The 115,343-nt window shown below is 64.1% G+C and carries 97 protein-coding genes, 1 tRNA gene and 1 riboswitch (2 of these 99 running past the window's edge); of the genes, 57 read left to right on the forward strand and 41 right to left on the reverse strand.

The genetic code is table 11. From position 1 onward, the window contains the following. Both KIO74_RS09705 and KIO74_RS09710 read right to left on the reverse strand, forming a co-directional pair. Nucleotides 1-516 carry the beginning of a glycosyltransferase gene (locus tag KIO74_RS09705; RefSeq protein WP_213331803.1) on the reverse strand. 1,734 nt of this gene lie to the left of the window's left edge, so 516 of the gene's 2,250 nt are visible here — the first part of the coding sequence; its start codon is at nt 514-516; its stop codon lies beyond the left edge, outside the window. A gap of 4 nt (nt 517-520) precedes the next feature. Further along, complete coding sequence (locus KIO74_RS09710) at nt 521-2,515, reverse strand: class I SAM-dependent methyltransferase (RefSeq protein ID WP_249730929.1); 1,995 nt, start codon at nt 2,513-2,515, stop codon at nt 521-523. Nucleotides 2,516-2,757: 242 nt separating this feature from the next. Here KIO74_RS09710 and KIO74_RS09715 point away from each other — a divergent pair, with 242 nt between their 5' ends. The 3 genes from KIO74_RS09715 to gcvH all read left to right on the forward strand — a co-directional run bounded on the left by KIO74_RS09715 (nt 2,758) and on the right by gcvH (nt 5,355). After that, nucleotides 2,758-3,354 carry a hypothetical protein gene (locus tag KIO74_RS09715; protein ID WP_213331805.1) on the forward strand — a complete coding sequence of 199 codons (597 nt, stop codon included), beginning with the start codon at nt 2,758-2,760 and terminating at the stop codon, nt 3,352-3,354. Between the two features lie 161 nt (nt 3,355-3,515). Continuing rightward, nucleotides 3,516-3,612: riboswitch (glycine riboswitch) on the forward strand. Nucleotides 3,613-3,813: 201 nt separating this feature from the next. Further along, nucleotides 3,814-4,953 (forward strand): glycine cleavage system aminomethyltransferase GcvT, encoded by a 1,140-nt coding sequence (gcvT, locus tag KIO74_RS09720; RefSeq protein ID WP_213331806.1) that lies wholly within the window; start codon nt 3,814-3,816, stop codon nt 4,951-4,953. Nucleotides 4,954-4,980: 27 nt separating this feature from the next. Further along, a complete protein-coding gene (gene gcvH, locus KIO74_RS09725; protein ID WP_213331807.1) occupies nt 4,981-5,355 on the forward strand; it encodes a glycine cleavage system protein GcvH in 375 nt (124 codons plus the stop codon). A gap of 231 nt (nt 5,356-5,586) precedes the next feature. Here the strand turns inward: gcvH and KIO74_RS09730 are convergent, their stop codons facing one another. From KIO74_RS09730 to KIO74_RS09765, 8 genes are all read right to left on the reverse strand, one after another. After that, complete coding sequence (locus tag KIO74_RS09730) at nt 5,587-6,066, reverse strand: F0F1 ATP synthase subunit B family protein (RefSeq protein WP_213331808.1); 480 nt, start codon at nt 6,064-6,066, stop codon at nt 5,587-5,589. A gap of 4 nt (nt 6,067-6,070) precedes the next feature. After that, nucleotides 6,071-6,604, reverse strand: coding sequence for a F0F1 ATP synthase subunit B family protein (locus KIO74_RS09735; protein WP_213331809.1), 534 nt, complete (start codon nt 6,602-6,604; stop codon nt 6,071-6,073). A gap of 80 nt (nt 6,605-6,684) precedes the next feature. Then, on the reverse strand, nt 6,685-6,912 hold the full coding sequence (locus tag KIO74_RS09740; protein ID WP_110376230.1) for a F0F1 ATP synthase subunit C: 228 nt from the start codon (nt 6,910-6,912) through the stop codon (nt 6,685-6,687). A gap of 43 nt (nt 6,913-6,955) precedes the next feature. Then, nucleotides 6,956-7,705, reverse strand: coding sequence for a F0F1 ATP synthase subunit A (locus KIO74_RS09745; RefSeq protein ID WP_213331810.1), 750 nt, complete (start codon nt 7,703-7,705; stop codon nt 6,956-6,958). Between the two features lie 73 nt (nt 7,706-7,778). Next, nucleotides 7,779-8,144 carry an AtpZ/AtpI family protein gene (locus tag KIO74_RS09750; RefSeq protein WP_213331811.1) on the reverse strand — a complete coding sequence of 122 codons (366 nt, stop codon included), beginning with the start codon at nt 8,142-8,144 and terminating at the stop codon, nt 7,779-7,781. 245 nt (nt 8,145-8,389) lie between these two features. Further along, entirely contained in the window at nt 8,390-11,851 is a 3,462-nt protein-coding gene (gene smc, locus KIO74_RS09755) for a chromosome segregation protein SMC (RefSeq protein ID WP_213331812.1), read from the reverse strand. 192 nt (nt 11,852-12,043) lie between these two features. Next, nucleotides 12,044-12,691, reverse strand: coding sequence for a DsbA family protein (locus KIO74_RS09760; RefSeq protein WP_213331813.1), 648 nt, complete (start codon nt 12,689-12,691; stop codon nt 12,044-12,046). Nucleotides 12,692-12,865: 174 nt separating this feature from the next. After that, the gene (locus KIO74_RS09765; protein ID WP_213331814.1) at nt 12,866-13,420 is read right to left on the reverse strand and encodes a DUF721 domain-containing protein; all 555 of its coding nucleotides are present in this window, start codon (nt 13,418-13,420) and stop codon (nt 12,866-12,868) included. A 146-nt stretch (nt 13,421-13,566) separates the two neighbouring features. On the opposite strand from KIO74_RS09765, the gene mutY reads away from it, so the two are divergent. The 3 genes from mutY to KIO74_RS09780 all read left to right on the forward strand — a co-directional run bounded on the left by mutY (nt 13,567) and on the right by KIO74_RS09780 (nt 16,925). Continuing rightward, complete coding sequence (mutY, locus tag KIO74_RS09770) at nt 13,567-14,736, forward strand: A/G-specific adenine glycosylase (protein WP_213331815.1); 1,170 nt, start codon at nt 13,567-13,569, stop codon at nt 14,734-14,736. Nucleotides 14,737-14,847: 111 nt separating this feature from the next. Then, nucleotides 14,848-15,564, forward strand: coding sequence for a FadR/GntR family transcriptional regulator (locus KIO74_RS09775; RefSeq protein ID WP_213331816.1), 717 nt, complete (start codon nt 14,848-14,850; stop codon nt 15,562-15,564). Between the two features lie 11 nt (nt 15,565-15,575). Continuing rightward, on the forward strand, nt 15,576-16,925 hold the full coding sequence (locus KIO74_RS09780; RefSeq protein WP_213331817.1) for a CynX/NimT family MFS transporter: 1,350 nt from the start codon (nt 15,576-15,578) through the stop codon (nt 16,923-16,925). 29 nt (nt 16,926-16,954) lie between these two features. Here the strand turns inward: KIO74_RS09780 and KIO74_RS09785 are convergent, their stop codons facing one another. Genes KIO74_RS09785 through KIO74_RS09795 form a run of 3 tightly spaced genes read right to left on the reverse strand, consistent with a single transcriptional unit; the run spans nt 16,955 to nt 20,226 of the window. Next, entirely contained in the window at nt 16,955-17,884 is a 930-nt protein-coding gene (locus tag KIO74_RS09785; protein ID WP_213331818.1) for an FkbM family methyltransferase, read from the reverse strand. A gap of 14 nt (nt 17,885-17,898) precedes the next feature. After that, nucleotides 17,899-18,933, reverse strand: coding sequence for a glycosyltransferase family 2 protein (locus tag KIO74_RS09790; RefSeq protein WP_213331819.1), 1,035 nt, complete (start codon nt 18,931-18,933; stop codon nt 17,899-17,901). A 12-nt stretch (nt 18,934-18,945) separates the two neighbouring features. Next, nucleotides 18,946-20,226, reverse strand: a complete 1,281-nt coding sequence (locus KIO74_RS09795) for a hypothetical protein (RefSeq protein ID WP_213331820.1) — start codon at nt 20,224-20,226, stop codon at nt 18,946-18,948. Between KIO74_RS09795 and KIO74_RS09800 the strand changes: the two genes are divergently transcribed. Then, complete coding sequence (locus KIO74_RS09800; RefSeq protein ID WP_213331821.1) at nt 20,215-20,919, forward strand: hypothetical protein; 705 nt, start codon at nt 20,215-20,217, stop codon at nt 20,917-20,919. The genes KIO74_RS09795 and KIO74_RS09800 overlap by 12 nt on opposite strands. A 635-nt stretch (nt 20,920-21,554) precedes the next feature. Here KIO74_RS09800 and KIO74_RS09805 read toward each other — a convergent pair. The 4 genes from KIO74_RS09805 to ispH all read right to left on the reverse strand — a co-directional run bounded on the left by KIO74_RS09805 (nt 21,555) and on the right by ispH (nt 25,272). Next, nucleotides 21,555-22,733 (reverse strand): site-specific DNA-methyltransferase, encoded by a 1,179-nt coding sequence (locus KIO74_RS09805; RefSeq protein ID WP_213331822.1) that lies wholly within the window; start codon nt 22,731-22,733, stop codon nt 21,555-21,557. A gap of 140 nt (nt 22,734-22,873) precedes the next feature. Then, the gene (gene rnhA, locus KIO74_RS09810; RefSeq protein ID WP_213331823.1) at nt 22,874-23,323 is read right to left on the reverse strand and encodes a ribonuclease HI; all 450 of its coding nucleotides are present in this window, start codon (nt 23,321-23,323) and stop codon (nt 22,874-22,876) included. Further along, nucleotides 23,320-24,285, reverse strand: a complete 966-nt coding sequence (locus KIO74_RS09815; RefSeq protein ID WP_213331824.1) for a homoserine kinase — start codon at nt 24,283-24,285, stop codon at nt 23,320-23,322. Before KIO74_RS09815 ends, rnhA begins: the two co-directional genes overlap by 4 nt. A 3-nt stretch (nt 24,286-24,288) precedes the next feature. After that, nucleotides 24,289-25,272 carry a 4-hydroxy-3-methylbut-2-enyl diphosphate reductase gene (gene ispH, locus KIO74_RS09820; RefSeq protein WP_213331825.1) on the reverse strand — a complete coding sequence of 328 codons (984 nt, stop codon included), beginning with the start codon at nt 25,270-25,272 and terminating at the stop codon, nt 24,289-24,291. A gap of 84 nt (nt 25,273-25,356) precedes the next feature. Here ispH and KIO74_RS09825 point away from each other — a divergent pair, with 84 nt between their 5' ends. Then, the gene (locus KIO74_RS09825) at nt 25,357-25,989 is read left to right on the forward strand and encodes an HAD family hydrolase (RefSeq protein WP_213331826.1); all 633 of its coding nucleotides are present in this window, start codon (nt 25,357-25,359) and stop codon (nt 25,987-25,989) included. A gap of 100 nt (nt 25,990-26,089) precedes the next feature. Continuing rightward, nucleotides 26,090-27,955 carry a monovalent cation:proton antiporter-2 (CPA2) family protein gene (locus KIO74_RS09830; protein ID WP_213331827.1) on the forward strand — a complete coding sequence of 622 codons (1,866 nt, stop codon included), beginning with the start codon at nt 26,090-26,092 and terminating at the stop codon, nt 27,953-27,955. A 146-nt stretch (nt 27,956-28,101) separates the two neighbouring features. On the opposite strand, the gene KIO74_RS09835 is transcribed toward KIO74_RS09830, so the two are convergent. Next, nucleotides 28,102-28,425, reverse strand: a complete 324-nt coding sequence (locus KIO74_RS09835; protein ID WP_213331828.1) for a DUF1127 domain-containing protein — start codon at nt 28,423-28,425, stop codon at nt 28,102-28,104. Nucleotides 28,426-28,640: 215 nt separating this feature from the next. Between KIO74_RS09835 and KIO74_RS09840 the strand changes: the two genes are divergently transcribed. Then, nucleotides 28,641-29,537, forward strand: coding sequence for a LysR substrate-binding domain-containing protein (locus tag KIO74_RS09840; protein WP_213331829.1), 897 nt, complete (start codon nt 28,641-28,643; stop codon nt 29,535-29,537). Between the two features lie 112 nt (nt 29,538-29,649). Here the strand turns inward: KIO74_RS09840 and KIO74_RS09845 are convergent, their stop codons facing one another. Then, nucleotides 29,650-29,805, reverse strand: coding sequence for a Flp family type IVb pilin (locus KIO74_RS09845; RefSeq protein WP_213321022.1), 156 nt, complete (start codon nt 29,803-29,805; stop codon nt 29,650-29,652). A 337-nt stretch (nt 29,806-30,142) separates the two neighbouring features. On the opposite strand from KIO74_RS09845, the gene KIO74_RS09850 reads away from it, so the two are divergent. Further along, a complete protein-coding gene (locus tag KIO74_RS09850) occupies nt 30,143-31,090 on the forward strand; it encodes a bifunctional helix-turn-helix transcriptional regulator/GNAT family N-acetyltransferase (protein ID WP_249730930.1) in 948 nt (315 codons plus the stop codon). Between the two features lie 51 nt (nt 31,091-31,141). On the opposite strand, the gene KIO74_RS09855 is transcribed toward KIO74_RS09850, so the two are convergent. Together KIO74_RS09855 and KIO74_RS09860 are read right to left on the reverse strand one after the other, a co-directional pair. After that, on the reverse strand, nt 31,142-32,512 hold the full coding sequence (locus KIO74_RS09855; protein ID WP_213331830.1) for a glutamate--cysteine ligase: 1,371 nt from the start codon (nt 32,510-32,512) through the stop codon (nt 31,142-31,144). 122 nt (nt 32,513-32,634) lie between these two features. Next, nucleotides 32,635-33,435: a 16S rRNA (uracil(1498)-N(3))-methyltransferase gene (locus KIO74_RS09860; protein WP_213331831.1), complete on the reverse strand. Its 801-nt coding sequence runs from the start codon at nt 33,433-33,435 to the stop codon at nt 32,635-32,637. A 411-nt stretch (nt 33,436-33,846) separates the two neighbouring features. On the opposite strand from KIO74_RS09860, the gene KIO74_RS09865 reads away from it, so the two are divergent. Both KIO74_RS09865 and ubiA read left to right on the forward strand, forming a co-directional pair. Further along, nucleotides 33,847-34,329 carry a hypothetical protein gene (locus KIO74_RS09865; RefSeq protein ID WP_213331832.1) on the forward strand — a complete coding sequence of 161 codons (483 nt, stop codon included), beginning with the start codon at nt 33,847-33,849 and terminating at the stop codon, nt 34,327-34,329. A gap of 144 nt (nt 34,330-34,473) precedes the next feature. Further along, the gene (gene ubiA / locus KIO74_RS09870) at nt 34,474-35,412 is read left to right on the forward strand and encodes a 4-hydroxybenzoate octaprenyltransferase (RefSeq protein ID WP_213331833.1); all 939 of its coding nucleotides are present in this window, start codon (nt 34,474-34,476) and stop codon (nt 35,410-35,412) included. 6 nt (nt 35,413-35,418) lie between these two features. Here the strand turns inward: ubiA and KIO74_RS09875 are convergent, their stop codons facing one another. Further along, nucleotides 35,419-35,970 (reverse strand): DUF6101 family protein, encoded by a 552-nt coding sequence (locus KIO74_RS09875; RefSeq protein WP_213331834.1) that lies wholly within the window; start codon nt 35,968-35,970, stop codon nt 35,419-35,421. A gap of 439 nt (nt 35,971-36,409) precedes the next feature. On the opposite strand from KIO74_RS09875, the gene KIO74_RS09880 reads away from it, so the two are divergent. The 5 genes from KIO74_RS09880 (at nt 36,410) to lpxK (ending at nt 40,921) form a co-directional block, all read left to right on the forward strand. Beyond that, entirely contained in the window at nt 36,410-37,234 is an 825-nt protein-coding gene (locus KIO74_RS09880; protein ID WP_213331835.1) for a 3'(2'),5'-bisphosphate nucleotidase CysQ, read from the forward strand. 28 nt (nt 37,235-37,262) lie between these two features. Further along, nucleotides 37,263-37,496, forward strand: a complete 234-nt coding sequence (locus tag KIO74_RS09885; RefSeq protein ID WP_213331836.1) for a DUF4170 domain-containing protein — start codon at nt 37,263-37,265, stop codon at nt 37,494-37,496. A 22-nt stretch (nt 37,497-37,518) separates the two neighbouring features. Then, a complete protein-coding gene (locus tag KIO74_RS09890; RefSeq protein WP_213331837.1) occupies nt 37,519-38,271 on the forward strand; it encodes a lysophospholipid acyltransferase family protein in 753 nt (250 codons plus the stop codon). Nucleotides 38,272-38,571: 300 nt separating this feature from the next. After that, nucleotides 38,572-39,861 carry a 3-deoxy-D-manno-octulosonic acid transferase gene (locus KIO74_RS09895; RefSeq protein WP_213334808.1) on the forward strand — a complete coding sequence of 430 codons (1,290 nt, stop codon included), beginning with the start codon at nt 38,572-38,574 and terminating at the stop codon, nt 39,859-39,861. 46 nt (nt 39,862-39,907) lie between these two features. Then, entirely contained in the window at nt 39,908-40,921 is a 1,014-nt protein-coding gene (gene lpxK, locus KIO74_RS09900; protein WP_213331838.1) for a tetraacyldisaccharide 4'-kinase, read from the forward strand. Between the two features lie 227 nt (nt 40,922-41,148). On the opposite strand, the gene KIO74_RS09905 is transcribed toward lpxK, so the two are convergent. The 3 genes from KIO74_RS09905 to KIO74_RS09915 all read right to left on the reverse strand — a co-directional run bounded on the left by KIO74_RS09905 (nt 41,149) and on the right by KIO74_RS09915 (nt 44,049). Beyond that, nucleotides 41,149-41,370 carry a DUF2093 domain-containing protein gene (locus KIO74_RS09905; RefSeq protein WP_213331839.1) on the reverse strand — a complete coding sequence of 74 codons (222 nt, stop codon included), beginning with the start codon at nt 41,368-41,370 and terminating at the stop codon, nt 41,149-41,151. 30 nt (nt 41,371-41,400) lie between these two features. Further along, on the reverse strand, nt 41,401-43,029 hold the full coding sequence (gene xseA, locus KIO74_RS09910; protein WP_213331840.1) for an exodeoxyribonuclease VII large subunit: 1,629 nt from the start codon (nt 43,027-43,029) through the stop codon (nt 41,401-41,403). Nucleotides 43,030-43,176: 147 nt separating this feature from the next. Beyond that, the gene (locus KIO74_RS09915) at nt 43,177-44,049 is read right to left on the reverse strand and encodes a DMT family transporter (protein ID WP_213331841.1); all 873 of its coding nucleotides are present in this window, start codon (nt 44,047-44,049) and stop codon (nt 43,177-43,179) included. 454 nt (nt 44,050-44,503) lie between these two features. On the opposite strand from KIO74_RS09915, the gene cls reads away from it, so the two are divergent. Continuing rightward, a complete protein-coding gene (gene cls, locus KIO74_RS09920; RefSeq protein ID WP_213331842.1) occupies nt 44,504-46,024 on the forward strand; it encodes a cardiolipin synthase in 1,521 nt (506 codons plus the stop codon). Between the two features lie 24 nt (nt 46,025-46,048). Continuing rightward, a complete protein-coding gene (locus KIO74_RS09925; protein ID WP_213331843.1) occupies nt 46,049-46,804 on the forward strand; it encodes a DUF3750 domain-containing protein in 756 nt (251 codons plus the stop codon). Between the two features lie 49 nt (nt 46,805-46,853). Here the strand turns inward: KIO74_RS09925 and parA are convergent, their stop codons facing one another. Further along, nucleotides 46,854-47,498: a ParA family partition ATPase gene (gene parA / locus KIO74_RS09930; protein ID WP_213331844.1), complete on the reverse strand. Its 645-nt coding sequence runs from the start codon at nt 47,496-47,498 to the stop codon at nt 46,854-46,856. Nucleotides 47,499-47,711: 213 nt separating this feature from the next. On the opposite strand from parA, the gene purD reads away from it, so the two are divergent. The 4 genes from purD to KIO74_RS09950 all read left to right on the forward strand — a co-directional run bounded on the left by purD (nt 47,712) and on the right by KIO74_RS09950 (nt 50,913). After that, nucleotides 47,712-48,989 carry a phosphoribosylamine--glycine ligase gene (gene purD, locus KIO74_RS09935; RefSeq protein ID WP_213334811.1) on the forward strand — a complete coding sequence of 426 codons (1,278 nt, stop codon included), beginning with the start codon at nt 47,712-47,714 and terminating at the stop codon, nt 48,987-48,989. A gap of 44 nt (nt 48,990-49,033) precedes the next feature. Next, nucleotides 49,034-49,720, forward strand: a complete 687-nt coding sequence (locus KIO74_RS09940; RefSeq protein WP_213331845.1) for a GntR family transcriptional regulator — start codon at nt 49,034-49,036, stop codon at nt 49,718-49,720. Between the two features lie 189 nt (nt 49,721-49,909). Beyond that, complete coding sequence (locus tag KIO74_RS09945) at nt 49,910-50,491, forward strand: biotin transporter BioY (protein WP_213331846.1); 582 nt, start codon at nt 49,910-49,912, stop codon at nt 50,489-50,491. Continuing rightward, nucleotides 50,488-50,913 carry a DUF1284 domain-containing protein gene (locus tag KIO74_RS09950; protein WP_213331847.1) on the forward strand — a complete coding sequence of 142 codons (426 nt, stop codon included), beginning with the start codon at nt 50,488-50,490 and terminating at the stop codon, nt 50,911-50,913. Before KIO74_RS09945 ends, KIO74_RS09950 begins: the two co-directional genes overlap by 4 nt. 6 nt (nt 50,914-50,919) lie before the next feature. On the opposite strand, the gene KIO74_RS09955 is transcribed toward KIO74_RS09950, so the two are convergent. Both KIO74_RS09955 and KIO74_RS09960 read right to left on the reverse strand, forming a co-directional pair. Further along, nucleotides 50,920-51,540, reverse strand: a complete 621-nt coding sequence (locus KIO74_RS09955) for a glutathione S-transferase family protein (RefSeq protein ID WP_213334813.1) — start codon at nt 51,538-51,540, stop codon at nt 50,920-50,922. Between the two features lie 315 nt (nt 51,541-51,855). Then, a complete protein-coding gene (locus tag KIO74_RS09960) occupies nt 51,856-53,442 on the reverse strand; it encodes a peptide chain release factor 3 (RefSeq protein WP_213331848.1) in 1,587 nt (528 codons plus the stop codon). 230 nt (nt 53,443-53,672) lie between these two features. On the opposite strand from KIO74_RS09960, the gene KIO74_RS09965 reads away from it, so the two are divergent. The 14 genes from KIO74_RS09965 (at nt 53,673) to KIO74_RS10030 (ending at nt 68,372) form a co-directional block, all read left to right on the forward strand. After that, a complete protein-coding gene (locus KIO74_RS09965) occupies nt 53,673-54,581 on the forward strand; it encodes an alpha/beta fold hydrolase (protein ID WP_213331849.1) in 909 nt (302 codons plus the stop codon). Beyond that, on the forward strand, nt 54,578-55,036 hold the full coding sequence (locus tag KIO74_RS09970; protein ID WP_213331850.1) for a GNAT family N-acetyltransferase: 459 nt from the start codon (nt 54,578-54,580) through the stop codon (nt 55,034-55,036). Before KIO74_RS09965 ends, KIO74_RS09970 begins: the two co-directional genes overlap by 4 nt. A gap of 118 nt (nt 55,037-55,154) precedes the next feature. Continuing rightward, nucleotides 55,155-55,391 carry a hypothetical protein gene (locus KIO74_RS09975; RefSeq protein ID WP_213331851.1) on the forward strand — a complete coding sequence of 79 codons (237 nt, stop codon included), beginning with the start codon at nt 55,155-55,157 and terminating at the stop codon, nt 55,389-55,391. Beyond that, on the forward strand, nt 55,388-55,759 hold the full coding sequence (locus KIO74_RS09980; protein WP_213331852.1) for a type II toxin-antitoxin system death-on-curing family toxin: 372 nt from the start codon (nt 55,388-55,390) through the stop codon (nt 55,757-55,759). The genes KIO74_RS09975 and KIO74_RS09980 overlap by 4 nt, the downstream gene beginning before the upstream one ends. A gap of 91 nt (nt 55,760-55,850) precedes the next feature. Continuing rightward, nucleotides 55,851-57,347 carry a histidine--tRNA ligase gene (gene hisS, locus KIO74_RS09985; protein WP_213331853.1) on the forward strand — a complete coding sequence of 499 codons (1,497 nt, stop codon included), beginning with the start codon at nt 55,851-55,853 and terminating at the stop codon, nt 57,345-57,347. A 107-nt stretch (nt 57,348-57,454) separates the two neighbouring features. After that, nucleotides 57,455-58,600 (forward strand): ATP phosphoribosyltransferase regulatory subunit, encoded by a 1,146-nt coding sequence (locus tag KIO74_RS09990; protein WP_213331854.1) that lies wholly within the window; start codon nt 57,455-57,457, stop codon nt 58,598-58,600. After that, entirely contained in the window at nt 58,597-59,571 is a 975-nt protein-coding gene (gene hisG / locus KIO74_RS09995; RefSeq protein ID WP_213331855.1) for an ATP phosphoribosyltransferase, read from the forward strand. Before KIO74_RS09990 ends, hisG begins: the two co-directional genes overlap by 4 nt. A 330-nt stretch (nt 59,572-59,901) precedes the next feature. Next, nucleotides 59,902-60,366 carry an META domain-containing protein gene (locus tag KIO74_RS10000; protein ID WP_213331856.1) on the forward strand — a complete coding sequence of 155 codons (465 nt, stop codon included), beginning with the start codon at nt 59,902-59,904 and terminating at the stop codon, nt 60,364-60,366. Nucleotides 60,367-60,817: 451 nt separating this feature from the next. Beyond that, entirely contained in the window at nt 60,818-61,105 is a 288-nt protein-coding gene (gene groES, locus KIO74_RS10005) for a co-chaperone GroES (RefSeq protein WP_213321050.1), read from the forward strand. Between the two features lie 84 nt (nt 61,106-61,189). Continuing rightward, complete coding sequence (gene groL, locus KIO74_RS10010) at nt 61,190-62,827, forward strand: chaperonin GroEL (RefSeq protein WP_213331857.1); 1,638 nt, start codon at nt 61,190-61,192, stop codon at nt 62,825-62,827. 338 nt (nt 62,828-63,165) lie between these two features. Then, nucleotides 63,166-63,702 carry a hypothetical protein gene (locus KIO74_RS10015; RefSeq protein WP_213331858.1) on the forward strand — a complete coding sequence of 179 codons (537 nt, stop codon included), beginning with the start codon at nt 63,166-63,168 and terminating at the stop codon, nt 63,700-63,702. A 168-nt stretch (nt 63,703-63,870) separates the two neighbouring features. Further along, nucleotides 63,871-65,757 (forward strand): ABC transporter ATP-binding protein/permease, encoded by a 1,887-nt coding sequence (locus KIO74_RS10020; RefSeq protein ID WP_249730932.1) that lies wholly within the window; start codon nt 63,871-63,873, stop codon nt 65,755-65,757. A 170-nt stretch (nt 65,758-65,927) separates the two neighbouring features. Further along, nucleotides 65,928-67,349, forward strand: a complete 1,422-nt coding sequence (locus KIO74_RS10025) for a lipopolysaccharide biosynthesis protein (RefSeq protein WP_213331859.1) — start codon at nt 65,928-65,930, stop codon at nt 67,347-67,349. A 156-nt stretch (nt 67,350-67,505) separates the two neighbouring features. Then, the gene (locus KIO74_RS10030) at nt 67,506-68,372 is read left to right on the forward strand and encodes a L,D-transpeptidase (protein WP_213331860.1); all 867 of its coding nucleotides are present in this window, start codon (nt 67,506-67,508) and stop codon (nt 68,370-68,372) included. 247 nt (nt 68,373-68,619) lie between these two features. On the opposite strand, the gene KIO74_RS10035 is transcribed toward KIO74_RS10030, so the two are convergent. Both KIO74_RS10035 and aptA read right to left on the reverse strand, forming a co-directional pair. Continuing rightward, nucleotides 68,620-69,372 carry a DUF2076 domain-containing protein gene (locus KIO74_RS10035; protein ID WP_213331861.1) on the reverse strand — a complete coding sequence of 251 codons (753 nt, stop codon included), beginning with the start codon at nt 69,370-69,372 and terminating at the stop codon, nt 68,620-68,622. Nucleotides 69,373-69,513: 141 nt separating this feature from the next. Beyond that, complete coding sequence (gene aptA, locus KIO74_RS10040; protein WP_213331862.1) at nt 69,514-70,869, reverse strand: omega-aminotransferase AptA; 1,356 nt, start codon at nt 70,867-70,869, stop codon at nt 69,514-69,516. Nucleotides 70,870-71,158: 289 nt separating this feature from the next. Between aptA and KIO74_RS10045 the strand changes: the two genes are divergently transcribed. Beyond that, on the forward strand, nt 71,159-72,046 hold the full coding sequence (locus KIO74_RS10045; RefSeq protein ID WP_213331863.1) for a TIGR01459 family HAD-type hydrolase: 888 nt from the start codon (nt 71,159-71,161) through the stop codon (nt 72,044-72,046). A 184-nt stretch (nt 72,047-72,230) separates the two neighbouring features. Here KIO74_RS10045 and KIO74_RS10050 read toward each other — a convergent pair whose 3' ends face one another. Beyond that, nucleotides 72,231-72,617, reverse strand: coding sequence for a response regulator (locus KIO74_RS10050; protein WP_213321058.1), 387 nt, complete (start codon nt 72,615-72,617; stop codon nt 72,231-72,233). Nucleotides 72,618-72,963: 346 nt separating this feature from the next. On the opposite strand from KIO74_RS10050, the gene KIO74_RS10055 reads away from it, so the two are divergent. From KIO74_RS10055 to mutL, 9 genes are all read left to right on the forward strand, one after another. Next, nucleotides 72,964-73,998, forward strand: a complete 1,035-nt coding sequence (locus tag KIO74_RS10055) for a bifunctional riboflavin kinase/FAD synthetase (protein WP_213331864.1) — start codon at nt 72,964-72,966, stop codon at nt 73,996-73,998. A gap of 278 nt (nt 73,999-74,276) precedes the next feature. Then, nucleotides 74,277-75,395, forward strand: a complete 1,119-nt coding sequence (locus tag KIO74_RS10060; protein ID WP_249730933.1) for a methyl-accepting chemotaxis protein — start codon at nt 74,277-74,279, stop codon at nt 75,393-75,395. A gap of 321 nt (nt 75,396-75,716) precedes the next feature. Further along, a complete protein-coding gene (gene ileS / locus KIO74_RS10065) occupies nt 75,717-78,710 on the forward strand; it encodes an isoleucine--tRNA ligase (protein ID WP_213331866.1) in 2,994 nt (997 codons plus the stop codon). A 2-nt stretch (nt 78,711-78,712) separates the two neighbouring features. Then, the gene (gene lspA, locus KIO74_RS10070; RefSeq protein ID WP_213334819.1) at nt 78,713-79,231 is read left to right on the forward strand and encodes a signal peptidase II; all 519 of its coding nucleotides are present in this window, start codon (nt 78,713-78,715) and stop codon (nt 79,229-79,231) included. A gap of 211 nt (nt 79,232-79,442) precedes the next feature. Next, nucleotides 79,443-80,123: a hypothetical protein gene (locus KIO74_RS10075; RefSeq protein ID WP_213331867.1), complete on the forward strand. Its 681-nt coding sequence runs from the start codon at nt 79,443-79,445 to the stop codon at nt 80,121-80,123. A gap of 209 nt (nt 80,124-80,332) precedes the next feature. Further along, a complete protein-coding gene (locus KIO74_RS10080; protein WP_213331868.1) occupies nt 80,333-81,658 on the forward strand; it encodes a M16 family metallopeptidase in 1,326 nt (441 codons plus the stop codon). Between the two features lie 24 nt (nt 81,659-81,682). Then, the gene (locus tag KIO74_RS10085; RefSeq protein WP_249730934.1) at nt 81,683-82,954 is read left to right on the forward strand and encodes a M16 family metallopeptidase; all 1,272 of its coding nucleotides are present in this window, start codon (nt 81,683-81,685) and stop codon (nt 82,952-82,954) included. 147 nt (nt 82,955-83,101) lie between these two features. Then, nucleotides 83,102-84,424 (forward strand): phosphoglucose isomerase-related protein, encoded by a 1,323-nt coding sequence (locus KIO74_RS10090; RefSeq protein ID WP_213331870.1) that lies wholly within the window; start codon nt 83,102-83,104, stop codon nt 84,422-84,424. A gap of 341 nt (nt 84,425-84,765) precedes the next feature. Further along, nucleotides 84,766-86,631 (forward strand): DNA mismatch repair endonuclease MutL, encoded by a 1,866-nt coding sequence (gene mutL, locus KIO74_RS10095; protein ID WP_213334822.1) that lies wholly within the window; start codon nt 84,766-84,768, stop codon nt 86,629-86,631. A 264-nt stretch (nt 86,632-86,895) separates the two neighbouring features. Here the strand turns inward: mutL and rsmD are convergent, their stop codons facing one another. Both rsmD and KIO74_RS10105 read right to left on the reverse strand, forming a co-directional pair. Then, nucleotides 86,896-87,450: a 16S rRNA (guanine(966)-N(2))-methyltransferase RsmD gene (gene rsmD, locus KIO74_RS10100; protein WP_213331871.1), complete on the reverse strand. Its 555-nt coding sequence runs from the start codon at nt 87,448-87,450 to the stop codon at nt 86,896-86,898. Nucleotides 87,451-87,465: 15 nt separating this feature from the next. Next, nucleotides 87,466-89,535, reverse strand: a complete 2,070-nt coding sequence (locus KIO74_RS10105) for a pseudouridine synthase (RefSeq protein ID WP_213331872.1) — start codon at nt 89,533-89,535, stop codon at nt 87,466-87,468. Nucleotides 89,536-89,745: 210 nt separating this feature from the next. Between KIO74_RS10105 and KIO74_RS10110 the strand changes: the two genes are divergently transcribed. Then, a complete protein-coding gene (locus tag KIO74_RS10110) occupies nt 89,746-90,198 on the forward strand; it encodes a nucleoside deaminase (protein ID WP_213331873.1) in 453 nt (150 codons plus the stop codon). 287 nt (nt 90,199-90,485) lie between these two features. Here the strand turns inward: KIO74_RS10110 and aceB are convergent, their stop codons facing one another. Beyond that, nucleotides 90,486-92,084 (reverse strand): malate synthase A, encoded by a 1,599-nt coding sequence (gene aceB / locus KIO74_RS10115; protein WP_213331874.1) that lies wholly within the window; start codon nt 92,082-92,084, stop codon nt 90,486-90,488. A 449-nt stretch (nt 92,085-92,533) separates the two neighbouring features. On the opposite strand from aceB, the gene KIO74_RS32205 reads away from it, so the two are divergent. Further along, entirely contained in the window at nt 92,534-94,234 is a 1,701-nt protein-coding gene (locus tag KIO74_RS32205) for a methyl-accepting chemotaxis protein (protein ID WP_213331875.1), read from the forward strand. Between the two features lie 571 nt (nt 94,235-94,805). On the opposite strand, the gene KIO74_RS10125 is transcribed toward KIO74_RS32205, so the two are convergent. Continuing rightward, a complete protein-coding gene (locus tag KIO74_RS10125; RefSeq protein WP_213331876.1) occupies nt 94,806-95,153 on the reverse strand; it encodes a hypothetical protein in 348 nt (115 codons plus the stop codon). Here KIO74_RS10125 and KIO74_RS10130 point away from each other — a divergent pair. Next, a complete protein-coding gene (locus KIO74_RS10130; RefSeq protein WP_213331877.1) occupies nt 95,152-95,310 on the forward strand; it encodes a hypothetical protein in 159 nt (52 codons plus the stop codon). The genes KIO74_RS10125 and KIO74_RS10130 overlap by 2 nt on opposite strands. Nucleotides 95,311-95,430: 120 nt before the next feature. On the opposite strand, the gene glcF is transcribed toward KIO74_RS10130, so the two are convergent. Genes glcF through KIO74_RS10145 form a run of 3 tightly spaced genes read right to left on the reverse strand, consistent with a single transcriptional unit; the run spans nt 95,431 to nt 99,462 of the window. After that, nucleotides 95,431-96,765, reverse strand: coding sequence for a glycolate oxidase subunit GlcF (glcF, locus tag KIO74_RS10135; RefSeq protein ID WP_213331878.1), 1,335 nt, complete (start codon nt 96,763-96,765; stop codon nt 95,431-95,433). Between the two features lie 40 nt (nt 96,766-96,805). Further along, nucleotides 96,806-97,987: a glycolate oxidase subunit GlcE gene (gene glcE / locus KIO74_RS10140; RefSeq protein WP_213331879.1), complete on the reverse strand. Its 1,182-nt coding sequence runs from the start codon at nt 97,985-97,987 to the stop codon at nt 96,806-96,808. Then, a complete protein-coding gene (locus KIO74_RS10145) occupies nt 97,987-99,462 on the reverse strand; it encodes an FAD-linked oxidase C-terminal domain-containing protein (protein ID WP_213331880.1) in 1,476 nt (491 codons plus the stop codon). Before KIO74_RS10145 ends, glcE begins: the two co-directional genes overlap by 1 nt. 155 nt (nt 99,463-99,617) lie before the next feature. Here KIO74_RS10145 and KIO74_RS10150 point away from each other — a divergent pair, with 155 nt between their 5' ends. After that, nucleotides 99,618-100,523: a LysR family transcriptional regulator gene (locus KIO74_RS10150; protein WP_213331881.1), complete on the forward strand. Its 906-nt coding sequence runs from the start codon at nt 99,618-99,620 to the stop codon at nt 100,521-100,523. A gap of 448 nt (nt 100,524-100,971) precedes the next feature. On the opposite strand, the gene KIO74_RS10155 is transcribed toward KIO74_RS10150, so the two are convergent. Next, nucleotides 100,972-104,655, reverse strand: coding sequence for a YadA family autotransporter adhesin (locus tag KIO74_RS10155; RefSeq protein WP_213331882.1), 3,684 nt, complete (start codon nt 104,653-104,655; stop codon nt 100,972-100,974). 534 nt (nt 104,656-105,189) lie between these two features. Continuing rightward, complete coding sequence (locus KIO74_RS32450; protein ID WP_213331883.1) at nt 105,190-108,720, reverse strand: ATP-binding protein; 3,531 nt, start codon at nt 108,718-108,720, stop codon at nt 105,190-105,192. A gap of 402 nt (nt 108,721-109,122) precedes the next feature. On the opposite strand from KIO74_RS32450, the gene KIO74_RS10165 reads away from it, so the two are divergent. From KIO74_RS10165 to KIO74_RS10175, 3 genes are all read left to right on the forward strand, one after another. Next, nucleotides 109,123-109,542 carry a phasin family protein gene (locus KIO74_RS10165; protein WP_213331884.1) on the forward strand — a complete coding sequence of 140 codons (420 nt, stop codon included), beginning with the start codon at nt 109,123-109,125 and terminating at the stop codon, nt 109,540-109,542. Between the two features lie 380 nt (nt 109,543-109,922). After that, nucleotides 109,923-110,984 (forward strand): phasin family protein, encoded by a 1,062-nt coding sequence (locus tag KIO74_RS10170; RefSeq protein ID WP_213331885.1) that lies wholly within the window; start codon nt 109,923-109,925, stop codon nt 110,982-110,984. Between the two features lie 303 nt (nt 110,985-111,287). Next, a tRNA-His gene (locus tag KIO74_RS10175) sits at nt 111,288-111,364 on the forward strand. Between the two features lie 244 nt (nt 111,365-111,608). Here the strand turns inward: KIO74_RS10175 and KIO74_RS10180 are convergent. Next, nucleotides 111,609-112,034 carry a hypothetical protein gene (locus KIO74_RS10180; protein ID WP_213331886.1) on the reverse strand — a complete coding sequence of 142 codons (426 nt, stop codon included), beginning with the start codon at nt 112,032-112,034 and terminating at the stop codon, nt 111,609-111,611. A gap of 430 nt (nt 112,035-112,464) precedes the next feature. On the opposite strand from KIO74_RS10180, the gene KIO74_RS10185 reads away from it, so the two are divergent. Both KIO74_RS10185 and KIO74_RS10190 read left to right on the forward strand, forming a co-directional pair. Next, a complete protein-coding gene (locus KIO74_RS10185) occupies nt 112,465-113,730 on the forward strand; it encodes a Glu/Leu/Phe/Val family dehydrogenase (protein WP_213331887.1) in 1,266 nt (421 codons plus the stop codon). Nucleotides 113,731-113,928: 198 nt separating this feature from the next. Then, nucleotides 113,929-115,343, forward strand: partial view of a DUF4214 domain-containing protein gene (locus KIO74_RS10190; RefSeq protein ID WP_213331888.1) — the 5' portion only. Its footprint extends 682 nt past the window's final position; only the first 1,415 of its 2,097 coding nucleotides appear in the window; its start codon is at nt 113,929-113,931; its stop codon lies beyond the right edge, outside the window.

The following is a 115,343-nucleotide window of genomic DNA, read 5'->3' on the forward strand; positions in this document are numbered from 1 at the left end:
GATATCCGCGAGATTGAGATCGCTGCGGGAGATCGCCCGCGCTTCAGCCTGTAGCAGGCCCCTGTGGGCGTTATGCAGGCGAACCGCGATGACGGCATCGTCCAGGAAGCGCCGCAACCGTTGCTCCTGGATGGTGGCGAAGCCAAGTCCACCCCAGTCCGGGAACTCGACATAGTCGAACGCGTGACGCGTGGCAGCCTCGGCCAGCGCCTGTTGCACAGCGACCGACCGCCAGTGATGCGGGCTATGTCCGTAGACCGTCTGAGGCGCCACATGCGCGCCGAGCGTCCGGGCCTGGCTGCCCGGCTCGTGCCGCGCCGTATCCACGCGCACCAGCCCAACGCCGGGAAAGAGCTCGGCAAAGCCATCCGTCGCACCATCGGCATCAACCAGGATGACGAGGGAGCGGTTGCGATCCTCGTCGCTCATGCTGAGAAGCATGTTGTGCAAAACCCGGCCTATCCCCCCCGGGGTGAACGGCGCAAGCTCGAAAGTCACGAATGCCAAGATACCCATCGCCTCAGAGCTCCAGGAATTCACGGTAACGGTCGATGGCGATGGCGTCGCTTTGTGCCTGGTAGTCACGCGTGAGTTGTTCACGCTCCGCCGGGGGAACGTCGAGCACGCGCTCTATGGCGGCTTTGACCTGTGTCGCCCCCGAGACGTCATCGACCTGGGTGAGACCGACATAGGGATGGTTTTCCAGCGCATCGAGGAAGAGCGGCCCGCGGATGCAGGGCCGGCCAACGCTCTGGGCCTCGAGATTGACGACCGGGTGACAATCGATCAGCGAGGCATTCAGACACATCTGCGACGCCGCCATGCGACGGAATGTGTCTTCCCGGCCGCAGAAGGTCAGATGCCGCAGCTTCGCGTCGAGAGGCGGTGGCAAAGCGAGATCCTCCGCATAAACCCAGATCTCATCGACCGCCGGCGATAAGGCCGCGCCGAGAATGTTCGTGGAAACGTTCTTGATCCAGCCGGCCCAGCCGGGAGCAAAGACCGTCGCGGGACGCGGATCACCGCGCAGATGGTCTGGAGCATCATGGCGCGGGGACAGATTGAAAAGCATTGGCCTGAACAGTCCGCGGACGGGAAAGTCGAACCCCGGCCGCATGAAATGCGCCTTGCGCAGGCAACCCTTTCGCAGGAGGTCGATAATGCCAAAAGCGTAATGACGCTCGCGGCTATTGATCCACTGGGTTGTCCCGCCGTGGTGCACGAGGAACATCCGATCAGCGAGCCCGTGACTCGCGAGGCTTTCCACGATGGCGGTCGTGTTGTCCGAGAATCCGTGGAAAACGATGCGCTGTAGCCCGGCCGCGAGGATAGCGTGCACGGTCTCCCGGAGAGCGCGCCCTTTCGCCGGGTCTGCCGACACAGCGAGCTTCCGACCCGGCAGCGCACCGGCAGCAGCCCGTATGCCGAACCACTCCTTGTGAAAGACGTGGAGAACGTGGTGGAAGCCAGGAATGTCATGGGCATAGCGGGTGTCAGACCGGGCGTTCCAGAGACTGAAAGGTGACGCACTATCCGTGACCAGCGCGCCCTGCTGGTTCGGCTGCGCATCCGCTTCGCGGGGCCTCTTCCGTCCGAGGGTAGCGCCCAGCGTCGCATCCAGCCGCTGGCGCGTGGCGCGCGCCTCCCTCATCTCGCCGATGAGGCGCTCGAGATGGGCATTGCGCTCGGAGAGATCATGAACGCGGGCCTGGGCCGCGCTATCGAAGCTTCCTGACGGATCGGGCAGCCCGTTCAGCAGGCTTCTGAGCTGATCCAAGGTGTTGGGAAGCGCCAGTACGTGAAGTTGGTCGAGATCAACTGGTCTTTCGCGCGGCTCGGAGGCTTTGCGATAGGTGAGACGCCCCTGCCTGCCCTCATCAGGTGGAGCAAGTATATAGACTCCATGCTGGTCGGTGACACCTTCGGTGACCGAGACATCCCACAATGCAGCGGCATAGTCCGCGAAGGCATGAACCCAGCAGCCCGCATGCCAGTTGTTCTGAAAGAGCGTGGCGGCCACGAGACGGTTCTCGATGAGGACGAGACGTCCCTCCCGTTCCAGCCGCGCCGCCATCTGGCTGATCAGCTCGCGTGCCTGGTCCTCGCTGTTGTGGATCAGGACCGAGATTGTAAAAATGATGTCAAAGCATTCGCCGGGAAAAGCAGCCTCGACTGTGTCCGCCACGCGAACGCGGTCTCGAATCACATCCGCCAGCGCCGGTGGCGGCGTGGCGAGCAGATCTGCGACCATGGCCGATGAAAAATCATAGCCGTGGTAGGCAATGCCCTCCAGGGTGCTTATGGGGCCCGCGAGTCGGCCAAACCCGCAACCGAAGTCGAGCACGCGAAGCGGCCTGTCGAGATTTCGCCGGCATCGCTCCTGCTCAAGATATGACAGGAGCCAATCTTCCTGTCGCCTATAAGCGCTATTGCCAGTCTCTATCCTGTAGGCCTGCTGCCGCTGATAATCGCGCCCAGCCTTTTCTTTCCAATATTTTCTATTGGCGATGTTCATGTCATCTATCACAATTATTTTTATGAAAAAAAGGAAAATAATTCTTTGATCAAATATTTATACACTATGAACGACATGCTCGCGACATGGCAAGATGTTTTTCAATATTCGTTCCTCACCCTGGAGAGAGCCGGGTGCCGCGCGGCAGGCCACGGGGTGGTTTGACCACAGCGCTCGCGTATGGCTCTTTGTTCGCATCCAACCTATGCAGGAACGCTGATGAACTGGCAGGGAGATCGTGAATGGTTGTGATGGCTCGAGACCGGCATCCTCTCAGGCCGGCCCTTCGGAGCGGTGCAATCGCTTTGGCAGTCGGCCTTGCCCTGGCGGGCTGCTCCTCCTCTTCCGGGACATCGGGTGGCGGCACTTCGGTCGGCAATTTTCTCCTCTATGGTGGTGCGACAGTCCCACCGGAGGCGGCCGTGCCAGAGTATGAAGTCGTCTGCCCCAAAGTCGACATCACCGAGGGCGGATCGGCTATCCGGGTCGGCGGCGAGAACGCGCGCTATCAGATCTCCATCACCGATGTCGCCCGTGAATGCACCATGACCGGCGATGGCGGCTATCAGCTGAAAGTCGGCGTCGAAGCGCTCGCGCTCCTCGGCTCTGGCGGCAATGTCGGCCGCGTCACCGCCCCAGTGCATTTCACGGTCAAGCGCGGCAATACCGTCCTTGCCAATCGCACGCGCACGACAGGCGTTGCTTTCGCCCCCGGCGAATCACAAGCCGCCTTTACGGTCGTCGAGGATGGTATCGCTGTTCCGCCCGGCGAAGGCGAGGTTACCATCATGGTTGGCCTTGGCAGTGCCCCGGCACAGGCTCGCGTGGGTCGCCGCTGAAGCAGCGCCAGAACCAGGGCGGGCTTTTTCGCCACCGGATCGCGGAGCTGCAAAGAATCAGTGTTCCTCCGCGCTTCGGGGAAGCACGATACGAAAGCGGAAACGCTCTCGGCAATCGCCGATTGACAGATCGGGCCGAGGCCTTATGACGGTCTCTGTCGTTCATCCCTGCGGAAGAGCCCGGACCTCAACTATGGTTCGGCGCCGAAGGCGCAACCACCCCGGAAACGCTCAGGCACAAGGGACCGCGCGGGATTTGACACTCTGGAAAGCGGGCCGCCCTCGTGGGCTGCCCCACCGACGGGGGTAATCGCTTGATGGCGCATGGCGCCGTCCAGGCGGGAAATCTCTCAGGTCCACAGACAGAGGGGGTGCGCATGGATCCGGTTTCCGTTGGGACCGGATGCCCTTTTGGGCAATTATAACCATGAGCGTCCCTTTGTTGTGGAAGGATCTGGAATGGCGGGCCAGTCGAACGACGATATCCCCTTGCGTACTCCGCTCTATGAGCGGCACGTTGCCCTTGGCGCCCGCATGGCGCCCTTTGCCGGCTATGAAATGCCGATCCAATACGGCAAGGGCATCCTGCACGAGCACCTTCATACCCGGGCGGCGGCTGGGTTGTTCGATGTCTCGCATATGGGCCAGGCGCTTCTCGTGGGGCCGGACCACGCGACGACCGCGGCGGCGCTTGAGGCCCTCGTTCCCGCGGACATCGCGGCGCTGGGGCTTGGTCGCCAGCGCTATACGCAGCTCCTCAACGAGCAGGGCGGTATTCTTGACGATCTCATGGTCTCGCGCGGGCCGGACCCGGCCGACGATGGCAAGCTTGTGCTCGTCGTCAACGCGGGCTGCAAGGAGTCCGATTACGTCCACCTCGATATGAACCTGTCGGACAGCGTGAAGCTCCAGCGCAACGACGACCGCGCGCTGCTGGCTCTCCAGGGGCCTCAGGCGGCCGCCGTCCTCACACGCTATGATGAAGCCGCCTCGGCGATGGGCTTCATGACCGTCGCATCCCTGACCATCGGCGGCATACCAGCGTTTGTTTCGCGCTCCGGCTATACCGGCGAGGATGGGTACGAGATCTCGGTCGCCAACAATGACGCGGTGGCGCTCTGGGATCTGCTCATGAGCCAACCCGAGGTTGAGCCCGTGGGTCTCGGCGCGCGGGATTCGTTGCGGCTGGAGGCCGGCCTCTGCCTCTACGGGCACGACATCAACCAGGAGACCTCGCCTGTCGAGGCCGGGCTGACCTGGTCTATCCAGAAGCGCCGCCGCAGCGATGGCGGCTTCCCCGGCTATCGGCGCATCGCGGGCGAGCTGGCGGAAGGGCCGCTGCGCCAACGCGTCGGCATCCTGCCCCAGGGCCGTGCGCCGGCGCGGGAGGGCACCCAGATCCTGGACGCCAGGGGCGAACTCATCGGCGAGGTCACCTCGGGCGGCTTCGGACCGACAGCGGAAGGCCCCATCGCCATGGGCTATGTTGTCCGCGACTTCGCCGCTGTGGGAACGGATATCCAGTTGTCCGTGCGCGGCAAGCTTCTTCCTGCCAGCATCGTTCCTCTTCCCTTTGTCGCTCATCGCTACAAACGCTGATCAACAGAAGACTTTCCGGAGACAGATATGACGACGCGTTATTCCAAGGACCATGAATATGTCCGCCTCGAGGGCGACACGGCGACGGTCGGCATCACCGACTACGCCCAGGAGCAGCTCGGCGATGTGGTTTTCATTGAACTGCCCGAAGTCGGCAAGGTCTTCGCCAAGGGTGACGATGCCGCGGTGGTGGAGAGCGTGAAGGCGGCGAGCGAAGTCTATGCGCCGCTCGCGGGTGAGGTGGTCTCCATCAATTCGGAGCTCGAAGAAGCCCCCGGGACCATCAACGAGGATCCTGCCGGCAAGGGATGGTTCTTCAAGATGAAGCTCGCCGATCCGACCGAGTTCGAAACTCTGATGAGCGAGAGCGATTACGAGGACTTCCTGAAGTCGATCAGCTGATCGCCCGGCAATTCATTGCCAGTGAGGTCATCTGTGATGACAGACAAACCCCGGCTTACGCCGGGGTTTTTTGTCAGGGCTGCATCCAAGCGCGGCAATTGCCAACCTGGCCATCTGCATCGTGACGCGCATCGCCCGACCTGCAAATGATGTCGGCCCATGAAAAAAGCCCAGCTCCGTTGGGCGGAGCCGGGCTTTCTGTTCAAGCCGGAGCGAGGCGCTCAGGCGCTATCAGTTGAGCTTCGAACGGAGGTCCGCAAGGCTCGATGCGAAGATCGACGCGCCCTTCTCACCCCGGACCGCATCCTTCAAGACCGTCTCGGATGCCTTCAGGGCAGCATCGATGGCAGCCGCCCGCACTTCGGCGGTGGCCTGGGCCTCAGCCTGGGCGATCTTCGCCTCAGCGGATGCCGTGCGGCGCGCCACGAAATCGCTCATGCGCTGGCTGGCCTCGGCGGCGACGCGCTCAGCTTCTACCTTGGCATTCGCAACGATATCGGCAGCTTCCTTTTCCGCCGCAGCCCGCTTCGCCTGGTATTCCTTAAGAAGAGCCTCGGCTTCCGCACGGAAGCGTGTAGCCTCGGCCAGCTCATCGGAAATGCGCTTGGCGCGCGCGTCCAGCCCGGCGACGATCGCACGACCGCCGCCCAGATAGATCGCCAGAACGAGAAAGAGAATGAACGCGACGGCAGCCCAGAAAGTAGCGTCCATGACCTTATCCCTTCATCGCTGTCTTGACGGCCGCGGAGACCTGCTCCTGAGGAGGCTTGTCCCCTAGCACGCGCTGAAGGATCGCGTCGGCCGCGTCCGTGGCGATGCCCTCGACATGGGTCAGCGCCGCCGACTTGGTCTCGGAAATCACCTTCTCGGCCGCAGCAAGCTTCTCGGCCAGGGCGGCGTCGAGCTCGCGGCGCCTGGCATCCGTCTCGGCCTGCAGACGCTGGTGCGTCTCGGCTGCGATCGCCTGCGAACGGGACTTCGCATCGGACAGTGCCGCCTCATAGGCGAGGCCAGCCGCTTCGGCTTCCTTCTTGGCGGCGATCGCCTCGTGAAGGTCGCCCTGAATCTTGTCGTGCCGCTGCGCAATAGTTCCGCCGATGCGCGGCAGAGCCACTTTCGCGAGGAACCAGTAAAGCAGAGCGAATGTCACCGCCAACCAGAACAGCTGGGACGCAAACGTCTCGGCTTGGAACGGCGGGAATGCGCCGCCGCCATGGGCTTCGGCTCCAGTCGTGACCGGTTCGGCCATTCGTCAACTCCGCATCGCGCGATGACCCCCGGAAACAAGTTCCGAAGGTCTGGTCGCCATCACTCGAATATCGCTTCGCCTCAGACGGCGAAGAGCAGCAGCAGCGCGACGAGAAGCGAGAAGATGCCAAGAGCTTCCGTCAGCGCGAAGCCGAGGAGCAGGGTCGGGCGCTGGCCATCGGCCGCAGACGGGTTGCGCAGCGCGCCGGCGAAGAACTGACCGAAGAGATTGCCGAGGCCAATGGCGGCGCCGGCCATACCGAGACACGCGAGACCCGCGCCGATGTACTTTGCTGCAACAGGATCCATCTTTAGTGCTCCTTGGGAGATGGCGGAAAAACCGGCCGGCGTATCAGTGGCCGGGATGCAGGGCGTCGTGCAGATAAATGCTTGTCAGCACGGCGAAGACATAGGCCTGCAGGACCGCGACGAGCACCTCAAGCGCAGTCAATGCGACAGTGAAGATGAGCGGCAGAGGCGACAGAATGGCGAGGAAGCCCTGGGCCAGCAGGATCGTGACGAAGCCCGCGAAGATCTTGAGGGCGATGTGTCCCGCCAGCATGTTGGCGAAAAGACGAACGGCAAGGCTGATCGGGCGGGACAGGAAGGAGACGACCTCGACCGCGACGAGCAGCGGCAGGAGCCAGCCGGGCACGCCCGACGGCACGAAGAGCTTGAGGAAGCCCATGCCATGCTTGGCGAAGCCATAGACGATCACCACACCGATGACGAGGAGCGACAGCGCGCCCGTGACGACGATCTGGCTGGTCACGGTGAAGGAGTACGGCAGCAAGCCCAGCACGTTCGCCATCAGAATGAAACTGAAGAGTGAGAACACGAAAGGCAGGAAGACCATGCCGTCCTTGCCGGCGGACTGTCGAACCGTATTGGCTACGAACTCGTAGGTCAGCTCGCCAAGATTCTGGAGCCGGCCCGGCACCATCGAGCGCTGGCTCGACGTGAGCAGCAGGAAGACGATGACGATCGCCACCGACGCAACCATGAAGGCCGCAGAATTGGTGAAGTGAATCGGCGACTCACTGATGTGGAAAAGCGGACCCGAAAGGGGCTTAATCTGGAACTGTTCGGTGGGACTGGCCATTGGCCGCTCGGCTCCCGCTTCCATGTCCGCGCCGGATAACCGACGCGCTCCGCCTAACCAAAGACCAGGATCGCTACTTCTTCGATCCCGACCCCACGAACCCGGCCGCGCGCATAACGTTCATCACGCCCGCCGCGAAACCGAGCAATAGAAGGATCATTAGTCCCCACGGCTTGGTGCCGAAGAACTGATCCACGCCCCACCCAAGGGCCGCCCCGACGATGACGCCGGACGCGAACTCCCCGGCAAGCCGCATGGCGCTTCCGATCGACGAGGCGTCAGCCTTGCCACCGGCACCACCCTCCCCCGAAGAGGATTGGCTTGCCTTCTCCGCCACAGCGAGCCTGTCACCAAGATCATGGAGCCGCTTGGCGAGCTCCTGATCCCTGGATCCTGCCGGGCCGTTCGTCCCGGATGGCGGCGGCTTATCACCTGCCATGGCAGATCCCTAGGAATGACGGCGCACAATGGCGCAGCTAGATGAGATCCATGTAGACAAACGTCAAGCCGGCACTCTTGTTAAGGGTGTCGGCGCGAAGTTCAAGGCTCCATGAACGCGGCGCACAATAGTGAGCGACCGGGAGAGTGTCAAGAATGCGGCGAAAAACGATAAGCCGTTGATACCATTGCGACAATTTCAACTTTTGCGAGACCCGGGAGAAATACTTTCCTCCCTCACCAACATTAGCTCGCCTCAAGGATGCGTTCAGCGACCTCAAGATCCACCGAGACCAGTTGGGAAACGCCGCGCTCGGCCATCGTCACGCCGAACAGCCGGTCCATCTGCGCCATGGTGATGGGATTGTGCGTGATGACGATGAAGCGTGTTTCCGTCTGCCGGGCCATGTCCCGCAAGAGCTGGCAATAGCGCTCGACATTGGCGTCATCGAGCGGCGCGTCCACCTCGTCCAGAACGCAGACAGGCGACGGGTTTGTGAGGAACACGGCGAAGATGAGGGCGGTCGCGGTCAGGGCCTGCTCGCCACCGGACAGGAGCGTCATCACCTGGGGCTTCTTGCCGGGCGGGCGCACGAGAATCTCCAGGCCCGCCTCCAGCGGATCGTCCGAATCAATCAGCGTCAGTTCGGCCGTGCCGCCCCCGAAAAGACTTGTGAACAAGCGCTGAAAATGGCCGTTCACAATGTCGAAGGCAGCCAGCAGGCGCTCCCGCCCCTCACGATTGAGGTTGCCTATCGCCTGGCGCAGGCGCCGAATCGCCTCCGTCAGGTCGCTGCGCTCGCCGCTGAGGCCGTCGCGCTTCTCCTCGGCCTCCGCCAATTCCAATTCGGCGCGCAGATTGACGGCGCCCAGCCGCTCACGATCCGCCTTGAGATCGACAAGCCTCGTTTCCACGGACTGCGCCTCCGGCAACCGCGAATCGAGGCCGACACCCGCCTGCTCATGCAAGGTGGCCGGTGAGGCCTCCAGCGTCTCGGCGACATCACGTGTCACCTCCGTGAGCTTGGCGCGAGCCGCCTCCAGGCGTGCCTCCGTTCCGGCGCGCGCCTCGCGGGCGGTCCCCAGTTCATCGAGTGCCGCCTTGGCGAGCCGGTCGGCCTCCACCAGCGCCGTCTCGGCCTCGGCAAGACGATCGGCCTCGGCCTGGCGCTTCTCCTCGGCCTCGGCGATCTCCGAAAGGAGCGCGCGGCGCCGCAACAGGAACGTGTCGGGCATGTCCGCGAGCTGTTCCAGCTCGGTCTCCGTGGCAGCGCGACGTTCGGCGAGTTCCTCGCTTGCCTCCGCGGCGCGCGTCGCACGCGCTGTCCAGGCGTCGATCTCGGCCGCGATCGCGGCGTGGCGTTGGCGGCGCAACTCGGCTTCGCGCTGCTGGCTCTGTGCCCTGGCCCTGATGTCAGCGGTCGCGCCACGCTGGGCGGCGACGATCGCCGCCGCGCTGTCGAGCCGGCCCTTGATCTCGGGCAGGGTATCGAGCGCGTCCAGTCCCGCCTCGATTTCCTCGATGCGGGCCTGCCCCTCCTCCTCCGCGGCACGAAGGCGGGTCCTTGCCTCGACAAGGCCGAGGCGGCGCGCCTCCGCCGCCGCCGCATGACGCTCAGCCGTCGTGAATGCCTCGCGTGCCCTGTCCATCTCGCGACGGGCGGCACGCTCCGCCTCGATCGCGGCCGCTTCCCGGCGGGCTGCCTCGGCGACACCCTCGCGCGCACCGCGCAATCCCTCGACCGCCTCATCCGCGGCGAGGCGCGCCTCGGCAGCCTCCACCTCGAGCTCGGCCAGGCGGTTGCGTTCGGCAAGGCGGCGTGCTGCAGGGGATGGCGCTTCGGCCGCAACGGTGAAGCCATCCCAGCGCCAGAGGTCGCCTTCGCGCGAGACAAGCCGTTGCCCGGGCTTCAGTGAAGGGCGCAGCCGTGCTCCGTCACGGCGCTCCACGACGCCGATCTGGCTCAGGCGACGGGCAAGCGCCGATGGTCCATCGACCCTGTCCGCCAGGGGCACCGCCCCGCCCGGAAGCGCCGGGTCTTCTCCCGCCATGGCGGAGACATCGGCCCAGTGCGAAGGCGCGGCGGAGGCGAGTGGAGCATCGAGATCCTCGCCGAGCGCGGCGGCAAGCGCGGCTTCGTAGCCTTTACTGACCGTGATGGCCTCTATGACACCCTGCCAGGGACCATCCGCCGGCGCCGCAACGAGCTTCGCGAGCGTCCGCGCCTCGGTGTCCAGACGCTGGGCGCGGCGCTCCATCTCAGCGGCGGGGCCGGCGACCTCGGCTTCGCGAGCGCGCGCCGTCTCAATAGTGACGCGTGCCTCCGCGACCCCTTCCTCGGCGAGAGAGGAACGCTCCTCGGCGAAAGCCAAGCCCTCGCGCAACGCCTCCAGGGCGTCCGCTCCACCCGCGCTGTCGTCCAACTCGGCCAGTTGGTCCTCGATCGCCCGTTGCTCATGCACGGCGCGCTCGACACGCGCCCGCTCGTCCCGCAATGACCGCTCGAAGGCCATGTGTTTGGCGCCGGTGTCCGCAAGCTCGGCCTGCAGGACGGCCAGCTCGCGCTCGGCGCCCGCCAGGCGTGCCTCCGCCGTCGCCAGTTCCGCCTTGAGAGCCTTGGCGGCGTCGCCTGTGTCGCCCGAGACAGCGCTGAGTTCGTCCTGTTCACCCCGCAGTTTCAGAAGCGTCATCGCGGCGTCGCTGCCGGAGGCCTGCTCGCGCGCCAGATCACGGTCGATCTCGACCAGCCGGCGCTCCAGCTCGGTCTGTCGCTCGCGCGAGCGCCGCTCCTCGCCGTCGAGATCGTTACGCGCAAGTGTCAAGCGCTGCAGGGCAGCGGCGGCCTCGACTTCCGCCTGTCGCAGCCCGGGAAGCGCGTGAGCGGCGATGGCCTGCGCCTTCGCGGCCTCAGCCTGTGCCTGGGTGCGTTCCGCGACGAGCCGCACCTCGGCGGCCAGCGCCTGCTCGGACTGCGCGACGGCGGAGCGCGCCTCGGTGAAGGCGATGAGCAGGATGAGCGCCTCAAGCTTGCGGATATCGGCGGAGAGCAGACGGTATCGTTGGGCCTGCCGCCCCTGCCGGCGCAACGCGTCGACCTGCGTCTCGATCTCGCGCATCACGTCATCGAGCCGCAACAGATTGTCTTCGGCCGCCTTCAGGCGCAGTTCTGCCTCGTGGCGGCGGGTATGCAGCCCCGCGACGCCGGCCGCATCCTCCAGAATACGGCGACGTGCCTGGGGTTTCGCCGCGATGATCTCGCCGATCTGCCCCTGGCGCACCATGGCATGGGAGCGCGCGCCGGTCGCAGCGTCAGCAAACAGTAGCTGCACATCGCGTGCGCGCACCTCGCGACCGTTGATGCGGTAGGAAGAGCCCGACTCACGCTCGATGCGGCGCGCGATTTCCAGATTGTCGGTGTCGTTGAAGGCGGCGGGTGCTGTCCGCGCGCTGTTATCGACGACGACCATCACCTCCGCGCTGTTGCGCGCCGGCCGGCCATTGGTGCCGGCAAAGATGACGTCATCCATGCCTGAGGCGCGCAACGACTTGTACGAGCTTTCGCCCATCACCCAGCGCAGCGCCTCGACGAGGTTCGACTTGCCGCAGCCGTTTGGGCCAACAACGCCCGTGAGCCCCGGCTCGATCAGGAATTCGGATGGCTCGACAAAGGACTTGAAGCCCGCGATCTTGAGGCGGGTGAGCTTCATGGCGCGACCATAACGAGTGTCTGCCGAACACCATGGGTTCGAGCGGACAACGATCGTGTTCCGGCTACAGCGTGAAAGGAGCCCGTCTTGCGGATTGGCGAACTCCACGACGGGTCATCACGTCCCGTCGAACAATCGGCGCGCCGCTCCAAACAGGTTGGAGCGCGCGCCGTGACATACGCCGCGTGATCCTTACCCACCGACGAGGGGGTTAAGAATCTGCTCCAGACGATCAACCGAAATCGCTCCGTTCTCGGCCTTCCCATTGATGAAGAAGGTGGGCGTGGCATTGACGCCAAGCTTGTTGGCGCCGTTATCCCTGACCCAGTTCACCGCATCATAGGTCTTCTGATCCTTCAAGCAGGCCTCGAAACTTTCCTGTGTGAAACCGGCTTGCTTGGCCAGCTGCAGCAAGGCGTCGAGCGGCTTGTCGGTGAAAGCCCAGTTGCGCTGCTGGTCGAACAGCAGGTCCGTCACGGCATAGTATTTGTCGTTGCCGGCGCAGCGGGCCAGCATGAAGCCCGCTGTCGCCAGCGGATCCAGCGGGAATTCCCGCAGGATGAAGCGCACCTTGCCGGTGTCGATATATTTCGACTTCAGCGTCGGATAGGTCGCCTCATGGAAATTCGCGCAATGCGAGCAGGTCAAGGAGGCATACTCAATGATGGTGACCTTGGCATCGGGCGAGCCAAGCACGACATCGCCGAGCGGCCCCTGCGCATTGAGATCTGTCGGCGACTGCGCCATGGCCGACTGCAGGGAAAGCCCCGGGAGACCCATGACACCTGCGGCGATGGTACCGACGAGGCAAGCAGCGAAAGTGCGACGGCTGAGCGTCATCGCGGTAGTCTCCTTGAATAGGGCGCCGCCCGCGGCGGCACGTTCGAGCTACAGGCAAGCCTGATCGAAAAGCATGCCTGTTCGGCGCACACCATAGATGCGGCAACGCATCTGGCAAGCGACCGTTCAGTCACGGTTACGTGCAATAGCGGCCTAAAGGCGGCGAAAGGTTGACTATCGCGACAGCACGGCTTGGCCGAGTCGCCGCAGGGCCTGCTGCAACCCTTCGTCCGCAACGTCGGCGACGTGGTCTTCGACGGCCCGCGCGGCTGCCGGAGATAGATCCCGCGGCGGCTCGGTAGCAACGGCCCTGCGCTGCAGCGGCCCCTGACGCAGGGAAAGACGCGCGACGCAGCGCCAGCCGAAGTGGCTGTTGACACGCTCGATGACGACGGGCGCCATATGCTGCAGCTCCAGCGCGAAGGCCCCCGTGACCCGCACGACGAGCGTCGCGGGCTCTGCCTCCTCGGCATAGCGCCGACGGGCTCCGCCCGGCCAATCAAGTCGGATAGGCTCAGCGTGGCCCGCCAGCCGGTCTCCGACGATTTCCGGCCAGGCCATGATGATATCCGCAGCCGCGAAGCCCTGTTTGGCGAGCACCGGCGCGATGCAGCCATCCACAAGATCCGCCAGCGGCTTGGCCAGAAGCCGCTGATGCGGACGCGCGAAGGCGCCTGCGACGCCACCGCTCGGCACGAATCGCTGGTTAGGCCGATAAGATCGCGTCATAGCTCAACCCAAAGGCTCATCCCGATGCCTCAACCCGCGACCCCAAAAGAAGACGGTCCCAAAGGGGCCGTTTGTTCGCTGTCGCAAATCCGTGACAGACGGACTTGCTCTAGCCTGGCCGCGAGCAGGCCGCTACAGATCACATCATGGTAGACACCGAAGCCGCCGCCGTGAAGTCCATCCGCAAATCGTCCCCGCGCGGGCGCTCATCGCGCGCCCGCCAGGGACAGGCCGATCTTCTCGCACCGGCGGCCGGCACGGGTTCCGTGGAGGCAGCGGCCCTACTCACGTGGTATGACCGCCACCGCCGCGACCTGCCCTGGCGGGCAAAGCCCGGCGAAACGGCCGATCCCTACCGCGTCTGGCTGTCGGAGATCATGCTGCAGCAGACCACCGTGACGGCGGTGAAGCCCTATTTCGAGCGGTTCCTGCAGCGCTTCCCGACTGTCGGCGACCTCGCGCGCGCGCCGCAGGAAGCCGTGATGCAGGCCTGGGCGGGACTTGGCTACTATTCCCGCGCCCGCAACCTGCATGCCTGCGCGCAGATGGTCGTGGCTCGCCATGGCGCGCGCTTCCCGGCCAATGTCGACCAGTTGCGCGCCCTGCCCGGCATCGGCGCCTATACGGCGGCGGCCGTGGGCGCCATCGCCTTCGATATCCCGGCCGCGGCGGTCGATGGCAACGTCGAGCGCGTGCTGGCGCGCCTCTATGCGGTGGAAGAGCCGCTGCCCAAGGCCAAACCCCTGTTCCAGGTGCTCGCACAGGCCCTTGTTCCTCACAGACGCGCAGGAGATTTCGCGCAGGCCTTCATGGACCTCGGCGCGACGATCTGCACGCCGAAGCGGCCGGCCTGCGTGTTGTGCCCCTGGTCGGCTCCGTGTGTGGCGCGCGCCGCCGGCACGGCGGAGACCTTTCCGCGCAAGGCCGCCAAGAAGGAGGGCACATTGCGCCTCGGCACGAGCTTCGTGGCGGTGCGCGGTGACGGCGCGGTGCTGCTGCGCACCCGTCCGCCGGAAGGCCTGCTCGGCGGCATGGCCGAACTGCCCGGCAGCCCATGGTCTCCTGAAGGCCCGGGCGGCGACATTCTCGCGCATGCGCCGTTGCAGGCGCGCTGGGCCCCGCTGAACGGCGTGGTGCGCCACGTCTTCACGCATTTCCCACTGGAACTGACGGTTCTGCGCGCCGACGTTCCGCAACGCACCCCCGCCCCCCGGGGCACGCGCTGGGTGGCGGCCGCGAAACTCGATACCGAAGCCCTGCCCAGCCTGATGCGCAAGGTACTCGCCAAGGCGCGAATAGAGGTCCGCCCTTCCTGAACGCGGCTTTATCTCACTATTCCGGCTATCGCCTTATCGCCGCGGTAAAATCTGGCGTCGATTATGAAGGGCCTTGGCGCCCGCCGGAGCGGGCCGGATGGACGAAAACCGATGCTGACCGCCGCGAACCGCCGCTCCCTCGTCGATGACGCCATCGACAGCATCCGTGCCCCGATAGAGGCCGGCACCTGGTCGATCGGTTCGCGCATCCCGACGGAGACTGAGCTCGCAAGCCTCCTGAAAGTCAGCCGCAACACGGTGCGCGAGGCCGTGCGAGCCCTCGCCCACAGCGGTATTCTCGAGGTTCGCCAGGGGGACGGCACCTATGTGCGAAGCCGGACGGATACTGCCACCCTGCTGCGAACGCTCGGAGAAACGAGCTTCGATGACCAGCTCGAGCTGTGGCGGATCATCAGCGAGGCCTTGGCGCGACTGGCGGCCGAACGGCGCGATTTCGAGGATGTCAGCCGCATCGCATCCGCCATCGATGAAATCTTCGCCTCCCCGTCAAAAAGCCCTGCCGCGGCGCCGAATTGGCATCGTTTTTACGATTCCATCGCCGATGCGGCCCACAATAAGGCCCTTTGGCTGCTTTATCGGGCCATTTTTTCATCCGTCAGTCTACTTTCTCGGCAGGGCGGAAATCTGTTAGAAGCGGGCTGCGATGCTGGTGCGGCGCGTCCCGCGCAGGATGATTATAGAGCGCTGCTCGACGCCATCGTCAGCCAGTCTCCGCAGGATGCCGCGCGGGCCGCGCGACATCTCGTCGATCATTCCTTTGCGGCCGTGGCCGGGCCTCCGGCGGAGGAACTTACTCCGCCGCCCTGAAAGTTGATGCAATGACGAAAGAGGTGGCGGGATCAACCGCGCCCGGTTTGCCCCAAGGACATGTCTTTCCGCAAGAACACGCCGCGCCGACGCTCGCGGACGAGCTTCTTCCAGAAGCAGAGCTGGTCGAGCCTCCCCAGGCTCCGGTGGCCGCCGCCGGCCTGCCCCGATGGTGGCTTGCAGTCGTCCTGGTGCTGGTTTCCCTCAACCTCAGACCGGCGCTCTCCAGCATCGGTTCGGTACTTGAGGAACTGATGCGCGACACCGGCGCGTCCACAACTTTCGTCAGCGTTCTCACTACCCTGCCCGTGCTCTGCCTCGGCGCATTCGGCCTCACCGCGCCACCGCTGGCGCGTCGCTTCGGCACCGAGAGGGTGGTGTTGGTCATCCTGCTCGTGATGGCCGCCGGACTTGCGCTACGGCTCTTTCCCTCATTCCTGCCGCTTCTCGGCAGTGCGATCATCGCCGGCGCATCGATCGGCATCATCGGCGTGCTGATGCCGGGTCTCGTGAAACGGGACTTCCCCAGACACGCCAGCTTGATGACCGGTGTCTACACGATGGCGCTGTGCGCCGGCGGCGCGCTTGGAGCCGGGGCGACCGTCCCACTCGCCAGAGCCTTCGACAGCTGGCCGGCGGCGCTCGCCTTCTGGGCCGTGCCCGCGGTGCTCGCGGCCATCCTGTGGTGGCCCTCTATACCCAAGCGGCTCGGCAATCAGGCAAAGCCGGTGCAATATGCCGTGACCGGCCTGTGGCGTGATCGCCTGGCGTGGCAGGTCACGCTCTTCACCGGCCTGCAATCGCTGCTCGCCTATATCGTCCTGGGCTGGCTCATCCAGATCCTGCGCGACCGCGGCCTTGATCCCCTGACGGCCGGGCTCACGGTCTCCGGATCGGTGCTCGCGCAGGTGCCGGCGGCGCTCATCGCCCCACTCCTGGCGGCACGACGGCGCGACCAGCGGGGCATGATCATCATCATCATGTCGATGGGTCTCGTCGGCATGCTCGGCTGCCTTTTCGCACCGCTCTCCAGCGTGGCTATCTGGGCCGCACTGCTGGGCATCGGTCAGGGTGGCAATTTCGCGCTCGCGCTCCTCACCATCGTGCTGCGATCACCGGATTCCCACGTTGCGGCACGCCTCTCGAGCATGGCGCAGAGCGTCGGTTACACGCTTGCCGCGACGGGACCCTTCGCGACGGGACTGCTGCACAGCTGGACCGGGTCCTGGGACAGCATCGCCCTGCTCTACCTCGGCGTGACGATCGCGGGCATGCTCTTTGGATTAGGAGCAGGCCGCGCGCGGCATGTGAATGTTAAGGTGACGCCCCTGCCGCAAAAGCCCGACGCGGCCCCTTTGTAAGGCGTCGCGGCCGGCGGTGGGGGAAAGGCCTACCGCGTATCCCGCCCGAGCAACATCTGGGCCTCACGCAGTTGATCCCGCGCGATCGAGAGTTCCGATCGCGCGGCGCGCGCGTCCCTCTCCGCCTTCGCTACCCGCTCTTGCAGGGCATCGCGCTCGGCGTCGAGGGCCTGTCGCTCCCGCTCCTGCATGACATGGAACTCCTGCGAAAGGTCCGGAAAGGTCTGGGCATCGACGAAGATAAGGTTCACGTCGGTCTTCGCCACGAGCACGTAGTTTTGTGACGCCAGATGGTCGATGATCGCCTGGGCATTGCCAGGGAGATGATGCTCGGACGGTTCCGCTTGGACGATATAGGGACGGAAGCGACCGAAATCGGTATCCTTCAGGACCCGCAGGTCCATGCCCTCAATGTCGATCGACACATAAATCGGTGGTTCGTTCGGAAAATGCCGTGCCAGGAGATCGTTGATCCGTACGGCAGGGACATCGATCTCGACCGCCAGGCCTCCTCCGACTCCCGGCCACTGCGTAACGAATGCCTGATCCAGCGAGCTGAGTTCGCTGGCCCGGGCAACCGCCAAACGCACGGTATCTTTATCCGCATCTGTGACCGCCGCATGCACGATCTCATCCTTTGGCCGGCCTGCGCGCAGGTCGTCCAGCAGGGCCGGATTGGCTTCCACGATGACACCGGTCATGCCCAGCTTGCGGCTGAGCAGAAAAGTCGCGCTGGTGGCGATCGGGTGATTGCCCCCAATCTCGCAATAACGCTGCATCGCTGGATCGAGCCCTATCCGCGCGCAGCGCGCCTCTATCAGCGCCGCGACGATCAGATCTTCCGCGCATTGGGCGAAATGCTCTGCAAGATAAGTCGGTAAATCGGGAGACCTCAACCCTACTGCAGCGGTCAGCTCATATGCAAAAACGTTGATACGCCTGCCGTACTCGATCGCCATCGCGCTTTCAGCCCTTAGACCCGACCCCGCATCTTGGCAATTAAACGACGGAAGGGATAGAGCTTTCGCCATGCCCAGCGAGGCCCGCGGAGCATCTGGTTAATCGTATGCAGCGTGGGTTCGTACTGACGGAGCTGATTGCTCAGCTGCTCGCCAAGCTGCTGGTTGAGCCAACGGATTTCATCCTGCTGCTGGTTCATGCGCTTCAGGAGAATATGCATCAATCCGATATGACCCGGACTGTCGCGAAGCAGGGGCCTGATCAGGCTATTCGTATAATATACACCGTAGATATCATGCTTTGTCTGGCCCTTCCCGACAGAATTTCCATACACATTATCTTCTGCAGAGAATGACCTTTGATGATAGTAGCACAAATTTTCGTTGATCGTGCCAATATCCCCCGCCATCATGATACGCAGATTATAGTCCCAGTCCCCCAAGACAGGCAAATGACGGTTGAATTCGCCGATACTATCCACGACGGAACGGCGGATGAGCAGGCAGATCGGGGGAATGGAATTGGTGTAGAGCATTCCCCCGAAATCTATCATTTCCCGCCAATATCCCCATTCCATGCGCGCTTCCTCTACGACCGTATCGCCTTCGATGCGCTCCATGACGACCTGGCATCGCGCCGCGACCGCTGCACAATGAGCATTGCCGGTATTATTGAGGAAGCCCACCGTTCGCATGAGAAAATGGGGATGCCAAGCGTCATCGTCGTCATGTACCGCGACGAAATCCCCCCGCGATGCGTGAAGTGCGGCGTTGGAAGCCGCCTCCATTCCCTTTGATGCCTCGTGATGGATGACCGTCAGACGATCACCGAAAGCGCCCGCATATTGCGCACAGATTTCATTAACAGGACCCGGCGCGCCGCCGTCGTTGACGAGGTAGAGATGCCAGTCCTGGTGGGTCTGGCTGAGCACACTGGCCAGGGCCCGAACCAGAAGAACGGGACGGTCCTTCGTACGCATAAGTATTGCGACGCGACCTCCAGGCCGCACCTCAATATTATCCATACTTGTTGGAAACAACTTGCTCATATGCAGGCCATTCTACCAAAACTGCCGGAGGACGCGTTCGCCAAGATGGGCGAGGTTACTGCGGGCGAATTCATTGACGGTGTGCCGGTCGGCCTCACCGCTGGTTGCACGCCAATGTCGTAACATTCCCAGGCGCCAACCCGTTCTTTGGAAGATCGCCATGCGCTCCTCGGGTGATCCGGGCAGACCGCTCGGAAAAACGGGACTGAATGCGGCGTGGTCGAAGGTTGAGCAATGTCCAAGCGTCGCGAGCATGTCGAGTTCGGCGCGGCTTGGCGACAGGATGACCGCCGCCAGTGCCGCCTTGGCGTTATCCACCGTGAGATCTTCGACGGTCAGGCCGCGATAGCTTCCGTTGTTGAAAAGCTCGGCAATACCTTCGACCACGCCATCCTGAAAATGGCGTGTCATTGACTGATACTGATGTTTTTCACCCGGGCTGTCGGCTAATGCTGGCTTCCAGCGATCACCTTCGCGTTGATAGCCCCTCACCGTTCCGTGGGGCCCCGAATGAAGTTCCTCAAGCAACTCTACGGCCCCATGGACCGCGGATTGTTCATTGAAGCTCTGGAACTCATTGGCGAATGCCGCTTCCATATAGCCAGCCGCAAAACGATTGGCCAACGCGGTCGGCCAGAGCCCATAATAAAACCCGGCAATTTCGAAGTCTTTCCGAACCGATCGCCCGATCTTGCGAAGCGACCGCTGCATCGTACCGTTCCAACCCATATCGATCATGGCTACCTTGCCATCCACGAACAGGCCTTCTTGTTCAAGATAGCCGAGGATAGCCTCGTAGGCCGGCCCGAGAATGCCGTGAATATCGCCCGCATGGCGCTGAAGAATCGAGCGGAAGGTCGCGACGTGCCCGGTTTTCCAGAGCAATGGCGTGTCCGGGGGGCCAATCTCCTGGCTCACCTCGGCGACAAGGCCGGGAATGGTGTCTAATCCTGCTCGTTTCAGCACGGTATCAAGGGTCACGATGCCGTCGCTGCTCGAAAGAAAGTCCGTAAGCTCCTCCGAAAGCCGCTTCGGCGTGCTGTCCAGATAGCCGCAGGCAAGGTTGAGCGGGCGCCGGGCAATATAGAGATAACTGTCCTTCGCCGGGTTGACATAGTCGAGGCCGGCGGCGTGCCAGGCCCGCTGGATGAGCCAGCCGTCCCGCGCGCAGAAATAGACACGATCGATCTTGTGCCGGCGCAACCGCTCGTCGAGCCAACGCACATAGGTCCCGACGATGAGGACGCCGAGCACCTCACCCAGTTGCCGCGCGGTTGCCGCATGGTCAAGCACCTTGCCCCCGTCTCTACGCGCCCCGAGCTCACTAAGCCGCTGGGCTCGCGAGAACGGCAGCAAGGCTGGCGTGAGCGGCGCGCCGACACGACGCTCCGACATGGCGCGGTTATAGAGCAGCGTCGTGACGCCGTAGTCGCGCGGCTTGGTGTAGTCAGCCCACCGATCGTCGCCGATATGCAGGATGCGCCGCTGCGGCGCGCCCACCACGGGCCATACCGCGCCGGTCGATTTCGTAACTTTGGCATGACCCGACACCAGAAGCTCGGACCAGCCCGCAAAGCCGTTCGCGACCAGCCTCTCTGCGACGAAGGCGACCGGGAGATACATGTCGGATACGAACATGAACGGGATTTCGCGGCGGCGCAGCTCCGCGATCAGCTCGAGCGTATCCGGAACTGCAACGAGAACCTCCGCCTCGACGGCCAATTCCAGCAGGCGACCGTCCGCCACGACCTGTGGATTGCCTTTCCAAAGGAGCGCGAAACGCTCGTAGATCTCATCGAAAGTAATATCTTCCGCGCCGTAGCTGCCATGATGAACCCGCGCCGCGCGCTCGGCATCTTCACGCGCGATCGCGAACCCAGCGGCCTCGACATTGAACTGATCAACAAGACGCCGTTCAACTTCCGCAAATACATCAACTGGGCTATCAACCAGCCGGGTCAGAACCGTATCGAATATATCAAATGAAACGATATCGACAGCCTGCGCCATATCAAGCGCAGACTTAATGAACCGAGTGTCACTCTGCCACGTTTGCAGAACGTCCCGCTGAAAAACCATTCCCCCACCTATACCAACTCTGCAAAAAACCTTGTGCGCAAGAAGGTGTCGCAGATCCCCGGACTACCGACAAAAAGACATTCTCCTGGCGCGGCAGCCAGCTTGCATAGGATAGTAACGAAATGGTGGCAAGTCGCCAGAACCGGTAACGGCGCTGCGTTGCCTTCCGCATCTCTGGCAGAGAGGCGCTTAATCGCTCCATGATTGCGAGCGCGGCCTTGGCCGGACCATGGTAAGCACGCGGCCTTAAGGTATATCGTCACCATCATTATATATGAGCTACACGATCGCCGAAGGCGGCAACAACGCTCGGACTTCGTCGCTTGTCGTGGCTATGCGGCCAAGGGCTATCCGCCGGATTGCCATATACTAAAGATATTGTGCATCTTGGGCGCGTGACGGCACCATCATATCCGCGATAGCCGGATCATCACCCTTTCAAATGACCGAGCCCGGGCTTGGCATCCGGCAAGGTCGCCCTCGCCGACAAAAAAAGCCGACCCTTTTGGGATCGGCTTGCGATGTGTCACAGGGGTGATTGCTCAAGCAGCCCTGGCGATCTCCGCCCGGATGGTCGTGCGCAGATCATCGAGCGGAACGCGGCGGCCGTTGCGGTCGAGGTGCCAGAACGTCCAGCCGTTGCACGATGGGAAGCCCTGGACGAGCGCACCGATCTTGTGAATCGATCCCACGGCCGGGCCCGCGCAAAGCGTGCCGTCGGCGCGTATGACCGCGTGATGGCGGCCCGCGTGATCCGTCACCGTCTCGCCCGGTGTGACGAGGCCGGCCTCGACAAGCGCCAGAAAAGGTACCCGCGGCTCTGTGCGTTTCGCCGGCGCCGCCGATATAACCGGACCGGAGAGCCGCTCGATGCCGGCGATCCGCTCACGCGCCGCGGCGGCGTAACCGGGATCACGCTCCAGCCCGATGAAATGACGGCCTAGACGCTTCGCGACCGCGCCCGTGGTGCCCGTTCCGAAGAAGGGATCGAGCACGACGTCGCCCGGATTGCTCGCGGCAAGAAGGACGCGTGCCAGCAAGGCTTCCGGCTTCTGCGTGGCATGGAGTTTCTGGCCGTTGGCGTCCTTCAGGCGCTCCTCGCCGGTGCACAACGGAAAATGCCAGTCCGAGCGCATCTGCACATCGTCGTTGCCCGCCTTCAGTGTCTCGTAATGGAAGGTGTAATTCTTGCTGTCCGCGCTGTGGGCCGCCCAGATGAGCGTCTCATGGGCGTTCGTGAAGCGCCGGCCACGGAAATTCGGCATCGGATTGGCTTTGCGCCAGACGATATCGTTGAGGATCCAATAGCCAAGGTCCTGCAGCGATGAGCCGACCCGGAAAATATTGTGATAGGAACCGATGACGAACAACGTGCCGTTCTTCTTGAGAACACGGCGGCAGGCCGCGAGCCAGGCACGGGTGAAGGCGTCATATTCGGTAAAGCTGTTAAATTTGTCCCAATCATCATCGACGGCATCGACGAGACTATTGTCCGGCCGGGTCAGCGCACCCTCAAGCTGCAGATTATAGGGAGGATCGGCGAAGACGAGGTCCACGCTGTTGGCCGGGAGGGAGTTCAGGGAGGCGACGCAATCGCCGACCAGGACCTGATCGACAGGAAGCGGATGAAATTCCGCCGATTCCACTGGCACCCTCGCCCCGGTACGCGAGACCTTACTCCGGGGCGAGGCTCCAGCGGCATGGTTAAAAGCAATACCCATGACGCGATAATCCGGTTACGCAACTGACAATCCGGATCATGCTGGGTTTAGGTAAAAATCAGGTTGAGCAGAAGTAATTCACAATGTGCCGTTTTGGGGCTGCAAATTTTGCAGGGTACCGGGCCGGCTTTGCGAAGCGTTCAACGCCCCGCCTTGAACGGCGCCATGCCGGCGCGGGCCAGCGCGTCGACGCGCTCGTTCTCGACATGGCCGGCGTGGCCCTTCACCCAATGCCAGGACACGGTGTGACGCGCCTGCGCCTCATCAAGTCGCCGCCACAGGTCCTCGTTCTTCACGGGCTTCTTGTCCGCCGTGCGCCAGCCGCGCGCCTTCCAGTTAGCGAGCCACTGGGTGATGCCTGACCGGACGTACTGGGAATCCGTGTAGAGATCGACGGTGCAGGCGCGCTTCAGAGATTCCAGAGCGGCGATCGCGGCCATCAACTCCATACGGTTGTTGGTGGTCATCGCCTCGCCGCCGGAAAGCTCCTTCTCGTGTCCCTTGTACGCGAGCACCGCACCCCAGCCGCCCGGACCCGGGTTCCCGGAGCAGGCGCCGTCGGTATGAATCACGACACGGTCGGCCGTCACCGGCGCAACCCGTAGTCGCGCGCGTCCGTCACGCGGCGATGGAAGGCGAGCTTGCGGTCATATTCCAGCGGGTCCTTGGGCTTCACCAGGGCCCCCGGCGGCACGTTCAGCCAGTCGACGAGCCTGGTCAGCATGAAGCGCAAGGCCGAACCACGGCATAGGATCGGCAGGGCCGCGACTTCCTCAGGCGTGAGCACGCGCTGGGACTCATATCCGTCGATGAGCGCCTGCCCCTTGGTCAGGTTGAAGGAACCGTCCGCCTCGAAACACCAGGCATTGAGGCAGATCGCGAGGTCATAGGCGAGCGCGTCGTTGCAGGCGAAATAAAAGTCGATCAGCCCGGAGAGCTTCGCTCCGATGAAGAAGACGTTGTCAGGGAAGAGATCCGCATGGATGACGCCCTGCGGCAAGCCTGTCGGCCAGTCACGCTCGAGTTCCGCGAGGGCTGTTGCGGTGCGTTCGGTCAAGCCGGCCGCCACACGATCCGCGCCCTCGCCCGCCTGCTCGAACAAAGGACGCCAGCCGGACAGGGACAGGTTGTTCGGCCGCCGGGTGGAGAAATCCGCGCCGGCCTTGTGAAAAGCAGCGAGCGCGCTGCCAACGGCACGGCAATGGGTGGCCGCCGGCCGCTTGACCCAGACGCCGTCCAGAAAGGTGACAATCGCCGCCGGCCGGCCGGCGAGCCTGCCCAGGGTTTCGCCGGATCGCATGCGCACGGGCTCCGGGCAGATGATGCCACGCCTGGCGAGATGGTCCATCAAGCCGATGAAGAACGGCAGGTCTTCCTGACGGACGCGCTTCTCGTAGAGCGTCAGAATATAAAAGCCGCGCTCGGTATGGAGCAGGAAGTTCGAGTTCTCGACCCCCTCGGCGATACCCTTCACAGCGCGTATCTGGCCAATGTCGTAGCCTGCGACGAAGGCTTCGAGCTCCTCGTCGCTCACTTCCGTATAAACCGCCATGGCCTACTCCGCCGCCTGGTCCCGCAAGGCCCGGGGCAGCGGGAAGAACACGCTTTCGTCCGCCATCGAGACCGTTTCCACCGTTACATCGAAACGTTCGGCGAAAGCATCGATAATTTCTTCAACGAGGATCTCGGGGGCGGAGGCGCCCGCGGTGACGCCCAGACTGCGAATGTTCGCGAACACGCTCCAGTCGATCTCGGTATTGCGCAGAACGAGCCGGGCGACGGGGCAACCGGCGCGCTCGGCGACTTCACGCAGACGCTGGGAGTTGGACGAATTCGGCGATCCCACCACGATCATCGCATCCACCTGGGGCGCCACACGTTTGACCGCCTCCTGGCGATTGGTCGTGGCGTAGCAGATGTCTTCCTTGTGTGGCGCGGCGATGCTGGGGAAACGCGCCCTCAGCGCATCGACCACCGCCTGGGTGTCATCCACCGACAAGGTCGTCTGGGTGACATAGGCGAGATTGTCGGGATCCGCGACGGCAATGGTCCCGACATCCTCGATCGTCTCGACGAGGGAGATTGTACCCGGCGGCAATTGCCCCATCGTCCCGACGACCTCGGGGTGGCCGGCATGCCCGATGAGCAGCACGTGCCGCCCCTTCTTGTGATGAACCTCAGCCTCACGATGGACTTTCGTCACGAGCGGACAGGTCGCGTCGATCCCGAAAAGACGACGCTTAACGGCTTCATCGGGCACGGATTTCGGCACGCCATGGGCGGAGAAGATGACGGGCGCCTCTGTATCAGGCACCTCGTCGAGCTCGTCCACGAAGATGGCGCCTTTGCGCTTCAAGCTTTCCACGACATATTTGTTGTGGACGATCTCGTGACGCACATAGACTGGCGGACCGTAGAGCGCGAGGGCCTTTTCAACGGCGTCGATGGCGCGAACGACCCCCGCACAGAACCCACGCGGCGCGCAGATCAGCACCGTCAGTGGCGGCTTTGCAACAGGAGCATCTAAGACAGCGGTCATCATCGGTTCCGGCTGAACATAGCTGGATGTGGCGGTAGCAGGCATGGCATGTCAAGCCGAGCGCGATTCAATAGGTCGAATATCATGTCTCAGGTGAAGCTCGCGATCTTCGATATGGACGATGTCCTCTGCATCTATGATCGCGCAGCCCGCATCGATGCGCTCGCCGCCCTCAGCGGCCGCCCCGCAGACTATATCCTCTCCGCGATTTGGGAATCCGGTTTTGAGGCGCGGTCAGACGCAGGGGATTTCGACTCGGCCCGCTATCTGGCCGGCTTCGGGGCGCGTCTCGGCTACCCGCTGACCCGCGCGGATTGGGTCAACGCGCGAAGGCTCGCCATGCGCCCCTGCCCCGAGGTGCTGGCCATGGTGGAGGCGGTGAAGACGCGCGTGCCGGTGGCGCTGCTCACCAACAACGGCTTTCTCGTCGCGGAGGAAATCGGCACTCTCTTTCCCGCCCTCCCCGCGCTGTTCGGCGAGCGCCTGTTCGTATCCGCCATGTTCGGCTTGAAGAAACCCGATCCCGAAATCTTTCGCGCTCTGGCGGCGCGTGTCGGCGTCGCGCCGCGCGAGGCATTCTTCGTCGACGACAAACCTCGCAATGTGCGCGGCGCGGAGCTGGCGGGACTGACAGGACATGTCTTCGGATCCCCGCAGGGGCTTGCCACCGCCCTGGCACGCCATGGTTTGATCGACAGCGCCCTCCCCCCGCCTTAGTTCATGGCGACACAAGATCACCGACGCCTCGATCGAGGCGTCGTACGCATCCCGGCAGTGGCTCGGTCCATCTCTTTCCTTCGAGCTCGCAGAGCAACCCATGAACGACAGCGCCTCCCATGCCAGCTACCTGCTGCCGGTCCTCGTCTTTTGCGGCGCGGCCGTCGTGGCCGTGCCGATCTTCCGGCGCATCGGCCTTGGCGCTGTGCTTGGATATCTCTGTGCCGGCGTCTTTATCGGTCCGGATGGCCTGGCGCTGATCGGTGAGCCAGAGACGGTTGCCGGCGTCGCCGAGATCGGGGTCGTGCTCCTGCTCTTCATCGTGGGGCTGGAACTCAACCTGTCGCGGCTCTTCGCCATGCGCCGCGACATCTTCGGGCTAGGGCTGACGCAGCTCCTGATGACGGGCGGCGTCGCGATGCTGGCGCTGACCGCTGCTGGCATTCCCATGCGCGGCAGTGTCGTCACCGGCCTCGCACTCGCCCTGTCGGCGACCGCCATCGCCCTGCAGACTTTGGAGGAGCGCGGCGAGCTTCATGCCGCCTATGGCGAGCGCAGCTTCGCGATCCTCCTGTTCCAGGACCTGTCGATCGTCCCAATCCTCGCGCTCGTGCCCCTGCTCGCCACGACGACGGCACTCAGCGCCGGCGGTGGCAGCATCGTTGCCACGCTCTTCGAGATCGCCCGCGCGCTGATCGCGGTGGCCGCGGTCGTGCTCATCGGCCGCTATCTGCTCAACCCGTTCTTCCGGCTGCTCGCCTCCAGTGGCGCGCGTGAAGTCATGACCGCCGCTGCCTTGCTCGTCGTTCTCGGCGCCGCCTTCATCATGGAGAAAGTCGGGCTGTCGATGGCCATGGGCGCCTTCCTCGCTGGCGTGCTCCTGGCGGAATCGAACTTCCGCCACCAGCTGGAGGCCGATATCGAGCCTTTTCGCGGCGTGCTGCTGGGCCTCTTCTTCATGAGCGTCGGCATGTCGATCGACATCGATGTGGTGATCGCGCATGTCGGGCTGCTGGCGCTTGCGGTGCCCGCTCTCGTCCTCGCTAAAACGCTGATCGGCGCCGTCGCGGGCCGCATCTTCGGCAGCACCTGGCGCGACAGCCTCAGGATGGGGGCGCTGCTGGGGCCGGCGGGCGAATTCTCATTCGTCATATTTCCCCTTGCGGGATCACGCGGACTGCTGGACGGGGACCAGGTCCAGATCGTGACGGCGATGGCCGCGTTGACGATGCTGATCGGTCCGATCTTCGCCAAGATCGTGGACAGGGCACTGGAGCGCACGCGCCCCGCGGAGGAGGCCGGAGCGACAGATCTCGACGCGCTTGCGGACGCGACCGGCAAGGTCATCGTCATCGGCTTCGGCCGGTTCGGGCAGGTCGTGAACCAGATCCTCCTCGCGCAGCGGATCGACGTGACCGTCATCGATCATGATGTGGACCGCATCCGCGAGGCATCACGCTTCGGCTTCAGGGTCTATTATGGCGATGGAACGCGGCTCGACGTGCTGCGCGCGTCAGGGGCCGCGCAGGCGACCGTGATTTGTGTCTGCGTGGACAGCCCTGAGACCGCGACGACGATCGTGGAACTTCTGCGCGCGGAATTTCCCGGCGCGGCCGTCTATGCCCGAGCGATCGATCGCGCCCATGCCATCACGCTGATGCAGCAGGAGGTGGACTATCAGCTGCGCGAGACATTCGAATCCGCGCTGACCCTGGGGCGGGCCGCGTTGGAGGAACTCGGCTATCGTCGGGAGGACGCGATCGCGGTGCAGGATGATGTGCGGCGGCGCGACGTCGCACGGCTGATGCTACAGAAGAGCGAAGGCTTCCTGGGAGGGGCAGACCTGCTTCACCACGGCCTGGCAGCGGTCGTCACACCGGAGCCACTGACGGAACCTCCGACGTCCTCTCAAGGCCTCAGCGCCGAAACGCGGGACATTCTCGCCGAGGGGGAGGCCGCACGATAGCTCCGATGATGGGAGGTATTCGATCGGAGACGGTCGAAACTCCGGCCTGCGCGCTGAAAAGAAAAGGGCCACTGACTGAAATCAATGGCCCTTGTGGTCACCTGAAGTCATGGGACTATGTCGTCCCGGGCATTGTCGCGATGCGTTCATGCGCGGCGCATGGCTTTGCGAACGCGCTTCTCCGCACGCTCGGCGAGAATAATAGAGGGGTCGCTATGGAGCGGCTGGGACAAGGCGCCGGCCACATCGCTGCGCGATAAACCGATATCGTGCAGAGCGCGCTCGTCGAATTCCGTCAGCTGCCACACCTCGCGCCGGTGACGCAGAGCCCGCGCGATGCGCGCGATCTGGAAGGCGACCATCCATCCAAGCCTCTGGACCCTGGCGCCCCAGACCGAAGCGGAGACGACCCGACCACTCTTCCGGCCATGCACCAAGCTACTGTTTTCACTGCATAAAGCTTCTTCCATCGAACCGATCCTTTTGCCTTTAGAGGCGAGCAGACACGGGCGCGCGCCATCACGCTCCGAAACGAAGCGCAAGATGGCCGCAGCCGTTCGATCCCTCTTTCTGGATGCAAGGGCACTATAGCCCAAGCGGACGAATCACTACAGAGAATGTTTTTCATTGAAATCATCACGAAATATGATTGGATATCGCATCATTGAAATCGCGCGGGGATGCCATGTCCCATCTTCTGGACTCCGATCAACTCAAGACATTCGTGGCGATCGCCGATACGGGCTCGTTCACGCGGGCGGCGGAGCTCGTCCACAAGACTCAGTCGGCAGTTTCGATGCAGATGAAGCGGCTCGAGGAGCGGCTAGGCCTCGCCGTTTTCGAGCGTGACGGACGACACTCCCGGTTGACCGAGGATGGCGAGCGTCTTCTTGATTACGCGCGCCGCATCATCCAGCTCAACCGCGAGTGTCTGGCCAGCTTCGGCGAGGCCGACCTTGCCGGCCGCGTGCGCCTTGGCCTGCCGGATGACTATGCCGACCGCTATCTGCCGGAGATCCTGGCTCGTTTCTCCCGTTCGAATCCGAAGGTGGAGGTCACTGTCGTCTGCGAGCCCACCCCTATCCTGCTGGAGCGCATCCAGGCCGGGGATCTCGACCTCGCGATCATCACGCATATCGAAAGCCGGCCACATCTGGCCGAGGTGGTGCGCGTGGAGCAGCTCCTGTGGGTCACGTCCACCCGGCATTGCACCCATGAGGAAACGCCGATACCCCTCGCATTGGGACGCTCGACATGCAACTGGCGCCAGAGCGCGACAGAAGCGCTCGACAGCGCGGGCAAAAACTATCGTATCCTGTATTCGAGCTGGAACTCGACCGCTGTCGGCGCGGCCGTCATGGCGGGACTCGCGGTAGCCGTATTGCCGGAAAGCGCCGTTCGTCCAGGCATGCGCGTGCTCGGCCCGTCGGATGGCTTCCCCGCGCTTCCCTCCTGCAAGATCGGCCTCGTGCGCAACAACCGCGCCTCGTCGGCGCTCAGCGCGGCCCTTGCCGAGCACATCATCCAAAGCCTCGACAACCTCCGCCGCGACCGCCAGTTCATCGAACTGGCGGCCGAGTAGCCAAGGCTTCGGCCGCGAGGCGACGCGATCGTCTTTAAGCGCGCCACAATGCATTGTCTTGGGATTTGGAGGCGTTTTCTCGGCCGGATCGTCCAGCCGGCCTGGAAGCGGCTCAGCGCAGCGAGCTGGAAGCGGTCTCGATCAGCCTTAGAATGCTAGGACCGATAATCGAGAGATTGGCAATGATGCCGACCACGACGAAGGCAGCGATGACCCCGTATTCGATCGTCGTGGCCGCCTTCTCGTTCCGCAGATACGCTTTGAACATGCCTGTCTCCCGTCGTGGAGAGAGCATTGGCGGCAAGCCCTGTCGAAGACGTTAAATCCAAACCAGCGGCCCGGCTTATCGCGGCTCAGGGTGTATGAGCGGTAAAGACAGGACGAGCTCTGCCGGTCTGAATTGAAACCGAGGCGGCAAACGTCTCGGCAAACGTCTTGGCAAACGACTTGGCAAACGTCTTGGCAAACGACTTGGCAAACGACTTGGCGAAGGACTCGGCTAAGGCGCTGGCAAGCGGCGCGCCCTGTCCGAGGCGCCGCTTGACATAAAATCAGTTCTTGTCCATTTAGTTGTATCATACAACCAAACGGACAAAGGCCCAGGCATGTCTCCTCTTTCGGCGCTGCATTCCATCGATGCCATACGCGCCGCATCGCGTCAGCTCGTGCGCGAATTTGGCTTCATGGGAGGCGCCTTCGCCGGCACTGATCTCTCTCCCTCGGCGGTTCATGCGCTGATCGAACTCGATGGAGGTGGGATCACGGCCCGGGATCTCGCGGAGCGCCTTCATCTCGAAAAATCAAGTATCAGCAGAATGCTGCGCAAGCTGGTCGCCTCCGGCCACGTCAGGGAGGAAGCAGGCGATGACGATGGCCGCGTCAAGATGCTGTCTTTGACGGCTTCCGGAAAAGAGCGCGTTGACGCCATTCATGCTTTCGCGCGCGGTCAGGTCGTTGATGCGCTTGGCCGCCTGAGACCGGGGCAGGAGCACACTGTCCTCGAAGGGCTAAGCCTCTACGCCAACGCGCTCGCCGCTCAGGCCAACGGTGAAGCCGGAATTCCAGCCTCAGACATCGGCAGGGGATACCGCCCGGGCCTTATCGCCCGCCTCACGCAGATGCACGCCCTCTACTATGCGCGGGTCGCAGGCTTCGGCCAGAGGTTCGAATCCGTCGTCGCGAGCGGCGCCGCTGAATTCTGCGGCCGTCTGGAGAGCCCCCGGAACGCGATCTGGACCGCCGTGCTCGATGGGACCATCATCGGCACGGTTGCCATTGACGGTGAAGATCTGGGCGGTGATATCGCGCATCTCAGGTGGTTCATTGTCGATGACACGGTGCGCAACAGTGGCGTCGGGCGAAGGCTGCTTGGGGCAGCGCTCGCCTTCGTCGACGAGCAAGGCTTCGCCGAGACGCATCTGTGGACGTTCAGCGGCCTCGAGGCCGCGCGGCACCTCTACGAGAAACACGGCTTTGTTTGTGCCGAGGAATGGACCGGCGCCCAGTGGGGCCAGGAAGTTCTCGAACAGCGTTTCGTGCGGGTCCGCCTGTGACAGACCGCCATGACAGACCCTGGTCTGCGCGAGGTCCGTTTCGCGGTGAGGTCAGTAAACGTAGGTCTTAAAAACCGGCTCGACGGTCTCACGCCAGGTGTCGGCATAGCGCGCGAGCATGCGCTGGGCGGCATTTTCGCCCGTGGCGACAACCTCATCCACTATATCGAGGAAATGAGCCTCATCGCGGCCCTGGACGTCGCGGCGACCGCGCCGGACAAGGCCCGCGCGTGACAGCTGAAGCACCTCGCGCGCCACCTCGCGCAGCGGACGCCCCGCAACGGTTGCGGCCAGCCCCTGAGCAGGCACATCACGACGCAGGGTCTCGCGATCCGCGTTGCTCCAGTTCTTCACGAGCTGCCACGCGGCGTCACGCGCGACCTCATCATAGAGCAGGCCCACCCAGAAGGCGGGCAGCGCACAGAGGAAAGGTGTCGAGCCGGTGTCGGCCCCGCGCATTTCCAGATAGCGCTTCAGGCGTACCTCGGGAAACAGCGTGGAGAGGTGATTGGCCCAGTCCGACAGCGTCGCGCGCTCGCCCGGCAGGGCAGCCAGGCGCCCCGCCATCAAGTCCTTGAACGACGCGCCGGTCACATCGTGGTAGGTGTCGCCGCGCTTGACGAAATACATTGGAACGTCGAGCGCCCAGTCCACATAGCGCTCATAGCCCATGCCTTCCTCGAAAGCGAAGGGCAGCATGCCGGTGCGATCGGCGTCGGTATCGAGCCAGATGCGCGAGCGCATGGACTGGAAGCCGTTGGGACGGCCCTCAGTGAAGGGCGAATTGGCGAACAATGCGGTTGCCAGCGGCTGCAACGCGAGGCCGATGCGCAGCTTCTGAACCATATCCGCCTCTGAAGCGAAATCGAGGTTCACCTGAACGGTCGCCGTCCGGAACATCATGTCGAGGCCGTGCTGACCGACTTTCGGCATATAGCGGCGCATGATCTCATAGCGCCCCTTCGGCATCACCGGCGTCTCGTCCAGGCTCCACAGCGGACTCATGCCGAGCGTGAGAAAGCCGATGCCAAGGGGTTCCGCCACCTCGCGCACCTGGGCGAGATGGGCCTGGGTTTCGCAGGACATCTGGTGCAGCGTCGTCAGGGGAGCGCCCGACAGCTCGAACTGCCCGCCGGGTTCGAGCGAGATGGCCCCGCCGCCTGTCACGTCCTCGAGGCCAATGGGATGGTCGCCTTCCATGATCGGCCGCCAGCCGAGCAGACCCTGCATCCCGTCGAGCAAGGCCCTGATGCCGCGCGGGCCATCATAGGGCACCGGCCGGTTGTCCTTGACATAAAACGGGACCTTCTCGTGCTCCGTACCGATGCGCCATTGCTCGGCAGGCTTGGCGCCCTCCGCGATATAGGCAATCAGCTCATCGCGAGAGGCAATCGGCGACGCGTTCGAGGAATCCCGGGCCATACAAAGACTTCCCTGCGGCCCGGCATCGGGCATGATGACAATTGCTGGAGTAGATAGAGTGCTGAACGCAGCTCGGCAATGGACTATGGGATCGCGAAATCCGAGCGAGGTTGGGCGTGGCGCTATCCAGCCCGTGGCGCAAGGTCCCGCCAGTCGCCGACAACGCCCTGGACAAGAGCCAGCGCTGCGACGGCCGCCGTGTCGGCGCGCAGAATGCGCGGTCCGAGCGCCAGCCGCAGCACACCAGGGTGGGCGGACAAGAAGCGGCGCTCGTTCTCGTCGAAGCCGCCTTCAGGCCCGATGAGGACCGCGACCTCGCCTGCCGCGTCCAGCCTGGCAAGGGCCGCGATCGGGTCGGGCTCTGGCGCTTCCTCGTCGCAGAAAATGAGCCGGCAGGTTGGCGGTAGTTTTGCCACTGCCTCGGCAAGACGCATCTGCGCCCTGACCTCCGGCACGGAGAGGATGCCGCACTGCTCCGCCGCCTCGATGACATTGGCCACGAGACGGTCATGATTGATGCGCGTGACCTGCGTATGCTGCGTCACGACCGGCGTCAGGCTCGCGACGCCCATCTCCACCGCTTTCTGCACCATATAGTCCAGCCGGGCCTGCTTGAGCGGCGCGAAAAGGTAGTGAATCCGGCCCAGCGTCGTCTGTTCCCGGGTTTGCGTGCGGATTTGAAGCGCCAGTCCCCTTCGCCCCGATGTCTCGACATCGGCGCGCCACTCGCCGTCGCGGCCATTGAAGACGAGGACGGGTTGTCCGGCCTTCAGGCGCAGCACATTGCCGAGGTAGTTCGCCTGCGCCTTGTCGAGTTCCACGACCACATCGGCCCCGAGGCCGGCGTCCAGGAAGAGGCGTGCCGCCCGGGCCGAGCGGTGCGAGGATGGAAGAGCGGTTCCGTTCACGTCATTGACCGTCATGCAATTGGAGCTTTTGGTGTGGGTGATTCGGCTGTGCCAAGGCCCGCCAGCATCATCCCGAGGCAGTGATCACGACATTGTAAGGCGGGTAAAGCCGCCGGCAGCGTTTTTTTGATGCGGGCCCGCGCGGGGCAGATCCGCTCGAAAACGGCCACAATCCTGCAGCATCTGTGGCGGTGGACGGAAAGAGCAGGTAAAGGCAATTCAGTGGTTTGCCTTTGCGGCTTGGTTTGTCCATAGACCAATGCAAGCCGTTTCTTTCGCGTTCGTGCGGATGCCGCGGTGCATCATTCGGGGTGGGGATTACGCATCTTCAGGTCAATCTCTTTTTGGAGAGCGCGGCCCAGGGGTGGCAATCTTCCCTATTGCGAATTAAACTTATCGTTAATGGTGGCAATCGAGGGTTGGTTGATGAAACGGTTGGATGGTTTGCGGGTTCGTCACCTGGCTCTTTTCGCTGGGCTGATGCTCGCGCCGTTCATGGGCCCTGCGGTTTCTCCTGCCGCGGCGCAGGCATCCGGTTGCGAGCAGATCAAGACATACCTCGATCAGCGCAAGGCGCTCGTCGAGCGTCTGAACAAGCTTGGAAAGAAGCCTGACGCGAAATCGGCCTGCTCCCTGTTGACGAATCTCGCCAGCAATGGCTCGACCACATTGAAATGGGTCGATTCCAACAAGGACTGGTGCCAGATCCCGGACGACTTCGTGAATGGCTTCAAGGCCGACAACTCACGGGTCACCAAGTTCCGTGGGCAGGCTTGCAACGCGGCAGCCCAACAGGCCACCATGCAGAAGCGGGCCCAGCAGCAGCAACAGTCGAACTCGCCTTTCAACGTTCCGCCGGGCGGCGACGTCCTGACAGGCCCCATGCGTATCCCCCAAGGCGCGCTCTGATCCTGCGGACGTTCGGCAGCAACGGAGCCGGGGAATGCCCCGGCGATCGCCTCACCGGCCAATCTTTCTCGGACGCCCTCCGCCGCGCTTTCCGCCCCGATATGGGCACGGAGGCGGTTCAGCCCGCGCAGATATGATCGCTCAATGATCGACAGTATCGACCGTCCCCTGCCCGACGCTCCCCCCGGCAACTGGGTCGATCGATACGCCCCGCAGGCTTGGCGTCCCTATCTGCGCCTGGCGCGCATGGACCGGCCAATCGGCTTGTGGTTGCTCCTGCTGCCCTGCTGGTGGTCAGCGGCGTTGGCCGCCGGCGCGCTCGGACGGCCGGGTCCCGACCCCTGGCATCTCGTGCTGTTCCTGATCGGCGCGACGGCCATGCGTGGCGCTGGAAGCACCTACAATGACATCGTCGATCGCGACCTCGACGCGATGGTGGCTCGCACGCGCCATCGCCCCCTGCCGTCAGGACAAGTGACGCCACGGCAGGCGCTGGTGCTTCTCGTCGCGCTCTGTCTGATCGGACTGGCCGTCCTACTGCAATTCAATGGCTTCGCCATCATGGTCGGGCTCGCATCGCTGATCATCGTTGCGATCTATCCGTTCATGAAGCGGGTGACATCGATGCCGCAGCTCGTGCTCGGCCTCGCCTTCGCCTGGGGCGGCCTGATGGGTTGGGCTGCTCTCGCCGGACGGCTCGATCCACCGGCCCTCCTGATCTACGGAGCGGCGATCGCCTGGACTGTGGGCTATGACACGATCTATGCCCTCCAGGATATCGAGGACGATCCGATCGCCGGGATCAAATCCTCGGCACGGCTGTTCGGCGCCCACGCCCGACTGGGGATTGGCCTCTGCTACGGGGTGGCCGTGCTGCTTGCTCTCGCGGCCGTAGTTCTGGCGCAGGCTGGCGTCGTCGCCTATTGCGGTCTCGCGGCTTTCGCCGGCCATCTCGCGTGGCAGCTCTCCCGCATCCGCCTGGGAGATGAGGCAGGCGCGCTCAGACTCTTCAAATCAAACCGCGACGCGGGCCTCCTCCTGTTCGCCGGCCTGACGCTCGACGCCATCCTGCGAAATTTCTGAGCGCGATCAGCGCCAGACGACCGGTCGCTCCGGCAGAGATGCCGTTTTGCGGCGCACGAGGAAGCGGGGCCGGCGGCCGGAGAGCAAGGCATGGCGCCGACCGGCTCTGAAGGCGCCAAGCCGCACGGCGCCGACATGATCGTAGAGCCGTTCATAGGCGTCGCTTCTTGCACCGAGCGGCAGGAGCAATGGCAGGCCGGCGGCCTTCGCATAGGCCTGCCATTGGGCCACGATATCGATCGCATCATAGAAGCCGACGACATCCTGCCGGCTTCCGTCCACGACGATCAGGGCGAAACGCTCCTCCAGCCCACCGCCAAGCATGCCACTGCCAAGCATGCCACCGCCCAACATGCCACCGCCCAGCGGCTTGAAGACAAGTCCCCAATGCCGGGACACGTCGGCGCGTGCGCCGCGTCCCTCGTACGCCGCCGTGCGCTGAAAGGACGCCATCGCAGGCTTAGGCTGTTTGGTCTGCTTGGGCCCGCCGCCCTGCTTGGGCTTCTCGGAGGGCTTGGGCTTCTCGGACGGCTCGGGCTTTCTGACCTCTTTGGACATAGCCGCCCCGGTTTCAGGCTGCATTGCGCAGTTGTCGCCGGGTCGGCTTTCCCGATGGGGTGGGACGCCTGGCATTATCTGACACCTTCTGCTTGACGAGCTCTGGCTTTCTTAAACGAAGCTCTCGCATCGACACGGCCATCATGCAGACATCGGCGCCATATCCGGTTAAAGTGTTCGGTTAAGATCGTGTAACTGCGCGAAACGCCAAATGATGCTCAACGAAACCTTTCCATCTGAGCCAATGGCTCGCCGCAATACATACCGCGATGACCGTGATCTCGGCGATGATTATGAGCGGCACGCCCGCGCCGCAAAATCGCTGATGGGAGCCTGTGCCCGGCTGTTTCACACTGTTGCGCCCGGAACTGTTGCCCGGATACTGACGCGGGCGTAGAAGGCCCTTAACACAAGCGTTCTCATCCACCGTTCGGGGCCGATGCCGCTTTCCCTCACTGAGCCGACCCAATTGCGAGCTTTCCTGCGCATGACCGCCGAGGAGGCCGGCCGCGCGGCGATGGCCCATTTCCGCGAGGGCCTGGCAACGACGGCCCGCACCTGGGCGAAGATGGGCGGGTCGCCGGTCACGGAAGCGGACATCGCCGTCGACAGGCTTCTTCGCCGGCGGCTGACGGCCGCCTTGCCCGAGGCTGGTTGGCTTTCCGAAGAGACGACCGATGACCTGGCGCGGCTTAGCCAGCGGATCATGTGGGTGGTCGACCCGATCGACGGCACGCGCGCCTTCGCGGCGGGTGACCCGCGCTGGGCCGTCGCCATCGCCCTGATGGTGGAAAACCGGCCGATCGCCGGGATCGTGCACGCGCCGGCGCTCGGTTCGAGCTATGAGGCGATCCGCGGCCACGGGGCCACCCACAACGGGCGCCCCATGCATGCGCCGCGACGCAGCGCCGATGAGGGCCTGCGCATCGCCGGCCCGAAACCCGAGCTCGAGCGCGTCGCCCGGCATGTGTCCGGCACGCTGCCGCAGCCGAAAATTCCGTCCCTGGCGCTGCGCCTGACCTTCGTGGCCGATGGCAGCCTCGATCTGGGCATCGCCTCATCCGATGCGCATGACTGGGATATCGCCGCGTCCGACATTGTTCTGTCCGAAGCCGGCGCCATACTGACGGAGGCGGACGGCCGCCAACCCGTCTATAACAAACCCCGGCCAACCCATGGCATACTTGTCGCAGCAACGCCTCAGCTGCACGGGCAAGCTCTGGCGGCCATTGCAGCGCCTCGGCGGCCGGGCCCCACAACCTGAGCCAGAGCGCTTTACGCGGAGCTAGACCATGAGCGAGAACGGCAGCAAACAACTTCTCCACCTCGTCTTCGGCGGCGAGTTGGAGCATCTGGACGGATATGACTTCCGCGATCTGTCGAAACTCGACATCGTCGGTATCTATCCCGACTACAGGAGCGCCCATGTCGCGTGGAAGGCCAAGGCGCAATCGACCGTCGATAATGCCCATATGCGCTATTTCATCGTGCACCTGCACCGGCTTCTGACGCCGGACGCTGTCTGATCGCGGGACCCCAGCGGACATAATGGCCAAGCCCCTCAAGCGGTTGCTGCGATCGCGCCCGGTACAGTCCCTGCTCGGGCACCTGCTTGCGGGCTATCTCCGGCTTGTCCAGCGCACCAACACTTTCATCTGGGACCTCGATGGCAGCGCCGATGCCGCCTACGCCCGTATCGGCCCCCTGCCGGTCATCGTGGCCATGTGGCATGGGCAGCATTTCATGATCCCCTTTGCCAAGAGGCCGCAGGACCGGGCGGCCGCCCTCGTCTCAAGGCATGGCGACGGAGAATTCAACGCCATCGCGCTGGCCCGCCTCGGCATCCGCGCCATTCGCGGTTCCGGCGCACGCGGCACGAAGGTCCGCGAAAAGGGAGGCGCCGCGGCCTTGCGGAGCCTGCTCAAGACCCTGGCCGATGGCGAGATGGTGGTGCTGACCGCCGACATCCCCAAGGTCTCCCGTGTCTGCGGAGACGGGATCGTGATGCTCAGCCGGCTCTCCGGCCGGCCTGTCGTGCCGGTGGCCGTCGTCACGAGCCGGCGCATCGATTTTCGCAGCTGGGACCGTGCGTCGATCGGCCTGCCCTTCGGCCGGGGCGCCATCGCCGTCGGCGAGCCCATCACCGTCCCGCGCGACGCCGACCCTGAAACACTGGAGGCCTGCCGTCTCAGGATTGAGAAGGAACTCGATGCGGTGCATGCGCGCGCCTATGGCCGCATCGGTGCTGTGGATCCAGGCGCGCGTTCCATGGCGGCTGACACAAAAAGCCATGCCGCCTGATATTTTCACCGCTATTCAGTACGTTACATTCACGTGTTGTCGATCGGCCCATTCTGCACTTGCAATGCCTGCCTAGAGGCTGTTGACGGTCAGAGATGACTTGAACCGCACAGGGGCTACTACTGTTGAACACGGTCGGCGGCCTCACCAGCATCTCCGCGAGAAGGCGCGGCCTTCCCAAAGCCGCTCGGCCCTATTTATTTAGCCATATTTTGACGATTGTGTCGTGGATGAAGGTGACGTGAGACACTGGATAGGCACCCCCTTGAGCCGTTTGGCAGGAGCCCCCCTCGCATGAGCATGCGTGACAGCTTTTTGCTTCGGCTTTACGGGACGATCATGGCGGCACTCGAGCCCGTCGCGGCGCTCGTTCTGCGGTGGCGCCAGAAACGTGGCAAGGAAGACCCGACGCGCCTTGCCGAACGACGGGGCTTTCCCGGCCGGTCAAGACCCGACGGGCGCATCGCCTGGGTTCACGGCGCCAGCGTCGGCGAGATCGTCTCTCTTCTGCCTGTCATGGAGCGCCTCACGCGCCGGGGGTTCACCGTACTCGTCACATCGGGCACCGTCACCTCCGCCAAGATGATCACCCGGCGTCTGCCGCCGCGCGCGCTGCATCAGTTCATGCCGCTCGACGTGCCGCGCTATGTCAGGCGCTTCCTCAACCACTGGGAGCCCGATCTCGTCCTCATCGCGGAATCGGAACTGTGGCCGAACATGATCAGCGAGGTGCATGAGCGCGGCATCCCTCTCATTCTGGTCAATGCCCGGCTCTCAGAACGCGCGCTGCGCCGCTGGCGGCGTTTTCCGAAGAGCGCTCGCTATCTCCTGCAAAGTTTCGACCTGTGCCTGGCGCAGTCGAAGGCCGACGCCGAGCGCCTGGCGACGCTCGGCGCGCCCCGCGTCAACATCGCCGGCAATCTCAAGTTCGACGTGCCGGCGCCGCCCGCCGACGCATCCTCTCTGGCGACCCTCACGGGCCTCATCGGCGACCGGCCGGTCTGGGTCGCGGCCAGCACCCACGGCGGCGAGGAGGAGATGGTCGCCGCCGCGCACCGGATGCTGCTCGCCCACCAGCCGGACCTCCTGACGATCATCGCCCCCCGCCATCCCGATCGGGGCGAGGCCGTCGCCGAGATTGTCCGGCGGGCCGGGCTCACCGTGGCGCAACGTTCCCACGGGCTGCTGCCCGACCGGCATACCGACATCTATGTCGCCGATACGATCGGCGAGCTCGGACTGTTCTATCGCCTCGCGACGGTCGCGTTCATCGGGCGCTCGCTCGTGCCCCTCGGCGGACAGAACCCCATTGAGCCCGCCAAGCTGGGTACGGCCATCCTCCACGGTCCCTACGTGCATAATTTCGCGGATGTCTACGCGGCCATAGACCGTCGCGACGGCGCCTTGCCGATCTCCGACGAGGAAAGCCTCGCACGCGCGCTTTCGCTCTTGTTCTCGGATGCCGCGCGCACCCGCTCGATGGCACGGGCGGCGGCGGCGACGGTTGAGGAGCTCGGTGGCGCCGTGGAGCGCACCATGAACGCGATCGAGCCCTATATCCTGCAAATGCACCTGGAAGCCCGGGCATGATCGTCGAGGCCTCACGGCACCACCCCCGCCGGATGACGGCCAACTGATGCGCACGCCGTCGTTCTGGTGGCGTTCGCGGCCCACGCTCCTCGCCCGCCTTCTGCAGCCCATCGGCCTGATCTATGGCGCGATTACAGCGCGTCGCATGGGACGTTCCGGCGCGAAGCCACCCTGTCCCGTCATCTGCATCGGCAATCTGACGGCCGGCGGCGCCGGCAAGACACCCGTTGCCATCGCCGTCGCGGATCTGCTCAGCGCGCGCCAGGAAACGCCCTATGTGCTGAGCCGCGGTTACGGCGGGCACCTTCCCGGCCCGGTTATCGTCACACCCGGCCCCCATGACGCGGAGGCCGTCGGCGACGAGCCTCTGATCATCGCCCGGCACGTGCCCGTAGTGGTTTCGCGTGACCGGCCGGCTGGCGCCGCGCTCGCCAAAGCCGAGGGCGCGTCGGTCATCGTGATGGACGACGGGCTGCAAAACCCCTCGTTGGCCAAGACGGTGACTTTCGCCGTTGTCGATGGCACGGCCGGCTTCGGCAACCAGCTCTGTGTTCCGGCCGGCCCCCTGCGCGCCGCCCTGCCCGTTCAACTACCCCATGTCGACGCCTTCATCATGGTCGGTCGTGGCCCGGCCCGCGCGGCCGTCACGGACATTGCCCGCCATCGCCCCATCTTCACCGGGGAGCTTGTGCCCGACGCAGAGGCCGCTTCCGGTTTATGCGGAAAGCGCGTCGCGGCCTTCGCCGGGATCGGCAGGCCGGAGAAATTTTTCGCGACGCTGCGGTCCATCGGCGCGGAGGTCGTCGACGAAGCGCCGTTCGGTGACCACCAGCCCTATACCCCGGCGGACTTGAAGGCCCTGGCGGCCCGCGCCCTGGCTCTGGACGCCCTGCTCGTGACAACGGAGAAAGATGTCGCGCGCCTCGGCGACGATATCGGCCATCTGCCCGGCCTCGCAGTGTTGCCCGTGCGCTTCGTGCCCGATGACGAAACGGGCCTGGCCGCCTTCATATCGGGCTGGCTGCGCAAAACGAAGAAGGGCCGGCAGCGCGCCCGCTAGAGCATTTTCAAGCGAAGTGGAAACCGGTTCGCGTGAAGAAAATGCTCAAAAACAAAGACCTAGAGCATTGTCCGACGACCTTGAAGCGTCTGCCCAACCGGCGTCATCCCCGGCCTGGTGCCGGGGATCCCGATCGGAAAAGCGCGAGCCACAGGGATCGGGATGGCCGGGACAAAGCCCGGCCATGACGGACGATGTTCAGCGTTTTCATCAGATCAGAGAACCCGCTAAACCGCACGCAGCACCTTGTGGCGCTGCAGTACGGCCTCCGGCGAGGCATAGGCCTCCTGCCGGTCGACACTCCAGTAGCGAAGCCTGTCGAGGGGAATGCGCTCGCCAGTGACCGAGCAGACCACATAGCTGCCCGGCTTCAGCACGCGAAAATCCGCGTCGAGATACTGGAGGCTCGCTTCGCCATTCCCGTTGAAGCGATAGTCATGCCGGTTCATGGTTACGCCCTTGCTACATAGGTCGCGCGATCAGGTGTCGAACAGGCTGCTCTGCGTGTCCGGGCCAGCCTTTGCCGCCGCCTCACCCGTCTTCCGGGCCGCGCTGCGGCCACCGCGGGCCCCTCCACGCGCTCCCGTTCCGGATGCCTCCGCGCCGTCAACCGCAACTGCGCCGAAATCACCATCGGACAGCATGATCGTCAAAGGCATGCCCACCGTGACCGCGCTCGCGCTGCGGACGGGATGACGCGCCTCGTCCAGCACAAGCGCATAGCCCCTGGCAAGCACGCCCTTATGGCCCAGACTGTCGATCAGTTTCCAGACGCTTTCAAGCGCCTTGCGGCGGCGCGCCACGATTTCAGGTGCCATTTCGCCAAGGCGGGCACCCGCGAGAGCGAGCCGATCTCGGCCCCGATCAAGCCTGTGCCGGAGGCCCCGGCGCGACAGCTTGCCGGCCACGCGCATGAAGGCCTGGGCATGGCGATGGCTGTTGGCCGCGAAACAGCGGTCGAGCTGCTGCCCCGCCCGCGCCAGCCGCGCGCGCGCCTGTTCGAGTTGCAGATGGGGCGACAGGCGCAGGAGACGCTGGGCGAGCGCGCCGAGCGCAACTTCATGCCGGCGCGCGTTGACACGCAAGCCATGGACAAGCTTGCCGGCGGCTAGATCGAGCCGCTGGCGCGGCGCGGCGACGAGATCTTCCGGCCGGCGCAAGGCCCGCGTCAGGCTCCGCAATTCGGTCCGCCGACGCTCCCCGAGCCGCGCCATCGCCTCGCCATGCCGGCGGCCGAGATCGGCGAGACGCAGCGCGAGCTCGCGGCGCACGGGCACGACCTTCTCCGCAGCACCGGTTGGCGTCGGGCAGCGCAGATCGGCCGCGTAGTCGATGAGCGTCCAGTCCGTCTCATGGCCCACAGCCGAGACGAGGGGAATGTCGCTGTCAGCGGCGGCACGCACGACCGCCTCGTCATTGAACGACCACAGGTCCTCCAGCGAGCCGCCGCCACGCGCGACGATGATGACGTCGGGCCGGGGAATGGCGCCGCCGGCGGGAAGCGCGTTGAAGCCGCTGATCGCGGCAGCCACCTCCGCCGCGCTGGTTTCGCCCTGCACACGCACGGGCCAGACGAGCACATGGCTCGGGAAACGATCCTCCAGCCGATGGAGAATATCGCGGATGACGGCGCCCGTCGGCGAGGTGACGACGCCGATAACGGTGGGCAGGAAGGGCAGGAGCTGCTTGCGCGCCTCGTCGAACAGCCCCTCCGCCGCGAGCTTGCGGCGGCGTTCCTCCAGGATGGCCATGAGCGCGCCGACGCCGGCGGGCTCGATGGTCTCGATGATGATCTGATATTTCGAGGAGCCGGGGAAGGTCGTGATGCGGCCGGTGACGACCACCTCCAGCCCTTCCTGCGGCTTGATCTTGAGCCTGTTGAAGACGCCCTTCCAGATCACCGCTTCGAGCTTGGCGCCCTCGTCCTTCAGCGCGAAGTAGCAATGGCCCGAGGAATGCGGTCCGCGATAGCCGGAGACCTCGCCCTTGAGCCGGACATGGCCGAAGGCATCCTCAAGCGTCCGCTTCAAGGCGCCGGACAGGCCCGAGACCGTCCATTCCTGGGTGTTCGTCGCGAAACCTTCACCCGCGAAGCTGTAACCCGTCATGCTGTCGCTCATGGCGGCACGATACCGGCTGGCGACACGCGATCAAGCGGAAAGGCGGATCGTCTTGGCCGAGCTCCGTTCAGGCCGCGAGCGCTTATGCGATGAGCGCACCGTTAGGCTATACAAGCCTATGCGACATCTCCCCTATCAGGCGACACTTGGGGCCACCCCGCGCTTGCGTTCGCGATGGAACATGTAAAGCACGGACGCGATAACAATGGCGGCGCCGAGCAGCATGTGGACCGTCGGCAGATCCCCGAACAGCAGCGCGCCGACGATCAGCGCCCAGACGAGCTTGGTGTATTGCATCGGCGCGACGCTCGAGGCCGGCGCCAGTCGCAGTGATTCGAGAAACAGGAACTGCGCCGCGACATTCAGAAGGCCGCCCACGACCACGAGGCCGATATCAAAAGCCGAAGGCGGGGAAAACCAGAGGAAGGTGCCGGGAATGCCGGCCATCAGCTGGCCGGCGAGCACTGCCCCCACCATCATGTTGCGGCTTTCGGTGGCGCCGATCGACCGCATGATCAGCACCACGCCCGTGGACACAAAGATGCTGATGAAGGCCGCAATATGGCCCATGTTGACCGCCGCGTATCCCGGCCGGACCATGATGAGAATGCCGATCAGGCCCGCAATCACGGCCGCCCAGCGCCGAATACCGACCTCCTCCCGCAAGATAAGAACAGATGCCATGGTCACCAAAAGAGGCGATGCGAAAGTTATCGCGTAGACATCGGCAAGAGGAAGCAAGGAAAAGGCATAAAGGCCCGCCGTCGATCCGATCCCGGCGAGAAGGCCGCGCAACGCCAGAAGCTTGGGATTACGGATGTGCCGATCATGAACAAGCCCGCTTCGCTTGGCGATATAACCACCACGCATGAAGACGAGAAGCACAACGACGGACGCCACGCAGGCCTGCATCGTAATGATCTGAAAGACCGGATGACGGGTCGAAAGAAGCTTTACGACCGTATCGCAGCCTGCGAAGACGAGATTGGCGAGCACGGCATAGAGCATTCCGCGCGCATGCGTTGACAGTATCACGGCGATAGCTGGAGACGGCTCTCGCCGCTCACCTCTGGACGTTCCCTGGACGCCCTATCATGCACGCTCCGCGCCTTTTGGGTTATTACAATTCGGCATGGCAGCCCAGCGCCAGGGGACCGCGTTAACGATCTGTTCATCAAGATTTTTCCGTGGGGCGAAACACGTCTGACAGCTCCGCGTCGCCGGCGTCACTCAGCCGGCGAGGCGCACATCCACCGTCTTCCCGCGTTAAACAATGCGTCGCCCCGAGGGGCTGACGACCGATCGCGCGATAGGGTCAAATGCTTATTCCCGAGATGAATGAACCGTCCCGTTACGCCCTTGATTTTTGCAACTGCCTTGCTTGCGCTGATGGCCTATGAATAGACAGGCAACGGGGATGTTTGCGCGTCGTGCCAGTACACTATGACAGGGTGCCTGTAATTTGACTTTTCTTGATCCGGCCAATCTCATTTGGCTGACGCATGGCGCGGTTATCGCGGGGATTTCCATCCACGTGATCATGAAACGTCCGGCCACGGGCGTCGCGCTTGCATGGCTGCTTCTGATCGCGCTCCTGCCTTTCGTTGGTCCGCTGCTTTATTTCCTCATCGGCAATCGCCGCATCAGCGGTCGCCGCTCACGCGGGTTTCAGCATCTGCGTCAGGTCTATGAGAGTGACGCGGACCAGACCGACGGCGACATCGCGCCCGAGATCGACTGGTCAGACCTTCCGCCGAGCGCCAATGGCATCCACCATCTCGGCCTGCTCACCGCCGGCAGCAGCCTGACGAAGGACAACGCTTTCGAACTCCTGTCCGGCACCGATGAAATTCTCGACCGGATCACCCGGGACATCGACGGCGCCAAAACCAGCATCCTGATGGAGTTCTATATCTGGAACGCCGGCGGGAAGGCGGACGAAGTCCTCGCGGCACTCGTCCGGGCGGCAGGGCGTGGGGTGAGCTGCCGCGTCCTCATCGATGCGCTGGGCGCGCGGCCCTGGTGGAAAACGGGTCAACCCCAGCGGCTGCGTGAGGCCGGCGTTGAACTGCGCGAGGCATTGCCCGTCGGGCTCCTGCGCAGCGCCGTCGGCCGCACGGATCTCAGGCTCCACCGCAAGGTGGTGGTGATCGACCAGGCCATCGCCTGGACAGGCAGCATGAATCTCGTCGATCCGGCCTTCTTCAAGCAGGATGCCGGCGTCGGTGAATGGGTCGATGCCATGGTGCGCCTCGAAGGCGGCGTGGTGACCTCGCTGGCTGCTGTGATGGTCGGGGACTGGTCGCTGGAGACCGGCGACAAGCCCCTCATTCTCACGCCCCGACGGCAGATGGTTCTGACACCCGCGACGACGGCGGACGCGCTCGCCGGCGATGGGGGCAATGAGGAGATCAAGCCGGACGCCGAGGGGCCGGGTGCCGCGATGCAGGTTGTCGCATCCGGTCCCGGCGAAACGGGTGACGGGCTTCTGTTGATGTTGCTCGCGCTCGTGAGCGCCGCCACATCCGAACTCGTCCTGACCACGCCGTATTTCGTGCCCGACGAGTCATTGCTACGAGCATTGCGCGCAGCATCCGGCCGTGGCGTGAAAGTTTCGCTCATCCTTCCCGAGCGGGTCGATTCGCTGCTCAGCCGCTACGCCAGTCGATCCTACTATGATGAACTGCTCGAAATGGGCGTGAATGTCTACCTTTACAAAGGCGGACTTCTTCACACCAAGTCGATTACAGCCGACGGCGCGCTATCCATGTTCGGAACAGTCAATCTGGACATGCGCAGCTTATGGCTCAACTACGAAGTCGCGCTGTTCGTCTATGATCAAGATTTCGCGAGGACATTGCGCCGCCTGCAGGAAACCTACATTTCGGATTCGCAGCTGCTCGAACGGAGCAGCTGGTCCGCGAGGCCCTTCCTGGAGCGGTTTGTCGAGAATGTCCTGCGTCTGTCCGGCCCTCTCCTGTAACGGTCCGTCACGGAGGCATGCGTCTTGATCAAGCGCGTCTGCCTCCTGATCCTCATTCTGTTCCTCATTCCGCTCGCCACCCATGCGGCGTGGTGGCACGAGAGGGGCTGGCCGCGCTCCTGGTCGGACGCGGACTGGACCTCAGCGCGCATCTTGCCGGAATCGACCGCCGAGCCCGAGGCAGTGGTCCATGTGCTCGCCGCCCGCGTCGGGCGCTGGCGGGGCATCGTGGCGCATCACAGCTGGATCGTGCTGAAGCACGCGGGTGCCACGCGTTACCAACGCTACGATGTCGTGGGCTGGGGCAATCCGGTCAGGACCAACCACCGCGAAGCCGACGCCCGCTGGTTCGGCAACGAGCCCAGCATTCTGTTCTCGATGCGCGGACCGGACGCGCAGGCGCTCATTCCGCGCATCGAGGCGGCGATCGCCGCCTATCCCCATGCCGCCTTCGGCAGCTATGCGGCATGGCCCGGTCCGAACTCCAATACCTTCGTGTCGTATCTGGCGACGCGCGTGCCGCAGCTGGCCGGCGCGCTGCTGCCAACCGCGCTCGGCAAGGACTTTCGCGCTGACGGCTGGTTCAACGGCAGCCTGTTCGCGGGGCTTGCGCCGAGCCGCAGCGGGCTGCAGCTGTCCCTACTGGGCGCCCTTGGCGTCACCGTCGCCTGGATCGAGGGCATCGAGATCAATTTTCTCGGGCTCGTCGCCGGTCTCGACATCCGCCGCCCGGCCCTGAAACTGCCCGGCTGGGGGCGCATCGGCCTGTCGCCAGCCTGACCCCCTATTGGCCGGATCCTTCCCGGCCTGTTTCGTTTGGCCTGACACCTCAGGCCGAGGTCAGCCGCTGTTGGATTTCATCGGTCAAGGCGGTGATTTCCTGCGCGCCCTTGCCGGCGGGCTCGGTTTCCTGGACGCTGAGCCCCCGCCCGATGCTCGCCGCGAAGGCTACCCGGTTGCCGAGGCTGGCGGCGGCCGTGTCCCTGCCGAGCGCCTGGATGGCTTCCATGATCTCACCTGTCAGGCCGGCACGTTGCACGACTCGGTTGAGCACGATGAGCGAGGGCGTGCCCTCACGCGCGATGTTCTGCAAGGTCGGGTCGGTCGCCCACAGATCGATCTGCGTGGGCTGCACGGGCACGACCACGAGGTCGGCCGCCTCGATCGCCGACCGGGACTCCACGTCGGACTTCGGCGGCGTGTCGACGATGACGATGTCATGATTACGCGCCAAGCTGCGGGCCTCCCGCCTCGCGCCCCAGCCGCTGGCGGTGCCGAAACTGATGTCGATGGCATCAGGCCCGAAATGGGTCTCGCGACGCTCGAACCACTGGCCGAGGCTTCCCTGCGGGTCCACGTCAAGGATGGCGACCGCCTTGCCGAGGCGGGCAAAGGCAACGGCGAGATGCGCTGCAAGCGTCGTCTTGCCGGAACCGCCCTTCTGCTGGGCGAGCGTAATGATTCGGCCATCCATCGCCAAAAACCCTCCGCCCGCGAAAGTTGCATCGCGCTCGTGGTTCGGCAACGGAAATATGAGCCCGGGGCGGTATCGGCGCGATGACGGCCGCGTGAGCCTTGTCGCTGCCTCCCTGACGGGTTAGACCGCGAGGACCGGCATGTGAGGACGGCGAAGGCCGCCCGCGCATCGCACCAGCTCTGGCATACGATCATCGAAGAGATCCTTGAGATGAACATACTCCTCATCGGCTCCGGCGGGCGCGAGCACGCTCTCGCATGGAAGATCTCCGCGAGCCCGCTGTGCGACCGGCTGTTCACCGCGCCCGGCAACCCCGGCACGGCCCAGTGCGGCGAGAATGTCGCCCTCGACACGACGGATCATGCGGCGGTCATCGCCTTCTGCGACGCCCAGGCCATCGATCTCGTGGTGGTCGGACCGGAGGCGCCCCTCGTGGCCGGCTTGGTGGATGACCTGACGGCGGCCGGCATCCGGGCCTTCGGGCCGACGAAAGCGGCGGCCCAGCTTGAAGGCTCGAAAGCCTTCACCAAGGAGCTCTGCGTCGAGGCCGACATCCCGACCGCGGCCTTTGCGCGGTTTACGGACGAAGCCGCCGCCAGGGCCTATGTCGCCGAGAAGGGCGCTCCCATCGTCATCAAGGCCGATGGCCTCGCCGCCGGCAAGGGCGTCGTGGTGGCCATGAGCCTGGTGGAGGCCAATGAAGCGCTCGCCATGATGTTCGCTGGCGGGCTCGGCGACGCCGGCGCGGAAGTCGTGATCGAGGAATGCCTCGTCGGCGAGGAGGCGAGCTTCTTCGCGCTGTCCGACGGCACCCATGTGGTGGCGCTGGCCTCGGCACAGGATCACAAGCGCGCCTTCGACGGCGATGAAGGCCCCAACACCGGCGGCATGGGCGCCTACTCCCCGGCCCCTGTCCTCACGCCCGCGCTGGAAGCCGAAGTGATGGAGCGCATCATCCGTCCGACCGTCGCGGCGATGAAGGCGCGCGGCACCCCCTACAAAGGCGTGCTCTATGCGGGGCTGATGCTCACCGCCGACGGGCCCAAGCTCATCGAATACAACGCGCGCTTCGGGGATCCCGAGTGCCAGGTGCTGATGCCGCGCATGAAGACTGATCTCGTGGCCGCACTGCTCGCCACGGTGGACGAGGAACTCGGCAGTTTCGACGTACGCTGGTGGGACGACGCCGCGCTCACGGTGGTCATGGCGGCGAACGGCTATCCCGGCGCCTACCAGCGTGGCAGCGAGATCGGGGGAATCGAGGCCGCCGATGCCATCGAGAACGTGATTGTCTTCCATGCCGGCACGGCGCAGGACGGGCCGCGCTACCTCGCCAATGGCGGGCGGGTGCTGAACATCACCGGCCTCGGCCCCTCGATCACCGAGGCCCAGCGCCTCGCCTACAAGGCGGTGGCGGCGATTGACTGGCCGGAAGGCTTCTGTCGCGGCGACATCGGATGGCGCGTGGTGGGGCGGGACAAGGCGTGAGGCAAACCGTTTCCTGACGCATCGTCCTTGCGGGGAGCAAGACAATGGCGCGCGGCGTGGTGACACGAGCAGAGACACCGGACGATACCATCGCCACGCGGATCAGCCGGATCCTCGCGGACCGGATCGTCTCCGGCGCCATCGAACCGGGCTCACGGCTGAGACAGGATCATATCGCCGCGGAATTCGGCACCAGCCATGTGCCCGTGCGCGAGGCTTTCCGTCGGCTCGAAGCCCAGGGCCTCGCCATCAGCGAGCCGCGTCGGGGCGTCCGTGTCGCGTCCTTCTCCCTGGAGGAGGTTAAGGAGGTCGCGGAGATGCGCGCGGCGCTCGAAGGCCTCGCCCTGCGCCATGCCGCGCCGCATCTGACAGCGGCCATTCTCGAGGCGGCCGAGGCCGCCACGAAGGCCGGCGATCTCTCCCGCGACGTGCGTTCCTGGGAGGAGGCCAACCGTCGCTTCCACCGGCTGATCCTGACCCCCTGCGGCATGCCGCGCCTGCTTGCGGCCATCGACGATCTGCATGCGGCGAGCGCGCGTTTCCTTTTCGCGAGCTGGCAGACCCAGTGGGAAGCCCGGACGGACCACGATCACCGCGCCATCCTCGCCGCCCTGCGCCAGGGCGACACCGACACTGCCTGCGGATTGCTGGCGCGCCATGTGCGCTGGATCGGCCAGCGCCCGATCGACGGCCCTGCCGGCCAAAGACGCAAGGCCTTTGTTGTCGGCTGACGGCTAGGGCCCTCTGGGCACTTAGGCAGCAAAATCTTGGCTATCCAAATTATCTATAATTTCGAAGATCGCGACCTCGACCGGCGCCTTTGCGCCTATAGCACGCGCCGCTCGCTTGCGTCCGGCCGCCATTTGTGGATTCATTCGTAGATCGAATCTCAATTTTATCTATAATCTGGAGAGCTGCGCATGACTGATCTTTCCACGTCGGACGCCCCGTCGCCGCTGTTGCTGCAAGGCCGCTCGTTTCCGATCCGGCTCGGGGCCGTCGTCCTGGGCACCGTGTTTCTCGCCATCTCCTCGCAGATCGCGGTTCCGATGGTGCCCGTGCCAGTGACGATGCAGACCTTTGCCGTCACCATCATCGGCGCGATTTTCGGCTGGCGCATGGGCGCCATCACCGTGCTCGCCTGGCTCGCCGAGGCCTTGGTCGGCCTGCCTGTCCTGTCGGGGGGCTCGAGCGGCATCGCACCGTTCGTGGGGCCGACGGCCGGCTATCTCCTGGCCTTTCCTTTCATGGCCGCGGGCGTCGGCTTCTGCGCCGAGCGCGGATGGCTCGGGCGCCACTGGCTCCTGGCCTTCACGGCGATGCTCGGCGCCAATCTCTTCGCCCTGGTGCTGGGCACCGCATGGCTCGCCGGAATGCTCGGCCTGAGCAAGGCCATCGCCGTCGGCGCGGTGCCTTTTCTCGTCGGCGCGGTGCTGAAGTCGGCCTTGGCGGCGGCGCTCGTCACGGCGGGAGGCCATATCGCCAGGGCGCGTCGCGGGTGACGGTCCGGCTCCGCCCGCACCACCTCCTGTGCATGCTGACCTATGCCGGCCGCGGTTATTCCGCGGCCTTCACCGCCAATCTCGACGCGGTCACTGAGCGCCTCAGATCAGAGGATATCCTGATCGTGGCCGGTCCCGACGACATCTGCGCGCCGCTCCTGACCGGGCCTGAGGTTGAAGATGCGCATTGCTTGGCCGCACGTGTCGAGGCCCGCGACAGCGCAGCGGCGCGCGCCGTCGCATCCCTGCTGCATCGCCCGGTTTCCTCAGGCGAGCGCCTCATGATCGGCCAGACTGAGCGGGAGCGCTTGCGGGCGGCCTTCAAGGCCGGAACATCGCGCGCGGCCTGTACTGGCTGCAACTGGGCGACCTTCTGCAGCGAAATTGCCGCCTCGGATTTCGCCGGCACCCGGTTGGTGTGAGTAGCGTCAGGTGAGCGGGATCGCCACGATCTCCCGGAAGGCCGGCCGCTCGTTCAGCCGGGCGAACCACGCCGCGAGATGCGGCAGCTCAGGGCGTTCGATCGGCACGCCGAGCCACCCATAGGCATGTGGCCCGAGCGCGATGTCGGCGACGCCGAAGGTCGCTCCAGAAAGATAGGGCTGTTTGGCGAGGGCCGCATCGACGATCGCGAACAACTTGGCACAACCGGCGAGCCCGCGTTCGAGTTCGGCATTGTCCCGCTCCGCGGGCGAGCGCCGCACGAGATTCCAGAGTACGCAACGGAAAGGCTCGATCAGTCCGCCAAGCGTCCAATCCATCCACTTTTCCATGGACGCGCGCCCGGCTGGATCGGCTGGGTAAAGCGAGCCGTCGCCATACCGCGCCGCGAGATAGCGCACGATCGTGTGCGATTCCCACAGGATGAGGTCGCCGTCCTTCAAGGTGGGGACGAGGCCGTTCGGGTTCATCGCGCGATAGTCTGGATCACCGACGACGCCAAAGGCACCGCCCGCATCGATTCGCTGAAAGGCGAGGTCGAGCTCTCTTGCGCACCACAGGGCCTTCTTCACATTCGTGGAATTGGCCCGTCCCCAGATCGTCAGCATTGTCCGCCACTCCTTCGTGCTTGGCGCGGCAGTGAAGAGTGCCCGCGGGGCAAGGTCAAGGCGTGAACGCATGCCCTCACCCTGTTCCTCTCCAGCCAAGTCCAGGGTGTCATCCTCGGCGGCGCGCAGCGCAAAAAGCGGTGTCGTCATTCCCGGCGCGGGCGTAAGCCCGCGGGAAGGAAAACCATGAACACCAGCGGATCTCGAGGAACGGCAGTGTTCATGGATCCTCTTCCCGGCGCTGCGCGCCGCCGAGGATGACACGCTGAGTTTCCCCGTTAGACCGTCATGGGCGCATCGACCGCCCCAATCAACTCACGCCGCCTTGGCGCTCTTCTGGTAGTCCTTCACGTCGGTGAAGGTGATGTCCGGCCAGCGGTCCTGCTCGTATTTCAGTGAGAAGGCGTTGGAGGCAAGGAACACCGGATCGCCGTCGAGGTCATTGGCGATCGAGGATCCATGGGCGTTGAGAAAACGCTCGTGCTCCACCTTGTCCTTCGCCTCGATCCAGCGACAGATGGAGAAGCGCGTCGGCTCATAGTCGATCGGCAGGCCGTATTCGGCCTGGAGCCGGTCCTTCAGCACGTCGAGCTGCAGCGCGCCGACGACGCCGACGATGGCGCCGGAGCCGTCATGCGGCAGGAAGAGCTGCACGACGCCCTCCTCCGCCATCTGCTGCAGCGCCTCGCGCAGTTTCTTGGCCTTCATCGCATCGTTGAGCTTGATGCGGCGCAGGATCTCCGGCGCAAAGCTCGGCACGCCACGGAACACAATGTCCTCACCCTCGGTCAGCGTGTCGCCGATGCGGAGCGTGCCGTGGTTCGGCAGCCCGACCACGTCGCCGGCGAAGGCCTCGTCCACGATGCCGCGCTCCCGCGCGAAGAAGAACTGCGGCGCGGACACCGTGATCGGCTTGCCCGTGCGCACGAGCTTGGCCTTCATGCCGCGCGCCAGCTTGCCCGAGCATACGCGGATGAAGGCGATGCGATCGCGGTGGTTCGGGTCCATGTTCGCCTGGATCTTAAAGACGAAACCCGTCATGCGCGGCTCGCTGGCCTCGACCATCCGCTGGTCGGCCTCCTGGTCACGCGGGGCGGGCGCCATTTCGGCGATAGCGTCGATGAGATCGCGCACGCCGAAATTGCGCAGCGCGCTGCCGAAGAACACCGGGGTCAGGTGTCCCTCACGAAAGGCCTGAAGGTCGAAAGGCTTGCAGGCCTCGAACGCGAGCCCCGCCTCCTCGCGCCAGGCCCCGATTTCATGAGCCGGCAAGAGCGTGTCGATGAACGGATCATCGGGCCCGGACACCGGTGTCGGGGCCTCGTCGGTGTCGATGCGCCGCATAACGTTGTTGCGGATATCGAGCGTGCCCGCAAAGCTGCGGCCGGATCCCACCGGCCAGGTGACGGGCGCGGTGTCGAGCGCCAGCGTCTTCTCGATCTCGTCGAGCAGCTCGAAGGGGTCGCGGGTCTCACGATCCATCTTGTTGATGAAGGTGATGATCGGGATATCGCGCAGGCGGCAGACCTCGAACAGCTTCTTGGTGCGCGCCTCGATGCCCTTGGCCGCGTCGATCACCATAATGGCGGAGTCGACGGCGCTCAGCGTCCGGTAGGTATCCTCCGAGAAGTCCTCGTGGCCCGGGGTGTCGAGCAGGTTGAAGACCCGGTCCGCATATTCGAAGGTCATCACCGAAGTCACGACCGAGATGCCGCGCTGGCGCTCGATGGCCATCCAGTCGGACCGTGTCTGGGCGCCGCTGCGCTTGGCGCGCACCTCGCCCGCCATCTGAATGGCGCCGCCGAACATCAGGAGCTTTTCGGTGAGCGTCGTCTTGCCCGCGTCCGGATGCGAGATGATGGCAAAGGTGCGCCGGCGCGCCACCGGGGACGTCTCAGTCATGACTTTATCTATGATCTTGGCAACAAGGGCCGCCGCGCGGCATTGCCGAGAGGCGTAGGGCCTCAGCGTCCAGAGATCAAGCAAAGATCGGAATCAGCCCGGCGAGGCAGCCCGGAGGCGCGGCGGCCCCGCGAAATGCGGCCCGTGCACTTTTGCCCGATGTTCCGGCCTTGCGGGAACCGAGACGGAGCTGCATGAATTGCCACGAGAGTGAGCCCGAGGACCGACCCATGCCAGATCTCGCTGATCTCTTTCCCGGTTTCCAATCCCACTGGATCGATGTGGACATGGGCCGCATCTTCGCCCGCTCGGGTGGCTCCGGCCCTCCGCTCGTGCTGCTGCATGGCTTTCCCCAGACCCATGTCTGCTGGCACCGCGTGGCGCCGCGGCTCGCCGAGCATTTCACCGTCGTCGCTATGGACCTGCGCGGTTATGGCTGGTCGACGGCGCCTGAAAGCGACCCGGCCCATGAGGTCTATTCCAAGCGCGCGATGGGCCAAGATGTCGTCGCGGTCATGAGCGAGCTGGGCCATGCGCGTTTCGCCCTGATGGGGCACGATCGCGGCGCGCGCGTCGGCTATCGGCTGGCGCTCGACGATCCCGGCCGTCTGACAGCGCTCGCCCTGCTCGATATCGTCCCGACGATGGTGCAATGGCAGCGCATGGCGCGGGACGAAAGCGTCGCTCCGCACTGGCGTTTTCTGGCGGAGCCCGCGCCCCATCCGGAGACCGAGATCCTGAAGAACCCGCAGCGCTACTTCGACGGGCTCCTGGCGGCCTGGTCGGGCACGGGCGACCTCAGCGCCTTCGATCCGCGCGCGCTCGCCCATTATCGCGCCGCCAGCAACGAGCCGAACCGCATCCATGCCTTCTGTGAGGACTATCGCGCCGGCGCAGGGCCCGATCGCGAACAGGACGAGACCGATCTTGACGCCGGGAAGACGTTCGCCTGCCCGAGCCTTCTCGTATGTGGCGAGAGTTACCTCTCCGGCGGGGCGGGACCGGCACTGGCCGCGTGGCACAAGACCTTCGCGCCCGGCATGACCGGAACAGGCGTCCCGGCGGGCCATTTCGTGGCCGAGGAGGCGCCAGCGGCGGTGCTCGATGCCGTTCTTCCCTTTCTTTCAGGTGGCCAATGACCACTATCCGCGATGCGACAGTCGACGATCTTCGGACGATCATCCAGATGCTTGCGGACGACCAGCTCGGCAAGGCGCGCGAGATCCTGCCGGACGCCGCCATTCCCGCCGGCTATGTCGCGGCCTTCACGGCCATCACTCGGGATCCCAACAACCGGCTCATCGTCATGGAGGACGAAGGTCAGGTCGTCGGCTGCTGCCAGCTGACCTTCATTCCCGGCCTGAGCTACCGGGGGTCGACGCGTGGCCAGATAGAGGGCGTGCGGATTGCCGAGAGCCACCGCAACAAGGGTCTCGGCCGCGAGCTCATCACCCACGCCATCAGCGCCTGCCGCGCCAAGGGCTGCCGCTTCGTGCAGCTGACCAGCAATACTGTGCGCACCGATGCCCGCCGGTTCTACGAGCGCCTCGGCTTCGTCGCGAGCCATGTCGGCATGAAGCTCGACCTGGGCTGATTGCTCTGTGTCGTTACGCATCAGGCGCGCGGGATCGAGGCGGGAATCCATGAACGTTGCCGGCCACTTATGGGGATGCGGCGTGTTGTGCTATCATGGCTCCTGACAGGAGAGGACCATGAGCACCACCCGCCGCGCGACCATCACGATCGAGGTCGATGCCGACCTGCTCGATGAGCTGCGCGCATCAGTCGGCGGCGACCGCGAAGTCGGGGATCTCCTGGAGAAAGCCGTCGAAGAGCTGGCGTCATCATTCGCGCGCGCACCAAAGATGGCCTCGCGTGAAAGCGTGCTTGAGGCGTATGAACAGAGCGTGCAGCAGTACGGCACGCTCTACGAACGCCTCGCGAAATGACACGCTACATATCGCTGGAGCTTGCGATCGAGCTACACGACCGGCAATTGGAACAGTTCGGGGGCGCACGAGGAATTCGCGACAATGGAGCGCTCGAAGCGGCGTTAGCGCGGCCGTTGCACGGCTACTATTCCGATCTTGTGGAGGAAGCGGCAGCTCTTTGGGAAAGCATAGCCCAGAACCATCCCTTCATCGATGGGAACAAGCGAGCTGCTTTCGCCATAACGCACGTCTTTCTTCTGCTCAACGGGCTGAAGCTCACCGCGAGCTCTGACGACACCTACGCCTTCATCATCGGCCTCTACGAAGCCAAGGCTTTCAGGTATGACGCTCTCCTCGCATGGCTGCGCGCGAATACCGCGTCCTGACGCTGCGGGGATGACAGCAGGGCCTGCCTGCGGTAGGACGCAGGGAAACGTGGGCGATCCGCGTTTCCGATTGTCATCACGGCGCCATTCCATGTCAGACCAAGCTAAAGCCCAGAAGCTCCTCGCCCGCCTGCCGCGCGGTTTCGGCGACCGTGGCCCCACGGACGTGGCGGCGACCGAGCATATGCTCGCCAAGATCCGCGAGACCTATGAGCTCTACGGCTTCGAGGCGGTGGAAACGCCCTTCATCGAGTTCACCGACGCGCTGGGCAAGTTCCTGCCCGACCAGGACCGGCCGAATGAGGGCGTGTTCTCCTTCCAGGACGACGATGAGCAGTGGCTCTCGCTGCGCTATGACCTGACAGCTCCGCTCGCCCGCTATGTGGCCGAGAATTTCGACGTGCTGCCGAAACCCTACCGGAGCTATCGCGGCGGCTGGGTGTTCCGCAACGAGAAGCCCGGCCCCGGCCGCTTCCGCCAGTTCATGCAGTTCGACGCCGACACGGTGGGCGCGGCCTCGGTCGCGGCCGATGCCGAGATCTGCATGATGGCGGCCGACACGCTCGAGCATGTCGGTATCCAGCGCGGCGACTATGTCATCAAGGTCAACAACCGCAAGGTGCTCGACGGCGTGCTGGAAGCGATCGGCCTCGGCGGCGAGGCGCATGTCGGCCAGCGACTGACCGTGCTGCGCGCCATCGACAAGCTCGACAAGGTCGGCGCCGACGGCGTGCGCGATCTCCTCGGCAAGGGACGCATGGACCCCTCCGGCGATTTCACCAAGGGCGCGGGCATCGAGGCGGACGCTATCGAGCGTGTCCTCGCCTTCACAGCCGCGCGGGGCGCTGACGCCGTCGCCACCTGCGACAATCTCGATGCGGTCGTCGCCGGCTCAGCGCGTGGCGCCGAGGGCGTCGCCGAGCTGCGTGAGATCGCCGCCCTGATTGCCGCCGCCGGCTATGACGACGGGCGCATCCTCATCGATCCCTCCGTCGTGCGTGGCCTCGAATATTACACCGGCCCCGTCTACGAGGCCGAGCTCACCTTTACCGTCCAGAACGATGAAGGCCAGACGGTGCGTTTTGGCTCGGTCGCTGGCGGCGGGCGTTATGACGGCCTCGTCTCGCGCTTCCGGGGCGAGCCGGTTCCGGCGACCGGCTTCTCCATCGGCGTGTCGCGGTTGCTTGCGGCGCTCAAGGCTGTCGGCAGCCCGCTCGTGTCGGCGGCCGCCAGTCGCGGCCCCGTGGTTGTCCTGGTGATGGACCGTACCGAGATCGGCCACTATCAGAAGCTGGTGGCCACCTTGCGCCAGGCCGGCATCCGGGCCGAGCTCTATCTCGGCTCATCCGGCATGAAGGCGCAGATGAAATATGCCGACCGGCGCGGCAGCCAATGCGTGGTCATCCAGGGTTCGGACGAGCGCGCCAAGGGCGAGGTGACGATCAAGGACCTCATCCTCGGCGCCGAACTCGCCGGCGCCGGCAAGGACCGCGAGGATTATCTCGCCCGCCAGGCCGAAGCGCAGTTCGCCGTGCCGGAGGCCGAAATCGTCGCCGCCGTGACGAAGGTGCTCGCCCGCCACGGCTGACGCGAAGCGTTCTTTTCGCGTCCCGCGCCAGCCGCCATTCACCCTTCCGCGAGAATTGGGTCGCGCGTGGCAGGCGCGCTTGCTAAAGACGCCTGCAATGAAGGTGAATGGGTTTCGTCATGCTTGAACTCGATCAAGCGAATGCGCTTGGCGCGCTGTTCGCACGGGCCGGCTACAGCCGGGTCGAGCCGGCTGTCCTGCAGCCGGTTGATGTCTTCCTCGACCTCTCGGGCGAAGACATCCGCCGGCATATGTTCGTCACCCAGGACGCCGCGGGCCGGGAGCTGTGCCTCCGCCCGGACTACACCATCCCTGTCAGCCGCGACTATCTCGCCTCGTCCGAGGCAGGCAGCCGCGCCTCCTTCAGCTATCTCGGCCCGGTCTTCCGGCTACGCGCCGGCACATCGGGCGAGTTTCCGCAAGCCGGCGTCGAGGCCTTCGGCCGGGCGGACGCGGAAGCGGCGGACGCGGAAATCATGGCGCTGGCGCTTGAGGCGCTGGCCTCTCTCGGCATCACCCATCCGGTCATCCGCATGGGCGACGTCGGGCTCCTGACCGCGCTTCTCGATAAGCTCGATCTCGCGCCACCGGTGCGCCGCCGCGTCCTGCGCGCCGTCGTCCAGGGCCGGCTCGAAGCTGTTATCAACGGCGAGGATGGAAACGGCCGCAACGGCCAGGACCACGCGGGCCTGCTCGCGGCCATCGAGGGCCAGGATCCGCAGGCGGCCCGCGCCTTCGTCGAGGATGTGATGGCGATCGCCGGCGTCACCAGCGTCGGCGGCCGCTCGGCCGGGGAGATCGCCGAGCGCTTCCTGGCGCGCGCCTCCAGCCGCCATGCGCGGATCGACGACGAGATCCGCGACCTCCTGACGCGCTATCTCGCCATATCCGGTGATCCCGACGCGGCGATCGGCCAGATACGCGGGCTCATGCACGATGCCGGGCTCGACCTCGACGCCGCGCTCGATCAGTGCGAAGCGCGCACGGGCTTCATGGCCGCGCGCGGGCTCGATGTGGGCAGCTTCGTCTTCGCGGCCGACTTCGCCCGCAACCTCGATTATTATACCGGCCTCATTTTCGAGGCCCACGATCCCGGCAGGCCGGAGACGAAGCCTATCGTCGGCGGCGGCCGCTATGACGGCTTGCTCAGCCATCTCGGCGCCAAAGAACCGATACCGGCGGTCGGCTTCGCCATCTGGCTCGATCGGCTCAGCGCCCCACTTCGACCCATCACCGCGGGAGATCGGACATGACGGCGCCGCTCGTTCTGGCCGTACCGTCCAAGGGGCGGTTGCAGGAAAATACAGCGCGGTTCTTCGCCCAGGCGGGCCTCGAATTCGTGCAGCCGCGCGGCGCGCGCAACTACCGCGCCCTGATTTCCGGCGTGCCTAATGCGGAGGTGCTCTTCCTGTCCGCCGCAGAGATCGTGACGCAGCTCGCGGCCGGCACGGCCCATCTCGGCGTCACCGGCGAAGATCTGATCCGCGAGGAAATCTCCGACGCCGATACTGTGGTGGAATTGCTCACCCCTCTTGGGTTCGGCCAGGCCAATGTGGTCGTCGCCGTGCCGCAAGCGTGGATCGATGTGCGCAGCATGGCCGACCTCGATGATGTGGCGGCGGACCTGCGCCACCGCCACGGCCGACGCCTGCGCGTGGCGACCAAGTATATCAACCTCACCCGGCGCTTCTTCGCCGAGCACGGCATCGCCGACTATCGCATCGTCGAGAGCTTCGGCGCGACTGAAGGCGCGCCGGCGTCCGGCACGGCCGAACTCATCGTCGATATCACCACGACGGGCACGACGCTGGCCGCCAACGCCCTGAAGATCGTCGACGACGGCGTCATCTTGCGTTCAGAGGCCAATCTCGTCGCATCGGTGACGGCGGAATGGAGCCCGGAGGCGCAGGCGGCCGCCCGCACCATCCTCTCACGCATCGCGGCCGAGGAAGAAGCCCGGACATCGCGACAGTTGCGGGCCGTGCTGCCGGATTTCGACGCGGCGCTGCGCGCGGAGATCGAAGGTCGCCTCGGCTGCCGGCTCCCTTTCGGCGGACCGGATGAACGCGGACTCGTGACGATCCATGCGCCCGTCAAGAACGTGTTCGCGGTCGTCGACCTTCTTTCCGCCAACGGCGCCGACCCTGTGACGGTACAGCGCGTGGATTCCGTTTTCCGCGCCGCCAACACCCTCTCCGACCGGCTGTTCGCGCGGCTCAACTGACGGCTCCACTCACGAACTTGTTTCAGACTGTCCTTGCCAAATGCCACGCCTTCGCCACGGAGGTGTGGCATCTCGCGGCATGAATGGGCCAGCCATCGATTTTGCCTCTGGCGGATGGCGCCCGATATGGTTAACAACGCGCGGGGGAAACGTGAAATGCGGCGACTGTCACTCTATTCTCGGGGCGAGGTGAACCGTTGATGACGGACACGTGATCGGAACGACGAACCTGATCATTTCCAATGGGATAGAGTTTCAGATCACCGGAAACTGGCTTTCCCTGTGCGGTATCATGCTCTAAGGTCCGGCTGAGATCGGTTGGAAGAATCCATGAAATTTCGCTACGCTCTGATTGCCATTTGTCTTCTTTCTGTTGTGCCCGCCCACGCCCAGCAGGGCGGCGGCGCCAATAGTGGGAAGCCTCAGCAAACGCAGCAACAGCAGCCTCGACGCGAGAAGCAGTTTCCCCTCGGGGCATCCTGGGTGGCCGTCACCCTGAATGACAAGCCTCTTCCGCGTGGCGCCGAGCGTCCTTCCTTCACCGTTGACCAGACCCTGCGCATGCGCGGTTTCGGCGGCTGCAATACCTTTTCGGCCACCGCCTATCCCCTGCGTGGCCAGACCTTCGCCGTTGGTCCGTTCGCCCTCACCAAGCGTTCATGCAGCAAGGAGATCGAGGCCGCGGAACGGGCGTTCTTCATCGCCCTGCGGACGGCCCAGCAGTGGGACATCGTCGGCGGGCAGCTTGTCTTGCGCGGCCAGGCCGGCGTGGTGAAGGCTGAGAGATCGCTCTGAGGCTGACCAAGGTTCGAGTATAGCCCGCGCCGCTCATTCTGGGATGAGCGCAAGCTCGTGGCTTGGATCCGAAACCAATACGGTGCGCGCCTGGCTATGCGGTCGCACGCGGCACATTCTTGGTGCAGCGGCAAGGTTCTGGATTCCTAACAGAGGCTTCGCCGTTTCCCGGGTGACACGGAGGCTCCCTCATAACGGCGGGCCATCGGAATGGCGCGCCAAGGCTGCACCGGGATGACCCAAGCGCATCGACAGCACCGGCCTGAGATCTGCCTTAACCCTGTCTGCATCGATCCTGATTTTTCGTGCATTTGACGGTGAACCCTCTCCTTGACTCCTGTGGAGGAGATGCTTATCTCGGTGGCGCGTTGGCACTCATCTTGAATGAGTGCTAACAAGCCCAACAATTCAGCCCCCCATGCATGGTGGGTCTGCCGAGAGGAATAGATTCATGGCTTTCCGTCCCCTGCACGACCGCGTGGTCGTTCGCCGTCTCGACAGCGAAGAGAAGACCAAGGGCGGCATCATCATTCCGGACACCGCGAAGGAAAAGCCGCAAGAAGGCGAGATCGTGGCCGTGGGCTCCGGCGCTCGCGATGACAACGGCAAGCTCGTTGCCCTCGACGTCAAGAAGGGCGACCGCGTCCTGTTTGGCAAGTGGTCTGGAACCGAGGTCAAGATCGATGGCCAGGACCTCCTGATCATGAAGGAATCCGACATCATGGGCGTGATCGGCTAATCGCATCAGCGATCGGCGGCTGTTTTCTCGCCGCCTCGAGCCAAAACGTCTTTCCCAACATTCAGGTTTGCTCAGGAGCTATCCATGGCTGCCAAAGAAGTAAAATTTTCGTCCGACGCCCGCGAGAAGATGCTGCGCGGTGTGGACATCCTCGCCAATGCCGTAAAGGTGACGCTCGGTCCGAAGGGCCGTAACGTCGTCATCGAGAAGTCCTTCGGCGCGCCGCGCATCACGAAGGACGGCGTGACGGTCGCCAAGGAAATCGAACTCGACGACAAGTTCGAGAACATGGGCGCCCAGATGGTGCGCGAAGTCGCCTCCAAGACCAACGACCTGGCTGGCGACGGCACGACCACCGCGACCGTTCTCGCCCAGGCGATCGTGAAGGAAGGCGCCAAGGCGGTTGCCGCCGGCATGAACCCGATGGACCTGAAGCGCGGCATCGATCTCGCCACGGTCGAGGCCATCAAGGACATCGAGAAGCGCGCCAAGAAGGTGAAGTCTTCCGAGGAAGTCGCCCAGGTCGGCACGATCTCATCGAACGGCGACACGGCCATCGGCGAGATGATCGCCCACGCGATGCAGAAGGTCGGTAACGAGGGTGTCATCACCGTCGAGGAAGCCAAGACCGCCGAGACCGAGCTCGACGTCGTCGAAGGCATGCAGTTCGACCGCGGCTATCTCTCCCCGTATTTCATCACGAATGCGGAAAAGATGATCGCCGAGCTCGAGGATCCCTACATCCTCATCCATGAGAAGAAGCTCTCGTCGCTCCAGGCCATGCTGCCGGTCCTCGAGGCCGTCGTGCAGTCCGGCAAGCCGCTCGTCATCATTGCTGAGGACGTCGAAGGCGAGGCTCTCGCCACGCTCGTCGTCAACAAGCTCCGTGGTGGCCTGAAGGTTGCCGCCGTCAAGGCCCCTGGCTTCGGCGACCGTCGCAAGGCCATGCTCGAGGACATCGCGATCCTCACCGCGGGCCAGGTCATCTCCGAAGACATCGGCATCAAGCTTGAGAACGTGACCCTTCAGATGCTCGGCCGCGCCAAGCGCATCCGCATCGAGAAGGAAAACACCACGATCATCGACGGCTCGGGCAAGAAGAAGGACATCGAAGCCCGCGTTGGCCAGATCAAGGCGCAGATCGAGGAGACCACCTCGGACTACGACCGTGAGAAGCTCCAGGAGCGTCTCGCCAAGCTCGCGGGCGGCGTTGCCGTGATCCGCGTTGGCGGCGCCACCGAAATCGAGGTCAAGGAAAAGAAGGACCGCGTCGACGACGCCCTCAACGCCACCCGCGCGGCTGTCGAGGAAGGCATCGTCCCCGGCGGCGGCACCGCACTCCTGCGCGCCAAGGCTGCTGTTGCCAAGCTCAAGGACGAGAACGCCGACGTCCAGGCTGGCATCAACATCGTGCTCAAGGCCCTCGAAGCGCCGATCCGCCAGATCGTCGAGAACGCAGGCGTCGAAGGTTCGATCGTTGTCGGCAAGATCACCGAGAACAAGTCCTCGACCTACGGCTTCAACGCCCAGACCGAGCAGTATGTCGACATGCTGGAAGCCGGCATCGTCGATCCTGCCAAGGTCGTGCGCACGGCTCTCCAGGACGCGGCCTCGGTTGCCGGCCTCCTCGTCACGACCGAGGCGATGGTTGCCGAACTGCCGAAGGAAAAGCCCGCCATGCCGATGGGCGGCGGCGGCGGCATGGGCGGCATGGACTTCTAAGGGCGTCCTGTTTCTTCATCAGTCAGCTTGGACAGGCCAACCTGTCCAAGCTGACAGGACTTTTCGAGAAAGCGCGGCCCCGGCCGCGCTTTTTTGTCGCGATCACCATACGAAACCACCTGGCCGCCCCGAGAAATCCGGGGCTCGCGAAGAAATGTCTATCGCGGGCCGGTGCTTACAAGATCACGAAAGCGGTCGCTTGGGACCAACGCAGCTCTCCAAGAGAACGGATATCACCGACCGTGCGCGGAAACCGCAATATGGAAAGCGCGCCACCCGAAACGTTGCTCTAAAATATATGTATAACGGCACCACAAATTATCAAGTTTGAGGTAATAATGGCGCCTAATCGCAGTAAAATATCCAGCCACACCGATTTTATTGGAGATACACCCGTTTTCGTGGCGAGCGATGATGGAATATCGATACCGACGGGCGAATTTGAACTCATTGAACTCCATGCTGGAGACCATTTAGTTCCGCTACATGGGCTCGTTAATACTCTCGGGGGCGAAGGCTCTGACAAGTTCATAGCGACGAGTGATACTAGCTATGCCTGGATTGATTACTTTAACGAAGGAGACACACTCAATCTCCACGCCTTCGGCTTTACCGAGAAAGAGCAGATCGTTGCAGTTGCCAAAGGTTACCATAAAGACGATGTCCTATGGTGCGAAGACGACGGTGAGAATTCAGAGAGTGATCCGGCTATCGGCGAGGAATGGCCAAAAGAATATGACTTTGAATATACTGCTGTCACGCTCGCTCTCCCCAATGGAGGCTACGTGATAATTAATGATATGACACTCGCGCATTTCAAAGAAAACGTCGAAGCAATCGTGGACCTGACACCGTCGCAGGCAGACTTGCCTTAGCATCCCGGATGAAGGCGCGGCCGACGATCCCGATTACAAATCCTTAACGCACCCGCAATCCAATCGAGAGTGCACGTCGCACATTGTCGCCTTCCGATCTTCGCGCTAGCTATTGCGTGGGTCGGGTCGCGACGGCGGCATGCCGAAGGGCATGGCGGATAGCGCGATTTGGGCGAGTACTATGTTCGGGCATCGCGCAGCCGCGCCAAACACGGGGATATCGGCCGTGCATTTCTGCACATGGCCGGCACACGCATGATCGACGGATTAAAGAGCTTCCTCCTCGCCATCTGGCACCTCACCAAGCCCTATTTCAACTCCCGTGACATCGGGGAGATCCGGGTCTGGCCCTTCGGCACATTCCGCGCGCAGGAGCGCTGGATCGGCCTGTTCATGCTGGCGACCGTCGTGCTGCTCGCTCTCGGCGGCGTGGCGCTCAACGTTGTTCTGTCCTACTGGAACAACAATTTCTACAACGCCCTGCAGGCCAAGGACGAGGGAACCTTCTGGAGCCTGCTGGGGCTGTTCTGCATCCTCGCGACAGTCTGGATCACCCGCGCCGTCATTGCTTATGTGGTGCGCTCCTATCTCGTCATCCGCTGGCGGCGGGTGATGACGGATCTCTATCTCGACCGCTGGATGCGCAACAATGCCCACTACCGCATGCGCTTCCTCGGGCAGAAGGCCGACAACCCGGATCAGCGTATCCAGGAGGACATCGACCAGTTCGTCACCACGACGCTGACGCTGTTCCTCGGCCTCCTCACCTCGGTCGTCACGCTGTTTTCCTTCGCCTTCATCCTCTGGAACCTCTCCTCCAGGATGACCTTGCCCTTCACGGACATCACGATTCCGGGCTTCCTGTTCTGGGTTGCGCTGATCTATTCGGTGGCCGGCACGGTCGGCGCGCATTATTTCGGCCGGAAGCTGATCCATCTCAACTTCATGCAGCAGCGCTACGAGGCCGATTTCCGCTTCGGCATGGCGCGCGTGCGTGAGTATGGCGAGCAGATCGCGCTGATGGAGGGCGACCAGGCCGAGCGCAGCCGGCTGGGCCGGCTGTTCAGCTTCGTCGTGAAGAACTTCCTGCAGCTCGTGGGCGTGCAGAAGATCCTTACCGCCTTCACGTCCGGTTATGGACAGGCGGCCGTCGTCTTCCCCTTCCTGCTGACCGCGCACAACTACTTTTCGGGACGCGTGACCTTCGGCGACCTGATGCAGACGAACCAGGCCTTCGGTCAGGTGCAGGATGCCCTCTCCTTCTTCGTGGATGCCTATTCCACGGTGGCCGCCTACAAGGCGATCGTCGATCGTCTCACCGGCTTCGACGAAACGATGGAGCGGGCGACGAGCGTCGGCAGCGATACCCACTTGCTCACCCGCAGCAAAGCCGCCAACGGCGACCTCGTCGTCGATGGCGCGACCCTCTCGACACCAACGGGGGAGACCATTCTCACCGTGCCGCATCTCGCATTGGAGGAAGGCCGCGAGACGCTGATCGCCGGCCCGTCGGGATCGGGCAAATCGACGCTCTTCCGGGCGATCGCCGGCATCTGGCCCTATGCGGAAGGCAAGCTCGCCGTTCCAGCGGACAAGAAGCTCATGCTCCTGCCGCAACAGCCCTATATCCCGCTCGGCACCCTGCGCGAAGCCGTCACCTATCCTGCGCAGGAGGGGGCGTTCGACGACGCGGCCATCCGCGAGGCGCTCACCGCCGTGCAGCTGTCGCATCTCATTCCGCAGCTCGATGAGTCCCATGCCTGGCAGCAGCGCCTGTCAGGCGGCGAGCAGCAGCGTCTCGCCATCGCCCGCGCGCTCCTCGCCAAGCCCGACTGGCTGCTTCTCGATGAGGCAACCGCCGCCCTGGACGAGCCGCTGGAGAAGGCCGTCTACGCCGTGATCGCGGAGAAGCTGCCGGATACCACGGTCGTGTCGATCGGCCATCGTTCCACGTTGAACGCGCTACACGACCGGCGGATCATCATGGAGCGGCGCGCGGATGGCATCTTCAGCCCGGTCGCGACAGGCCAGCCGATGAGTTCGGCCCCCGCGTGACCGGGAAACCTGCCTGATCCAGAGATAACGTCGGGCGCGTTTAGATGAAATTCATCAAAAACGCGTCCTTCTCTGGGACATGGTAGCGTTTCGTCCGCGCAGGCTGGTCAACGCTCGGGACGACGAGGCTTGGAACGAGGCCTGGAAGACGAGGCTTGGAATAAGACGGCATGACGATCATTCTGACCTTTGCCGTCAATTCCATCCTCAATTTTCTGCTCGGGCTGCTGGTCGCCAAATTCCTCGGTCCCGCCGAGTTCGGGCGCTATGCCATCGCCGCGGCTATCGCGACGGTCGTCAATACGGTGGGCCTCGATTGGCTGCGCCTCTCCGCCACCCGCTTCTATTCCGAGCGGACGCGGCAGGAGGAATCCGCCGTGCGCTCCACCCTGGAGACAACGTTCGCCATCATGGCGCTGGCGATCGTTCTCGGTGCCGGTGTCGTCATTCTGTCGGGGATCGATACCGGTTTCACCCCGGGACTGATCGCCGCCACGGCCGCGATGTGCATCGCCATCGGCATCTTTGATTTTCATACGGCGCTCGCCCGTGCACGCTTCCTGGAACGGGGCTACGCGCATCTCGTCATCGTCAAGAACGTCGCGCTGTTCATCCTGATGGTCGGCAGCGCCATGCTGTTCGAAAATGCCACGATCGTCGCGCTCGGCTTCGCCGCAGGCTCCCTTATCGCCATTGTCGTCGGTCGCGTAGCGCTCAGGGACCCCGGGCTCAGCCCGCGCGAGGCTCAGTCCGCATTGGCGCGGAGCTTTCTCGCCTATGGCCTGCCGCTGGTCGGGGCGAACGCCATCTTCCAGCTGATGACGATCCTCAATCGCGGCGCGGTCGCTTCGCACTACGGCTTCGCCGAAGCCGGCTATTTCTCGCTCGCCGCCGACCTCGGCATCCGCATCTTCGCGGTCGCGGGCTCGGCGGTGGACATCCTCCTGTTCCAGCTCGCCGTGCGCACGGACGAAACCCATGGCCGGGAGGCCGCGAACCAGCAGGTGTCGCGCAATCTCGTCATCATCCTGGCTTTCCTCGCGCCGCTTGCAGCAGGCTATTTCGTGCTGCTGCCGCCTTTCCAAAGCCTGTTCGTCCCATCCGATTTCCAGGGGCCGTTCGCGCGTTATTCGCTCGTGCTCATCCCGGCGCTCCTCTCTTTCTCGCTGCTGCAGTTCGCACTCAACCCGATCTTCCAGATCGAGAAGCGCACGCGACCGGTCATCATCGCCGCCGGCTTCGGCCTTGTGGTCAATCTCGCGCTGATGGCAATCCTGCCCGCGCTCTACGGGCCGATCGGCTTCGCGCTCGCGCAGATGGGCGGCATGCTCGCAGCGCTCGGCCTCACCTTCATGCTCGCCCTGCCGTTGATGACGGGGCGCCCGCCGGTAAAGGATGTCCTGGTAATACTCGGCGCCACCGCCCTCGTGGCCGCGGCCGTCTGGCCGATGCGCTCCATCGACAGCGCACTCGTCGCGCTTGTTGTCGCCCCAGTCGTCGGCGGTGTGATCTACGGCGCCCTGATCCTGGGACTGGACGTGGCCGGCCTTCGCGCCGCTGTCCTTCAGCGGCTCAAAACAAAGCTGTCCTGATGTAAATGTTGATTGCGCGCATCAGCGCAAGAATACTCTAACCCTGTTGGCAATTTCACGCCCCTATTACGGCGGGAGAAGGTAAGTCAGTAAGGGCGGATTCACCACTCGGCCCGCTATCCTTGTCCAAACGGACATCCGAAACGAGGACAGCCGATGCGCCATCGCCAGTTTCTGCCAGCCGTCGCGCTGACATTGAGCCTCTTTGTGCCGTCTATCGCCTCTGCCCAGCAGGGAGGCTATCCCGCGTCAAACGGCAATCTCGGCGGTGGTTTCCTGGAATTCCTGGCGACGGGCGGCCGACAAGGCGGCACCCAGGCGCCAGAGTACTTCTATCAGCCCGCCCCCCCACCCGGCTCCGGCTCGAGAGCCGGTCGTGCCGCCCATGGCGACCAATACCTGCCTGTCCAACGCGACCCGCTGACCGACGCACTGAATGGTCCGGCACGTGGTGACTACTACGGCTCACGCCAGGGCGGAGGCTATGACGGGCGGTATCAAGGGCGCCGGATGCGAACGGCGAATGTGCCACCGGACGCCATCGACTCCCGCCGCAGCTACGCGCCGCAGGCGGAGGTCGCGAGCCGCCTTCAGCGCCAGGAAGTCGCCTATGACGGCAAGGAGAAGGCCGGCACCATCATTGTCGACACCCGCACCCGCTATCTCTATCTCGTCCAGCCAGGCGGCCGGGCGATGCGCTATGGCATCGGCGTCGGCCGCGAGGGTTTCACCTGGAAGGGTCGCGAGACGGTGAGCATGATGCGTGAATGGCCATCATGGCGGCCACCAGCCGAGATGCGCAAGCGTCGGCCCGACCTGCCGCGCTACATGGAGGGGGGGCCAAACAATCCGCTCGGTGCCCGGGCGCTCTATCTCGGCAACACCTTGTTCCGCATCCATGGCACGAACGAGCCGCATACCATAGGCCGCGCCGTTTCGTCCGGATGCATACGGATGATGAACAATGATGTCATCGACCTCTACAACCGGGTCGGCGTCGGCACACGCGTGGTCGTGAGCTAAGCTCAATCGATATTCGGCGTTTTCAGCTGTCATGGCCGGCTTGTCCGGCCATCCCGATGAATTGAGGTGCCGTTCTGGTCGGGATCACCGGGACCCGGCTGTCGCCGAATTCCTGATCAATGTCCGAAATCGGATAGATCCGATTTCGGACAACCCTGTGATGACGACGGAATCTTCCGGGCCATTCTTGAATGCACTGGCGCCAAAGGCCGGTCATGGCGACAGGCGGTCTTCCGCCCCTTGAGACCTAAAGCCAGTCCGATGTGTCGCCGCCGTTGTCGTATCCGGCATCGTAGTCGTCATCGCCGGAGTCAGACTCGTCGTAGTTTGCCTCTTGCACCTGCGGGCTATCGTCCTTCGTATCCGTCGCCGAAGCCGGATCGGCCTGCGGCGTCGATGCGGCCGAGGCGGTGTCCGAAGTGCCCGTCTGGCCGTGAGAGCCAAGGCCGAAAGCGCTGGCCAGCAAGTTGCCAGCGACGAGACCGCCAGCGACGCCGGCGGCTGTGGTCAGCGCCGAGGACAGAAATCCGCCGCCACCCATCCGCTGTCCCCAGGGACCATTCGCACCAGCACCGAAGCCCGGTGCGTTCGCGCCGCCCCACGGGCCGGATGGCGGCTGGGCGCCTTGAAAATCCGCGCCCATGGGGCTCGCACCGCCACGGGCCGCGGCCTCTGGCGCTACTGGCGCCGCGCTGGGGCGTGCCGGAGCGGCGGGCGCGCCGCCGCCGAACAGTCCAGAGAGAAACCCGCCCGCCTGCTGGGCTTGCGGCGCGTTGCGCGCTTCCGCGAGCTCCGCCTCGAGCGCAGCGATACGCTGGTTGAGATTGGCGAGTGCCTGTTCCTGCACATGCACGACCTGGGCCATGACATAGGGAGCACTCGGCTGCGCGGCGACACGCTCGCGAATGAAGGCTTCCGCCTCGGGATCGCGCGGCTGGCCGTCGGCCTGCCTCAGGCGGTCGAATATACCGCCGATCACATCCTTCTCCTGCTCGTTCATCGCGAACGTCCCTCATGTCTTACACGCGGGTCAATCCCGCCGAATCGTGGAATTCTATACCGGTAAGACGTGACGAAATTCGGACCGAACCGAAAGGATGGAACAAGGGGCGGCGCGTGGAAGGCCCCGCCCCGTTCACACTCACGCGACCGCGCGGATGACGGCCCTCAGCTTGTCGGCGATCTCGCCGATCTGGCTTTCCGTGATGATCAGCGGAGGCGACAGGGCGATGGTGTCGCCGGCCGTGCGGAACATCAGGCCATGTTCGTGGAATGCACGGTCCAACGCCTCATAGCCTCGGGTGCCCGGCGCACCATCCCGCGGCTTGAGGTCGACCGCACCGACGAGACCGATCGAACGGATGTCCTCGACATTAGGCTCGCCCTTCAGCGCGTGGATGGCATCAGCCCAGATGGGCTCGAGCTCGCGCGCCCGCTCGAACAATCCCTCGTCTCTATAGATGTCGAGCGTGGCAAGGCTCGCGGCGCAGGCCAGCGGATGCGCCGAATAGGTGTAGCCGTGCGTCAGCTCGATGGCATGCATCGGGCCGCCCTGCATGAAGGCTTCATAGATGCCCTTGCGCACGAAGCAGCCCCCCATCGGCACCGTGCCGGAGGTAACACCTTTCGCGAAGGTCATGATATCCGGGACAACACCGAAGCGCTCGGCCGCGAAGCTTGCGCCCAAACGGCCAAAACCGGTGATGACCTCGTCGAAGATCAACAGGATGCCGTGCTTGTCGCAAATCTCACGCAGGCGCTTGAGATAGCCTTGCGGCGGCGGCAGCGCCCCTGTCGAACCCGCCATGGGCTCGACGATGACGGCCGCGATGGTCGAGGCATCGTGAAGCGCGACCAGACGTTCCAGGTCATCCGCGAGATGGGCGCCCCACTCCGGCTCGCCACGGGAGAAGGCCTGCTTTTCACGATTATAGGTGTGGCTGATGTGATCAACGCCCGCCAGCAGGTTGCCGTAGAGCTTGCGGTTGGCGACGATGCCGCCGACCGCGGTGCCACCGAAGCCGACACCGTGGTAGCCGCGTTCGCGTCCGATGAGGCGCGACTTCGAGCCCTTGCCCTGCACGTTCCAGTAGGCCAACGCGATCTTCAACGCCGTGTCGACCGCTTCGGAGCCGGAATTGGCGAAGAACACATGGTCGAGATCGCCAGGCGCGAGCGCCGCGAGACGGGCAGCCAGGGTGAACGCCTTGGGATGGCCGAATTGGAAGCTCGGCGCGTAGTCGAGCTCGGCAGCCTGCTTCTGGATGGCATCGATAATCGCATCGCGATTATGGCCGGCGTTGCAGCACCATAGGCCCGATGAGCCGTCGATGATCCTGCTGCCGTCATTGGCGATGTAGTGAATGTCCTTTGAACTTACGACCAGGCGCGGCTTGGCCTTGAACGACCGGTTCGCCGTGAAGGGCATCCAGAAGGCTTCAAGGTCGTTCGGGGTGGAGGACGCCGAGCGACCGGCGTGATCGTAGGCAGAAGACATGAAAAGGCTCCGTGGGTGACGTAACCACCGCTAAACACCCGCCGTCAGGGTTCGCACAGCCGTTCGGCAGGCCGGGAGAGGCGGGGCTAACCCCTTCATGACACCGGCATGGAGGAACTTCAAACGCGATTTTGCCCAAGACCACGTCGACCTTGCCTATGGCACCGGCGGCCCAGATGTATTAGGCGTGACAAATTCCAACACTATGCTGCAGCGACGAAAGCCACACCGGCTTCCTCTTGCTCATCATGGAATTTTATACTGAAGCGTCGGTGCAGAAGGAGATATTATGTCAGACGCGGTGGGGCCCATTCCGGTGATCGAGGGCTTGTCGTCGGTCGCGGATCGCTATGACGTCATTCTGTGCGATATCTGGGGGGTTCTCCATGACGGCGTGCGCGCTTTCGCCGCAACCGGCGACGCGCTGAACCGTTTCCGTGCCAAAGGCGGGACCGTCATCCTCATTTCCAACGCGCCGCGCCCGGGGCCGGAAGTGCTGCCGCTCCTTGACGGCCTCGGGGTCCGCCGTGACGCTTATGACGACATCATCACCTCCGGTGACGTCGCCCGCCGCAGCATCGCCCAGCATGGCAATGATCCGCTCTTCCACCTCGGGCCGGAGAGGGACCTGCCGCTTTTCCAGGGCCTCCATGCACGCCTCGTGCCGGTTGAGGATGCGCGTTACGTCGTATGCACCGGCCTGTTCGACGACAACCACGAGACGCCCGAACACTACCGCGATCAGTTTGAGGCGATGCAGGCCCGCAACCTGGCGATGATCTGCGCCAATCCCGACCTCGTCGTCGAGCGTGGCCATCATCTCATCTACTGCGCCGGGGCGCTGGCGGCGCTCTATGAAGCGCTTGGCGGCACGGTCACCTATGCTGGCAAGCCACATCGGCCGATCTATGATGCCGCTTTCGAGCTCGCATCGAAAGTCCGTCGGGCGCCGATCGACGCAAACCGTGTTCTGGCCGTCGGCGATGCGATCCGCACGGATGTCGCGGGCGCCGCGGCGATGGGGATTGATGCGCTCTTTGTCAGCCGCGGCATCCACGCCCGCGAGTTCGCTGATCCGACCGGCACGCTCGATACCGGTGCGCTGGGCCGCTGGATTGTGGAACAAAGCCACCATCCCGCGATGATGATCGATATGGTGCGCTGGTCAGCGGCGTAGGGCGCAACGGAAAGCGCCCTCATTTGCGGGCGTTTTCCGCCGAATCTCGCCACGTCCGAGACGGTGACCCTGCGCCCCGCCCGGTCCCCCCTCTTCCGAAGTTGTAATGAATTTTTGAGACAGCGGCGGAAAAGACTAGCCTTGCTAAGGATTCAGGCGCGGCCTGAAATCCACTTCCACGCCGTCAACCTATACCGCAGGTTGCTTCGATCTTTGCTTTCAATATCTGCGCGTTGAAAGGTTTGACAATATAGTTGTCGACACCCGCGCGCTTGGCCGCAATGACGCTCTCCGTCTTGGATTCGGCCGTCACCATGATGAAACGCATGCTGTCGAAAGCCGGATTGGCCCGGACAAGCTGGACAAGCTCAAAGCCGCTCATCGGCTCCATGTTCCAATCGGAAATGACCAGTCCGTACTGCTTGAGCTTAAGCTTGGCCAAAGCGCTTTCACCGTTCGGCGCCTCGTCAATGTCGTGAAAGCCAATCTGCTCAAGGAGATTTCGAACAATGCGGACCATCGTCTGGAAATCATCGACGATGAGAATCGGCATTGCAAAGTCAAGCATCACGGCCAGCTCCAAATGGATTCGTCATGCGGAATGGAACAATCCAAACCAAACCGGGGACCGAACGAGAAGCGCAATTCTTCTCGCACGCGCCAGCGCATTGAACGGATCACAGCCCCCAGCGCGGTTAATAGCCAAATGGCCGTAGGACGCAACCGAATCTTTACTCCGCGCACAAGCATCAAACGGCTCGCTAGCGAGCCTTCCCGACGATATAGCCGACAGAGGTGGGAATGTGGCTTGAACGCGGATGTCTTGCGGCGACCTGCCGCTTGACCACGGTATGGGCATGGGGGCAGGGTTCGACGCTGGCCGGCACTCATTGTCCAAGATTGATCGCGACTGCACCATGACCCAAGATACACCATTTCTCGTGACGCGATCGAGCACATTACCGGCGGGTCTCGCCAGCCCGATTCTCGCCATCGGCAACTTTGACGGCATCCATCGCGGCCACCAGGCTGTCATCCGCACGGCGGTTGAGTTGGCACAAGACCGAGGCCGCCCGGCCAGCGCCCTCACATTTGATCCTCACCCCAGCCTGTACTTCGCGCCGCAACGCCCGACCTTCGCGCTGACCCCCCTGCCCCTCAAGAAGCGGCTGATGGCCCATTTCGGCCTCTCCGGCGCGATCGTCCTTCCCTTCGATCACAACCTCGCGGCCACCACCGCCGAGGAATTCGTCGACCGGTTGCTGATCGGTGAAATCGGCGCGGCCGGCATCGTCATCGGCGGGGATTTCCATTTCGGACGTGGCCGTGAAGGCTCGCCTGACTTCCTGAGCAAGCGCGCCGCCCACCATGGCATTCCGGTCATCATGGTAACGGCAGTCGGCGACGGCGAGGATCACAACATGAGGGTGTCATCCACCGCCATCCGCGAGGCCCTGGCGCGCGGCGACATAAGCTCCGCCAACAAGATGCTCGGCTACCGCTGGCTGGTCAGCGGCACGGTCGTGCACGGCGACAAGCGCGGCCGGCTTCTCGGCTTCCCCACCGCGAACGTTCATCTCTGGAAAGACTTCGGCCTGCGTTACGGCATCTATGCTGTCCGTGTGCGGCATGCCGACACCGTGTTTGACGGCGTCGCCAGCTTCGGACGTCGCCCGACCTTCGACAACGGACCTCCACTGCTCGAAGTTCATCTCTTCTCTTTTGCCGGTAATCTTTATGACGCGCTGATCGATGTCGAATTCGTAGCGTGGCTGCGCGGTGAGGAGCGTTTCGACGATGTCGACGCGCTGATCGCCCAGATGAACCGGGATTCAGAGGATGCCCGAGGCCATATCGCCCATCCGGACGCGGCGATTCCATCGCTGATAGCCTCACTGGCGGCGCCCGACCTGACAGACCGCTCCGCCTGCCACTCACCTTATTCCGCCTAGTGGCATCCAGCGGAACGGTGATGGCGGCTTTTTCGCGCCCCTCAGGCGGAACCAGGGGGCGCCCTTCATAAGCTCCGCAGTGGCATCCCGTGGTATTTCTCCACAATTTTTTAATCATGTTCGGTAAGATAAGGCTATCCTTGTAACGGACGGTCGCTTTGCCAATGCCCCTGACCAAAATTGTAAAGGCCACGCCCGGCGAGCTTATGGTCCGTTTTGGCATTCTTTTCGTTGCATTCGCGGCTGTGATGGCAATTGCGCGTCGTATCGAGAGCGACTTGTCCATCGATTCAATGATCGTGATCCTGCCAGTCGCGGCTGTGCTCGCTCTGATTTCGCTTGTTCTGCATTTCCCCGCCGCCCCTGGCCTCAGTACCCTGGGCGCCAGGCTGATCTCGCTCAGCGACGGCGACCTGACGAGCCCCGTGCCGGACGCCGCGAAATCCAGTGAGGAAATGCGGCTGTCGCAAGCCGTGGAGCGGGTGCGCCAGGAATTGGTCTCCACCAAGGCTGCGCTCACAAAACTGACCGAGGCGCAGGCCGCCGCGACACGCGAACAGCGCATCAGCATCGATCCGCGCGGCGTCGAGCGCCTGACACGATTGGCGAATGCCGTCGCCGAGGCGGCCCGCTCCATCGATTCGTCCTCGAAGGAAACGAGCGACATCTGCGAAACGACCATCGCACGCATCCGCGAGAGCGTGCGTTCCGCCCATCTCTCCACGCATGGGGTGCAGACCGCGGCCGCCGCCGCCGTGGAGCTGACGAGCTCGATCAATGAGATCGGCCGCCAGCTCTCGCAAGGCTCCGACATTGCCGCCCGCGCCGTGCGCGAGGCCGAGGGCACAAGCGCACTCGTCGGCGCGCTGGACCGTTCCAGCGCCAAGATCGGCGAGGTCGTCACGCTCATCACGGCCATCGCCGAGCAGACCAACCTCCTGGCGCTCAATGCGACGATTGAGGCCGCGCGCGCCGGCGAAGCAGGTCGCGGCTTCGCCATCGTCGCGCAGGAAGTGAAGGCTCTCGCCAGCCAGACCGCGCGCGCCACCGAGGACATCCGTGGACAGATCAACTCGATGCAATCGGCGACCTCGCAGGCCGTCGCAGCGATCGGATCCATCACCGGAACCATCGCATCCATCGACCGGATGACCATGATCATCGCCGATGCGGTCGGCCAGCAGAGTGCCGCGACGCAGGAAATCGCGCGCTCCATCGAGACGGCCGCGGCTGGAGCCGGCGAGCGCAGCGATACGCTCGCTCTGGTTGAGCGCACCGCCGAGGACACTACGCGCACCCGTGACAGCCTGGCGCGCGGGGTCGCCAAGCTGCGCACGGATCTCGACAGCTTCAGGTCGCATTGCGAACGGCTGCTCGCCCCTTCACAGGGTGCCTGAGACCCGACGGCGCCGCGTTGCCGCCGCGCACCTTGGCATGCCGCCGGACCTGGACAACCGAGCTTTCGGATAGCCTTTCATACGGTCTTTATTCCGGCCGGGGCTGCTGCTAGAAGACCTTGCATGGACAGGTTTCTTGCTATGCGGCGAATTAAGAGCCCGGCTTTCGCCTGAGCGCACGGCTTCTGGAGCATCCGTCTCCCGGGCCGCGCCTCGCGAAGGTCCGGGTTATCATGGGCTCGAAGCGCCCATTCGCTATGATTTTCATGCTCAGCGCCCATGCAGTCCTGCAACGGGCGCGTTCTTCAACCGGCCAGGCTCATGACCGATTCACCTGTTTCACCCGCTGACCAATCTTCCTCTTCCGCGCAGCGGGACTATTCCGAGACGCTTTTCCTGCCGCAGACGGATTTCCCGATGCGTGCCGGGCTACCTCAGCGCGAGCCCGAATTTCTCGATCGTTGGAAGCGTATCGGCCTTTACAAGAAGTTGCGCGGGGCCGGTAAGGACCGCAAGCGTTTCGTCCTGCACGACGGCCCTCCCTACGCGAACGGCAACATCCACATCGGCCACGCGCTAAACAAGATCCTGAAGGATCTCGTCGCGCGCTCGCAGCAGATGCTGGACCATGACGCGAATTATGTACCCGGCTGGGATTGTCACGGCCTGCCGATCGAATGGAAGGTCGAGGAACAGTATCGCGCCAAGGGCCGCGACAAGGATGACGTGCCGATCATCGAATTCCGCCGCGAGTGCCGCGCCTTTGCCCAACACTGGCTCGACGTGCAGCGCGAGGAGTTCAAGCGGCTCGGCGTCGAGGGCGACTGGGATCACCCCTACGCCACCATGACCTTCGATGCCGAGGCTCAGATCGCCCGCGAGGTCATGAAATTCGCGGCGAGCGGCCAGCTCTATCGCGGCTCGAAGCCGGTGATGTGGTCGATCGTCGAGCGGACGGCGCTGGCCGAGGCCGAGGTCGAGTATCAGGAGCACACGTCCTCCACGATCTTCACGAAGTTCCCGGTTGTCGCGAGCGCCGATCCCGTGCTCGTCGGAGCATCGGTGATCATCTGGACCACGACGCCCTGGACGATCCCCGCGAACCGCGCCATCGCCTTCTCGAAAAGCATCTCCTACGGCCTCTACGAGGTCACAGCCGCGCCCGAGGGCAATTGGGCGAAGGTAGGAGACCGTTATATCCTCGCCGACAAATTGGCCGCCGACGTGCTGAACGCCGCCAAGGTCGAGGCCTATGAACGTCGCGCGGAAATCAGCGCGGAAATGCTCGCCGGGATCCATGCCGCGCATCCGTTGCGCGGCCAGGGCTACGAGTTCGACGTGCCGCTCGTTGCCGCCGACTATGTGACGGACGATGCGGGCACTGGCTTCGTGCATACGGCGCCGGGTCACGGCGCTGACGACTACATCACCTTCATCAACAACCGCGCCGTCTTCGAGCGCGCCGGCACGTCGGCGGTGCCGCATACGGTGGGGCCGGATGGCGCTTATTATAGCCATGTGCCGCTGTTCGCCGGCGCGCGCGTGCTCGACGACAAGGGCAAGGAAGGCGACGCCAACAAGCGGGTCATCGAGGCACTCGTGGCCGCGAACGCCCTGATCGCGCGTGGGCGCCTGAAGCACCAGTATCCCCATTCCTGGCGCTCCAAGGCGCCGCTCATCTTCCGCAACACGCCGCAATGGTTCATCGCCATGGACAAGGATATCGCGGGTCAGGGCGACACCCTGCGCCAGCGTGCCCTGACGGCGATCGCCGCGACGGAGTGGGTGCCGGAGACGGGCGAGAACCGTATCAACGGCATGATCCAGAACAGGCCGGACTGGGTGATCTCGCGTCAGCGCGCCTGGGGCGTGCCGATCGCCATCTTCATGCGTGAGGACGCCGCCGGCAATGTCGTCGGCCTCGCGCCGGGGCCGGATTTCGAGGCGAACCAGGAACTGTCCGACCGCGTTGCAGCCGCCTTCGTCGCGGAAGGGGCAGACGCCTGGTTCGCGGCCGATCCGCGCCGGTTCCTCGACGGGCTCGTCGACAACCCGCAAGAGTGGTCGCCCGTCAACGACATCCTCGATGTGTGGTTCGAATCGGGCTCGACCCATGCCTTCACGCTTGAAGTGCGGCCTGAATTGAAGGCGCGCCGCGCGGTCGACGGCGGGCATGACAAGGTCATGTATCTCGAGGGCTCCGACCAGCATCGCGGCTGGTTCCACTCCTCGCTTCTGGAGAGCTGCGGGACGCGCGGACGCGCGCCTTTCGACATCGTGCTGACGCACGGCTTCACGCTCGACGAGCAGGGCCGCAAGATGTCGAAGTCGCTCGGCAACACGGTCGCCCCGCAGGATGTCATCCGCACCGCCGGCGCCGATATCCTGCGCCTCTGGACCGCGTCGGTGGATTATTCCGATGACCAGCGCATCGGTCCTGAGATCATCAAGAGCGTCGTCGACCACTATCGCAAGCTGCGCAACACCATCCGCTGGATGCTCGGCACGCTTCACCACTTCAAGGGGCATGACCTTGTCCAGGTTAGCCAGATGCCGGAGCTCGAGCGGCTGATCCTGCACCGCCTCGCCGAGCTCGACGAAGAAGTCCGCAAGGCTTATGCGGCCTTCGACTACAAGCGTGTCGTCGCGGCGCTTTCGGTCTTCATGACGTCCGATCTGTCGGCGTTCTATTTCGACGTGCGCAAGGATGCGCTGTACTGCGATCCGGCCAACAGTCTGACGCGGCGCAGCGCGCTGACTGTTATCGACCAGGTGTTTCGCTGCGTCACGACCTGGCTCGCGCCGATCCTGGTCTTCACCACCGAGGAGGCGTGGCTGGCACGGTTCCCCTCGGAGGAAGATTCGGTCCATCTCGAACTCTTCCCGCAGATCCCGCCGGACTGGCGCCATGACAGCCTGAAGGCCAAGTGGGACAAGATCCGCCGCGTCCGCCGCGTGATCACGGGGGCGCTGGAGATCGAGCGCGCGCAGAAGCGCATCGGCTCCAGCCTCGATGCCGCGCCCATCGTCTTCATCGAGGACCCGGAGTTGATGACGGCTCTCAAGGGCATCGATCTCGCGGAAGTCGCAATCACATCAGCAATCCAGGTCATCTCCGGCGTCGGTCCCGCGGACGGCTTCCGCCTCGACGATGTGGCCGGTGTTGTCGTGGTCCCCGGGCTTGCCGCGGGGCGCAAATGCGCCCGCTCCTGGAAGATCTCGCCGGACGTCGGCAGCGATCCCGAATATCCCGACGTCACGCCGCGCGACGCCGACGCGCTGCGCCTTTGGGACGCGGCCCACAAGCGCGCATGAGCATGCCGCCCGCCCGTCTCGGGGCTCTCCTGGCCGGCCTGACCTTCGTCGTCGATCAGGCGTCGAAGCTCTGGCTCTACCACGTCGTGGACATCGGCGCCCGGCCGCCCATCGCGGTCACGCCGTTCTTCGACCTCATGCTGGTCTGGAACAGGGGCGTCTCCTACGGCCTGTTCCAGCAGGAGGGGCCTATCGGCCCATGGGTGCTTGTGATCCTGTCGCTGGCAGCCGCCGTGGGATTGAGCATCTGGCTGCGGCGCATCAAGACGGGGCTTATGGCGGTCGCCATCGGCCTCATCATCGGCGGGGCGCTTGGCAATGCCGTTGATCGGGCCGCCTATGGCGCGGTGCTCGATTTTGCGCATCTTCATGCCTTCGGCTATAGTTGGTATGTCTTCAACGTTGCCGATGCGGCGATTGTCGCGGGCGTCATCGGCATTCTTTATGATGCCCTGTTCCTGGAGCATCGGCGCAACAACGCCTCGAGCTCGCAGGCATCCGGTCCAGACACGACCTCTTGAAGAAACGCCCCTCGCTCGGGCTTCTCGATAAGCGGTTCGGCTGGTATGAAGGGACTGAGAGCTGCCTGTCACAGTACTGACGGGTTATTTAGGGGAGATGTGGCCCGATCACGGTGTTTGTTATGATTTTTGCTGGGCGGCGCCTCACTGTTGCCGCATCATGTCAACAACACTGATCAAGCGCTGCCGACATGAGAGTAGGACTGACATCATGACGCGTCTCGACGTAAGGACCTGGGGACTGCCGGTCGCCGCCTTGATGCTTGGGCTCATGGCCAGTGCGGCGCCTGCCGCGGCGCAGGACACATCTGGCGTCTTCATGAAGGACGTCCTGGGCAGGCTCGGCATTATCGATGAGGATCGCGCCCCGATCGAATATCGTGAGCGCGCGCCTCTCGTCATCCCGCCGGGTGCCGGCAATCTCCCACCGCCACGCGCCGCGGCGAACGCTCGCGATGGCAACTGGCCGAATGATCCCGACGTCGCCGCCGCCCGCCGCGCGCAACGCGAGGCCCGTCAGCCGGTTCCTGTTCGCAATGACAGCTATGACGGACGTGCGCTCAGTGTGGACCAGATCCGTGCGGGCCGCCGGGTCGGCTCTGGCGCGTATGCTCCGGGAGAGCGCGCCAGAAGCTGCATGGGTGACAACTGCCGCGAGGAACTCCTCGTCAATCCCGACGTGCTTCGCAACAACGGGCACCCCATGGAGCAGAAATCCAACCTCGCCTACGGGAAGGAGCCGGGCCGTGGCTCACTCGCGGAACCGCCCAAGGGTTATCGCGTACCCTCGTCGAACGCGCCGCTCGGCGACGGCAAGGCATCGCCCATCGTTCGCGAATCGCCCGGTGATATCGAGCGTGAGTTCATCCGGCAGCAGGCGGGCAGCCGCTAACCGTATCGCTCGATAACGCGACGTCGCGATCGCGCTTGATTGAAATTGACACCGACGAAGCTTAGCTTTCAGCAACGCTCCTCTTTCCGGAGGGGCGTTGTCTGGCGTTGGATCGCGGCTTTGACACCATCGCGCGATCCTGTGTTGTACCCCCAAACGGGATCGCGCTACGGTAGTGCGGTTCACGTCCTCATCCTGAAGAGCTGCTGATGCCCTCAACACCGCTCGCCGGCCTTAACCCCGCTGTTTCCCCTTCGGCTACGGGTGGCGGCCCGCAGGTGTCCTCCTTCACCCTCGACAATGGGCTTGAAGTCGTCGTCATCCCGGATCGGCGCGTTCCGGTGGTCACCCACATGGTCTGGTATCGCAACGGTTCGGCCGATGATCCGCCGCTGAAATCCGGCATCGCCCATTTTCTTGAGCATCTGATGTTCAAGGGCACGGCCACGCATCCCGCCGGAGAGTTCTCACAGGTGGTGGCGAGCCTCGGCGGACAGGAGAACGCGTTCACCTCCTATGACTACACCGCCTATTTCCAGCGGGTGGCGAAGGAGCATCTCGGCACCATGATGCGTTTCGAGGCAGACCGGATGAACGGCCTCGCCTTTGACGAGGACGTGGTCGGCCCCGAGCGCGATGTGGTGCTGGAGGAGCGGCGCATGCGGGTGGAGACCGATCCCGGCGCTCAGCTCGCCGAGGCGCTTTCGGCCTCGCTGTTCGTACATCACCCCTATGGCACGCCCATCATTGGCTGGATGCACGAAATCGAGGGGCTGACCCGCGACGACGCGCTCGATTATTACAAGCGGTTCTACACGCCGGAAAATGCCATTCTGGTCGTCGCCGGCGACGTCGAGGCGGAGGATGTGCGAGCGCTGGCCGAGGACACCTACGGCACGGTGCCGGCCCGCGGCGCCCCCCCCGAGCGCCGCCGCCCGCGCGAGCCCCTGCTCAATGCCTCGCGGCGCGTGACGGTGACCGACGAAAAAGTCGAGCAGCCCTATCTGCAGCAGAGCTATCTCGTACCGTCGTCACGCAGCCAGGAAGGACGCGAGAGCTACGCGCTCGAGCTTCTGGCCGAGATCCTCGGTGGCGGCCAGACCTCGGCGCTGTATCGCGGCCTCGTGCTCGAACAGGAAATCGCTGTTTCGGCGGGCGCCTATTACTACGGCTCCCTGCTTGACGCCGGCCAGTTCGTCATCCACGCGGCGCCGCGTCCGGGTGTGACGCTCGAGGCGCTTGAGGCTGCCATCAACGCGGCCGTCACGGCCTTCCTCGCGCGTGGCGTCTCGAACGAGGAGCTGGAGCGGGCCAAGACCCGCTTTGTCGCCGAGATGGTTTATGCGCAGGACAGCCAGGCGCATCTCGCGCGGCTTTTCGGCTCGTCGCTCGCCATCGGCGAAAGCGTCGAGGACGTAAAGCTGTGGACACAGCGCATCGAAGAGGTGACGGCCGAGGAGATCCGCGAGGTCGGCGAGCGCTTCATTCACAAAGGACACGCCGTGACTGGCTATCTTGAGCCGCGCCGCGCCTGACGCCATCCAAAAGCGAGATGCATGATGACCGTTCGTGAATCCTCCGCCGCCTCGCGCGCCGTGCAACGGGTTATTTCGCCCGGCGGCATCGAGGCCTGGCTTGTCGAGGAACATGCCATTCCGCTCATCGCCATGGAGGTCGCCTTCCTCGGCGGCGCGGCGCAGGACGTGGACGGCAAGGCGGGCACCGCCGCGCTGATGGCTGGCCTTCTCGACGAAGGCGCGGGCGAACTCACCGGCGACCAGTTCCAGGAACGCCTGGCGGATCGCGCCATCGAGCTGCACTTCAACGCCGATCGCGACAGCTGGCACGGTGCTCTCAAAACCTTGACGCGGCACGCGGATGAGGCCTTCGACCTGTTCCGGCTCGCCCTCACCCGGCCGCGCTTCGACACCGATGCGGTGGAACGCGTGCGCGAACAGATCCTCGCCGGCCTCCGCCACGAGGCGAAGGACCCTGACAGCCTCGCGAACCGCGCCTTTTTCACCGAGGCCTGCAGCGGCCATCCCTATGCGCATCCCGTACGCGGCACGATCGAGAGCCTCGGCACCGTCACCCGGGACGATGTGAGCGCGCTGCACAAGCGCGGCTTCGCACGTAGCAATCTGTACGTGGCCGTCGTCGGCGCGATCGATGCCGAGACTCTCGGCAAGCGTCTTGACCAGCTTTTCAGCGGTCTGCCGGCCGCGGCTGAACTCGCACCGGTCAGCCCGCTTACCCTCGGCAATCTCGGCAAACATGCCATTGTCGACATCGATGTGCCGCAATCCGTGGTACGCTTCGGCCTGCCCGGGCTCGCGCGGCAGGATCCGGACTACATGGCCGGCTATATTGCCAACCACATTCTCGGGGGCGGCACCTTCACCTCCCGCCTGTTCCAGGAGGTGCGCGAGAAGCGCGGCCTCGCCTACAGCGTGTGGACATCACTCCATCCGCTGCGCCAGTGCCCTCTCTTCATGGGCGGCACGGCCACCAAGAACGAACGCGCCGGTGAAGCGCTCAGCGTCATCAAGAGCGAGATCGACCGCCTGGTGAAGGATGGCGCGAGCGAAGAGGAATTCGGCAAGGCGAAGCAGTTCCTCATCGGCTCCTACGCGCTGCATTTCGATACATCGACGAAGATCGCCCGCCAGCTCGTGCATATAGCGATCGATGGCCTCGGCATCGACTATATCGACCGCCGCAACGCGCTGGTGGAAGCGGTCACGACGGATGATCTCAACCGTGCGGCGAAGCGCCTGTTCGGTGGCGGAGATCCGCTGGTCGTGGTCGCCGGTCGGCCTATCGGATTGTAACAACCCGCCTTTATCAAACTTGCTGACTCGCAGACCTGAATACCTGCGGATTTGCATACCTGCAGTTGCACATCTGCAGACTTGCGGAACCTCCCTCCCCCTGGGGCGGTTCCTACCCGTAGCCTTATTGGCCGACAGGAGTGACGCATGAGTTTCACCCAGTCCATAGATCTTGCCCTGGCCGCACAGGTCGGCGGACATGGTCTGCCGGCGACAGCCATCGAGGCCGCGCTTTCGGCCGTCGGCACCGCCGCCGAGCGCCTTCGCGAGGACCAGAGCAAGGGCACCCTTCCCCTGCTCCGCCTGCCGGCCACCACGGATGATCTCAACAGCATCCGCGCCACCGCCGCCAAGCTTCGGGAAGGCGCTACCGATATCGTAGTTCTCGGCGTCGGCGGATCGAGCCTCGGCGCACAGGCGCTGGCGCAGCTCGCCGACTATCTGGTGCCCGGTCTCGGCCGCCTCGGCGATGGCCCACGCATTCATTTCTTCGACAATCTCGATCCGCTCACCTATGAGGCGGTGCTTGAGCGGCTGCCGCTCGGCACCACGCGCTTCTTCGCCGTGTCGAAGTCGGGCGGCACCGGCGAGACGCTGATGCAGGTGATCGCCGTGCTCACAGCGCTCGACCGCGCCGGGCTCAGGGACCGCGCGAAGGACATCATCTTCGGTCTGTCCGAGCCGCAGAAGGATGGCAAGCGCAACGCGCTGCGCGATCTGCTCGCCCCCGAAGGCGTCAGCTTCCTGGAGCACGATCCTAACGTCGGCGGGCGCTATTCCGTCCTCAGCAATGTCGGCCTCATACCGGCCGCGGCGCTCAACATCGATGTCGCGGCGATCCGCGCAGGCGCGGCGAAGGCCCTCGCGCCGTTCGGTGACGGCACCGAGCTCAAGGACAATGCCGCCGCCGTGGGCGCCGCGCTCAACGTGGCGGCCACTCTCGAAGGCAAGGGTATCGCCGTCGTCATGGCCTATGCCGACCGGCTCGAGCGCTTTATGAAATGGTGGGTGCAGCTTTGGGCGGAAAGCCTCGGCAAGGATGGCAAGGGCACGCAGCCCGTGGGCGCGCTCGGCCCGGTTGATCAGCATAGTCAGCAGCAGCTCTATCTCGCCGGCCCCAAGGACAAGCTGTTCACGGTGATAACCACGGACGTCGCCGGCAAGGGCTCGGTGATGGACGAGGCCCTGTCGAAGCGAGCCGGCGAGCCGGGCTTCGCCCACAAACGCATCGGCGATTTCGTGGCGGCCCAGGGGCTCGCCATGATCGATACCTTCGCCAAGAACGGCTGCCCGGTGCGGCGCATCCACGTGCCGGTGCTGAACGAGACGGCGATGGGCCAGCTGCTCATGCATTTCATGCTGGAAACGATCCTCACCGGCTATGCGCTCGGCGTTGATCCCTTCGACCAGCCCGCCGTCGAGGAAGCGAAAATCCTCGCCAAGAAATACCTGACTGAGGGCAAGGGCTGACGCTTCGGGCTACCCACGGAGCGCCGCCTCTCACCTCTCCCCGGCGGGGAGAGGTCGCGCCGCAGGCGCGGGTGAGGGGGTGGAGCCTCGTCATGAGGATATGGCCCTCACCCTGTCCCTCTCCCAGATGGGAGAGGGAACGCTATCGATGAAGCGTGTTTGACTATCTCCACAACTAGGCCTTCCCTCTCACCCCCGTGTCATTCCCGGCGGTCGGCGAAGCCGGCCGGGAAGGGAATCCAGAGGTTGGGCGCGACAGGTTGTGGATTCCCTTCCCGGCGCTACGCGCCGCCGGGAATGACACGGAACCCGAAGTGCGAATCGTCTAGACTGCCTCCGTGATGCGTCCTCTCTCCCTCGACGAACGGCCGGCCGGCCTTGTCCGACGCCTTGAGCCCGTCCTCATCGACCAGATCGCCGCGGGCGAGGTAGTCGAGCGGCCGGCGTCGGCTGTGAAGGAGCTGGTGGAGAACGGCATCGACGCCGGTGCGACGGCCATCGAGGTGGTCATCGACGGTGGCGGTCGTCGCCTGATCCGCGTCACGGACAACGGTACCGGCATGTCGGCCGAGGATCTAGCGCTCGCGGTCGAGCGGCATGCCACATCCAAGCTGCCGACCTCCGATCTGTTCTCCATCAATTCGCTCGGCTTCCGCGGCGAGGCCCTGCCCTCGATCGGCGCCATCGCGCGCCTTGCCATCACCACGCGGCGGCGCGACGGCGCGAACGGCTGGCAGATCGTGGTGGACGGTGGGCAGAAGGGCGAGGTCCGGCCGGCGGCCGCCAACTCCGGCACGCGGATCGAGGTCACGGACCTCTTTTCCGCCACGCCTGCTCGCCTCAAATTCCTGAAGACCGACCGTGCCGAGGCGCAGGCCGTGGTCGAGGCCGTCAAGCGGCTCGCCATGGCGCATCCCCACGTGCGCTTCACCGTCGCGGGGGAGCATCTCACCACCGTCGACCTGCCGGCGGAAGGCGAGGATGAGGAGGCGCTGCTGCGGCGTCTCAGCCGGCTGCTCGGGCCGGAGTTCCACGCCAATGCCATCCCGATCGATGCGACCCGCGAGGGCGTCACCCTCGGCGGCTATGCCGGTCTGCCGACCTTCCACCGTGGCACCGCGGCCCATATTCACGCCATCGTCAACGGCCGCCCCGTCCGCGACAAGCTGATCTTCGGGGCGGTGCGCGCCGGCTATATGGACGTGCTGCCGTCCGACAGGCATCCCGCCATCGGCCTCATCGTCACTTGCGACCCCCGGCTCGTGGACGTGAATGTGCACCCCGCCAAGACTGAGGTGCGCTTCCGCGACCCCGGTCTCGTGCGCGGCCTGATCGTCGGCGCGCTGCGCGAGGCACTGGTACGGGCCGGCCATCGCGCCGCCTCGACCGGCGGGGAACGCACGCTCGCCACCTTTCGGCCGGCGGCGCTTCCGCCAACGGCCGATGCGGGGCGCCTTGCTGCCTTCCCCCAGCGGGCTTTGCCGGCACGCGATTTCACGCCCCACCCCAGCGTGACAGGCTGGCAAGCCCCCCTCACCGGCTTCGGCGAGCCGACAAGCCTCGCCCCACCGCCGCTATCCGCCGACGCGAGCGCCGACGCCGCCCCCCCGCGCGAGGAGGATCTCGACCAACCGCTCGGCGCCGCGCGCGCCCAGATCCACGAGAACTACATCATCGCGCAAACACGCGAGGGGCTGGTGATCGTCGACCAGCACGCCGCCCACGAGCGCCTCGTCTATGAGCGCATGAAGCGCGAACGCGCCGCCAACGGCATCGCGCGCCAATTGCTGCTCATCCCGGAGGTCGTCGAACTCGATTCAGGCGCGGTCGAGCGGCTGGATGCGCAGGCCGAGGTTCTGGCAGGGCTCGGCCTGGTCGTTGAAAGCTTCGGGCCAGACGCAGTCGCCGTGCGCGAGATGCCCGCGGCGCTCGCCGGCGGCGACATCCGCCGCCTCGTGATGGATGTCGCCGATGCCCTTACCGAGTGGGGCGATGCGCGTGCCCTTGAGGAACGGCTGGACCATGTGCTGGCGACGATGGCCTGCCACGGCTCCGTGCGTTCCGGCCGCCGCCTGAAGCCGGAGGAGATGAACGCACTTCTACGCGATATGGAAGTGACGCCGCTGTCCGGCCAGTGCAACCACGGCCGGCCGACCTATGTCGAGCTGAAGCTTGCCGATATTGAGCGCCTGTTCGGGCGGCGCTGAGTGTCCGGAGCCGATCCGCAACTGACGGGTCAGTGCCAGAAGCAAGCGACATGCAGTGCTTTCGGTGGATTGGGGCGGGAAACTCTGTGTCATCCCGGAAACGGCGAAGCCGTTGTCCGGGATCTATGAACATCCGCATGGGTCATTGGCCACAGTCGCGTTCATGGATCCCGGGCTCGAGCTACGCTCGCCCCGGAATAACCGGCGCGGGTGATCCTTGAATGTCGATTGTTCGGGATTAAACCCGCAGCAGATGGATTGGCGCTAGACGAAGCGCGCGAACATCACCTGCGATTCGCCGTAGTCGCGGCGCTCGATAAGCGAGAAGCGCGGCGGCAAGACGACCTCCGCCCCTGCGTCTTCCTCAACCACGACAAGGGCCTCCGCCGCGATCCAGCCGCCCTCGGCGGCGGAGGTCAGCGCGCGTTCGGCCAAACCTTTGCCGTAGGGCGGATCGCAGAAGACCAGCGTCGAAGGCTCGAGCGGTTTGACTGGGCCCATGTGCGTCGCATTGCGGCGCAGGATGCGTGTGACGCCCGCGACGCCAAGTGTCTCGACATTGGCGCGCATCAGGCCGCGCGCCTCGGTACCATCGTCGACCAGGATAGCGAAGTCAGCGCCCCGCGACAGCGCCTCAAGCCCCATGGCGCCGGTGCCAGCGAAAAGGTCCAGCACGCGCGCACCTGGAACGGGATCATCATACGCATGGGCAAGGACATTGAAGATCGTCTCGCGCAGACGGTCGGAGGTCGGTCGCACCGCGCTCGATTTCGGCGCGGCGAGCCGGCGTCCCTTATGGTCTCCGCCAATGATCCGCATGGCGATCGCCTCGCCTCACGAAGACCGAGGCCGGCGCGGCGCACCGCCAAAACCACCCGGCTTGCCTCTGCCGCCACCGGCGCGTCCGCCTGGCCTTCCACCAGAGGGCTTGCCGCCAAAGGATTTGCCGCCAGGCTTTCCTCCAAACGACTTGCCAGCAGCGCTATCGCGGTTCTTGTCACCGAAAGACTTGGTCCCGAAAGACTTGGTCCCGAAAGACTTGCCGCCCGAGGGCTTATCGCCGAAGCGCTTGCCACCAAATGGCTTGTCACCGACTGCCCTGTCACCGAAGGATTTGCCCTCGGCGCCAAAGCGCTTCGGCCGGGCATCCGCGCCTTCTCTGCCCCGGCGTGGCGCAGCCTCGGCCTCGTCGCGGCGGAACGGCCGTGGGCTACGGCGCGCGGGCTTGGTGTCCGTGGGCTCGGAGACGATCCGTTCCACCAGAACACGCCTCCCCTTCGGGTCGCTCACCGGGCTCGCGCGGCGATGCTCCCGCGCGGCGCTCTCCTGACGCGCGGTCTGCGGGTCAGAGCCCCGCCGCGGCAGGCGCTTGCCCTGCGGACGCGCGGCTTCCGTCTCCTCGTCGCGCCAGATGCTGCGCGAAGGCCGGCCGAGATCGTCACGGCCGCGGCCCGTGCCGCCCGCCCGCTCCTCGAATCCTTCGCTGCCGCGATCCGTGTCACGCTCGAAACGCGTCTCCGATCGCTCCCCACGCGCGGGACGCGGTGAGCGGGCCCGGGCCGGTTGAGGCGCGGCGCTTCCTTCGAAATCGACGCCCGCTTCCGCCGCCAGTGTCGGTCCCAACTGGTCGCGCAGAATGGCGCTACGCAGTTCCTCGACCGCACCCTCGCCGAGATCACCCAGCTGAAACGGGCCGAAGGACACGCGGATGAGGCGGTTGACGCGCAGCCCGAGGTGCTCGAGCACGCGCTTGACCTCACGGTTCTTGCCCTCGCGCAGACCGAGCATGAGCCAGACATTGTCGCCTTGGGCGCGTTCCAGCTTCGCCTCGATCGGCCCATAGTGCATGCCGTCCACGGTCACGCCATCGGCCAGCGTATCGAGCATGGCCTGATCGACTTCACCATAGGCTCGCACACGGTAGCGCCGCAGCCAACCGGTGGTCGGATGCGCCAGCACCTTGGCGAGGCCGCCATCGTTCGTGAGGAGCAGAAGGCCCTCGGTATTGATGTCGAGCCGGCCGACCGTCACCACGCGCGGCATGTCAGGCGGCAGAGCCTCGAAAACCGTGGGGCGCCCCTCCGGATCCTTGGCTGTCGTCACGAGGCCGCGCGGCTTGTGGAAGAACCACAGACGCGTGCGATCCCGCGAGGGCATCGCCGCGCCGTCGATGGCGACCTTGTCCGCCGGGCCGACGAGTGTCGCCGGGGTGGTCAGCACTTCGCCATTTACGGCGACGCGCCCCTCCTCGATCATCACCTCCGCGTCGCGGCGCGACGCCACACCAGCGCGGGCCATGACCTTGGCGATGCGCTCACGCCCGTCGGCTTGCGCCTCATCCTCTCCGCCTGCAACGGCCGGGCGCTGCACGGACTTGCGCGCCTTGAAGTCGGGCCGGTCAGCCCCGCCGCGCGGCTTGTCACCAAAGCGCGGCTTATCGCCGAAGCGAGGCTTGTCACCGAGGCGAGGCTTGCCCTCGAACCGCGCATCGCCCTCGCCACGCGGACCACGCGCCGGGCGGCGCTCGTCACCTGAAGGGCGCTCACCAGCGGGACGGGGCTTGGCTCCGAAAGGCCTGCCGCCCGCCGGCTTATCGCCGAAGCGCGGCTTTTCGCCATAGCGCGGCTTATCACCGAAGCGAGGCTTATCACCGAAGCGAGGCTTATCACCGAAGCGAGGCTTGGCGCCAAAGGACCGGCCCTCCGGCCGCCCCTCGCCAGCAACCTTGTCCTTGAAGCGGCCGGTGCGCGGCCGCTCGCCACGAGCCTGCCCGTCACGTTCACCCCCAGGGGACGAAGCGCGCTGTGGCGGCTTGAAATTGCTGTTATCGCGGGGACCGGCGCCGCGCGGCGCGTCCCGGCGGCCACGCCCCTTGGGGCGTTCGTCTTCCGGCTTGTCGTTCATGGCGCCGTGATAGCAGAGTGTTCCCCCGGAAGCGAGAGTCCCCTGCTGCGGCGCAATGTGGTCTCGCAGAATTATTTCGACGCCTTCGTCGGTCCATGTGTAGGCACCGCGTTGAGGGCTTGGCGTCAATGACTACGCACGACACTGGGCGACACCCATCGATGATGACGACCGCTGGACGACGACAACTTTTGACGACTGGATGAAGAGATGCCCCCATCGAAGCCGGACCTTCTCTCGCTTGCCTTCGACGCGGCGCGCGCAGCCGAGGAACGGGGCGAGGTGCCGATCGGCGCCGTCGTCGCCAGGGATGGCGCAGTGCTGGCGATCGCCGGCAACCGCACGCGGGAATTGAACGACCCGACAGCGCACGCCGAGATGCTCGCCATCCGCGCGGCTTGCGCTGAATTGGGTGATGAACGGCTCACAGGCTGCGATCTCTATGTGACGCTGGAGCCCTGCCCCATGTGCGCGGCGGCGATTTCCTTCGCGCGAATACGCCGGCTCTATTTCGCGGCCAGCGACCCCAAGGGCGGCGGCGTCGAGAGCGGGCCGCGGCTTTATCATCAGCCCACCTGCCACCACGCGCCGGAGGTCTATGGCGGCCTGCGCGCCGGCGAGGCGGGCGACATGCTCCGGGCGTTCTTCGGGGAAAGGCGTTAGGGGGAAAGACTGCTTCGGTTGAAGACGACAGTGGATCCCCTTCCCGTCACTGCGTGACGCCGGGAACACAACAGAGTTGATGACACGCGGCGCGACCGGCAGCGATCCCTCCCCCTCGGGGAGGGTGGCCTCGCGTCAGCGAGGTCGGGTGGGGTCCTCCGGCCGAGGCAATGCTCCGCTGGGCATGCGGGTTCCGCCCCTCTGCCGGCCGGGCAAGTGCCAGAGGCCCCACCCGGCGCCTACGGCGCCACCCTCCCCAAAAGGGGAGGATCGGCTCCTAGCCGGTCTCAAGCAATCAGCTTGTAGGCCGGCAGCGTCAGGAATTCCTCGAACTCCTTGGCGAGCGACATGTCCGCGAAGAGCTTGATCGCCTCCGGGAAACGCCCCTTGTCGTAAACGTCGGGTCCAAGCGTCTTGCGCAGTTCCGCCATCTCGTCGTCGAGCGCCGTCTTGAACAGATCCGGCGTTACCGCGCGGCCGTCGTCGAGCTTGGCGCCATGGAACAGCCACTGCCAGATCTGCGCACGGCTGATCTCGGCGGTTGCAGCGTCTTCCATGAGATTATAGAGCGGCACGGCGCCGCGACCGCGCAGCCACGCCTCTATATACTGCACGCCGACGCGGATGTTCTCGCGCAGCCCCGCCTCGGTGCGGACACCTTCATGCACCTCCAGCATGTTCTCGCGCGTGATGGTGACATCCTCCCGCAGCTTGTCGAGCTGGTTCGGCGTCGGCATCAGCCGGTCGAACACCTCCATCGCCACCGGCACGAGGTCCGGATGGGCGACCCAGGTGCCATCATGGCCGTTGCCCGCCTCGCGCTCCTTGTCGGCGCGCACCTTGGCGAAGGCAGCCTCGTTGGCGGCCGGGTTGTTCTTCACCGGGATCTGCGCCGCCATGCCGCCCATGGCGAAGGCGCCGCGACGGTGGCAGGTCTTGATCAGGAGCAGCGAATAGGCGCTGAGAAAGGCCTTGCCCATCACCATCGCGCCGCGGTCGGGCGTGATGAAGTCGGGATTCTTGCCCAGACGCTTGATGAAGGAAAAGATATAGTCCCAGCGGCCGCAATTGAGGCCGGCCATATGGTCGCGCAGCTCGTAGATGATCTCGTCCATCTCGAAGGCAGCCGGCAACGTCTCGATCAGCACCGTCGCCTTGAACGTGCCCTTGGTGACGCCCAGCACTTCCTCCGCGTGGGTGAAGACGTCGTTCCAGAGGCGCGCCTCGATATGGCTTTCCATCTTCGGCAGATAGAAGGCCGGCGTCGCGCCCTGGGCAATGATGTCCTTGGCGTTGTGGAAGACATAGAGGCCGAAATCGAACAGCGAGCCCGACATCGGTGCGCCATCCACGGTGACATGCTCTTCCAGCAGGTGCCAGCCGCGCGGGCGGACGATCAAGGTCGCCGGCTTGTCCGACAGCTTGTAGTGCTTGCCGGAGGTGGGGTCGGTGAAGTCGATGCGGCCCTGCCAGCGGTCACGCAGATTGGCCTGGCCCTCGACCATGTTCTCCCAGGTCGGTGAGGAAGCATCCTCGAAATCCGCCATGAACATCTTGGCCCCGCAGTTCAGGGCGTTGATGATCATCTTGCGGTCCACAGGCCCGGTGATCTCGACGCGGCGGTCCAGCAGATCGCGGGGAATGGGCGCGACCTTCCAGTCGCCGTCGCGGATATGCTTGGTCTCGGCGAGGAAATCCGGCGTCTGCCCCGCATCGAAAGACTTCTGCCGCTCGGTCCTCAGGGCGAGGAGGCGGCGCCGGGTGGCGTCGAAGCGACGGTGCAGATCCGCCAGGAAAGCCAACGCGGCCGGCGTGAGTATTTCATCGCGGCCCGAGACCGCAGCGCCGGTGACGAGCACACCGGCAGGCGCTTCATGATTGGACATGCGCTTTCTCCCTTAACTGACCAGGAGTGTCCGCCAATCCGCTTATGATAAAAAGATACGGAACGGACCATCATTTATGCAAATTCGGAAACAATGGCTTCCACTGCGTGTTTTCGCCACCTTCAAGGCTGACTTCGATGCTCACCAGCGAACGATCATAAGGTTTGGCTAGTCAATGTCAGCGCAACGCGGCTCCGAGGAGCCAAGAAACGCCCGCGGAGACCACGCTCCTCCCGAAGCGCCATGCTCATCCTAGCCGGGCAACAGCTCTCTATCTTCACGATCAGATCAACATAACCCGACCCTAGCGCTACCCCCCTTTAACCGTTTACTAGTCATGCATAAGTGAAAGTAAAGTGGCGGGCCTTCATCAGAAGGGACGCTGTTTTTTCTGGTGGGGACGCGTGTCGATCGTCAGCCTGTTTCGACATCGCCGCCAAGATGCGGAGATGGAAGCCCCTGTGCCCGCAGCACAGGTGGTGCAGGAGACGCCTGCGCCGCTGGCTGGCATCGACGCGATGCTGCGGCAGCTCGAGGACGACACCCTGCTCACCATGCGCATCATCGGCTATTCCGCCGAGCAGGTGCAATCCAAGGTCGATGAAAGCGTCACCCTGGTCGATCATATCCGTGACGCGAGCTCGGAACTCTCATCCCTTTCCGCCACCGCTCACGACCTTACGATGGGCCTGGTGCGGACGACCGAAAAGCTCGACCAGGCGAGCCAGTCCATCGAACGCGATATTTCCGGCACCGACGATTTCATCCGCGAAGCCCATGCGCTTGCGAGCGACGTGACGAGCCGGATGGAGCGCCTTGGATCGGCGGTCGAGCGCATCGCAAGCGTCGTCGCCGTGATCGGCACGGTCGCCCGACAAACCAACCTTCTCGCCCTCAACGCAAGCATCGAGGCCGCCCGCGCGGGCCCGGCGGGCCGGGGCTTCGCGGTTGTCGCGACGGAGGTCAAGCTGCTTGCCAACGAAGTGCAGGACGCGACCGGTGATATCTCGTCGCAGATCGAGATGCTGCAGAACTTCGCCAGTGAAAGTCACGAGGCCGTCGATCGCATCGCGACGCTGATCCGGCGTATCGATCCGGTCCTTGGCTCGGTACGCGACGCGGTTTCCGCGCAGATTGCCGGCACGCGCGATGTCGCGGACCGCGCGACCCAGAGCCTGTCCTTCGTAGGCTCGGTGTCCAGCAGCGCCAAGGCCATGCAGGAAATGACCGAATCGGCGCGGGCCGCCAGCCGCAGCGCCGGCAGCGCGACCGGCAATATGGAGCGCTCGCTGCACTGGCTCACCCAGCGCTCCATGGCGGCGCTTCGCGATACGGTCGTCGGTAACCGTCGCCGCTACGAGCGGGTGCCGATTCTCCTCGAGGCTGTTCTCTCCCTCGATGAAATCTCCGCTCCCGTGCAGGTCATCGACCTGTCGAAAGGTGGCTGCCTGCTGGCCGCGGACATCACGCTCTTTGCGGTTGGCATGAGCGGGCGGCTGGAGGCGGAAAAGATCGGAGCGATCAACGTCACCATCGTCGCACTCAGCGACGACGGCGTGCATGTGCGGTTCGAAAGCCCGCGCCCGGAGACGATAAAGCGAATCGAAGCGGCCATCGAGGACGTCCACCACGTCAATCAGCCCATCATCACAATTATTCAAGGCGTGGCGAAAGAGATCAGCGATACGTTCGAGGACGGCGTCAATTCCGGCGAGGTCGCCCTTACGGATCTGATCACTTTCGACTATCAGCGCATCGCGGGTACCGACCCCATCCAGTACGAGACCAAGGCGACGCCTTTTTATGAGGAGGTCCTGCCGCCGATCTACGAACGCTGGAAGGACAGATGCCCATCCAGCCTCTTCATGCTGGCCTGCGACCGCAATTCCTATATTCCGATCCATCATCCGCAGTATTCACTGCCGCAGCGGCCTGGCGACCATCAGTGGAATGATCTCAATTCACGCAACAAGCGCATCATGGAACGCTCCAAGATGCTTGTTGCGGTTCGCAACCGCAATCCCTATGCGGCGACCCTGTTCCAGCGCCATATGAGCGACGGGCGCATCGTGCCAACAACTTTGATGGCTGCGCCGATTTTCGTACGCGGCCAACTTTGGGGAAATGTGTATCTGGCGAAGGAACTATAAGGCTTCTTGCGGAGACACAGCCTCGACGTTCAATCCGAATGACTTGCCATCTCGGTGATCCGACGAGAAGCACAACGCCAATAATTGGGTCTGTCCGGAAAAGCTGCGGTTGGAGATGGAGCTCCCCGCTCTTGTGTCGGAATATTGATTGATCAGAGTATCAGAGCCTTTCACACGGCTCTTCCAGATCTTGCAAGCTCAACCGGCTTCTCCGAAGCCGGGCTGAAAGCTTCCCAAATCCTTCCCGATGTTAATATATTCAAGCTAGCGAATATCTCAGGGAAATTATAAGACCGTCGATTGAATGGCGCGGCTAAATAAGAGAACGGCCATGTGGGATAGAGTTCACTCCCGCGCAATATATCCCCGGGCTGTCTATGCTCTGCCTTTCCACAAATAAAATGACGCACAAATAAAATGACGCGAACGGAAGCACTTAAGCTTGCTCCGTCCGCGCCACAACAGTCAACAAAGTCATTTTTTGGCGCCTGCACGCAGGCACTTTACTTCAATCACGTCGCCGCACAGACGCCTATCATACCCCCGGTCGATGGCGCTGGGCAAACTGTGATCAATGCTCAGCCGGAGCCGCGCACATGACCAGGCTGACCGTCTTGTAGCCAGCGCGCGTCTCGATACGACCCCAGGTGTCGATGCCTTCGGCGCCGAAGATGCCCTCATCTTCCGGCGGGATGAAGTTGTTCTGCGCGTCGGCGATGTGGATGTGGAAGCCTTCCGGCACCTCGAAACCGTTGATCGCGCGCGCCGTTGCCTCGGGATCCTGCGCGAAGGCATCGAGCAGGGACGGATCGTCATAAACCGCCTTCGCGACGCCGCGCATCTTGGCGTAGTCGACGTTGGCAAGTTGCCCGGCATTGGCAGCGACAAACTCTCTCAGGGTGTTCGTGGTGGTGGTCATGGCCCGCCTCATTGGGAATATGGTTAATAAATCATTAACGCTCTATTTTTCCCGAAATGACAAGACCTTCCGTAATAGTTTTCCGCGCAACCAACTTTTGCAAGGGGAAATGATGCCTTCGCAGGCGCAAAAAGGGAGCGCCATCACATCATTGTGATTGCTGTCAAGCTTGCAGATTTAAGGGCGAAATTTGGCGCGAGTGATACATCACCGGCCGATCGATTCGGCAGGTAATTCAGTAATATTTCGATGTTTTTTTCGCTTTGCGCCGGAGCGATCAGCCCGGTTCACGCGCTCCCAGCGCGGCAGGTATTGGGCCACCATCCGCCCAATCCAGAAGCTCAACAGTATGCAACAAAATCATATCAGAATTGCGTTCTGCGAAACCCTTGCGGAGCTGTTCGAGGCATCCAATGTTGCCAGTCGCGACGATTGTCGCGCCGGTACGGGCGATATTGGCGGTCTTGCGGCTGCGAAGCTGCCCAGATAATTCGGGTTGCAGGAGATTGTAGGTTCCAGCAGATCCACAGCAGATGTGCCCTTCTGGCACGTCCTTTACTGTAAAGCCCGCGCGCTTGAGCAAGGTTTTGGGCATTTCCCTGATCTGCTGTCCATGCTGCATAGAACAGGCTGAATGGTAAGCGACGACATAGCCTTCACCCGCATTAGCCCGGGCAAGCTCGAGGGTGGCGAGATATTCGGTGATATCCTTCGCGAGCGCGGCGACGCGCGCTGCCTTGTCCTTGTAAGCGGCGTCCTCGCGGAACATGAAGCCATAGTCCTTGATCGTCGTGCCACAGCCGGAAGCCGTGATGACGATGGCGTCGAGCCCCTGCCCGTCGATCTCGCGCGTCCAGGCGTCGATGTTGCGCTTGGCGAAAGCATGGCTCGCCTCATCGCGCCCCATGTGGTGCACGAGCGCCCCGCAACACCCCTCCCCCGCCGCAAGGACCACCTCGATCCCGTTGCGCGTGAGCAACCGGATGGTCGCCGCATTGATGTCCGGGTTGAGCACCGGCTGCGCGCAGCCGCTCAGCAAAGCGACCCGCCCGCGACGGGCCCCGACAGCCGGTATAACGCGCGGCCCGGGATCCACCGCGCGCGGCGGCAGACGGCTTGGCGCCAACGCGAGCATGGCAGAGAGACGCGTGCCGACCTTCGGCAGCTTACCCAGGAGGCCCGCGAAAGGCTTGCCCAACCGCGCCGCCGCCAGCGCCATCCGGAAACGACCGGGATAGGGCAGCACCTGCGCCAGAATGCTGCGCAGCAATCGGTCGTGCCACGGGCGCTGGTATGTCTCCTCGATATGCGCGCGGGCATGGTCCACGAGATGCATATAGTTGACGCCCGACGGGCACGTCGTCATGCAAGACAGGCACGAGAGGCAGCGGTCGATGTGCGTGACCACCTCAGGCGTGGCAGGCTTGCCTGATTCAAGCATATCCTTAACGAGGTAGATGCGCCCACGCGGGCTATCAAGCTCATCGCCAAGCAGAAGATAGGTTGGACAGGTCGCCGTACAAAATCCGCAATGGACGCAGGTCCGCAAAATCGATTCAGATTCCCGCATCTGCGGATCGATCAACTGCTCGGGCCTGAAGTTCGTCTGCATCGCAGTCTCTACTCTATTTGGGTATCGGCTGGCGAGCCTGTCAAACGCCGTCGTACATGCGGCCGGGCTCGAAGACCCCCTCGGGATCGAAGGCGTGCTTGATGTCCTTGCTCAACCGCATCAACGGCGCCGCGATCGGGTGGAACACCGCCACATTGGCGCGGACCTCCGCCGGTGCGCGGATCAACGTCGCGTGGTCGCCTGTCGTTGTCACGATCGAGCGGATGACCGAGGCTCCCGCGTCACCGTCCACCGGCACACTGAGCCAGATGAGCCCGCCGCCCCAATCATAGGTGAAGCGGCAATCGAGCGCCCGTGACAGGGCGGATGTGATGTCCGCCGCGCGGGACGGCGCGGTCGAGACGCGCCACACCGCATCGCCATCCCGCATGAAATGGGCGACATCGCGCACGTCCCGCCAGAGCGCGGCGCCCTCGCCATCGTCCAGGATCTCTCCATCCCCGAAGGGCGAGAGCAGAGCCCGCAACGATTTCAGGCGGTAGTCCACCGAGAAGGCGAAACCCTCGGTGCGCAACAGCGTGCGTGCGCCCCTGCCATCCATCGCAGGCACATGCGCCGCGCCACTCACCTCGAAGGGCGAGCCGAGCGCTGCCGACAAGGCAGCGATGGCGCGCTTGTCGTCCAGGCCATGCAGCACCAACGTCGCGCGACGTTCGGGTTGCGGCAGCACCTTGAAGGTGACCTCGGTGAGGAAGGCCAGCGTCCCCCAGCTCCCCGCGAGCAGCTTGACGAGATCAAGGCCGGTGACGTTCTTCATGACACGGCCGCCGGATTTCACGATCTCGCCGCGCCCATTGACGGCGCGCACACCGATGAGGCTGTCGCGGCACGCACCCGCCATGATGCGTCGGGGGCCGGACAGATTGGCGGCGGCGAGCCCGCCGATGGTCGGCTCACCCGCGATGCCCAGCAGCGCCCTGAGATCCGGCGGCTCGAAGGACAGTTCCTGCCCGTTGCCGGCCAGTGTCCGTTCCACCTCGGTGAGCGGCGTGCCGGCGCGCGCGCCGATCACGAGCTCCGCCGGCTCGCAAAGCGTGATCCCGGAAAGCCCCTGCGACGACAGGCTCTCGCGATGGACGACCGAGCGGCCGACGCCGGCCTTCGTGCCAGCGCCCGCGACGCCAAGGGCAACTCGCTGCCCCGATGCCGCGGCGATGACGGCGGCAGCCTCCTGCTCACTCTGCGGAACATATGTCGTCATCACGCAGCGACCGCCTTGCCGGCTATGTCCACCCAGCCTTGAGGCGGATCGCGCCCCTCCAGCGGAAAGACCTTGGCCGGGTTGAGAAGCCAGGCCGGGTCAAAGACCGCGCGTATCCGCATTTGCTGGGCGAGGTCGACGGAATTGTATTGCTCGGTCATCAGGTCGCGCTTCTCGATGCCGACGCCATGCTCTCCGGTGAGGCACCCGCCCACTTCCACGCAGAGCTTGAGAATCTCGGCTCCGGCCTGCTCGGCCTTCTCCAGCTCGCCGGGTTTGTTGATGTCGTAGAGAACGAGCGGATGCAGGTTGCCGTCGCCCGCGTGGAAGATGTTGGCGACCTTGAGCCCGTGGCTCTCGCAGATCTCGGTGATGCGGCGCAGCACGAGCGGCAGCTGCCCTGTCGGGATGGTGCCGTCCATGCAGAGATAATCGGCGATCCGCCCCATCGCGCCGAAGGCGGACTTGCGCCCCTTCCAGATGGCGGCGCTTTCGGCCTCCGATTGCGAGACCTTGACGGTCATGGGCGAGAACCGGTCGGCGATCGCGCAGATCCGTGCGAGGGCGTCGTCGATCTCCTCGTCCGAGCCTTCCACCTCGACGATCAGCATGGCCTCGACATCAAGCGGATAGCCCGCATGCGCGAAGGCCTCGCAGATAGTGATCGCAGGCTTGTCCATGAACTCCAGCGCCACGGGAATGATACCGGCGCCGATCAGCGCCGCCACGCATTCGCCGGCGAGTTCGTTGGACGCGAAGCCGAACAGCACGGGCCGCGCCCCCTCTGCCTGACGCAGAATACGCACCGTCGCTTCGGTGAAGACGCCGAGCTGCCCCTCCGAACCTGTGATGAGGCCGAGCAGATCATAACCCGGACTGTCGAGCGCATCGCCGCCGATCTCCACCACGGTGCCATCCAGCAGAACCATGGTAACGCCGATGAGGTTGTTGGTGGTGACGCCATATTTCAGGCAGTGGGCGCCGCCCGAATTCATCGCGATATTGCCCGCGATGGTGCAGGCGAGCTGGCTCGACGGGTCCGGGGCATAGAAGAAGCCCTCCGGCGACACCGCCTGGCTGATAGCGAGATTGGTAATGCCCGCCTGTACGCGCGCCGTGCGATCGGCATAGTCGACGGCGAGCACCTGGCTCAGTTTGGAGGTGCCGAGCACGATCGCATCCTCCTGCGGAATCGCCCCGCCCGCCAGCGACGTGCCGGCGCCTCGTGGCACCACCTTCACGCCCTCGCGGTGACAGAAGGCGAGCACGGCGGCCACCTCCGCCGTCGAGGTGGGCAGCACCACCGCCAACGGCATGCGACGATAGGCGGTGAGCGCGTCCGTCTCGAAGGCGCGCCGCTCGTCCTCGCTGGTAATCAGGCTTTGCGCAGGCACGAGAGCCGCGAGCGCCGCGATGATCGCATCACGGCGGGCCAAAATCGCGGAATCGGGGACGGGAAATGCGATCGACGTCATGAAACCCTCCCGAATCGAGCTTTCCCGGCCATTCTGACTCCTGACCGGGCTGCAATCCCCTGACTATTGAACGACTCTAGCCTATTCGAAAGGCTTTGACAGGGCACATAATCAAGACGACATTATTTCTCTTTTGGAAATAATGTCGCAGGCCCATGGACCAGCTAGGGGATCTCGATATCTTCGCCCGCGTCGTCGCAGCCAAGGGCATGTCGGCGGCGGGCCGCGAGCTCGGGTTCTCCGCGGCGGTCGTCTCAAAGCGCATCCGCAGGCTTGAGGAGAGGCTGGGCGTCAGGCTCTTACAGCGCACGACCCGGCAGATCAGCCTGACCGAGGCGGGCCAGGGCTTCTACGAGCGTGTCGTCTCCATTCTCGCCAGCATCGAGGAGGCGGAAGCCTGGGTGGCGCGGGGCAGCAGCGTGGCGCGCGGCGTGCTGCGGGTATCGGCTCCGACCTCCTTCGGCCGCCTGCATATCGCCCCCCATCTCAAGGCTTTCCTTGACCGTTACACCGCCGTGACCGTGGACCTCGACCTCTCGGACAGCTTCGTCGACGTGGTGGGTGAGGGCTTCGACGTCGCCATCCGCATCGCCGATCTCGCCGACTCAAGCCTCGTCGCGAAGCGGCTCGCGCCCAACAACCGCGTGCTCTGCGCGACGCCGGCCTATCTCGCCCGCTACGGCGAGCCGCAGAGCCCCGCCGACCTCGCCCGTCACACGCTGCTCGTGCACAACGCCGATCATTGGCGGTTGTCCGGGCCGGATGGGCCCGTGACGGTGCCCATATCCGCGCCGCTGCGCACCAACTCGAGCGAGGTCGTGCGGGAAGCCGTGCTCGCCGGCATCGGCATCGCGCTGCGCTCGACATGGGATATCGGGCCGGAATTGCAGGCGGGACAGCTCAAGGCGGTCCTGCCCGACTACGGCGGCTCGCACCGCGTCGCCGTCTACGCCGTCTATCCCAGCCGCAGGCATCTGGAGCAGAAGGTGCGCGCCTTCATCGACTATCTCGGCGAGCTTTACGCGCCGACGCCCTATTGGGACCAGGGGCTCGCACGCTGAGAGCCTCCCCCACCCTGCGCGTGCAATTGCAGCATGCGCTTGCTGCATCGCAAAAAAAGCGGGCATCAGTTGCCCATTGAAGCGGCACAGAGAACCCTGCCGCCGACGCGGCGGCGAGCGAATATCCGGATCGCCCGGCATTTTCGAACTGGCACGCTGATTGCTTTCAATAGCGGTGAAATCTGAGGGGAAGCGGCCAACGCTTCAGAAAAAGAGGGCGGTCATCCCACCGGGATGGCCGCCCCATCATTTTCAACACCCCTGCGGTCCTGCCGCCAAGGTTTTGTCCCCTGGGCCTGCTCCCATTATCTCGGCCCGTGATGAAAAAGAGCCGGGCCTCTCGGCCGCGGCTCAAGTTGTTTTCGTAGCGCCAGAACAAGGGGTCTCGAAGGCATGGCCGTGAGAGGCGGCCAAGCCGGCAGAAACGGCCAAGCCGAGACGTCCCGACTTAGAACTCCATCGCAACACCCACGCGGCCGACATGCTCCTTGCCGCCACCGTTGGCGTAACCGGCGTGGATCATGACAGGCATCGCCGTGTCGAGGCGATGGGCGACGCTGACGCCGAAGCCGAACTCGCTGCGGTAGAAGCCGGTGGAGGCGGAGACCGTCGTCTTGCCAGGAGCCGACGGGGTCAGCGCCGGAGCCAGGGCGGCCGTCGCCGCGATACCGCGCCGGGCCTCCTTCTGGATGGTCCGCGTCTCACTGTACAACTGGCCGACGTTGACGGCATCGGTCGCCAGAACACCAGGAGCCACATTGGTGATGCGGCGTTCCGCGCCAGGCGCGCCGACGGACACGGTATTCGGGGCGTCCGCCACCGAACCAGCGCCGAGGGCGACCGCGTTCGTCGCGTTGGCCGTCACCAGCGAGTTGGCGCCAAGCGCCGTCGAATTGTCGGCCTCGACCCTGGCGTTGTTGCCGAGCGCCGTGTCGTTCGGGCCTGCCGCGAAGGCATTGCGGCCGATTGCCGTGCCACCCGAGCCCATCGCCTGGGCCCCTGCGCCGAAGGCTGTCGCCCCTTCACCCATCGCCTGCGCGCTGGCGCCGACCGCCGTCGCGTAGGATGCGCCGGCAACTGAGTTGCCACCCACGGCCACCGACTGCTGTCCGGAGGTGCGGCCAGCCACGACGGTCGATGTACCGCCGCCGCCGAGAGCCGCCGTCAACTGTTTGACGGTAACAGCATCATTCTCGTTGATGCCTTCCGCGACGTTGGTGATGCGACGGAGATTTCCTTCCGATCCGACGGATACCGTATTCTCTTCGGTCGCCGTCGAGTTGGCGCCGAGTGCCACGCTGTTCTTCGCGGTTGCCTTGGCGGCATAGCCAAAGGCGGAGGAATAGTCAGCGAGAGCTTCCGCACTGTTGCCGTAGACTGTGGAGTTCAGACCGTAGCCCTTGGCACCAATACCGTTGCCGAATGATCCGGGCTTCAGGTCCGCAAGCGTGGTCTCGCCGGCGGCCAAGGTGGCGACCGCGCCTTCTATCACGTTATACTGCTTCATATTGACGGCATCCTCGTTATTGATGCCGTCGGCGACACCGGTGATGCGTTGCGCGGTCTTGGTACCAGCGACATCACGATAGGCGGAGTAAGCGCCGCCGTTTCCAGCGGTGGCATCGTATTTGAGGGTTGCCGACAGATCGACGGACTGGTTGGTGATTTGCTCCTGCAGCGTGAAGAGCTGGCTGCCGACGACCACCTCGGTGCTGTCCTTCGCGACCTTGCCTTCCGCGACACCGATGATCTTGCGCGTCGTGAGCTGACCGTTGACCATGCGCCTGGCATCGAACAGTTTTTGCGTCGTGCCGTCGTAGTCCTTGCCGGTGGCATAGGTGAGCGCGCCATCAAGCTTGCTCTGGACATCCGTGTTGATCGTCGTCACGGCATTATCGACATACTGCTTGTTCGTCGCATCGAAGTTGTCGGTCGGGTCGGCCACGCCGGAGATGCGTGTATTAGCGCCGCCGCGCACCGCGGAATAGGAGCCACCGACATACTTCAGGGCGTTGCCGTCAAGTGTAGTGAGGTTGTTCGTCACGGTGCCGAGGTCGGTCGTCAGCGTATCGATGCGTGTCTGTTCGACCTTCAACTGCTTGAAATTGATCGCATCGTAGTCATTCGTGCCTTCAGCCACATTGACGACCTTGCGCCGCTGGGTGATCGTGCCCACCGATACCGTATCGTTCTCGCCGGCCGTCGATCCCGCGCCGATGGCCACCGCGTTGATCCCAGACACGCTTGCTCCCGCGCCGATCGCCACGCCCTTGGTAGCCGCGCCATCGACATTGGCGCCGTCACCGATACCCACACCGGACGTGGCATTGACCGTCGCCGCGAAACCCAGGGCGACCGCGTTGGCCTTGCCCGAGGTGTTCGCACCGATGATGACCGCGTTGGTCTCGGCCGACGTGGTGCCGGCATTGGCACCGATAACCACGCTGTTCTGGCCGCCGCCAGCCGTGCCGCCCGCATTCATGCCGATGCCGACAGCACCCTCCGCCGCCGCGTTCACACCGGCGCCAAGCGCGATGGCGCCTTTACCAGCGGCTTTGCTCTGCCGGCCGATCGCAACACCGTCCTCGACAGACGCGGAGGCCGAGCTGCCGATAGCAACCGCATTCTTCGCCGATGACAAAGCATTCTGTCCAAATGCGACACCGCCATCTTGGGATGCCTTGGCTCCGGAGCCGATCGCCGCTGCGCCCGCGCCGGCCGCTTCGGCCGACTGACCAAGAGCTAGGGACGAAGTACCCGAGGCCTTCGCGCTAAAGCCAAAGGCTGACGCGTTGTCACCCGAAGCGTTGGTGCTTGCACCGACCGCAGTTCCATTCGCGCCACCCGACTGCGCGCTCGGTCCGAGCGCCGTGCCATCCGAACCTGCGGCGGCTGCCTGAAAGCCCAGGGCGACCGCGCGCTGGCCGCTCGCGCTGGCTTGGTTGCCGAAGGCGCTCGAATTGAGCTGCGACGCCGAGGCATTACCCACAGCTGTCGCCCCTTCCGCGTCAGCCTTCGCCGAATGGCCGATGGCCACCGTGTTCAGCCCCGTCGCCGTGGCGGACTGGCCGATCGCGACGCTCGCCGCACCGCTGGCATTCGTGTCGATGCCGACCGCCACCGCGCCGGCGCCTGCCGTGCTCGATCCCGTATTGGGCGAAACGACAAGGCCGTTACCGGTTGTGGTTTTGACCTTGACATTGTCGATGTCGGATGTGGTGAGGATGTTCTCACCTGTCACGCCGATTTTCGCCGTCGGACTCGCGCCGACAACCTGAACGGATGTCACCGTCGAGTCTGTGATGGTGGAGTTCGTCGCCGTGAGATTGGTGACTGTCGCGTCCTTGAGATTGGCGTTATTCAAGGTGTTTGCGTTACCGACTAGCTTCAAGCCGACCGCCTTGGACACAGTGCCGTCGGTGACCTCGACATTTGTCACTGTCGACGATGAAATGCTTGATTGCGTAATACTGGATGCATCGACCGTGGCATTCTTCAAGCTCGACGAGGCTTCCAGGGCGAGCGTTGAGCCCGCCTGACCGGTGATGGCCGCGTTCTTCAGGGTCGCGCTCTCGACGATCGCCGACTTCAGCGACGATGTCCCATCGAGATTGAGTGTTGCGCTGCCCGTTCCAGTGATGGTCGCATCCTGGACGGTCGAATTCTTGACCGTCGCTTTCGTCAGGGACGTTTCCCCGTCCAGATTCAATTTTCCGGCATTTGTACCCACAATCTCCGAGTTCGAAATTTTGGACGTGTCGATTGTGGATGTCTTGAGCGTCGAGGTTCCATCAATGCTGAGATTGGCAGACCCGGTGTTGGTCAGCGTGAGCTGACCTGTGTAGTTAATCTGCGCTCCATCACCGCTGAGCTTGGCATTGTTGAGCTTTGAACCTGCTGTTTCATCTGTGACCTTATAGTCGCCACCGGCGATAGAACCACTTTCCGAGATGACTTGGGCCTTCGCCGCCGTCGCCGTCAGCGCACAAGCCAGAGACACCGCGCTCACGCTGCCGAGTACAGCCGCCGCATAGCGCAGGGATTTGGGACGCTTTTTCTTTTCACCGATATCGGCTTGCGCTGGCTTCGTCTTGCCGGGCCGCGCCAATTTTGTCTTTGCAATGGCTGCCACTGAAAATCTCCTGTTATTCTCGAAAATTCGCGCAATCAATCACTGCGACGCCGCCGGCATCGCATGGCTTTCAGTCAATCCTTCGGGAACACAACGCGCAAACGTCACGTCACCACGCGGCGGCAACGTCGCAGCACTTCGCGGGCATGATTCCGCAGGAATAGACCGCGGACACATGCCGGCGTCATTGATTCACGCCGCGTCTCGACATGGCGAGAGGCCGCGCTTGACAAGGGAACATCTATTGAGATGAGACCGCAATTCCAAAGCGGACTTCTGTTTTACTTGATCTGGAATTGCTCACATACGCGCGTCAGACGAAAATCTGTCACGCCACGACTGGAATGGGCCCACCTTGGTTTATACACACAGCATCAGCGTGGCAGTTCGCGCTTGAGCGCATGCATATGACGCAATATGCGGCCGCGCGAACGGCCCGATGTAAAGTTGCCACAGAGTTAATAGCGCTGGGACGGCGGATAGTTAACGAGTTGTTCACCAATGGGGCGACCCGGCCAAGGGCAAAGGCCCCGCCTATTCGGCGAGCACCCGCGTGCGCGGCAGCACGATCTCGACCAGCGTGCCCTCGCGCTTGGCGCTGGTGATCGACAGCGCGCCGCGGTTGGCTTCCACCAGCGCCTTCGTCAGCGGCAGGCCAAGCCCCGTGCCGCCGTGGCGGCGCGAGGTGGCAAGCTGGCGGAACGGCTCCAGCGCCTGCTCGATCTCCGCCGCCGACATGCCGATGCCAGTGTCGCGCACGCGGAGCGCGATCTCGCCGCGGTCCGTCAGGGCGGTGGAGACGATCACCTGTCCACCGGCATCGGTAAACTTCACCGCGTTCGACAGGATGTTGAGCACAACCTGGCGCATAGCGCGCTCGTCCGCCACCACAGGGGGCAGCTTGGGCGCGAGCGAGGTGCGCAGCACGATGCGGGAGCGGCTCGCCTGCGGCTGCATCAGCGCGACACAGCCCGCGACGACTTCGTTCAGATTGACGCTCGCGAAATTCAGATCGAGCCGGCCCGCCTCGATCTTCGCGAGATCCAGGAGATCATTGACGAGGCTGATGACATGCCCGCCGGAGACGTGGATGTCGCTGAGATATTCCTTGTAGCGCTCGTTGCCGATGGGGCCGAAGCGCTCTTCCTGCATGACCTCGGCAAAGCCGATGATCGCGTTCAGCGGCGTGCGAATTTCATGGCTGATCTTGGCCAGGAAGTCGGACTTCTGGGCGCTCGCCTCCTCGGCCGCCTTCTTTGCCCGCATCAGATCGGCCTCGGCCTTCTTGAAGGCCGTCATGTCGCGGGCGACGACACAGAACTTGCGGTTCGGCGGCTCGCTCACCCGTCCCATGGTGATGGTGAGCGGGCTATGCCCCCCCTGGCGGACCCGGCCGACTACCTCGCGCCCGTCGTTCATGACGCTGGCGACGCCACCGGCCTTCAGGCCCTCGAGATAATCGACGGCGACGACATGACTTTCCGGAGCGAGCAGCAAGGTGAAGAACTCGCCGGCAATATCGCCCTCGTCATAGCCGAACAGCGCTTCGGCGGAGCGATTGAGGGACAAGATCCGGCCGGCATCATCCAGAATGATGACGCCGTCGGTGGCTGTGTCGAGGATCTGGCTCAGTTCCTGCGCCTGCCCCTCGTGCAGCACGAGCTCGCCTTCGAGCGCGCGGATGCGGTCGGCGATCTCGGGCTCCACCGAGCGGCGGAAGGACAGAAGCGTCGCCGGCGCGCCGTTCCATTCCAGCGTGGTCAGCCGGGCATCGACCGCGAGATCGTCGCCATTGGCGGCCTTCAGGGCAATGGGCGCCGCACCATCGCCAACCTGGGCGCGGCTGGCGAAGAGGTTCCACAGGCCGACAGCCGCGAGGCCGGTGATGTCGGCGTAGCCGAGAAAGTCGAGCAGCGTGCGATTGGCATAGAGAATGTCATCGCCGCGGCTGACCAGAATGCCGATAGGCAGCTTGTCCGTCAGCGGCGCGAAGGAAGGCCGCTCACCCACGTAGTTGATCGCGCGCGCGCTCTTGCGATCCTGCGCGCGGGCCATATCGGCGCCGGATTGCCGGGACTTGCCGTCAGCCGCTTCGGACACAGCAGGGTCCGGAGCCAGCTGTACCGGTGAATCCTGTTGTCCAGAGGCAGCCTGCTCGTCATCGCCGCGCGCGGGCGTCGGCCCGGGGCCGGGCGGCGGTCCCGCATCCGGCGCGCCACCGGGCTCTTCCTCGCCGAGATAGCGCGCACCGAGCGCGCGCGCGATCTCACGAAAGGCGTTGCGCTCGTTCGTCGAAAGGGAGGGCCGCTGGGGCTGGCGCGCATCAGCCTCGCCACCCTTGTCCCGGGCGGTGTCCACCACGCGCAGCGGAACCACCTTGGGCGTCCCGAGCGTGGCGCGAACTTGCCCGCGCACCGCCGCGAATTGTCCCGATGTCTCGCCTTCGCCGCTCGCGGGCGTGGCCGAGGCGCCATCCGACGCCGTCTGATCGTTGGCGGGCGGATCGGTCGGCCGCACCGGCTCGACGCGGGCCTCCGCCACCGTCTCGCCACCTGCCTCCTGAGGCGGGACAGCGTCGCCGTCCGACGCCTTGCCATCGGCATCCCGGTTGGAGACATCCGCCGGCAACACGCCATCCTCGCCGCCGGCTTCCGGCTGTGCGGCCGGGGCCTCATCCGGCGCGGCGGAGAGGGCGGGCATCGCGGGGCAAGCAACCTCCACCGCGATCGGTGCCGTAGGGGCCGGCTCCTCGTGCGCGGCCATACTATCCGATTGTTCGCGGGCCGCCCCATCCTCGGAGGGAGTCTCTTCCTTCACAAAATCCTGATCGGAAGGCACCTCGTCGGGGAGTTCGTGATTTGAGAGTTCGTGGCCGTCGAGATTCTCCGACCGCGCATCCTCCGCCGCGACGCCCTCGATGATCTCGGCCTCGACGGCGTTCACGACGACCGTGGCGACCTCCGCCTGGCCAGCCTCATGCGCGTCGTATATCGGCTCGTCGGCCGGGGCATGCGGCGCCAATACTTGAACCGTATCGGCAGACGGCTCCTCGCCGCCATCGACCGGAGACGACACGCTCGCACTCTCGACCGCCTGCTGCTCAGTGACCGCGACGGGCTGCCCGACCGGCTCGCCATAAGGCTCCGGCACAGGAGCGGGCGGTGCATTGATCGCGGTTTGCTCCACCACGGCGACGGTCGAAGGCTCGGCCAAGCTGTGGGGTGACGCGCCGCCCCTGCCCTCTTCCTCATCGCCTTCGGCGTCCCGGCCCTTATCCTGCTCGGAACCGGCGTCCTGAAACGCGAAGTCCCGCAGCCCGTCCAGACGGCACAAGCCGTAACCCTGGACAATTGGCTCCCCCTCGGCGGTCACCACGAGCGCGCCCAGTTCAACCGGAAGCAAGGCCTCCCCAGAGCCGACTTGCCACAGGACCGAACAACGCGGCCATGTCTGGCGACGCGCCAGGGCCGCCACGATATCCCCCTGCGGGTCGCGAACGATGGAGCCGATCAGATCATCCCAGCGCCGGCCCACAATGTCGGCCGCATCTGGCCCGACCACGGTCGCGAGCTCCGGCGAAACCCTGATGAGACGGCCCTCGATATCGGAAGCCCAGACGAAGCGCAGGCTCCGGCGTGTGTTCGCCAGCGCGCGTATATATGACGGAAGGTCGGGAGGCCCAGCGGGCAGGTCCGCAGCCGCGCTCTCCATGCCGCTCATATGCCCGCCGGCCTGCCGGTCAAGCTGATCGTCCTCGGGCTCCGCAACCGATGGGGCGAGACCGCGCGTTATTTCGCGCACAGTTATTCCGCGCGGGAGCGCGCCAACGACAACGGTGGCGAGCAAGGTTTGACCTTCGCCAGCGGCGACGGGACGGCAAGCCAGCGTCACGATGTCACTCTGACGACCGCTATTGATACGCCAGCGTTCAAGGCGCACGCCATGGGGCGGCATACGGAGAGCCAGCCGCGCAAGCCGGCTTTCCGTTTCGGAGGTCAGAGCCCTGGTTCGATCATCGGTGAGAGCGGCAACAAGCGGCCTGGCCTCGGCGGAGGCCCATATCACACGGGGCTCCGCCACTGACCATACTATCACTGCCGTCCTGGACTTCAGGAACGGCGCCAGCGATGTGTCTCGCCGTAGATCGGCTATCACCGCGCTGAACTCCTTCAACTCAGCCTTGATCCGCTTTGATACCGATCGCGCCAGACGCTCGATAGCTAACGAAGCCTTAATAACAGGCCCCGCCCCAGGCCGTCACGGCACGCAACCGACCTATCCGCACTAACCTGATGTTAGTGTTAATGCGGCGGCTGGCAAGATGGCATAGTATGGACGACAGTTTCCTTAAGAAGGCTGATCAGCACAGCAGAAACCCGCTCAAGCTGCCCTGGCGCGCCTTGCGCTTGTGCGCTGCAACATATATATTGCATCGCACAAACTCATACAAATCCCAAGGAGGATACCATGAGCCAATCCAACTTCCCTCACTACGAGATCCCCGCGGAGTTCCGCCAGTTTGCCGAGCAGGGTGTCGAGCAGGCCCGCAAGGCCTTTACGGGCTTCCTTGATGCGGCGAACAAAGCGGTTGATACCTTCGCCGCGCCGAATTCCTTCAATGCCGGGGCGGGCGATATGACGCGCCGGACGCTCGCTTACGCGGAGCATAATGTAACGGCCGCTCTGGACCTCGCGCAGAAGCTCGTAAAGGCTAAGGATGTCAGCGAGGCCATGAAGCACCAAGCTGACTATCTCCAATCGCAGGTTGTCTCCCTGCAGAGCCAAGTCAAGGATTTCACCGCCGCGGTTCAGAAAGCGGGCGAGGAAGTGACGCAGACCGCAACAAAGGCCGCCGCCCCGACGAAGAACGGGACCAAGGCTGGCTGACGTTGGACATCGGGCAAGTCTGAGAACGTCAGGCAAGTCTGACGGGGGCGGATTTGCTCGCCTGTCTTTGTCGAAGTGCCGCCTTCCGAACCGGAAAGGCAGCGAAGCGAAAGCCGTTTTTATCACGATCCTTGGGCCGCGCGTTCCGCGCTCAAAGCCCAGGCTTGTTGGACAGACGGTTTACGCCTTCGCGCACGGGTTGTCTCGAACCGGTTGCACGGGACAGCCCGTCTGGGGTGATGAGATGCCAATGGCCGGTCCTGGCTGTGCTCCGTGGGAGGCCAGGGCTGGCTTGACCAGTTGTCGATATGGCGGATGGCGGGAACTCACGGCCCGGCATCACTGGACCATGTTCCATTCGCCCATGAGGAGTTGCACCCATGGATAAGAGCAAGGCATCTGACACATCGTCATCCGGCAAAATTGCTGCGACCGGCAAAACGGCATCTGATGGCGCCCCCGCCGCCAAGCCGCAGGCCGGCAAACCCGAGGCTACACCTGTGCAAAAGCAGACGGTGGCCTCCAAGGCAGCACCGGCCCAGGCGACAACGGCGGCTTCAGTGACCGGCGCGAGCCCGAAGGCAGCTTCAGCCCCGAAGCCCGCGGCGCCAACGACCGATGCCAGCCCCACCAAGCCTGCCAAGCCCCAGGCGGAAAAGGCGGCTCCCGTCGCTGCGAAGGCCGTCGAGGCCAAGCCGGCGACGAGCACGGCCTCCAAACCAACCGTTGAGCCCAAGACAGCCTCTGGGCCCAAGACAGCCCCTCAGGCGAAAGCGACTGCTGAAACGAAGCCAACGGCTGCGTCCAAGCCGGTCGTGGTCAAACCTGAAACAGCGGCGGCGCCGGTAGCATCAAAGCCCACGCCACAGGCCGAACCGGCGCCCACCGCCCACGCCGCGATAGCGGCCCAGGCCGAGGCGACGCTTCGCCAGACTGAAGCTCTTTCAAAACTTGCGGAAGAGGCCGTCGCGGCGTCTCTCAAGGCAGCACGGGCCTCCGCCTCTCAGGCCCCATCGGCCGCCGTGAAGGGCCTTGGCCAGAAGAACCCCGGCCAGATGAACCCCGGCCAGGAGCACTCCTCCTTCGCCGCGATCGCCGAGAGCGGTCTGCAGCAGGCGCGCCACGCTTACGCGACAGCGCAGGAGCAGCGCGATACGTGGAACCGCAGCCTTATCGCGAATGCCAATGTGGCGAGCAAGGCCGCCAACGAAATCAACGGCAAGATCCTTGATCTCGTCCGCAGCCAGACGGATGCGACTTTCGGCCTGTGGCGCTCGCTGATGAACGTGACCTCGATGGCCGAGGCCGTCGAATTGCAGACGCGGGAATTGCGCCGGCAGTACGAGGATGCGACAGCGCGCGTTCGGGATATCGCCGAAACAGCGACCCGCTACACCCATGACGTGGTCTCGACCGCCAAGGAGGCGAACAGACACCGGTAACACCAGCATCAATAATACGGGCATTGCACACCACAGCTGTGGATTGTCGCTGAGATTTATGGTGGGAGCAGGGGTGGAGCGGTGCGCCCATCGTCCGCCGCGCCTCGCTCCGTCCGCACAATCAGCCCGTATAACACACGGAAAAATATTACGTTATTGCCGCCCGCCAGCGGGATCGAGAGGATCGACACCCGGTCATCGAATTCGATGTAACGTGGATCTTGCATTCGTGCGTGGTTGCGCATAGTTTCCCGCTCGCTGATGGACATGCGCGCCGTTGCCCGGCGCATATCATGGATCTGCGCAGCTGTAGCTCAGTTGGTTAGAGCGCCTGATTGTGGATCAGGAGGTCCCCCGTTCAAGCCGGGGCAGCTGTACCATCCGCCACCGCCGAAAATTTTACCATCGGTGTAGGGAAGGCTCGGCGTGTGCTCGAAGCTCTTGGGTTTGAGCCCCAAGTGGGGGCGAGATGCCCAAGCTATAGGGCGCGGCCATCGCCGGACACGGGGTATTTGATTCGATCAAGGTTGGTGCTTCAGCGCATCGGACATTCCCCGCGCAAGACAAACCGCGGACGCGTCATGCCTTCGGCGCGCCCACAGCTGCCCCGCCGCGCGCTCGGCCTTATTGGGCGTTTGGCGCCGCCTGCGGGTTGCCGGCCGGCGGTTTCTCCGCCGTCACGCGTGACTGGACGCGGTCGAACAGCATCAATGCCGCGTCCACGCAGGAGCGCATCGTCTCTCGATCGCCACAGCGCACGGCGAGGCGTGTATCGCCGCTTCGAATGATAAACCCGCCACCGCCGCCGCCATTGTCCCGATCCTCGTGGTCATGATCGCGCATCGCGTGCATGGAGCTGCGCCAGTTCTGCTGCTCGTCACGATCTTCCCTGTCAGCACGGTCGCTGCGGTCTTCACGGTCCGAACGCCAGTCGCGGCTGTAGCCGCGGCGGTCATCCCAACCACGGTTCCCCGACCCAGCCATGTCCTGGGCGACAGCGGGAAACGTCGTGAGGGCGAGAATAGCTCCGATGAACAATGGCGACCGCATGACTATGTCTCCCACATCTTGTCCTGGCCGCTCGCAGCCGTGTTTGGCGTGAAGAGATGCTTCTGCGAGCCATATTGCACCTAGAACGCGGAAGGCAATCCGACAGTTCCGCGTTCCGCGAAGACTGAACGACGACGGGCTCGCTCGGCCAAATCGTCCCGAAAGGTCTTGAGGTCGATATTATCGACCTCAACCAAGCGAGCGCCGCGAAGGTGTAGCGCTTCGTCCCCTTGATAAGAGGCCCAGCGGTAAACTCGACCGCTCCGCATTGATTCACCTGAATTGCTCAGGAGAAAGGCAATCGCCGCTCACGTCATAAGCATCGCATAAAATAGCATCTTTTTTTGGCGCCGATCTGCGCAATGCTTGTGCTGATCCTGCTGTCTGATTATGCAGACGCGTGCCCTCATCTCATACAGCAGGAGCAATCATGTCCGAAGGCAGCCTTCTCGATCACGCACTCGTTCGTCTGGACGAAGCCGCCGCCCATCTCGCTATCGATGCGGACGTGATCGAGAAGCTCAAATTTGCGCGCGAGACGACGAAAGTCCGCCTGATGATCCGCATGGATGACGGTTCGCGAAAATCGTTCCTGGCCTGGCGCTGTCGCTACGACGACACGCGGGGTCCGACGAAAGGCGGCATCCGTTTCCATCCCGACGCGACGGCTGATGAAGTGGAAACGCTCGCCTTCTGGATGACCTTCAAATGCGCCGTCATGAATCTGCCCTATGGCGGCGGCAAGGGCGCCGTCCAGGTTGACTCGCGCAAGCTGTCCAAGGCTGAGCTGGAGCGTCTTTCCCGCGCCTATATCCAGGCCTTCTCACGGATCATTGGCCCCGACCGCGATATTCCCGCGCCCGACGTCTACACCAATGCCATGATCATGGGCTGGATGGCCGATGAATATGCGCAGATCGTCGGCGAGGCCGCGCCCGCGGTTATCACCGGGAAACCATTGGCACTCGGCGGCTCTCTCGGACGTGGCGATGCAACCGCGCGCGGCGGCTATTATCTGGTGCGCCATCTCGCCACGGATCTCGGCCTCGGCCAGACCTTGAAGGTCGCCGTGCAGGGCTTCGGCAACGCCGGCCAGCACATTGCGCGGCTTCTCGCCACCGACGGCCACAAGATCGTCGCCGTGTCGGATTCCGAGGGAGCGGTTTATGCCGCTGGCGGCCTCGACGTCCATACTCTCCTGGCCGCCAAGGACCAGGGACGATCGGTGGCATCGACTTTAGGCTCGCATGGACACCAGGCGCTCGCCGCCGGCGAACTCGTCGGCGTGGACTGCGACGTGCTTGTGCCGTCGGCCCTCGAGAACATGATCCATGAGGGCAATGCCGAGACGATCAAGGCCAAGCTCATTCTGGAGCTGGCGAACGGCCCGGTCACTCCGGCCGCGGACGCCATCCTGGCGCGCAAGAACGTCATCGTCCTGCCCGACATCCTCGCCAATGCCGGTGGCGTCACCGTCTCCTATTTCGAGTGGGTGCAGAATCGGCAGGGCTATTACTGGACGCTCGAGGAGATCCACGAGCGCCTGCGCGTGATCATGGAGCGCGAGGGCCGGGCGATCTGGAACACCGCCCGCGAGAAGGGCGTGTCGGCGCGGACAGCGGCCTATGTCCACGCGCTGAACCGCCTCGCCGAGGCCATCGAAGCGCATGGCACGCAAAACTTCTTCGCGAGCTGACACCACGGCATGCATTGGGGGGAGCGGCATCACCGGCGATCTCATGGAGATCGCCGGTGATGGCATCGAATTGGACGTCTCTCTTGAGGAGTTCTCGCAGGAATTTGAAAGCAAAACCACTTCCAACAGGCCTTCTGCCCTTGCGCTAGCTCGGCAGCTCGCGTAACCCGCGCCGTTCAGATGATGGGGGAAGCATCAATGGCCACAGAGATTCAATTGCTCTACCAGGAGCTGCTGTTTCGCTCGCCGAACATAGCGGAAGAAGGTTATTGGAATAGCGTGCTGGGGAGCGGCCGATCAATCGAGGCCGTCCGCCAGGATTTCATCGGCTCACCTGAATATACCCTTATTCACAACGAGATTCTGCCGACGCTCGCGCTCTACCAGGGAGCCTTTGGACGTGCGCCCGACGCAGCTGGTTTCACGTTCTGGTCTGACGTCTATACCGGAGGCCTGCTTTCATTCAGCGCAATCATGGATGAGTTTGCGGATTCGGCGGAATTCAAGACCTTGCACCCGGAGATCGGTGCAGAGGTCTCCGCCAGAGAACTTGTCACTCTATTCTATCAAAACCTGCTTGGGCGCGCGCCCGATGAAGCTGGCCTCAAATATTGGACGCAGGCATTCGAAAGCGGGCAGCTCAACGGTCCTGAACTCGCCAACTCCTTTTTCGCTTCACCGGAATTCCGGGCCGCTCATGGATATAACCTCACCGCATTTATAGCGGACGCGCTTGATGGCCACATCAGCAATTTGCACGGCTCGCTCACAGACCCACCCATTGCGACATTTGAAGAAGGCGTATTGCACTTCAATAGCCCCGGCGAGTACAGGGTCGATGCGATGGCAGGCGCCTACTACATCCGTCATGAAGGACGGCAGCAGGCTTGGAGCTACGATGATCTCAGCTCCCTAGGGGTTGTCGATGTCCCGAAAGGAACCGCTGTCGCGGCCGACTTGTTCAACGTGCGCGATCTTGCCGTGATGGGTGGTGGCTCTTTCGATCTCAAGATCAGCGCTTCTTTATCAGAGGCAGATCTCTATGGCCCCGCCAGGAGCAATATCTGGTTCACAAATCTGAGCATTGAGGATGGGACCCAGTTCGCGCTGGACGGCTCAGTGGCAAAGGGCTTCATTTATCGGTGGATCTTACTTGAAAATGATTACACCTATCTATCTTTGACGAACGGTGGCCCACTTGCCCTGACGAACAGCGGACCTCGTGGGTATGATGACACTTACTCCCTTGGCCGTGAGGTCTTGGGAATAAGTACACTCGGCGCAGCAGCTGAAGCCCTCAATGTCGCATTTGTCCACCTCGCCGCTGAGTATGCTCGCTATTTGGAGAACGGCGGGGCTCCGGTGGATGAATTCACAGGCAAGTTTGCGCCCGGGCTCGACCTGTCCGTCCACGATATCCTGCTTGGGAAAGGCTCCGTCGCGGACATGGCAAGCCGCAATTTCGATGCGGATATCCTTGCTGACCTCCAACAACTCGTGCCCGATTGGGTGGAGGCCCGCCCGGTCTATTCGGGGCTTGAGAGCGACAGGCCGACGTATGAAGCGACACTCGCCTATGATTGGCAGCAGGGCATCGCTCGCGCTGGCCAGCG

Source organism: Chelatococcus sp. HY11, assembly GCF_018398335.1.
GTDB lineage: Bacteria > Pseudomonadota > Alphaproteobacteria > Rhizobiales > Beijerinckiaceae > Chelatococcus.

Bases quoted from the DNA above. Each gene is read 5' to 3' on its own strand.
- KIO74_RS09710 (WP_249730929.1), bottom strand. From the start codon at position 2,515: ATGAACATCGCCAATAGAAAATATTGGAAAGAAAAGGCTGGGCGCGAT.
- KIO74_RS09715 (WP_213331805.1), top strand. From the start codon at position 2,758: ATGGTTGTGATGGCTCGAGACCGGCATCCTCTCAGGCCGGCCCTTCGG.
- gcvT (WP_213331806.1), top strand. From the start codon at position 3,814: ATGGCGGGCCAGTCGAACGACGATATCCCCTTGCGTACTCCGCTCTAT.
- gcvH (WP_213331807.1), top strand. From the start codon at position 4,981: ATGACGACGCGTTATTCCAAGGACCATGAATATGTCCGCCTCGAGGGC.
- KIO74_RS09730 (WP_213331808.1), bottom strand. From the start codon at position 6,066: ATGGACGCTACTTTCTGGGCTGCCGTCGCGTTCATTCTCTTTCTCGTT.
- KIO74_RS09735 (WP_213331809.1), bottom strand. From the start codon at position 6,604: ATGGCCGAACCGGTCACGACTGGAGCCGAAGCCCATGGCGGCGGCGCA.
- KIO74_RS09740 (WP_110376230.1), bottom strand. From the start codon at position 6,912: ATGGATCCTGTTGCAGCAAAGTACATCGGCGCGGGTCTCGCGTGTCTC.
- KIO74_RS09745 (WP_213331810.1), bottom strand. From the start codon at position 7,705: ATGGCCAGTCCCACCGAACAGTTCCAGATTAAGCCCCTTTCGGGTCCG.
- KIO74_RS09750 (WP_213331811.1), bottom strand. From the start codon at position 8,144: ATGGCAGGTGATAAGCCGCCGCCATCCGGGACGAACGGCCCGGCAGGA.
- smc (WP_213331812.1), bottom strand. From the start codon at position 11,851: ATGAAGCTCACCCGCCTCAAGATCGCGGGCTTCAAGTCCTTTGTCGAG.
- KIO74_RS09760 (WP_213331813.1), bottom strand. From the start codon at position 12,691: ATGACGCTCAGCCGTCGCACTTTCGCTGCTTGCCTCGTCGGTACCATC.
- KIO74_RS09765 (WP_213331814.1), bottom strand. From the start codon at position 13,420: ATGACGCGATCTTATCGGCCTAACCAGCGATTCGTGCCGAGCGGTGGC.
- mutY (WP_213331815.1), top strand. From the start codon at position 13,567: ATGGTAGACACCGAAGCCGCCGCCGTGAAGTCCATCCGCAAATCGTCC.
- KIO74_RS09775 (WP_213331816.1), top strand. From the start codon at position 14,848: ATGCTGACCGCCGCGAACCGCCGCTCCCTCGTCGATGACGCCATCGAC.
- KIO74_RS09780 (WP_213331817.1), top strand. From the start codon at position 15,576: ATGACGAAAGAGGTGGCGGGATCAACCGCGCCCGGTTTGCCCCAAGGA.
- KIO74_RS09785 (WP_213331818.1), bottom strand. From the start codon at position 17,884: ATGGCGATCGAGTACGGCAGGCGTATCAACGTTTTTGCATATGAGCTG.
- KIO74_RS09790 (WP_213331819.1), bottom strand. From the start codon at position 18,933: ATGAGCAAGTTGTTTCCAACAAGTATGGATAATATTGAGGTGCGGCCT.
- KIO74_RS09800 (WP_213331821.1), top strand. From the start codon at position 20,215: ATGGTCAAGCACCTTGCCCCCGTCTCTACGCGCCCCGAGCTCACTAAG.
- KIO74_RS09805 (WP_213331822.1), bottom strand. From the start codon at position 22,733: ATGGGTATTGCTTTTAACCATGCCGCTGGAGCCTCGCCCCGGAGTAAG.
- KIO74_RS09815 (WP_213331824.1), bottom strand. From the start codon at position 24,285: ATGGCGGTTTATACGGAAGTGAGCGACGAGGAGCTCGAAGCCTTCGTC.
- ispH (WP_213331825.1), bottom strand. From the start codon at position 25,272: ATGACCGCTGTCTTAGATGCTCCTGTTGCAAAGCCGCCACTGACGGTG.
- KIO74_RS09825 (WP_213331826.1), top strand. From the start codon at position 25,357: ATGTCTCAGGTGAAGCTCGCGATCTTCGATATGGACGATGTCCTCTGC.
- KIO74_RS09830 (WP_213331827.1), top strand. From the start codon at position 26,090: ATGAACGACAGCGCCTCCCATGCCAGCTACCTGCTGCCGGTCCTCGTC.
- KIO74_RS09835 (WP_213331828.1), bottom strand. From the start codon at position 28,425: ATGGAAGAAGCTTTATGCAGTGAAAACAGTAGCTTGGTGCATGGCCGG.
- KIO74_RS09840 (WP_213331829.1), top strand. From the start codon at position 28,641: ATGTCCCATCTTCTGGACTCCGATCAACTCAAGACATTCGTGGCGATC.
- KIO74_RS09845 (WP_213321022.1), bottom strand. From the start codon at position 29,805: ATGTTCAAAGCGTATCTGCGGAACGAGAAGGCGGCCACGACGATCGAA.
- KIO74_RS09850 (WP_249730930.1), top strand. From the start codon at position 30,143: ATGTCTCCTCTTTCGGCGCTGCATTCCATCGATGCCATACGCGCCGCA.
- KIO74_RS09855 (WP_213331830.1), bottom strand. From the start codon at position 32,512: ATGGCCCGGGATTCCTCGAACGCGTCGCCGATTGCCTCTCGCGATGAG.
- KIO74_RS09860 (WP_213331831.1), bottom strand. From the start codon at position 33,435: ATGACGGTCAATGACGTGAACGGAACCGCTCTTCCATCCTCGCACCGC.
- KIO74_RS09865 (WP_213331832.1), top strand. From the start codon at position 33,847: ATGAAACGGTTGGATGGTTTGCGGGTTCGTCACCTGGCTCTTTTCGCT.
- ubiA (WP_213331833.1), top strand. From the start codon at position 34,474: ATGATCGACAGTATCGACCGTCCCCTGCCCGACGCTCCCCCCGGCAAC.
- KIO74_RS09875 (WP_213331834.1), bottom strand. From the start codon at position 35,970: ATGTCCAAAGAGGTCAGAAAGCCCGAGCCGTCCGAGAAGCCCAAGCCC.
- KIO74_RS09880 (WP_213331835.1), top strand. From the start codon at position 36,410: ATGCCGCTTTCCCTCACTGAGCCGACCCAATTGCGAGCTTTCCTGCGC.
- KIO74_RS09885 (WP_213331836.1), top strand. From the start codon at position 37,263: ATGAGCGAGAACGGCAGCAAACAACTTCTCCACCTCGTCTTCGGCGGC.
- KIO74_RS09890 (WP_213331837.1), top strand. From the start codon at position 37,519: ATGGCCAAGCCCCTCAAGCGGTTGCTGCGATCGCGCCCGGTACAGTCC.
- KIO74_RS09895 (WP_213334808.1), top strand. From the start codon at position 38,572: ATGCGTGACAGCTTTTTGCTTCGGCTTTACGGGACGATCATGGCGGCA.
- lpxK (WP_213331838.1), top strand. From the start codon at position 39,908: ATGCGCACGCCGTCGTTCTGGTGGCGTTCGCGGCCCACGCTCCTCGCC.
- KIO74_RS09905 (WP_213331839.1), bottom strand. From the start codon at position 41,370: ATGAACCGGCATGACTATCGCTTCAACGGGAATGGCGAAGCGAGCCTC.
- xseA (WP_213331840.1), bottom strand. From the start codon at position 43,029: ATGACGGGTTACAGCTTCGCGGGTGAAGGTTTCGCGACGAACACCCAG.
- KIO74_RS09915 (WP_213331841.1), bottom strand. From the start codon at position 44,049: ATGCTCTATGCCGTGCTCGCCAATCTCGTCTTCGCAGGCTGCGATACG.
- parA (WP_213331844.1), bottom strand. From the start codon at position 47,498: ATGGATGGCCGAATCATTACGCTCGCCCAGCAGAAGGGCGGTTCCGGC.
- purD (WP_213334811.1), top strand. From the start codon at position 47,712: ATGAACATACTCCTCATCGGCTCCGGCGGGCGCGAGCACGCTCTCGCA.
- KIO74_RS09940 (WP_213331845.1), top strand. From the start codon at position 49,034: ATGGCGCGCGGCGTGGTGACACGAGCAGAGACACCGGACGATACCATC.
- KIO74_RS09945 (WP_213331846.1), top strand. From the start codon at position 49,910: ATGACTGATCTTTCCACGTCGGACGCCCCGTCGCCGCTGTTGCTGCAA.
- KIO74_RS09955 (WP_213334813.1), bottom strand. From the start codon at position 51,540: ATGCTGACGATCTGGGGACGGGCCAATTCCACGAATGTGAAGAAGGCC.
- KIO74_RS09960 (WP_213331848.1), bottom strand. From the start codon at position 53,442: ATGACTGAGACGTCCCCGGTGGCGCGCCGGCGCACCTTTGCCATCATC.
- KIO74_RS09965 (WP_213331849.1), top strand. From the start codon at position 53,673: ATGCCAGATCTCGCTGATCTCTTTCCCGGTTTCCAATCCCACTGGATC.
- KIO74_RS09970 (WP_213331850.1), top strand. From the start codon at position 54,578: ATGACCACTATCCGCGATGCGACAGTCGACGATCTTCGGACGATCATC.
- KIO74_RS09975 (WP_213331851.1), top strand. From the start codon at position 55,155: ATGAGCACCACCCGCCGCGCGACCATCACGATCGAGGTCGATGCCGAC.
- KIO74_RS09980 (WP_213331852.1), top strand. From the start codon at position 55,388: ATGACACGCTACATATCGCTGGAGCTTGCGATCGAGCTACACGACCGG.
- hisS (WP_213331853.1), top strand. From the start codon at position 55,851: ATGTCAGACCAAGCTAAAGCCCAGAAGCTCCTCGCCCGCCTGCCGCGC.
- KIO74_RS09990 (WP_213331854.1), top strand. From the start codon at position 57,455: ATGGGTTTCGTCATGCTTGAACTCGATCAAGCGAATGCGCTTGGCGCG.
- hisG (WP_213331855.1), top strand. From the start codon at position 58,597: ATGACGGCGCCGCTCGTTCTGGCCGTACCGTCCAAGGGGCGGTTGCAG.
- KIO74_RS10000 (WP_213331856.1), top strand. From the start codon at position 59,902: ATGAAATTTCGCTACGCTCTGATTGCCATTTGTCTTCTTTCTGTTGTG.
- groES (WP_213321050.1), top strand. From the start codon at position 60,818: ATGGCTTTCCGTCCCCTGCACGACCGCGTGGTCGTTCGCCGTCTCGAC.
- groL (WP_213331857.1), top strand. From the start codon at position 61,190: ATGGCTGCCAAAGAAGTAAAATTTTCGTCCGACGCCCGCGAGAAGATG.
- KIO74_RS10015 (WP_213331858.1), top strand. From the start codon at position 63,166: ATGGCGCCTAATCGCAGTAAAATATCCAGCCACACCGATTTTATTGGA.
- KIO74_RS10025 (WP_213331859.1), top strand. From the start codon at position 65,928: ATGACGATCATTCTGACCTTTGCCGTCAATTCCATCCTCAATTTTCTG.
- KIO74_RS10030 (WP_213331860.1), top strand. From the start codon at position 67,506: ATGCGCCATCGCCAGTTTCTGCCAGCCGTCGCGCTGACATTGAGCCTC.
- KIO74_RS10035 (WP_213331861.1), bottom strand. From the start codon at position 69,372: ATGAACGAGCAGGAGAAGGATGTGATCGGCGGTATATTCGACCGCCTG.
- aptA (WP_213331862.1), bottom strand. From the start codon at position 70,869: ATGTCTTCTGCCTACGATCACGCCGGTCGCTCGGCGTCCTCCACCCCG.
- KIO74_RS10045 (WP_213331863.1), top strand. From the start codon at position 71,159: ATGTCAGACGCGGTGGGGCCCATTCCGGTGATCGAGGGCTTGTCGTCG.
- KIO74_RS10055 (WP_213331864.1), top strand. From the start codon at position 72,964: ATGACCCAAGATACACCATTTCTCGTGACGCGATCGAGCACATTACCG.
- ileS (WP_213331866.1), top strand. From the start codon at position 75,717: ATGACCGATTCACCTGTTTCACCCGCTGACCAATCTTCCTCTTCCGCG.
- lspA (WP_213334819.1), top strand. From the start codon at position 78,713: ATGCCGCCCGCCCGTCTCGGGGCTCTCCTGGCCGGCCTGACCTTCGTC.
- KIO74_RS10075 (WP_213331867.1), top strand. From the start codon at position 79,443: ATGACGCGTCTCGACGTAAGGACCTGGGGACTGCCGGTCGCCGCCTTG.
- KIO74_RS10080 (WP_213331868.1), top strand. From the start codon at position 80,333: ATGCCCTCAACACCGCTCGCCGGCCTTAACCCCGCTGTTTCCCCTTCG.
- KIO74_RS10085 (WP_249730934.1), top strand. From the start codon at position 81,683: ATGACCGTTCGTGAATCCTCCGCCGCCTCGCGCGCCGTGCAACGGGTT.
- KIO74_RS10090 (WP_213331870.1), top strand. From the start codon at position 83,102: ATGAGTTTCACCCAGTCCATAGATCTTGCCCTGGCCGCACAGGTCGGC.
- mutL (WP_213334822.1), top strand. From the start codon at position 84,766: ATGCGTCCTCTCTCCCTCGACGAACGGCCGGCCGGCCTTGTCCGACGC.
- rsmD (WP_213331871.1), bottom strand. From the start codon at position 87,450: ATGCGGATCATTGGCGGAGACCATAAGGGACGCCGGCTCGCCGCGCCG.
- KIO74_RS10105 (WP_213331872.1), bottom strand. From the start codon at position 89,535: ATGAACGACAAGCCGGAAGACGAACGCCCCAAGGGGCGTGGCCGCCGG.
- KIO74_RS10110 (WP_213331873.1), top strand. From the start codon at position 89,746: ATGCCCCCATCGAAGCCGGACCTTCTCTCGCTTGCCTTCGACGCGGCG.
- aceB (WP_213331874.1), bottom strand. From the start codon at position 92,084: ATGTCCAATCATGAAGCGCCTGCCGGTGTGCTCGTCACCGGCGCTGCG.
- KIO74_RS32205 (WP_213331875.1), top strand. From the start codon at position 92,534: ATGGAAGCCCCTGTGCCCGCAGCACAGGTGGTGCAGGAGACGCCTGCG.
- KIO74_RS10130 (WP_213331877.1), top strand. From the start codon at position 95,152: ATGGCCCGCCTCATTGGGAATATGGTTAATAAATCATTAACGCTCTAT.
- KIO74_RS10125 (WP_213331876.1), bottom strand. From the start codon at position 95,153: ATGACCACCACCACGAACACCCTGAGAGAGTTTGTCGCTGCCAATGCC.
- glcF (WP_213331878.1), bottom strand. From the start codon at position 96,765: ATGCAGACGAACTTCAGGCCCGAGCAGTTGATCGATCCGCAGATGCGG.
- glcE (WP_213331879.1), bottom strand. From the start codon at position 97,987: ATGACGACATATGTTCCGCAGAGTGAGCAGGAGGCTGCCGCCGTCATC.
- KIO74_RS10145 (WP_213331880.1), bottom strand. From the start codon at position 99,462: ATGACGTCGATCGCATTTCCCGTCCCCGATTCCGCGATTTTGGCCCGC.
- KIO74_RS10150 (WP_213331881.1), top strand. From the start codon at position 99,618: ATGGACCAGCTAGGGGATCTCGATATCTTCGCCCGCGTCGTCGCAGCC.
- KIO74_RS10165 (WP_213331884.1), top strand. From the start codon at position 109,123: ATGAGCCAATCCAACTTCCCTCACTACGAGATCCCCGCGGAGTTCCGC.
- KIO74_RS10170 (WP_213331885.1), top strand. From the start codon at position 109,923: ATGGATAAGAGCAAGGCATCTGACACATCGTCATCCGGCAAAATTGCT.
- KIO74_RS10180 (WP_213331886.1), bottom strand. From the start codon at position 112,034: ATGCGGTCGCCATTGTTCATCGGAGCTATTCTCGCCCTCACGACGTTT.
- KIO74_RS10185 (WP_213331887.1), top strand. From the start codon at position 112,465: ATGTCCGAAGGCAGCCTTCTCGATCACGCACTCGTTCGTCTGGACGAA.